101 protein-coding genes and 1 pseudogene (2 of these 102 only partly in view) are annotated in these 114,930 nt (G+C 71.8%); 61 read left to right on the top strand and 41 right to left on the bottom strand.

Going from position 1 to position 114,930, the window contains the following annotated elements; translation table 11 throughout:
* From Pen02_RS22565 to glmM, 5 genes are all read left to right on the top strand, one after another.
* Positions 1-278: the 3' portion of a type II toxin-antitoxin system PemK/MazF family toxin gene (locus Pen02_RS22565; RefSeq protein ID WP_203868261.1), read on the top strand. The gene continues 16 nt to the left of window position 1, outside the view; only the last 278 of its 294 coding nucleotides appear in the window; the start codon falls outside the window, past its left edge; the stop codon is at positions 276-278.
* 170 nt (positions 279-448) lie between these two features.
* Positions 449-1,903, top strand: coding sequence for an MFS transporter (locus tag Pen02_RS22560; protein WP_203868071.1), 1,455 nt, complete (start codon positions 449-451; stop codon positions 1,901-1,903).
* 271 nt (positions 1,904-2,174) lie between these two features.
* On the top strand, positions 2,175-2,618 hold the full coding sequence (gene rplM / locus Pen02_RS22555) for a 50S ribosomal protein L13 (protein ID WP_107260811.1): 444 nt from the start codon (positions 2,175-2,177) through the stop codon (positions 2,616-2,618).
* A 20-nt stretch (positions 2,619-2,638) separates the two neighbouring features.
* Positions 2,639-3,091, top strand: a complete 453-nt coding sequence (gene rpsI, locus Pen02_RS22550; protein WP_203868070.1) for a 30S ribosomal protein S9 — start codon at positions 2,639-2,641, stop codon at positions 3,089-3,091.
* Positions 3,092-3,202: 111 nt separating this feature from the next.
* Positions 3,203-4,561 (top strand): phosphoglucosamine mutase, encoded by a 1,359-nt coding sequence (gene glmM / locus Pen02_RS22545; protein WP_203868069.1) that lies wholly within the window; start codon positions 3,203-3,205, stop codon positions 4,559-4,561.
* Positions 4,562-4,644: 83 nt separating this feature from the next.
* On the opposite strand, the gene Pen02_RS22540 is transcribed toward glmM, so the two are convergent.
* Both Pen02_RS22540 and Pen02_RS22535 read right to left on the bottom strand, forming a co-directional pair.
* A complete protein-coding gene (locus tag Pen02_RS22540) occupies positions 4,645-5,844 on the bottom strand; it encodes a pyridoxal phosphate-dependent aminotransferase (RefSeq protein ID WP_203868068.1) in 1,200 nt (399 codons plus the stop codon).
* A gap of 49 nt (positions 5,845-5,893) precedes the next feature.
* Complete coding sequence (locus tag Pen02_RS22535) at positions 5,894-7,066, bottom strand: MmpS family transport accessory protein (RefSeq protein ID WP_203868067.1); 1,173 nt, start codon at positions 7,064-7,066, stop codon at positions 5,894-5,896.
* Positions 7,067-7,322: 256 nt separating this feature from the next.
* Here Pen02_RS22535 and glmS point away from each other — a divergent pair, with 256 nt between their 5' ends.
* From glmS to ung, 7 genes are all read left to right on the top strand, one after another.
* Positions 7,323-9,224, top strand: coding sequence for a glutamine--fructose-6-phosphate transaminase (isomerizing) (gene glmS / locus Pen02_RS22530; RefSeq protein ID WP_203868066.1), 1,902 nt, complete (start codon positions 7,323-7,325; stop codon positions 9,222-9,224).
* 29 nt (positions 9,225-9,253) lie between these two features.
* Positions 9,254-9,622 (top strand): holo-ACP synthase, encoded by a 369-nt coding sequence (locus Pen02_RS22525; RefSeq protein ID WP_203868065.1) that lies wholly within the window; start codon positions 9,254-9,256, stop codon positions 9,620-9,622.
* On the top strand, positions 9,619-11,091 hold the full coding sequence (locus Pen02_RS22520; protein WP_203868064.1) for an NAD(P)H-hydrate dehydratase: 1,473 nt from the start codon (positions 9,619-9,621) through the stop codon (positions 11,089-11,091). Before Pen02_RS22525 ends, Pen02_RS22520 begins: the two co-directional genes overlap by 4 nt.
* Positions 11,092-11,198: 107 nt before the next feature.
* Positions 11,199-12,317: an alanine racemase gene (gene alr / locus Pen02_RS22515; protein WP_203868063.1), complete on the top strand. Its 1,119-nt coding sequence runs from the start codon at positions 11,199-11,201 to the stop codon at positions 12,315-12,317.
* Between the two features lie 77 nt (positions 12,318-12,394).
* Positions 12,395-13,462: an alpha/beta fold hydrolase gene (locus Pen02_RS22510; protein ID WP_372445653.1), complete on the top strand. Its 1,068-nt coding sequence runs from the start codon at positions 12,395-12,397 to the stop codon at positions 13,460-13,462.
* A gap of 10 nt (positions 13,463-13,472) precedes the next feature.
* Positions 13,473-13,976 (top strand): tRNA (adenosine(37)-N6)-threonylcarbamoyltransferase complex ATPase subunit type 1 TsaE, encoded by a 504-nt coding sequence (gene tsaE, locus Pen02_RS22505; RefSeq protein ID WP_203868062.1) that lies wholly within the window; start codon positions 13,473-13,475, stop codon positions 13,974-13,976.
* Between the two features lie 81 nt (positions 13,977-14,057).
* Positions 14,058-14,744 carry a uracil-DNA glycosylase gene (gene ung / locus Pen02_RS22500; RefSeq protein WP_203868061.1) on the top strand — a complete coding sequence of 229 codons (687 nt, stop codon included), beginning with the start codon at positions 14,058-14,060 and terminating at the stop codon, positions 14,742-14,744.
* A gap of 10 nt (positions 14,745-14,754) precedes the next feature.
* On the opposite strand, the gene Pen02_RS22495 is transcribed toward ung, so the two are convergent.
* Positions 14,755-15,156: a hypothetical protein gene (locus Pen02_RS22495; RefSeq protein WP_203868060.1), complete on the bottom strand. Its 402-nt coding sequence runs from the start codon at positions 15,154-15,156 to the stop codon at positions 14,755-14,757.
* A 380-nt stretch (positions 15,157-15,536) separates the two neighbouring features.
* Here Pen02_RS22495 and tsaB point away from each other — a divergent pair, with 380 nt between their 5' ends.
* The 12 genes from tsaB (at position 15,537) to Pen02_RS22435 (ending at position 26,621) form a co-directional block, all read left to right on the top strand.
* Positions 15,537-16,238 (top strand): tRNA (adenosine(37)-N6)-threonylcarbamoyltransferase complex dimerization subunit type 1 TsaB, encoded by a 702-nt coding sequence (gene tsaB / locus Pen02_RS22490; RefSeq protein WP_203868059.1) that lies wholly within the window; start codon positions 15,537-15,539, stop codon positions 16,236-16,238.
* A gap of 29 nt (positions 16,239-16,267) precedes the next feature.
* The gene (rimI, locus tag Pen02_RS22485; RefSeq protein ID WP_203868058.1) at positions 16,268-16,729 is read left to right on the top strand and encodes a ribosomal protein S18-alanine N-acetyltransferase; all 462 of its coding nucleotides are present in this window, start codon (positions 16,268-16,270) and stop codon (positions 16,727-16,729) included.
* Positions 16,722-17,768 (top strand): tRNA (adenosine(37)-N6)-threonylcarbamoyltransferase complex transferase subunit TsaD, encoded by a 1,047-nt coding sequence (gene tsaD / locus Pen02_RS22480; protein WP_203868057.1) that lies wholly within the window; start codon positions 16,722-16,724, stop codon positions 17,766-17,768. The genes rimI and tsaD overlap by 8 nt, the downstream gene beginning before the upstream one ends.
* Positions 17,769-17,811: 43 nt before the next feature.
* Positions 17,812-18,066: a hypothetical protein gene (locus Pen02_RS22475; RefSeq protein WP_203868259.1), complete on the top strand. Its 255-nt coding sequence runs from the start codon at positions 17,812-17,814 to the stop codon at positions 18,064-18,066.
* 102 nt (positions 18,067-18,168) lie between these two features.
* Positions 18,169-18,768 (top strand): hypothetical protein, encoded by a 600-nt coding sequence (locus Pen02_RS22470; RefSeq protein ID WP_203868056.1) that lies wholly within the window; start codon positions 18,169-18,171, stop codon positions 18,766-18,768.
* 44 nt (positions 18,769-18,812) lie between these two features.
* Positions 18,813-19,556: a YbaB/EbfC family nucleoid-associated protein gene (locus Pen02_RS22465; RefSeq protein ID WP_203868055.1), complete on the top strand. Its 744-nt coding sequence runs from the start codon at positions 18,813-18,815 to the stop codon at positions 19,554-19,556.
* Positions 19,557-19,609: 53 nt separating this feature from the next.
* Positions 19,610-19,945 (top strand): hypothetical protein, encoded by a 336-nt coding sequence (locus Pen02_RS22460; protein ID WP_203868054.1) that lies wholly within the window; start codon positions 19,610-19,612, stop codon positions 19,943-19,945.
* Positions 19,930-20,727, top strand: coding sequence for a hypothetical protein (locus Pen02_RS22455; RefSeq protein WP_203868053.1), 798 nt, complete (start codon positions 19,930-19,932; stop codon positions 20,725-20,727). The genes Pen02_RS22460 and Pen02_RS22455 overlap by 16 nt, the downstream gene beginning before the upstream one ends.
* A 120-nt stretch (positions 20,728-20,847) precedes the next feature.
* The gene (locus tag Pen02_RS22450; RefSeq protein WP_203868052.1) at positions 20,848-22,557 is read left to right on the top strand and encodes an ABC transporter ATP-binding protein; all 1,710 of its coding nucleotides are present in this window, start codon (positions 20,848-20,850) and stop codon (positions 22,555-22,557) included.
* Between the two features lies 1 nt (position 22,558).
* Positions 22,559-24,373 carry an ABC transporter ATP-binding protein gene (locus Pen02_RS22445; RefSeq protein ID WP_203868051.1) on the top strand — a complete coding sequence of 605 codons (1,815 nt, stop codon included), beginning with the start codon at positions 22,559-22,561 and terminating at the stop codon, positions 24,371-24,373.
* A gap of 287 nt (positions 24,374-24,660) precedes the next feature.
* Entirely contained in the window at positions 24,661-25,293 is a 633-nt protein-coding gene (locus tag Pen02_RS22440; protein ID WP_203868050.1) for a helix-turn-helix domain-containing protein, read from the top strand.
* On the top strand, positions 25,290-26,621 hold the full coding sequence (locus Pen02_RS22435) for an MFS transporter (protein ID WP_203868049.1): 1,332 nt from the start codon (positions 25,290-25,292) through the stop codon (positions 26,619-26,621). The genes Pen02_RS22440 and Pen02_RS22435 overlap by 4 nt, the downstream gene beginning before the upstream one ends.
* Here Pen02_RS22435 and Pen02_RS22430 read toward each other — a convergent pair.
* The 8 genes from Pen02_RS22430 to Pen02_RS22395 form a co-directional block, all read right to left on the bottom strand.
* The gene (locus Pen02_RS22430; RefSeq protein ID WP_203868048.1) at positions 26,599-27,342 is read right to left on the bottom strand and encodes a copper homeostasis protein CutC; all 744 of its coding nucleotides are present in this window, start codon (positions 27,340-27,342) and stop codon (positions 26,599-26,601) included. The two genes, Pen02_RS22435 and Pen02_RS22430, sit on opposite strands and share 23 nt — an antisense overlap.
* A gap of 181 nt (positions 27,343-27,523) precedes the next feature.
* Complete coding sequence (locus Pen02_RS22425; RefSeq protein WP_203868047.1) at positions 27,524-27,823, bottom strand: DUF1707 SHOCT-like domain-containing protein; 300 nt, start codon at positions 27,821-27,823, stop codon at positions 27,524-27,526.
* 29 nt (positions 27,824-27,852) lie between these two features.
* The gene (locus Pen02_RS22420; RefSeq protein ID WP_203868046.1) at positions 27,853-29,052 is read right to left on the bottom strand and encodes an ROK family transcriptional regulator; all 1,200 of its coding nucleotides are present in this window, start codon (positions 29,050-29,052) and stop codon (positions 27,853-27,855) included.
* 8 nt (positions 29,053-29,060) lie between these two features.
* A complete protein-coding gene (locus Pen02_RS22415) occupies positions 29,061-30,326 on the bottom strand; it encodes a sugar ABC transporter permease (protein WP_203868045.1) in 1,266 nt (421 codons plus the stop codon).
* A complete protein-coding gene (locus Pen02_RS22410) occupies positions 30,323-31,144 on the bottom strand; it encodes an ATP-binding cassette domain-containing protein (protein WP_203868044.1) in 822 nt (273 codons plus the stop codon). Before Pen02_RS22410 ends, Pen02_RS22415 begins: the two co-directional genes overlap by 4 nt.
* 171 nt (positions 31,145-31,315) lie before the next feature.
* The gene (locus Pen02_RS22405) at positions 31,316-32,407 is read right to left on the bottom strand and encodes a sugar ABC transporter substrate-binding protein (protein ID WP_203868043.1); all 1,092 of its coding nucleotides are present in this window, start codon (positions 32,405-32,407) and stop codon (positions 31,316-31,318) included.
* 488 nt (positions 32,408-32,895) lie between these two features.
* Positions 32,896-33,375 carry a Cys-tRNA(Pro) deacylase gene (gene ybaK, locus Pen02_RS22400; protein WP_203868042.1) on the bottom strand — a complete coding sequence of 160 codons (480 nt, stop codon included), beginning with the start codon at positions 33,373-33,375 and terminating at the stop codon, positions 32,896-32,898.
* Positions 33,376-33,385: 10 nt separating this feature from the next.
* Complete coding sequence (locus Pen02_RS22395; RefSeq protein ID WP_203868041.1) at positions 33,386-34,612, bottom strand: THUMP-like domain-containing protein; 1,227 nt, start codon at positions 34,610-34,612, stop codon at positions 33,386-33,388.
* A 254-nt stretch (positions 34,613-34,866) separates the two neighbouring features.
* Here Pen02_RS22395 and groES point away from each other — a divergent pair, with 254 nt between their 5' ends.
* The 3 genes from groES (at position 34,867) to Pen02_RS22380 (ending at position 38,687) form a co-directional block, all read left to right on the top strand.
* Positions 34,867-35,175 carry a co-chaperone GroES gene (gene groES / locus Pen02_RS22390; RefSeq protein WP_101371543.1) on the top strand — a complete coding sequence of 103 codons (309 nt, stop codon included), beginning with the start codon at positions 34,867-34,869 and terminating at the stop codon, positions 35,173-35,175.
* An 80-nt stretch (positions 35,176-35,255) separates the two neighbouring features.
* Positions 35,256-36,896 (top strand): chaperonin GroEL, encoded by a 1,641-nt coding sequence (gene groL / locus Pen02_RS22385; protein WP_203868040.1) that lies wholly within the window; start codon positions 35,256-35,258, stop codon positions 36,894-36,896.
* A gap of 147 nt (positions 36,897-37,043) precedes the next feature.
* The gene (locus tag Pen02_RS22380; protein WP_239141095.1) at positions 37,044-38,687 is read left to right on the top strand and encodes a molybdopterin-dependent oxidoreductase; all 1,644 of its coding nucleotides are present in this window, start codon (positions 37,044-37,046) and stop codon (positions 38,685-38,687) included.
* 54 nt (positions 38,688-38,741) lie between these two features.
* On the opposite strand, the gene Pen02_RS22375 is transcribed toward Pen02_RS22380, so the two are convergent.
* On the bottom strand, positions 38,742-39,128 hold the full coding sequence (locus tag Pen02_RS22375) for a WhiB family transcriptional regulator (RefSeq protein ID WP_203868039.1): 387 nt from the start codon (positions 39,126-39,128) through the stop codon (positions 38,742-38,744).
* A 253-nt stretch (positions 39,129-39,381) separates the two neighbouring features.
* Here Pen02_RS22375 and Pen02_RS22370 point away from each other — a divergent pair, with 253 nt between their 5' ends.
* The gene (locus Pen02_RS22370) at positions 39,382-40,413 is read left to right on the top strand and encodes a helix-turn-helix domain-containing protein (RefSeq protein ID WP_203868038.1); all 1,032 of its coding nucleotides are present in this window, start codon (positions 39,382-39,384) and stop codon (positions 40,411-40,413) included.
* A 117-nt stretch (positions 40,414-40,530) separates the two neighbouring features.
* Here the strand turns inward: Pen02_RS22370 and Pen02_RS22365 are convergent, their stop codons facing one another.
* The gene (locus Pen02_RS22365; RefSeq protein WP_203868037.1) at positions 40,531-40,950 is read right to left on the bottom strand and encodes a DUF5319 domain-containing protein; all 420 of its coding nucleotides are present in this window, start codon (positions 40,948-40,950) and stop codon (positions 40,531-40,533) included.
* 260 nt (positions 40,951-41,210) lie between these two features.
* On the opposite strand from Pen02_RS22365, the gene guaB reads away from it, so the two are divergent.
* The 4 genes from guaB to Pen02_RS22345 all read left to right on the top strand — a co-directional run bounded on the left by guaB (position 41,211) and on the right by Pen02_RS22345 (position 47,000).
* On the top strand, positions 41,211-42,773 hold the full coding sequence (guaB, locus tag Pen02_RS22360) for an IMP dehydrogenase (protein WP_203868036.1): 1,563 nt from the start codon (positions 41,211-41,213) through the stop codon (positions 42,771-42,773).
* 47 nt (positions 42,774-42,820) lie between these two features.
* On the top strand, positions 42,821-43,939 hold the full coding sequence (locus tag Pen02_RS22355) for a GuaB3 family IMP dehydrogenase-related protein (RefSeq protein ID WP_203868035.1): 1,119 nt from the start codon (positions 42,821-42,823) through the stop codon (positions 43,937-43,939).
* Between the two features lie 27 nt (positions 43,940-43,966).
* Positions 43,967-45,385 carry a M1 family metallopeptidase gene (locus Pen02_RS22350; RefSeq protein ID WP_203868034.1) on the top strand — a complete coding sequence of 473 codons (1,419 nt, stop codon included), beginning with the start codon at positions 43,967-43,969 and terminating at the stop codon, positions 45,383-45,385.
* Between the two features lie 148 nt (positions 45,386-45,533).
* The gene (locus Pen02_RS22345) at positions 45,534-47,000 is read left to right on the top strand and encodes a M1 family metallopeptidase (RefSeq protein ID WP_203868033.1); all 1,467 of its coding nucleotides are present in this window, start codon (positions 45,534-45,536) and stop codon (positions 46,998-47,000) included.
* Between the two features lie 16 nt (positions 47,001-47,016).
* Here Pen02_RS22345 and Pen02_RS22340 read toward each other — a convergent pair whose 3' ends face one another.
* Positions 47,017-47,490, bottom strand: a complete 474-nt coding sequence (locus Pen02_RS22340; RefSeq protein ID WP_239141092.1) for a barstar family protein — start codon at positions 47,488-47,490, stop codon at positions 47,017-47,019.
* A gap of 71 nt (positions 47,491-47,561) precedes the next feature.
* A complete protein-coding gene (locus Pen02_RS22335) occupies positions 47,562-48,656 on the bottom strand; it encodes an LCP family protein (RefSeq protein WP_239141142.1) in 1,095 nt (364 codons plus the stop codon).
* A 245-nt stretch (positions 48,657-48,901) separates the two neighbouring features.
* Here Pen02_RS22335 and Pen02_RS22330 point away from each other — a divergent pair, with 245 nt between their 5' ends.
* Together Pen02_RS22330 and guaA are read left to right on the top strand one after the other, a co-directional pair.
* Entirely contained in the window at positions 48,902-50,716 is a 1,815-nt protein-coding gene (locus Pen02_RS22330) for an FAD-dependent oxidoreductase (protein WP_203868031.1), read from the top strand.
* A 180-nt stretch (positions 50,717-50,896) separates the two neighbouring features.
* Entirely contained in the window at positions 50,897-52,450 is a 1,554-nt protein-coding gene (gene guaA, locus Pen02_RS22325; protein ID WP_203868030.1) for a glutamine-hydrolyzing GMP synthase, read from the top strand.
* Between the two features lie 88 nt (positions 52,451-52,538).
* Here the strand turns inward: guaA and Pen02_RS43025 are convergent, their stop codons facing one another.
* Complete coding sequence (locus tag Pen02_RS43025; protein ID WP_372445643.1) at positions 52,539-53,021, bottom strand: PspC domain-containing protein; 483 nt, start codon at positions 53,019-53,021, stop codon at positions 52,539-52,541.
* Between the two features lie 180 nt (positions 53,022-53,201).
* Between Pen02_RS43025 and Pen02_RS22315 the strand changes: the two genes are divergently transcribed.
* The 3 genes from Pen02_RS22315 to Pen02_RS22305 all read left to right on the top strand — a co-directional run bounded on the left by Pen02_RS22315 (position 53,202) and on the right by Pen02_RS22305 (position 56,507).
* Entirely contained in the window at positions 53,202-54,149 is a 948-nt protein-coding gene (locus tag Pen02_RS22315) for an NUDIX domain-containing protein (protein ID WP_203868029.1), read from the top strand.
* Positions 54,150-54,205: 56 nt separating this feature from the next.
* Positions 54,206-55,216 carry an NUDIX hydrolase gene (locus Pen02_RS22310; RefSeq protein ID WP_372445642.1) on the top strand — a complete coding sequence of 337 codons (1,011 nt, stop codon included), beginning with the start codon at positions 54,206-54,208 and terminating at the stop codon, positions 55,214-55,216.
* 361 nt (positions 55,217-55,577) lie between these two features.
* Complete coding sequence (locus Pen02_RS22305) at positions 55,578-56,507, top strand: CDP-alcohol phosphatidyltransferase family protein (RefSeq protein ID WP_203868256.1); 930 nt, start codon at positions 55,578-55,580, stop codon at positions 56,505-56,507.
* 284 nt (positions 56,508-56,791) lie between these two features.
* Here Pen02_RS22305 and Pen02_RS22300 read toward each other — a convergent pair whose 3' ends face one another.
* From Pen02_RS22300 to Pen02_RS22290, 3 genes and pseudogenes are all read right to left on the bottom strand, one after another.
* Positions 56,792-58,045, bottom strand: a complete 1,254-nt coding sequence (locus Pen02_RS22300) for a phosphatidylserine decarboxylase (RefSeq protein ID WP_203868027.1) — start codon at positions 58,043-58,045, stop codon at positions 56,792-56,794.
* A 569-nt stretch (positions 58,046-58,614) separates the two neighbouring features.
* Positions 58,615-58,896: pseudogene (locus tag Pen02_RS42840) on the bottom strand (hypothetical protein); the annotation flags it as partial.
* Positions 58,893-60,578, bottom strand: a complete 1,686-nt coding sequence (locus Pen02_RS22290; RefSeq protein ID WP_203868026.1) for a PspC domain-containing protein — start codon at positions 60,576-60,578, stop codon at positions 58,893-58,895. The pseudogene Pen02_RS42840 and the gene Pen02_RS22290, both read right to left, overlap by 4 nt.
* 361 nt (positions 60,579-60,939) lie before the next feature.
* Here Pen02_RS22290 and Pen02_RS22285 point away from each other — a divergent pair, with 361 nt between their 5' ends.
* The 7 genes from Pen02_RS22285 (at position 60,940) to Pen02_RS22255 (ending at position 69,272) form a co-directional block, all read left to right on the top strand.
* On the top strand, positions 60,940-62,181 hold the full coding sequence (locus Pen02_RS22285) for an ATP-binding protein (protein WP_275413600.1): 1,242 nt from the start codon (positions 60,940-60,942) through the stop codon (positions 62,179-62,181).
* 5 nt (positions 62,182-62,186) lie between these two features.
* Positions 62,187-62,870, top strand: a complete 684-nt coding sequence (locus tag Pen02_RS22280; RefSeq protein ID WP_203868024.1) for a response regulator — start codon at positions 62,187-62,189, stop codon at positions 62,868-62,870.
* A 576-nt stretch (positions 62,871-63,446) separates the two neighbouring features.
* Positions 63,447-65,078, top strand: coding sequence for a peptide ABC transporter substrate-binding protein (locus Pen02_RS22275; RefSeq protein WP_372445641.1), 1,632 nt, complete (start codon positions 63,447-63,449; stop codon positions 65,076-65,078).
* 184 nt (positions 65,079-65,262) lie between these two features.
* A complete protein-coding gene (locus Pen02_RS22270; protein ID WP_203868022.1) occupies positions 65,263-66,189 on the top strand; it encodes an ABC transporter permease in 927 nt (308 codons plus the stop codon).
* A gap of 83 nt (positions 66,190-66,272) precedes the next feature.
* On the top strand, positions 66,273-67,211 hold the full coding sequence (locus Pen02_RS22265; protein ID WP_203868021.1) for an ABC transporter permease: 939 nt from the start codon (positions 66,273-66,275) through the stop codon (positions 67,209-67,211).
* 8 nt (positions 67,212-67,219) lie between these two features.
* Entirely contained in the window at positions 67,220-68,266 is a 1,047-nt protein-coding gene (locus Pen02_RS22260) for an ABC transporter ATP-binding protein (protein ID WP_203868020.1), read from the top strand.
* Complete coding sequence (locus Pen02_RS22255; protein ID WP_203868019.1) at positions 68,247-69,272, top strand: ABC transporter ATP-binding protein; 1,026 nt, start codon at positions 68,247-68,249, stop codon at positions 69,270-69,272. Before Pen02_RS22260 ends, Pen02_RS22255 begins: the two co-directional genes overlap by 20 nt.
* 301 nt (positions 69,273-69,573) lie before the next feature.
* Here Pen02_RS22255 and Pen02_RS22250 read toward each other — a convergent pair whose 3' ends face one another.
* Positions 69,574-69,933, bottom strand: coding sequence for a chorismate mutase (locus tag Pen02_RS22250; RefSeq protein WP_203868018.1), 360 nt, complete (start codon positions 69,931-69,933; stop codon positions 69,574-69,576).
* 309 nt (positions 69,934-70,242) lie between these two features.
* On the opposite strand from Pen02_RS22250, the gene pcrA reads away from it, so the two are divergent.
* On the top strand, positions 70,243-72,648 hold the full coding sequence (gene pcrA / locus Pen02_RS22245) for a DNA helicase PcrA (RefSeq protein WP_203868017.1): 2,406 nt from the start codon (positions 70,243-70,245) through the stop codon (positions 72,646-72,648).
* Between the two features lie 78 nt (positions 72,649-72,726).
* Here the strand turns inward: pcrA and Pen02_RS22240 are convergent, their stop codons facing one another.
* Positions 72,727-73,713, bottom strand: coding sequence for a TetR/AcrR family transcriptional regulator C-terminal domain-containing protein (locus Pen02_RS22240; RefSeq protein WP_203868016.1), 987 nt, complete (start codon positions 73,711-73,713; stop codon positions 72,727-72,729).
* A 154-nt stretch (positions 73,714-73,867) separates the two neighbouring features.
* Here Pen02_RS22240 and Pen02_RS22235 point away from each other — a divergent pair, with 154 nt between their 5' ends.
* Positions 73,868-74,977 carry an FAD-dependent monooxygenase gene (locus Pen02_RS22235; RefSeq protein ID WP_203868015.1) on the top strand — a complete coding sequence of 370 codons (1,110 nt, stop codon included), beginning with the start codon at positions 73,868-73,870 and terminating at the stop codon, positions 74,975-74,977.
* Between the two features lie 52 nt (positions 74,978-75,029).
* On the opposite strand, the gene Pen02_RS22230 is transcribed toward Pen02_RS22235, so the two are convergent.
* On the bottom strand, positions 75,030-75,839 hold the full coding sequence (locus tag Pen02_RS22230) for a M23 family metallopeptidase (protein WP_239141087.1): 810 nt from the start codon (positions 75,837-75,839) through the stop codon (positions 75,030-75,032).
* Between the two features lie 291 nt (positions 75,840-76,130).
* Complete coding sequence (locus Pen02_RS22225; RefSeq protein WP_203868014.1) at positions 76,131-76,835, bottom strand: M23 family metallopeptidase; 705 nt, start codon at positions 76,833-76,835, stop codon at positions 76,131-76,133.
* A 447-nt stretch (positions 76,836-77,282) separates the two neighbouring features.
* On the opposite strand from Pen02_RS22225, the gene icmB reads away from it, so the two are divergent.
* The 4 genes from icmB to Pen02_RS22205 all read left to right on the top strand — a co-directional run bounded on the left by icmB (position 77,283) and on the right by Pen02_RS22205 (position 81,917).
* Positions 77,283-77,690 (top strand): coenzyme B12-dependent isobutyryl CoA mutase small subunit, encoded by a 408-nt coding sequence (gene icmB, locus Pen02_RS22220; protein WP_203868013.1) that lies wholly within the window; start codon positions 77,283-77,285, stop codon positions 77,688-77,690.
* Between the two features lie 480 nt (positions 77,691-78,170).
* Positions 78,171-79,349, top strand: a complete 1,179-nt coding sequence (gene sucC / locus Pen02_RS22215; RefSeq protein WP_203868012.1) for an ADP-forming succinate--CoA ligase subunit beta — start codon at positions 78,171-78,173, stop codon at positions 79,347-79,349.
* Between the two features lies 1 nt (position 79,350).
* Positions 79,351-80,238 (top strand): succinate--CoA ligase subunit alpha, encoded by an 888-nt coding sequence (sucD, locus tag Pen02_RS22210; protein ID WP_203868011.1) that lies wholly within the window; start codon positions 79,351-79,353, stop codon positions 80,236-80,238.
* 272 nt (positions 80,239-80,510) lie between these two features.
* On the top strand, positions 80,511-81,917 hold the full coding sequence (locus Pen02_RS22205) for a cell division protein PerM (protein ID WP_239141085.1): 1,407 nt from the start codon (positions 80,511-80,513) through the stop codon (positions 81,915-81,917).
* Positions 81,918-82,164: 247 nt separating this feature from the next.
* Here the strand turns inward: Pen02_RS22205 and Pen02_RS42595 are convergent, their stop codons facing one another.
* Entirely contained in the window at positions 82,165-82,851 is a 687-nt protein-coding gene (locus tag Pen02_RS42595) for a DUF4190 domain-containing protein (protein WP_203868010.1), read from the bottom strand.
* 50 nt (positions 82,852-82,901) lie between these two features.
* Positions 82,902-83,189: a CD225/dispanin family protein gene (locus Pen02_RS22195; protein ID WP_203868009.1), complete on the bottom strand. Its 288-nt coding sequence runs from the start codon at positions 83,187-83,189 to the stop codon at positions 82,902-82,904.
* Between the two features lie 238 nt (positions 83,190-83,427).
* On the opposite strand from Pen02_RS22195, the gene purH reads away from it, so the two are divergent.
* Positions 83,428-85,626: a bifunctional phosphoribosylaminoimidazolecarboxamide formyltransferase/IMP cyclohydrolase gene (gene purH / locus Pen02_RS22185; RefSeq protein WP_239141083.1), complete on the top strand. Its 2,199-nt coding sequence runs from the start codon at positions 83,428-83,430 to the stop codon at positions 85,624-85,626.
* A gap of 223 nt (positions 85,627-85,849) precedes the next feature.
* Here the strand turns inward: purH and Pen02_RS22180 are convergent, their stop codons facing one another.
* The 6 genes from Pen02_RS22180 to Pen02_RS22155 all read right to left on the bottom strand — a co-directional run bounded on the left by Pen02_RS22180 (position 85,850) and on the right by Pen02_RS22155 (position 92,314).
* Complete coding sequence (locus Pen02_RS22180; RefSeq protein WP_203868008.1) at positions 85,850-86,410, bottom strand: hypothetical protein; 561 nt, start codon at positions 86,408-86,410, stop codon at positions 85,850-85,852.
* Positions 86,411-86,574: 164 nt separating this feature from the next.
* On the bottom strand, positions 86,575-87,642 hold the full coding sequence (locus Pen02_RS22175) for an ABC transporter ATP-binding protein (protein WP_203868007.1): 1,068 nt from the start codon (positions 87,640-87,642) through the stop codon (positions 86,575-86,577).
* Positions 87,629-88,675: an ABC transporter ATP-binding protein gene (locus Pen02_RS22170; RefSeq protein WP_203868006.1), complete on the bottom strand. Its 1,047-nt coding sequence runs from the start codon at positions 88,673-88,675 to the stop codon at positions 87,629-87,631. Before Pen02_RS22170 ends, Pen02_RS22175 begins: the two co-directional genes overlap by 14 nt.
* Before the next feature lie 4 nt (positions 88,676-88,679).
* Entirely contained in the window at positions 88,680-89,609 is a 930-nt protein-coding gene (locus Pen02_RS22165; RefSeq protein ID WP_203868005.1) for an ABC transporter permease, read from the bottom strand.
* Positions 89,610-89,619: 10 nt separating this feature from the next.
* A complete protein-coding gene (locus tag Pen02_RS22160) occupies positions 89,620-90,558 on the bottom strand; it encodes an ABC transporter permease (RefSeq protein ID WP_203868004.1) in 939 nt (312 codons plus the stop codon).
* Positions 90,559-90,682: 124 nt separating this feature from the next.
* Positions 90,683-92,314 carry a peptide ABC transporter substrate-binding protein gene (locus Pen02_RS22155; protein ID WP_203868003.1) on the bottom strand — a complete coding sequence of 544 codons (1,632 nt, stop codon included), beginning with the start codon at positions 92,312-92,314 and terminating at the stop codon, positions 90,683-90,685.
* Positions 92,315-92,787: 473 nt separating this feature from the next.
* Here Pen02_RS22155 and Pen02_RS22150 point away from each other — a divergent pair, with 473 nt between their 5' ends.
* Entirely contained in the window at positions 92,788-93,669 is an 882-nt protein-coding gene (locus Pen02_RS22150) for a bifunctional methylenetetrahydrofolate dehydrogenase/methenyltetrahydrofolate cyclohydrolase (RefSeq protein WP_203868002.1), read from the top strand.
* 250 nt (positions 93,670-93,919) lie between these two features.
* Complete coding sequence (gene mdh / locus Pen02_RS22145) at positions 93,920-94,870, top strand: malate dehydrogenase (RefSeq protein ID WP_203868001.1); 951 nt, start codon at positions 93,920-93,922, stop codon at positions 94,868-94,870.
* Positions 94,871-94,943: 73 nt separating this feature from the next.
* Here mdh and Pen02_RS22140 read toward each other — a convergent pair whose 3' ends face one another.
* Both Pen02_RS22140 and Pen02_RS22135 read right to left on the bottom strand, forming a co-directional pair.
* Positions 94,944-96,617 carry an alkaline phosphatase D family protein gene (locus Pen02_RS22140; RefSeq protein WP_203868000.1) on the bottom strand — a complete coding sequence of 558 codons (1,674 nt, stop codon included), beginning with the start codon at positions 96,615-96,617 and terminating at the stop codon, positions 94,944-94,946.
* A gap of 62 nt (positions 96,618-96,679) precedes the next feature.
* Positions 96,680-97,498 (bottom strand): MBL fold metallo-hydrolase, encoded by an 819-nt coding sequence (locus Pen02_RS22135; RefSeq protein ID WP_203867999.1) that lies wholly within the window; start codon positions 97,496-97,498, stop codon positions 96,680-96,682.
* An 81-nt stretch (positions 97,499-97,579) separates the two neighbouring features.
* Between Pen02_RS22135 and Pen02_RS22130 the strand changes: the two genes are divergently transcribed.
* The gene (locus Pen02_RS22130; RefSeq protein WP_203867998.1) at positions 97,580-98,797 is read left to right on the top strand and encodes an NADP-dependent isocitrate dehydrogenase; all 1,218 of its coding nucleotides are present in this window, start codon (positions 97,580-97,582) and stop codon (positions 98,795-98,797) included.
* Positions 98,798-99,185: 388 nt separating this feature from the next.
* Here the strand turns inward: Pen02_RS22130 and Pen02_RS22125 are convergent, their stop codons facing one another.
* Together Pen02_RS22125 and Pen02_RS22120 are read right to left on the bottom strand one after the other, a co-directional pair.
* Positions 99,186-99,629 carry a VOC family protein gene (locus Pen02_RS22125; RefSeq protein WP_203867997.1) on the bottom strand — a complete coding sequence of 148 codons (444 nt, stop codon included), beginning with the start codon at positions 99,627-99,629 and terminating at the stop codon, positions 99,186-99,188.
* 87 nt (positions 99,630-99,716) lie between these two features.
* Positions 99,717-100,280 carry a hypothetical protein gene (locus Pen02_RS22120; protein ID WP_203867996.1) on the bottom strand — a complete coding sequence of 188 codons (564 nt, stop codon included), beginning with the start codon at positions 100,278-100,280 and terminating at the stop codon, positions 99,717-99,719.
* 128 nt (positions 100,281-100,408) lie between these two features.
* Here Pen02_RS22120 and Pen02_RS22115 point away from each other — a divergent pair, with 128 nt between their 5' ends.
* The 3 genes from Pen02_RS22115 (at position 100,409) to Pen02_RS22105 (ending at position 103,418) form a co-directional block, all read left to right on the top strand.
* Positions 100,409-101,065, top strand: a complete 657-nt coding sequence (locus Pen02_RS22115; RefSeq protein ID WP_203867995.1) for a response regulator transcription factor — start codon at positions 100,409-100,411, stop codon at positions 101,063-101,065.
* Positions 101,062-102,285 carry a sensor histidine kinase gene (locus Pen02_RS22110; protein ID WP_239141081.1) on the top strand — a complete coding sequence of 408 codons (1,224 nt, stop codon included), beginning with the start codon at positions 101,062-101,064 and terminating at the stop codon, positions 102,283-102,285. The genes Pen02_RS22115 and Pen02_RS22110 overlap by 4 nt, the downstream gene beginning before the upstream one ends.
* Positions 102,286-102,506: 221 nt before the next feature.
* Positions 102,507-103,418, top strand: coding sequence for a hypothetical protein (locus Pen02_RS22105; protein ID WP_203867994.1), 912 nt, complete (start codon positions 102,507-102,509; stop codon positions 103,416-103,418).
* 76 nt (positions 103,419-103,494) lie between these two features.
* Here Pen02_RS22105 and Pen02_RS22100 read toward each other — a convergent pair whose 3' ends face one another.
* Entirely contained in the window at positions 103,495-103,914 is a 420-nt protein-coding gene (locus tag Pen02_RS22100) for a hypothetical protein (protein WP_203867993.1), read from the bottom strand.
* A gap of 216 nt (positions 103,915-104,130) precedes the next feature.
* Between Pen02_RS22100 and Pen02_RS41910 the strand changes: the two genes are divergently transcribed.
* Positions 104,131-105,651: a helix-turn-helix domain-containing protein gene (locus tag Pen02_RS41910; protein WP_239141079.1), complete on the top strand. Its 1,521-nt coding sequence runs from the start codon at positions 104,131-104,133 to the stop codon at positions 105,649-105,651.
* Positions 105,652-105,681: 30 nt separating this feature from the next.
* A complete protein-coding gene (locus Pen02_RS22090) occupies positions 105,682-106,044 on the top strand; it encodes a hypothetical protein (RefSeq protein WP_203867992.1) in 363 nt (120 codons plus the stop codon).
* A gap of 16 nt (positions 106,045-106,060) precedes the next feature.
* On the opposite strand, the gene Pen02_RS22085 is transcribed toward Pen02_RS22090, so the two are convergent.
* The 5 genes from Pen02_RS22085 to cysC form a co-directional block, all read right to left on the bottom strand.
* Complete coding sequence (locus tag Pen02_RS22085) at positions 106,061-107,233, bottom strand: serine hydrolase domain-containing protein (RefSeq protein ID WP_203867991.1); 1,173 nt, start codon at positions 107,231-107,233, stop codon at positions 106,061-106,063.
* Between the two features lie 46 nt (positions 107,234-107,279).
* Positions 107,280-108,359, bottom strand: a complete 1,080-nt coding sequence (gene galT, locus Pen02_RS22080; RefSeq protein ID WP_203867990.1) for a galactose-1-phosphate uridylyltransferase — start codon at positions 108,357-108,359, stop codon at positions 107,280-107,282.
* Positions 108,356-109,135, bottom strand: coding sequence for a DeoR/GlpR family DNA-binding transcription regulator (locus Pen02_RS22075; RefSeq protein ID WP_203867989.1), 780 nt, complete (start codon positions 109,133-109,135; stop codon positions 108,356-108,358). Before Pen02_RS22075 ends, galT begins: the two co-directional genes overlap by 4 nt.
* Complete coding sequence (locus tag Pen02_RS22070; protein ID WP_239141077.1) at positions 109,135-111,171, bottom strand: beta-galactosidase; 2,037 nt, start codon at positions 111,169-111,171, stop codon at positions 109,135-109,137. The genes Pen02_RS22075 and Pen02_RS22070 overlap by 1 nt, the downstream gene beginning before the upstream one ends.
* A gap of 103 nt (positions 111,172-111,274) precedes the next feature.
* Entirely contained in the window at positions 111,275-112,804 is a 1,530-nt protein-coding gene (cysC, locus tag Pen02_RS22065; RefSeq protein ID WP_203867987.1) for an adenylyl-sulfate kinase, read from the bottom strand.
* A gap of 268 nt (positions 112,805-113,072) precedes the next feature.
* Between cysC and Pen02_RS22060 the strand changes: the two genes are divergently transcribed.
* Both Pen02_RS22060 and Pen02_RS22055 read left to right on the top strand, forming a co-directional pair.
* Positions 113,073-114,065, top strand: a complete 993-nt coding sequence (locus Pen02_RS22060; protein ID WP_203867986.1) for an ABC transporter ATP-binding protein — start codon at positions 113,073-113,075, stop codon at positions 114,063-114,065.
* Positions 114,062-114,930, top strand: partial view of an ABC transporter permease gene (locus Pen02_RS22055; RefSeq protein ID WP_203867985.1) — the 5' portion only. It continues 16 nt past the right edge of the window; the window shows 869 of its 885 coding nt (coding positions 1-869); its start codon is at positions 114,062-114,064; its stop codon lies beyond the right edge, outside the window. The genes Pen02_RS22060 and Pen02_RS22055 overlap by 4 nt, the downstream gene beginning before the upstream one ends.

Below are 114,930 nucleotides of genomic sequence, written 5' to 3'. Positions count from 1 at the left end.
AGATCTGGCGGATCGACGGTGCCCGGTCCCGGCTCGGCCTGGTGATCAGCTCCGACGTCTACAACTCCACCGACGTGCCGATCGTGATCGTGGCCGAGGTGGTCGACTCCGAACTGCTCCGGGACTCCCCGCTCGCCGTCACCATGGGCGAATACGTGGTGATGCCGGACCGGCTCTCCTCGCCGATGAAGAAGTGGTTCACCGAGTGCGTCGGCGCGGCCGACACCGACACCATGTTCCGGGTCAGCCGGGCGCTGCGTATCCTCCAAGGCATCTGATCATCGGGGGCTGACCGCTCCGGTCCCCCGGAGCGCGCCGCTCCGACCGTCGCGAGTCGGGCGGCCCGGCGCGTCTCACTACCCGGCCGGACCCGCCGTGCGCGCTCCGTTGCCGGCCCGACCCCGAGTGCGAACCGCCGGGAAACCGCCCGCTCCTACGTTCGGGCGGCATGACGAGTACTGCCGCCGCTCCCGGCACCGACAGCACGGCCGCCGCCCCGGCGACGGCCGGTACCGGCACGCTTCCGCCACCGGCCACCGCGCCGGGGCCCGCCGCCGGCACGCCCGGCACCCCTCGCCGGCACCAACTCGACGACTGGCGCCCCGAGGATCCGGACTTCTGGCGCGAGACCGGGGCACCGGTCGCCCGGCGCAACCTGATCGTCTCGATCGCCTCCGAGCACATCGGCTTCTCGGTGTGGAGCCTCTGGTCGGTGCTGGTGCTCTTCCTCGGCCCGGCGTACGGGATCGACCCGGCCGGGAAGTTCCTGCTCACCGCCGTACCGACCGCGTTGGGCGCGGTGCTGCGGCTGCCGTACACGCTGGCGGTGGCGAAGTTCGGCGGGCGGAACTGGACCATCGTCAGCGCCCTGTTGCTGCTGCTGCCGGCGGTGCCGATGGCGATCCTGATCGAGCCCGGCGTGTCGTACTCCACGCTGATGGTGCTGGCCTGCCTGGCCGGCGTCGGCGGCGGCAACTTCGCCTCCTCGATGGCGAACATCAACCTCTTCTACCCGCAGCGCCTCAAGGGCTGGGCGCTGGGCCTGAACGCCGGTGGCGGCAACATCGGGGTGGCCGCCGTACAGCTCGTCGGGCTGGCGGTGCTGGCCACGGCGGGCGCCGCGTACCCGCGCCTGGTGCCGGCGGTCTACATCCCGCTGATCGTGCTCGCCGCGCTGGCCTCGGCCCGCTACATGGACAACATCACCGGGGTACGCAACGAGCGGGGCGCACTGCGGGAGGCGGCCCGGGACCCGCACACCTGGGTGATGTCGGTGCTCTACATCGGCACCTTCGGCTCGTTCATCGGGTTCGGCTTCGCCTTCGGCCAGGTGCTGCTGGTGCAGTTCGGCGACCGGTTCGCCACCCCGCTGGACGCGGCGTACCTGACCTTCCTCGGACCGCTGGTCGGCTCGCTGATCCGGCCGGTGGGCGGGCACCTGGCCGACCGGTACGGCGGGGCCCGGGTGACGCTGGCGACCTTCGCCGGCATGGCGGCCGGGGCGGGACTGGTCCACTACGCCTCCGGAGAGCGGTCGCTGACCCTCTACCTGGTCGGCTTCATCGGGCTCTTCGTGCTCTCCGGGATCGGCAACGGATCGACGTACAAGATGATCCCGGCGATCTTCCGGGCCAGGGCGGCGCAGGCGGTGGCCGTCGGTGAACTGGACCCGGCCGCCGCGCAACGCCGGGCGTGGCGGCTCTCCGGTGCCCTGATCGGGATCGCCGGGGCGGTCGGCGCGTTCGGGGGCGTACTGGTCAACATCGCCTTCCGGCAGTCGTTCCTGGCCTACGCCTCGGCCGACGCCGCCTACCTCGCCTTCATCGCCTGGTACGCGATCTGTCTCGTGGTGACCTGGGCGGTCTACCTCCGCCCGTCGCCGCACCGGCTCGCCGGGGTGTGAGACCGGGCTGTGCGACCCCTTCGCCGAGTGCCGCAGGACCTCCGGCTATCGTTTCCGACGGAGGCGGAGGTCCTGCCGGCCGTACCCAGCCCGCTGGGGGTGTCCCGTTTTGACCCCGGCCCCGGCGACCGGGTATCGTTGCCTGCTGTTGTGTGACACCCAAGTTTTCACGTGACATCCGCGGGCGTGCCTTTCCGGGTACGCTTGGTCGTTTGTGCGTGCCTGGCGACCGGTGCGCGACCCCAGACCGACGACGAGACAAGGTAGACCTGTGCGTACGTACAGCCCGAAGCCGGGTGAGATCGAGCGTCAGTGGCACGTCATCGACGCGTCAGACGTCGTGCTGGGCCGTCTGGCCACCCACGTTGCCACGCTGCTGCGCGGCAAGCACAAGCCGACTTTCGCGCCGCACGTCGACACCGGTGACTTCGTCGTCGTCGTGAACGCGGGCAAGGTGGCGCTGACCGGCAACAAGCGGCACACCAAGGTCGCCTACCGGCACTCCGGCTACCCGGGCGGTCTGAAGCAGGTCGGCTACGACGAGCTGCTGACCAAGCGTCCCGACCGGGCCATCGAGCTGGCCGTCAAGGGCATGCTCCCGCACAACAAGCTCGGCCGTAAGCTGATCAAGAAGCTGAAGGTCTACGCCGGTGCCGAGCACCCGCACGCCGCGCAGCAGCCGGTGCCGTTCGAGATCAAGCAGATCGCGCAGTGAGCGCGGGCGAAGGAAGCAGCATGACCGACACCATCGCGACCACCGAAGCCCCGGTGCCCGCCCCGGTGGCCCGCGCTCCCCGTGGCGACCGCCCGATCCAGACCGTGGGTCGCCGCAAGGAGGCGATCGTCCGGGTCCGGATCGTCCCCGGCAGCGGCAAGATCACCTGCAACGGCCGCGACCTTGAGGCGTACTTCCCGAGCAAGGTGCACCAGCAGCTCATCAAGGAGCCTCTGGTGACCGCCGAGAAGCCCGAGGCGTTCGACGTCATCGCCAACCTGCGGGGCGGCGGCACCACCGGCCAGGCCGGCGGGCTGCGGCTGGCCATCGCGCGGGCGCTGATCGCCAACGACCCCGACGACCGTCCGGCGCTGAAGAAGGCCGGCTTCCTCACCCGGGACGCCCGGGAGAAGGAAAGCAAGAAGTACGGTCTCAAGAAGGCCCGTAAGGCGCCCCAGTACTCCAAGCGCTGATCAACGGCAACATTTTGTACGTCTGACGTACGGCCGGAAACCGCCCCCTTCCGCGGTGGCGGTGTCCGGCCGTTTCGTTTTCCATCGGTGCGCTTCCCGGAGGTTTCGCGCATGGGGCGGCTGTTCGGCACTGACGGCGTACGCGGGCGCGCGAACGCCGACCTCACCCCCGAGTTGTCACTCGCGGTCGCGGTCGCGGCCGCGCACACCCTCGCCGAACAGGACCGGAGCCATCCGCCGCTCGCGGTGGTGGGCCGGGACACCCGGGCCAGCGGCGAGATGCTGGAGGCCGCGGTGGTGGCCGGGCTGACCAGCGCCGGGGCCAACGTGGTCCGGGTCGGGGTGCTGCCGACGCCGGGTGTGGCGTTCCTGGTCGGCGAGGCCAAGGCGGACATCGGGGTGATGCTCTCGGCCTCGCACAACCCGATGCCGGACAACGGGATCAAGCTCTTCGCGGCCGGCGGGCACAAGCTCCCCGACGACGTCGAGATGAAGATCGAGGCCGCCGTCGAGGCGAACGGCTCGGCCGGCTGGACCCGACCGACCGGTGCCGGCGTCGGCCGGGTGCACGACCTGCTCGACGGTGCCGAGCACTACATCCAGCACCTGGTCGGCACGATCCCGCACCGGCTCGACGGGCTGAAGGTCGTGGTGGACTGCGCGAACGGCGCCGCCTCCGAGATCGCCCCGGTGGCGTACCGGGAGGCCGGGGCCGAGGTGATCGCCATCTCCGCCGAGCCCGACGGGCTCAACATCAACGACGACTGCGGTTCGCAGCACCTCGACAACCTGCGGGCGGCCGTGCTGGAACACGGCGCCGACCTCGGTATCGCGCACGACGGCGACGCCGACCGCTGCCTGGCGATCGCCGCCGACGGCAGCGAGGTGGACGGCGACCAGATCATGGCGATCCTGGCGCTGGCCATGCGGGAGGCCGGGACACTGACCCAGGACACCCTGGTCGCGACCGTGATGAGCAACCTCGGGCTGCGGCTGGCCATGTCCGCCGCCGGCATCCGGCTGGTCGAGACCAAGGTCGGCGACCGGTACGTGCTGGAGGAGCTGCGCGCCTCCGGGCTGGCGCTGGGCGGCGAGCAGAGCGGGCACCTGGTACTGCCGGCGTACGCGACCACCGGCGACGGCGTACTCACCGGGCTGCACCTGATGTCCCGGGTGGCGGCCACCGGGCGTAGCCTCGCCGAGCTGGCTGCGGTGCTGACGAAGCTGCCGCAGGTGCTGATCAACGTGCCGGTCGCGGACCGTACCGTCGGCGCGGGCGCACCGGCCGTGCTCGGCGCGGTGCAGCGGGCCGAGGCCGAGCTGGGCGAGACGGGCCGGGTGCTGCTCCGCCCCTCCGGCACCGAGCCGCTGGTCCGGGTGATGGTCGAGGCGTCGACGCTGGAACTGGCCCAGGAGATCGCGGAACGGATCGCCGCCGAGGTACGCGCCGCAAGCCCCGTAGCGGCGTAACGGCCCGGCCGGCCGCTGTCCGACCGGCGCGCTCCACGGCTGGCGGAGGGCGCCTGAGTCGACCGGTGCTCGGCGGGCGCGGCTCAGGCGAGGGTGCCGCCCAGCGCGCGGAGCCGGGTGACCGCCTCGGCCAGCACCTCCGGGCGCTTGCAGAAGGCGAACCGGACCAGCCGCCGCCCGGCCTCGACGTCGTCGTAGAAGACCTGGGTCGGTACGGCCACCACGCCGCACCGCTCGGGCAGCGTTCGGCAGAACTCCACCCCGTCCCGGCCGCCCAGCCCGGTGATGTCGGCGGTGACGAAGTAGGTGCCCTCCGGCGCCAGTACCCGGAATCCGGCCTCGACCAGTCCGGCGGAGAGCTGGTCCCGGCGGGCCTGGAGGTCGGCCCGGAAGCCGTCGAAGTAGCTGTCCGGCAGGGCCAGCGCCACGGCGACCGCCGGTTGCAGCGGGGCGCCGCTGGTGAAGGTGAGGAACTGCTTGACCCGCATCGTCGCCGCGACCAGCGGAGCCGGGCCGCTGGCCCAGCCGATCTTCCAGCCGGTGCAGGAGAACGTCTTGCCCGCCGACGACACCCGCAGGGTGCGCTCCCACATCCCGGGCAGGGTGGCCAGCGGGATGTGCGGGCTGCCGGCGTCGGTGAAGACCAGGTGCTCGTACACCTCGTCGGTGACCGCGAGGGTGTCGTACTCCTGGCACAGCTTGGCGACCAGGGCCAACTCGTCGGCGTCGAAGACCTTGCCGGTCGGATTGTGCGGCGAGTTGAGCAGCAGCAACCTGGTCCGTGGCCCGAAGGCGGCGCGCAGCTCCGCCGGGTCGAAGGCGTACCGGCCGTCGTCGGTCGGGCGGAGCGTGACCGGCCGCCGGACCGCGCCGGCCAGCGCGATCGAGGCGGCGTACGAGTCGTAGTACGGCTCGAAGCAGACCACCTCGTCACCGGGCTCGCAGAGGCCGAGGATCGCCGCGGCGATCGCCTCGGTCGCGCCGGCGGTGACCAGCACCTGGCCGTCCGGGTCGTAGTCCAGTCCCCAGAACCGGCGCTGGTGTGCGGCGATCGCGGCACGCAGCGCCGGGATGCCCGGACCGGGCGGGTACTGGTTCTGCCCGCCGCGCAGCGCGTCCGCCGCCGCGGCCAGCATCTCTGCCGGCCCGTCCGTGTCCGGGAAGCCCTGGCCCAGGTTGACCGCGCCGGTGCGCACCGCCAGCGCCGACATCTCCGCGAAGATGGTGGTGCCGAACGGGCGCATCCGGCGAACCAGGGGATCGGAGTCCGTTGTCGTCGTCACTCCGTCACCCTAGGCGCTGTGCGCGGGTTTGCCAGGTGCCGAAGAGCGGTCAGATCCCGAAGTCGGAGCAGGTGACGGTCGCGTAGTTGCCGCTGGAACTCTTGGTGGCGGTCGCCTTGCCGTCAACGGTGATCTTGCAGGAGATGTCCCCGGAGCCGCCGCCGGTGCGGATCGCCACGACCGTCTTCAGCTCGTCCTCGGGGATCTTGACCTCCTTCTTCCAGGGCAGGTCGACCGAGGGGGAGTGCACCTGCTTGCCGGCACCGTCGATGTAGGAGAGCGCGACCCGGCCGTCGCCGGTGACCTCGTAGACCACCGTCTGGCCACTGCTGCCCGGGTTGCCGCCGTCCTGCCCGTCGGAGGTGGACGGGGGCGGCGTGATGTCGATGCTGGTCTCCAACTGCTGGCGCAGCCGGTCCATCGCGGCGAGCGGGCCGAGGCAGATCCCGACGCAGACGAGCAGTACGACCACCACCACGGCCACGATCACGATGATCATGGTCTTGTTGCTCTTCTTCGGCGGTGCCGGCGGGAACGGGCCACCGGGATAACCCGGCTGTCCCGGCTGCCCGGGCTGGCCCGGCTGGCCGTAGCCGGGGTAACCGGCGGCGCCGGCCGCCGCGTACGGGTCGGTGCCGGGCGGGCCGGACTGCGGCGGGTAGGTGCCGTAGCCGGCGTCCTGCGGGTTCGGCGCCCCGCTGGTCGGGTATGGCGTGGCAGGTGGGCCGGACTGCGGCGGGTACGCCGGGCCGGCACCGTAGGCCGGGGGCTGGCCGGCCTGCTGCGGCGGCGGGGCGTACGGGTTCGGCTGCTGGGGCTGGGCGTACGGGTTCGGCTCGTGGGGCTGGCCGTACGCACCCGACTGCGGGGGCTGGCCGTACGCACCCGACTGCGGGGGCTGGCCGTAGCTGGGCTGCTGCGGGGGCTGGCCCCAGGCCGGCTGCCCGTACGGGTTGGCCTGCGGCGGCTGGCCGTACGTGCCCGGTTGTCCCGGTTGGGCCGGCGGCTGCCCGTACGTCGTCGGCTGTGCCGGCTGTCCGTACGCGGACGGCTGGCTGGGCTGCGGCGGGGCGTACCTCGTCGTCGGTGCGTCCTCCTCCTCGGCCTCCGGGGAGGTGTCCGGCCGGGGCTGCTGCGGCGGGCCGAACTTCGTCGTCGGCGGCTCGTATTCCGCGGCGGGGTCGTACGGGTTGTTCGACGAGGGGGGCGGCGAGTCGGTCATCGGGTCTGGCTCCAGGTATGGCGGACAGCAGGGGCGTGGCGAGGGGGGAGGGGGATGCCGAGGGCGATGGCAGCGAATGCGCCAGTCACGGTACCCCGTCCTCGCTGGTCGCGATGTACCGGTGAAGGGAGGACAGGCCATCCGAGCGGCCGTTCGTCCGGTTCTGCGGGCGGTCCAGGATACCGAGCAGATGCAGTGATCGAATCGGCACCTTTCGAGCACGCCATATGAGCGAACTTAGGTTAGGCTGCGGGCCATGTGCGGAATCGTGGGTTACGCCGGCGCCAGGCCGGCGCTGAGCATCGTGCTGGACGGGTTGCGGCGGCTGGAATACCGCGGCTACGACTCGGCCGGCGTCGCGGTCGTCGCCGAGGGCGAGCTGCTGACCGAGAAGAAGGCCGGCAAGCTGGCCAACCTGGAGAAGGCGCTGGCCGAGCGGTCGAGCGCCGACGACGACGTGGTGCCCGGCATCGGCGCCGGGACGACCGGGATCGGGCACACCCGGTGGGCCACCCACGGCGGGCCCACCGACCGCAACGCCCACCCGCACAAGGCCACCGACGGCCGGGTGGCCGTGATCCACAACGGCATCATCGAGAACTTCGCCAAGCTCCGCGCCGAGCTGGAGGCCGACGGCGTCGAGTTCACCAGCGACACCGACACCGAGTGCGCCGCGCACCTGCTCGCCGGGGAACTGGCCCGGCTGCGCGCCGCCGGCGAGCCGGACGGGCCGGCCCTGCTGGCCACCGCGATGCGCCAGGTCTGCCAGCGGCTGGAGGGCGCCTTCACGCTGCTCGCGGTGGACGCCGCGATCCCCGGCGCGGTGGTCGGGGCCCGGCGCAACTCGCCGCTGGTGGTCGGCCGAGGGGTCGGGGAGAACTACCTGGCCAGCGACGTCTCGGCGTTCATCGAGCACACCCGGGAAGCGGTCGAGCTGGGCCAGGACCAGGTCGTACTCATCACCGCCGACGACATCGAGATCACCGACTTCACCGGTGCCCCGGCCACCGGCAAGGACTTCCACATCGACTGGGACGCCTCGGCCGCCGAGAAGGGCGGCTACGACTACTTCATGCTGAAGGAGATCGCCGAGCAGCCGCAGGCGATCGCCGACACCCTGCTCGGCCGGCTCAAGGAGAACGGCGAGATCGTCCTCGACGAGGTCCGCCTCTCCGACCAGGACCTGCGGGACGTCGACAAGATTTTCATCGTCGCCTGCGGCACGGCGTACCACTCGGGCATGGTGGCGAAGTACGCCATCGAGCACTGGACCCGGATCCCCTGCGAGGTCGAGCTGGCCAGCGAGTTCCGCTACCGCGACCCGGTCCTCGACCGGTCCACGCTGGTGGTGGCGATCTCCCAGTCTGGCGAGACCATGGACACCCTGATGGCGCTCCGGCACGCCAAGGAGCAGAAGGCCCGGGTACTGGCGATCTGCAACACCAACGGCTCCACCATCCCGCGCGAGTCCGACGCGGTGCTCTACACCCACGGTGGGCCCGAGGTGGCGGTCGCCTCCACCAAGGCGTTCCTCACCCAGCTCGTCGCCTGCTACCTGATCGGCCTGCACCTGGCCCAGGTGCGCGGCATCAAGTACGCCGACGAGGTGGCCGCGGTGGTCGCCCAGCTTCAGGAGATGCCGGACAAGCTGCGCGAGCTGCTCGCCGGTATCGAGCCGGTGCGCGACCTGGCCCGGGACCTCAAGGCGGCGCCGACGGTGCTCTTCATCGGCCGGCACGTCGGCTTCCCGGTCGCCCTGGAGGGTGCGCTCAAGCTCAAGGAACTCGCCTACATGCACGCCGAGGGGTTCGCGGCCGGCGAGCTGAAGCACGGCCCGATCGCCCTGATCGACCAGGGCACGCCGGTGGTCTGCATCGTGCCGTCCCCGGCCGGGCGCGGGATGCTGCACGACAAGATCGTCTCCAACATCCAGGAGATCCGGGCCCGGGGCGCCCGCACGATCGTCATCGCCGAGCAGGGCGACGAGGCGGTCACGCCGTACGCCGACCACCTGATCTACGTACCGCGTACCCCGACGCTGCTGGCCCCGCTGGTGACCACCGTGCCGTTGCAGGTGCTCGCCTGCGAGATCGCCGCCGCCCGGGGTCACGACGTCGACCAGCCGCGCAACCTGGCCAAGTCGGTCACGGTGGAATGAGCCACGGCGCCCGCCGGTAGGGTGAGGCCGTGATCGTCGCAGTCGGCATCGACGTCGTACTGGTCGATCGGTTCGCCCGGGCGCTCGCACGCACCCCGCTGCTGGCCGATCGACTGTTCACCGAGGCGGAACGCGTCACCGGGTCGGGCAATCCGCGCTCCGCCGAGTCGCTGGCCGCCCGGTTCGCCGCCAAGGAGGCGGTGGCCAAGGCGCTGGGCGCGCCGGCCGGGCTGCGCTGGCACGACTGCGAGGTGGTCTCCGACCCGGACGGGCGGCCGTGGCTGACCGTCTCCGGTACGGTCGCCGCCGCCGCCACCGAACGCGGGGTGCAACGGTGGCACCTGTCGCTGTCGCACGACGGCGGGATCGCCTCGGCGATGGTGGTGGCGGAGCGATGAGGTCGGCGTGGCGGGTGGCGGACGTACGCGCCGCCGAACGGGCCCTGATGGGCACCCTGCCGGCGGGCACGCTGATGCGCCGCGCGGCCGGCGGGCTGGCCGGGCACTGCGCCCGGCTGCTCGCCGAGCGGCGCGGCGGGGTCTACGGCGCCGAGGTGCTGCTGCTGGTCGGCTCCGGCGACAACGGCGGCGACACCCTCTACGCCGGTGCCCGGCTGGCCGGGCGCGGTGCGGCGGTCAGCGCGGTGCTGCTGGCCGCCGAGCGGACGCACCAGGGCGGCCTGGCCGCGTTCCGGGCGGCCGGCGGGCGGGTGCGTGACGGGCTGCCGGACCGGGCCGACCTGGTGCTGGACGGGATCGTCGGAATCGGCGGTTCGGGTGGGCTGCGCGAGCCGGCCGCCCGGCTGCTCGCCGAGCTGTCCGGCCTGACCGGCCGGTCCGGGGACCGGCCGCTGGTGGTGGCGGTGGACGTGCCGAGCGGCGTCGAGGTGGACACCGGTGACGTACCGCGCTCGGCCGGGCTGCCGGGGACCGTGACGGCCGACCTGACGGTCACCTTCGGCTGCCTCAAGCCCGCCCTGGTGGTCGGCCCGGCCGCGCCCCGGGCCGGTCAGGTCGAACTGGTCGACATCGGGCTCGGTCCGTGGCTGCGGGCCACCCCGGCGGTACGCGTCGCCGAGTGGTCGGACGTGCGCGCCTGGTGGCCGCGACTCGGCCCCGAGGAGGAGAAGTACAGCCGGGGCGTGGTGGGGCTGGCGACCGGCTCGGCGACGTACCCGGGTGCGGCCGTGCTCTCGGTCGGCGGCGCGGTCGCCGGACCGACCGGCATGATCCGGTACGCCGGCGGCGCCCGTGCCGACGTGTTGCGCCGCTATCCGTCCGTGGTCGCCGCCGACCGGGTCAACGATGCCGGCCGGGTGCAGGCGTGGGTCTGCGGTTCGGGGCTCGGCACCGACGAGCGGGCCGCCACCGAGCTGCGCTGCGTACTCGCCGCACCGGTGCCGGTGGTGCTGGACGCGGACGCGCTCACCCTGCTGGTGGACGGCTCGATGGCGGAGCGGCTGCGGGAGCGGGACGCGCCGATCGTGGTCACCCCGCACGACCGGGAGTACGCCCGGCTCTGCGGTGAGCCACCCGGTGCCGACCGGGTCGGTGCCGCGCTGCAACTGGCGAGCTGGATGAACGCGGTGGTGCTGCTCAAAGGCGATCGGACGGTGGTGGCCACCCCGGACGGGCGGGCGTTCGCCAACCCGACCGGCACCCCGGTACTCGCCACCGGGGGCACCGGAGACGTGCTGGCCGGGTTGCTGGGCTCGCTGCTCGCCGCCGGGCTGCCGGCCGAGCGGGCGGCGGTCGTCGCCGCGTACCTGCACGGGCTGGCCGGTCAGGAGGCCGCCCGGCGCGGGCCGGTGGTCGCCGCCGACGTGGCCGCCGCACTGCGCCCGGTGATCGCCAGGCTGTCCCGATGACTCCGAGGGGTGTCCCGGCGATCACGAGGGTTCTTCCGGTGAGTGCCGAAGTGTCCTGGTCACGCCACCCGGGACCATCCCGATCTACTGGACAGTAGGCTGAGCGCATGTGGCAGGCCGAGGTGCGCGTCGACCTTGACGCGATCCGCGACAACGTGTCCCGACTGCGGGCCGGGACGAGCGCCGAGCTGATGATCGTGGTGAAGGGCGACGCGTACGGGCACGGCATGTTGCCGGTCGCCGGGGCGGCCCTGGACGCCGGAGCGGACTGGCTGGGCGTCTGCACCCTCGACGAGGCGCTGACCCTGCGCCGGGCCGGGATCACCGCGCCGGTGCTGGCCTGGCTGCTCGCTCCCGGGCTGCCGCTGCACGACGGGGTGGCCGCCGACGTCGACCTGGCGGCGGCGAGCGTCGGCCAGCTCGCCGAACTCGTCACCGCCGCAGAACGGGCCGGCCGGCCGACCCGGACCCATCTCAAGATCGACACTGGCCTCTCCCGGGGCGGCGCGACCCTGGACGACTGGCCCGAGCTGCTGGACGCGGCGGCGAAGGCGCAGGCCGACGGCCTGGTCGAGGTGGTCGGCATCTGGAGTCACCTGGTCTACGCCGACGCGCCCACGCACGCCACCACCGACCGGCAGCTCGCGGTCTTCACCGAGGGGCTCGCCCTCGCCGAGCGGGCCGGGCTGCGGCCCCGCTACCGGCACCTGGCCAACTCGGCGGCGACGCTGACCCGGCCCGACACCCATTTCGACCTCGTCCGGCCCGGCCTCGCGACGTACGGGCTGTCGCCGGTGCCGGGGGAGCAGTTCGGGCTGCGGCCGGCGATGACCGCCCGGGCCCGGGTGACGCTCACCAAACGGGTACCGGCCGGCACCGGCGTCTCCTACGGGCACACCTACCACACCGAGCAGGAGACGACGCTTGCCGTCGTGCCGCTCGGGTACGCCGACGGGGTGCCCCGGCACGCCTCCAACGTCGGCCCGGTCCAGCTCGCGGGTGCCCGGCGCACGATCGCCGGACGGGTCTGCATGGACCAGATCGTGCTGGACTGCGGCGACGACCCGGTGGTCCCGGGCGACGTGGCGACGCTCTTCGGCGACGGTGCGGCGGGCGTACCGACCGCCGACGACTGGGCCGAGGCGATCGGCACCATCAACTACGAGATCGTCACCAGGTTCGGCGGAGTCCGGGTGCCCCGGGTGTACGACGGACGGCAGCCGTGAGCCCCGCCAAGCGGACCGTCGCGGCGCGGGTACCGGTGCAGCGGCAGCCGGCCCGGCGTACCCCGACCCGGACCGGCCTGTTCCGGGTGGCCGGCATCCTCGGCGCGGCGGCCGGGGTCGCGGCGGCCGGCATCGCCGCCGGAGTGGCCGCCGAACGCGCGGTGGTCCGCCGTTCCAAGTCCAAACCCGGTGACCGGTACGCCACCGAACCCTTCGGCGAGCTGCCGTTCGACGAGTCGTGCACCGTCTCGACCGCCGACGGCACCGACATCCACGTCGAGCTGGTCGGGCCGCTGCCCGGCCCGGAGCGGCCGACCCTGGTCTTCGTGCACGGCTTCTGCCTGGACATGGGGACCTTCCACTTCCAGCGGCAGGTTCTCACCGAGCTGGGCGAGGACCGGATGGTCTTCTACGACCAGCCGGGGCACGGCCGGTCCGGCCGGCTGGAGTCGGGCGAATACCAGCTCCAGGCGCTCGGCGAGACGCTCCGCTCGGTGATCGACCGGACGGCACCGACCGGGCCGCTGGTGCTGGTCGGACACTCGATGGGCGGCATGACCATCATGGCGTTCGCCGAGCGCTATCCGGAGCTGTTCGCCGAGCGGGTGGTCGGTACCGTACTGATGGCCACCTCGGGCGGGCTGGTGGCGGAGACGAAGTTCGGCCTGCCGACGATCGTCGCCCGGGCCGGCGCCCCGCTGCTGCCGGTGGTGGACAACGCGACCCGGCTCACCGGCAGCGTGATCGACCGGGCCCGGCGGGCCTCGGCGAACCTGGCCTGGCTGCTCACCCGCCGGTACGGCTTCGGCACCTCCACGCCCAGCCCGGCACTGGTCTCCTACGTGGAGAAGATGAACTCGCGGACCTCGACCGAGACGGTGGCCCGCTACCTGCGCACCATCTACACGCACGCCCGCTATCCGGTGCTGGCCGCGCTGCGGGAGAGTCCGACCCTGGTCATCGTGGGTGAACGCGACATGATCACTCCGGTCACCCACTCCGAGGAGATCGTCCGCTGGCTGCCGGACGCCGAGTACGTCAAGGTGCCCGACAGCGGGCACGTCGTGATGCTGGAACACGCCGACGAGGTCAACGACGCACTGCTGGACTTCCTCGACCGGCTGCCCGGCAGGGAGAGGGATTGAGGCCGTCCGGATGAGCGACGCGTTGCGCGGTACCGAACTGGTCCGCGAGCTGCCGACCGTGGCGGACACCCACGGGTTCGGGCGGCGGCTCGGCGGGCTGCTCCGCCCCGGGGACCTGCTGGTGCTCACCGGGCCGCTGGGCGCCGGCAAGACCGCACTGGTGCAGGGGATCGGCGCCGGACTGGGCGTACTCGGCGACATCACCTCGCCGACCTTCGTCATCGCCCGGGTGCACCGGCCCGATCCGGCCAAAGGCGGCCGGGTGCCGCTGGTGCACGCCGACGCGTACCGGCTGGGTGACGCGGTGGACCCCCGGGCCGAGATCGACGACCTCGACCTGGACGCCTCGCTGGACGATGCGGTGACCGTGGTCGAGTGGGGCGAGGGGATGGTCGAGCACCTGGGCGACGCGCACCTGCGGGTCGTTATCGACCGGCGGGACGACGACACCCGGTCGATCGAGCTGGTACCGGTCGGCGGCGACTGGACGGAGCGACTCGCCGGGCTGCGCTGAGACGCCGTCGTACCGGAATTCCCGCTGTCGTACCGGACTTCTAGAGTGCGGGAAACGACCGTGGCGTTCGAGAGGTTACCGATGACCCTGGATCTTCCGGCCCTGCTTCCTCCGGCCTGGCGGGCGGCGCTGGACCCGCACCTCGACCCGGCCGAGACCGCCGCGTTGGGCGAGTTCGTCGCCGGGGAGTACGCGACGCAGACCGTCTTCCCGCCGGTCGAGGACCTCTTCGCGGCCTACCGGCTCTGCGCGCCGGAGGACTGCCGGGTGCTGATTCTCGGTCAGGATCCCTACCACAAGGCGGGCCAGGCACACGGGCTCAGCTTCAGCGTCCGGGACGGTGTCTCGGTGCCTCCGTCGCTGCGCAACGTCTACAAGGAGCTGGCCGACGACCTGGGTGTGCCGGTCTCCCGCAGCGGCAACCTGACCAGCTGGGCGAGTCAGGGCGTGCTGCTGCTCAACGCGGTGCTGACCGTCCGGCAGGCCACCCCGGGCTCGCACGGCAACAAGGGTTGGGAGGCGTTCACCGATGCCACCATCAAGGCTCTCGACGCCCGCCCGGAGCGGATCGTCTTCCTGCTCTGGGGCGGCTACGCCCGCAAGAAGGCGGCGCTGGTCAGCAATCCGGCGCACGTGGTGCTGGAGGCCGGCCACCCCAGCCCGATGAACCCCCGGGGTTTCCTCGGCAGCCGCCCGTTCAGCGCCTGCAACAAGGCGCTCGCCGACGCCGGCCGGCCCACGGTCGACTGGGACCTGTCGCCCCGCTGAGCTGCCTGTTTCAGCCTGCCGAGGTATGCCGGGCCCGCCACCGCCGCAACAGGTCGGCGGTGGCCGGCTCGGTCGCCTCGACCAGCGCGAGCGGCAGCACCCGATAGCTCCGGTCGCCGTGCCGGACCTCGATCGACTCCGGCAACTCGTCGCACATCCGCGCCCGGAGCACCCCAACCACGGTCTGCCAGCGGTGCTCGCCGGGCTCGCGCGGATCGTTGACCAGATATCCGAAATCGTCGTACCGGGGATTCCAACGCCGGGCGTAGTAGCGGTCGAGCCAGGTGGTGAATCGCTCGGCGTCCCGCCAGGCGACCGCGATCTCGACGTCACCCATCGGCACCGGCGCGCCCTGCGGCAGTGCCGCCGCAGTGCCGGTCAGCACGTACGGCAGGTCGCCGAGGCGTACCACCGTTCGGTGGAGTCCGGCCTCCTCGACGCGATCCGCGACCGTACGCCCGCAGGGTGGTGAGCCGGGACGGAGGCATCGTCCGATCCTGCACCTCTCGCACGAGCGTGATGCCACGGAGCCATAACTATGACTCGGTGGCATATTCCTCGCCGTAGAGCTGTCTCCGCGCCGGCCCCGCAACTCCGCCACACCCACAATCCACACCCACACCCACACCCACACCCACACCCACACCCACAGCCGGCAGCCGGCAGCCGGCACCGACCCCGGTCACCCCGGCGCAGGGAACGTCCGGCGCGGGCCACCCCGAACACACCCGCCACTTGGTGACTCGCCCGGGCCGTGCCGGGGGCCGGGGACCGCCCGGTTAGGGTGCCTATGTGCTCGTACTCGTGTTGGACTCCTCGACCCCGGCGGTGACCGCCGCGCTGGCGGAGATCACCGCCGACGCCGTCGCGCCGCGCGGCGAGCGCAGCGTCGTCGACGCGCGCGCCCACGGCGAACTGCTCGCGCCGCAGGTGTCCGAGGTGCTGGCCGAGGCCGGCGCCCGGCCGGCCGACCTGGCCGCCGTGGTGGCCGGAGTCGGGCCGGGGCCGTTCACCGGCCTGCGGGTCGGCCTGGTCACCGCCGCGAGCATGGGTCAGGTGCTGGGCATCCCGACGTACGGCGTTCCGTCGCTGGACGCCATCGGGCACGCCGCGACCCACCCCAGGTCCGGCGCGGCGCCGGAGGTCGGGCCGGTGCTCGCGGCCACCGACGCCCGCCGCCGGGAGATCTACTGGGCCGTCTACGACCTGGCCGGCGAACGGCTGGCCGGTCCCGACGTCGACACCCCGGCCGCCGTCGCCGAGCGGGCCCGGGAACTGGGCGTCCGGGTCGCGGTCGGCGAGGGGGCCCGCCGGTACGCCGACATCCTCGGACTGCCACCGCGAGCCGGACTCGACTACCCGCCGCCGTACGCCCTCGCGGAGCTGGCGGCCGAGCGGATCCGGGCCGGCGCCCCCGGCGACCAGCTCACCCCGCTCTACCTACGCCGGCCGGACGCCGTGGCGGCGACCGGCCGCAAGCCGGTCCTGCGGTGAGGACGGCGGCGGATGAGGACAGTGGTCGGATGACCAGGCTGGGCCCGTTCCGCTGGTGGCACATCTCCGAGGCGCTGCCGATCGAGGCGGACCTGTTCGGCGCCGAGCAGTGGTCGGCGGCGATGTTCTGGAACGAGTTGGCGAGCGGGCACCACTACCTGGCGGCGCTGGACTCGACCGACGCGCTCGTCGGCTACGCCGGGCTCGCCGTCGCGCCGCCGGACGAGGCCTGGGTGCAGAACGTGGCGGTACGCCGGGACGCGCAGCGCGCCGGGATCGGCCGGATGCTGCTGGTCGAACTGCTGGCCGAGGCGACCCGACGCCGGGTACGACGGGTGCTGCTGGAGGTGGCGGTGGACAACGCCCCGGCCCAGCGCCTCTACGCGGCGTACGGCTTCGAGCCGGTCGGGGTACGACGTGGCTACTACCAACCGAGCAACACCGACGCGCTGGTCATGCAGGTCGAACTGGAGCAGGCACATCATGGCTGACGAACCGCTGATCCTCGGGATCGAGACCTCCTGCGACGAGACCGGCGTCGGTGTCGTACGCGGGCACACCCTGCTCGCCGACGCGCTGGCGTCCAGTGTGGAGGAACACGCCCGGTTCGGCGGCGTCGTACCCGAGGTGGCCAGCCGGGCGCACCTGGAGGCGATCGTGCCCACCATGCGCCGCGCGCTGGACGACGCCGGGGTGACCCTGGCCGACATCGACGCGATCGCGGTCACCGCCGGCCCCGGGCTGGCCGGTGCGCTGCTGGTCGGAGTGGCCGCCGCCAAGGGCTACGCGCTGGCCGCCGAGAAGCCGGTGTACGGCGTCAACCACCTGGCCGCGCACGTCGCGGTGGACACCCTGGAGCACGGCCCGCTGCCCGAGCCGGCGATCGCGCTGCTGGTCTCCGGCGGGCACTCCTCGCTGCTGCTGGTCGACGACCTGGCCACCGGGGTCACCCCGCTCGGCGCCACCATCGACGACGCCGCCGGGGAAGCCTTCGACAAGGTGGCCCGGCTGCTCGGGCTGCCGTTCCCGGGCGGCCCGCCGATCGACCGGGAGGCCCGGTCCGGTGCGCCGGACGCGATCGCCTTCCCGCGCGGACTGACCGCCCCGAAGGACCTCGCCGCGCACCGATTCGACTTCTCGTTCTCCGGACTGAAGACCGCGGTGGCACGCTGGGTGGAGGCGAAGCAGCGGGCCGGTGAACCGGTACCGGTGCCGGACGTGGCCGCGTCCTTCCAGGAGGCGGTATGCGACGTACTGACCAGCAAGGCGATTGCGGCCTGCCGGGACCGGGGCGTCGAGACGCTGGTACTCGGCGGTGGGGTGGCCGCGAACTCCCGACTCCGGGCGCTGGCCGAGGAGCGGGCGGCGAAGCACGGCATCCGAGTCCGGGTACCCCGGCCGAAGCTCTGCACCGACAACGGCGCGATGGTGGCGGCGCTCGGCTCGCACCTGGTCGCCGCCGGGGTGGCACCGAGCCGGCTGGACCTGCCCGCCGATTCCGCGATGCCGCTCACGACCGTCAGCGTGTAGTGTTCCGGCGGCGCCGAGGGCGGCGGGAGGAGCGATGGCCGACGTGATCGTACGCATGTGGGAGGTACGCGCCGAGCGTGCCGGCTTCGCCGACCTCATCACCTGGGTCTGCGACACCGCTCTGCCCGAGCTGGAGCACAACCCGCTGCACATCTCCAGCGAGGTCTTCTCCTCCACCGACAACCGGCTCGTGGTGATCTCGAAGTGGCGGGCCAACCCGGTCTCGCTGCCCGACCCGCCGGCCCGGATGCTCGCCCGTACCCCGCACGCCTGGGATTTCACCCAGGTCGACCGCTGAGCGCCTGAGCATCGCGGCGGCGACGGCCGCTGACCTTCTGTCGCAATCTTGACCACCCTACGTGTCGCCCCCATCTGCCATCATGGCCGGGTGCACCCAGGGATGTATCGATATCACCTGTCGATCGGCTTCCACGGCACACGTGCGCTGCGGGTGGTGTTCGTGGTGGTGCTAGGCGGGATGGCCACCCTGGCGTCCGGCTGCCTCGGATTCATCCTCGGCATGATGCTGCTCTGGGTGATACCCGATCGCCCTGACCGCCAGCTAACGCTCGGCTACCTGCCACTTGTGACGGCTGGACTGCTCGCCCTGGCTGTCGTGGTCTACGTCGCGCTGGTGATCGCGTTCGGTGTTCGGCTGGCCGCCTGGCTGGAGGGCACTCGGCTGACAGTACGGGGCTTACGCCAGCGGAGCGTTGAACTTGCCGACGCCCGGTCGGTGGCGTTGCGCCAGATCAACCAGAAACTCGTCGGTCCGGTACGGCGCAGTGGGATCGTCGGTCCCGCCCAACCGGTGTCGGTGCTTGACGTGGCCGATGGCAATGGCAGGGTGCGGCTGCGTCTGGCCAGCCGCGAAGCGGTCCAACTACCACCGGAACAGCTACTCACACTTGCCAATGCGCTGTCGACGGCTCGCTGTCCGGGTGCGGATGAGGTGGTCGCTTGGCTGCGCGGCACTGCGGCGCTTGCCCAGCGGGGCTGATCAATGGCACCGGGGTTCGTTGACTAATCAGATCGTGGGGGAGTATGAGCGCGGAGCAGAACATCCATCGCCTCGGCAGGGAGGTTGAGCGGGTTAGCTGGCAGCTCGACGGTTCGGACATCACAGGGACCGGAGCGGACGAGTCCGGGCTCGTTCGGGTGTGGTTGGACGGCTCGGGGCAGTTGGGGCGGGTCGAGATCGGCCGGAACTGGTGGCGGGATCTTGGCCCCGAACTGCTGTCGGCCTCGATTCTCGAGGCGCTCGACAGGGCAATCGGTGACCGGCTGGCGGCTTGGTCGGTCCGGGTGGCCGAACGGGAAGCAGGTGAGCCGCCGGCCGACTGGCAGCCACCAGCCCACCGGCGGTCGGACAGCGATTCGCCGGAGCGCCGGGGCCACGAGCAGGTCGCTGGCGGGGGCGATCGAGCCGGCGAGGTAGCACAGGTGCTCGACCTGCTCCGGGATGCGATGTCTGAGTTGGACGGCTATCGGCAGCAGGTCGACGACCAGGCCAGGCAGCAGGTGCTCGGCAGTAGTGGAGGCGGGCGGGTCACGGTCGCACTGACCGGCGGCCAGGTGACGCAACTGGAAATCAGCCTGCGGTGGTTGCGTGAGCAACCGACCGGTCAGTCGGTCGCCGAGGAGGTACGCGCGGCCTGCCAGGACGGGTACCAGCGCCACTCCCAGCAGGCCGCCGCACTGTCGGCGTCGTCGCCGGCCATCGCGCAGGTGCGTGACCTCGCCGCACATCCGATGACGCTGCTCCGGCGTCTTGGCCTCGGGCATTGACCGCCCCTGCTGGCACCACATCGACGAGCCGCCGACCGTAAGGAGGAGTTGAGTTGCAGCCCCAACCGGATGCAGGCCAGGTCAAGATGGCACGTGAAACCCTTGTGAAGGATGCGGCAAAGTGGGCGGAGGCCGCCAGCGTGATGGAGGCGGCCGCGACGCGCGCTTCCTCCTTGATGCTCACCGGATTCCACATCGGGTACCTGCCGAACCAACAGGGCGTAGGTGCCAAGTACGCCGAGTTGCAGGAGTTCGTGGTCAACCTGCTGGCCGACGGGGCCAGGACAATGCGGGACATGGAGCAGACGCTGCGTACCGTCCTGGACAACTACGACCGCAGCGACCAGGGCGCGGTCGTGCGTATCGAGCAGACGTGGAGTCCAACATGACGGCCGTGGGAGCTGGCCCGACCGAGCGGGACTTCGAGCAGTTGATCAGTCAGGTCAATGAGGCGATCGAGCGGGTTCAGCAGTTGACTGTCGAGCTGGGGGACCGGCTGACCCAAGCGCTCCGTTGGTTGCCGCCCGGTATCGGGCATGCGGCGATCATGCGGTCCTGGGAGAGGTTTCTCGGACTGAAGGACCAGGTCTTCGACGAGATTCAGGAGTTTGTCAGCGAGCCAGGCTATCCGCCCGCGTTGACCCGGATCGGCGACTACTGGAACACCGACGTTGGCGCTCCGGTCAGCGAGCTGCATCAGGTGGTGTCCGCGTACGGGATGAAGGCCGACGACCACTGGTCGGGTTCGGCCGCGTCGGCGTACGAGGACTCGGCGGACGCACAGTCGGCTGCCATCGAGACCATCAAGCCGATGGTGGAGAAGATCCAGGCCATACTGGTCGATCTTGCCTGGGGCGTCGTCGCGTTCTGGGCCGCCCTGGTGACAGCATTCCTGACCTTTGTCGCCGGCCTGATCAGCGCCGTCGGGCTCGCGTTTGGTGTGGTGACGGCGCCCGCCGCACCAGTGGATGCCGCCGCCACCGCAGCAGCGGTGCTCGGGATGCTGGGTGCTGCCATCATGGCGATGATCGAGTACAGCGAGCGGATCAGCAAGTCGATGACCACCGCTCGGCAGTTGTTGACGGACAACACCGGAATGGTCAAGGTCGGCGACACTTGGCGGTGGCCCCCGGCAGACACCGCCGGTAGCTGGTCCGTGCGGGCTGATTGACAGAGGTCGAGCGTTCCGAACCTGACCTACGACGGGGATCGACGACGCGAGGATCGAGTCTGCGGCCGGAGCTCGGAAAACCCGTGGCGATCGTGGCGATTGGTCTCATAGCGTCGCCGGGTGCGCCCCTTACCCGTCCCCGATCCCGGCATACCGGATCAGCGCTCGGCGACCAGATTCCTGCTCTGGCTCGCCGCCCAGCTCTGGCCGACCATTGCCGGGGGCATGGCGCTGGCCGTGGTCTCCTTCGTCGGCCAGGCGCTGATGCCGGCCGTGCTGGGCCGGGCGATCGACGCCGGCCTGGTCGCCCGGGACACCGACGCACTCGTCCACTGGGGGCTGATCCTGCTCACCCTCGGCGTCGTACAGGCGATCGTCGGGATCATCCGGCACCGGTTCGCCAGCTACAACTGGCTGGCCGGGGCGTACCGGACGGTGCAGCTCACCGTCGACCACGCCAACCGGCTCGGCGCGACCCTGCCGAAGCGGCTCGCCACCGGCGAGGTGGTCAGCGTCGGTACCGCCGACATCGTCCACATCGGCGGGGCGCTCGACATCCTCTCCCGGGGTACCGGTTCGCTCTTCGCGGTGTTCACCATCACGGTGATCCTGCTGGTCACCTCGGTGCCGCTCGGCCTGGTGGTGGTGCTCGGCGTACCGGTGCTGATGGTGGTGGTCGCGGTGCTCATCCGGCCGCTGCACAAGCGGCAGGAGGCGTACCGGGACCAGCAGGCGACCCTGACCACCCGGGCCAGCGACATCGTCGCCGGACTGCGGGTGCTGCGCGGCGTCGGCGGCGAGTCGGTCTTCTCGGCCCGCTACCGCACGGAGTCGCAGAAGCTGCGGCACGGTGGCGTACGGGTGGCCCGGGTGGAGGCGCTGCTGGAGGCGACCCAGGTGCTGATGCCCGGCATCTTCCTGGTGCTGGTCACCTGGCTCGGTGCCCGGTTCGCGCTCCGGGGCGAGATCACCGTCGGCCAGCTCGTCTCCTTCTACGGCTACACCGTCTTCCTGATCGGTCCGCTGCGGATGCTGACCGAGTTGATCGACCACATCACCCGGGGACACGTCTCCGCCCGTCGGGTGGTGTCGATGCTCGACATTCGGCCGGAGGTCGTCGATCCGGAGCATCCCGTCAGGTTGCCGGTCGGCGCCGGTGAGCTGGTCGACGTCGAGTCGGGGCTGACCGTCCGGCCGGGCCGGCTGACCGCGCTGGCCGCCGCCGTACCCGAGGACGCGGTCGCCATCGCGGACCGGCTCGGCAGGTACGTCGACAGCGAGGCGACGCTGCGCGGCGTACCCCTGCGGGAGCTGGCGCTGGCCACGGTCCGCTGCCGGATCATGGTGGCCGACAACGACGCGCGGCTCTTCTCCGGCCCGCTCCGTGCGGAGCTGGACCCGCATGACCGGGCCGACGACGCCACGATCGCGGCGGCGCTGGACGCGGCGAGCGCCACCGACATCGTCGCCGCGCTGCCGGACGGGCTGGCCGGCCGGGTCGCCGAGCGGGGCCGCGAGTTCTCCGGCGGTCAGCAGCAGCGGTTGCGGCTGGTCCGGGCGCTGGTCGCCGATCCGGAGATCCTGATCCTGGTCGAGCCGACCAGTGCGGTCGACGCGCACACCGAGGCGCGGATCGCCGGCCGGCTCGGTCCGGCCCGGCGCGGCCGGACCACCCTGGTCTGCACCACCAGTCCGCTCGTGCTGGACCGGGCCGACCACGTGGTCTTCGTCTCCGACGGCAAGGCCGTCGCCGAGGGCGGGCACCGCGAGCTGCTCGACACCGAGCCGCGCTACGCCGCCGTCGTGACCCGCGCCGAGGAGGAGGACTGAGATGACCGCCCGCGACTCGCTGCCGGTCGCCGACAGGGCGCAGGTGCGACGGTACGCCCGCAGCCTGCTCCGCCGGCACCCACGCGCCCTGGCCGGTGCGCTCGGGCTGCACGCGCTGGCCGCGATTACCGGGCTGGCCGCGCCCCGGCTGCTCGGTGACCTGGTCGAGGCGATCTCCCGGGGAACCGGTGCGGTGACCGTGGACCGGATCGCGCTGGCAATCGCCGGATTCGTGCTGGCGCAGGCGGTGCTGATCCGGTTCGCCCACTTCGCCTCGGCCCGGCTCGGCGAACGGGTGCTCGCCGAACTGCGGGAGGAGTTCGTCGACCGGATCCTGGCGATTCCACTGTCCACGGTGGAGCGCGCCGGCACCGGCGACCTGCTGACCCGGAGCAGCCGGGACGTGGCCGCGCTGTCCCGGTCGGTCCGGTTCGCCGTACCGGAGACGCTGATCGCGATCGTGACGGCGTTCTTCGTGATCGGCGCGGTACTGCTGACCGATCCGTTGCTGATGCTGCCGGCCCTGGTCGCGGTGCCGATCCTGTGGCTGGCCACCCGCTGGTACCTGCGCCGGGCCACGCCGGGCTATCTCGCCGAGAACGCCGCCTACTCGGACATCACCGACGGGATCAGCGAGACGGTGGAGGGGTCGCGGACCACCGAGGCGCTGCGGCAGCAGGCCCGGCGCCGGGCGCGTACCGACGCCGACATCGGCCGGTCGTACGCGGCCGAGCGGTACACGCTCTTCCTGCGTACCGTCTATTTTCCGCTGGCCGAGACGGGCTACGTGCTGCCGGTCGTCACGACGCTGGTGTTCGGCGGCTGGTTCTACGTGGAGGGCTGGGTGACGCTCGGCGAGATCACCGCCGCCACCCTCTACGTGCAGCAGTTGATGGATCCGATCGACCGGCTGCTCTCCTGGCTGGACGAGGTGCAGGTCGGCGGCGCGTCCCTGGCCCGGCTGCTCGGCGTGGCCCAGCGCCCCGACGCCGCCGAGTCGACCGCCGAGCCGACCGCCGGATCGACCGCCGAGCCGACCGACGACCCGGCCGACGGGACCGTTTCGCCGGATCGGCCGGTGGACCAGCGGCTGGCCGCGCACGACGTGCGGTACGCCTACCAGCCGGGGCGGGACGTGTTGCACGGGGTCAACCTCACCCTGACCCCCGGCGAGCGGCTGGCGATGGTGGGTCCGTCCGGGGCCGGCAAGTCGACCCTGGGCCGGTTGCTGGCCGGGATCCACCGGCCGGGCAGCGGCTCGGTCACCGTGGGCGGGGTCCCACTCGCCGACCTGCCCCTGGCCGACCTGCGCACCGAGGTCGCGCTGGTCACCCAGGAACACCACGTCTTCCTCGGTACGCTCCGCGACAACCTCACCATGGTCCGCCCGGACGCCACCGACGACCAGGTACGCGCCGCGCTAGCCGCCGTTGACGCGCTGGACTGGGCGGAGCAGCTTCCCGCCGGGCTGGAGACCGAGGTCGGCTCGGGCCACCATCAGCTCTCCGCCGCCCAGGCCCAGCAGCTCGCGCTGGCCCGGCTGGTGCTCGCCGACCCGCACACCCTGGTACTCGACGAGGCCACCTCGCTGCTCGACCCTCGGGCCGCCCGGCACCTGGAGCGGTCGCTGGCCGCCGTGCTGCGCGGCCGTACGGTGATCGCTATCGCGCACCGGCTGCACTCCGCGCACGACGCGGACCGGGTCGCCGTGGTCGAGGACGGCCGGATCACCGAGCTGGGCCCGCACGCGGAACTGGTCGCCGCCGACGGCTCGTACGCCGCGCTGTGGCGCTCCTGGCACGGCGACCGCACCTGAGCCACTGCGGCACCGGGCTGGCGGGCCCGGTGGCCAGGCAATCCACTGTCGACGACTGGCTTCGGCCGGGTGTGCATGGGTGTGTGGCCACCGAGCTGACCGACCCCGGTGCGCAGACTGTCGAGCTGCCCCGCTTGTGCACCCACCGGCTACCGGTCAGAGGCGACCGACGAGTGCCCCGTCTGTGCACCCAGCTCGACAGCGTGCCGAACGACCACACCCCGGTCCGGCACGCACCGCCGGTCGTAGCCTTGCAAAGAGTTCTTTGCAACGGTAGCGTTGCAAATATGTCTAGGGACGAAGTCCGGCTGGATCCGACGTCGCTACGTGGCCTTGCCCACCCGCTGCGGGTCCGGATGCTCAACACGCTGCGGGAGCACGGTCCGGCCACGGCCACCCTGCTCGCCGAGCGGCTCGGCCAGTCCACCGGCGCCACCAGCTACCACCTCCGGCAACTCGCCCAGTACGGCTTCGTGGTCGAGGAGCCGGGGCGCGGTGCCGGGCGGGAGCGGTGGTGGCGTGCCGCGCACCGGAACACCCGGCTGACCAGCGAGGTCGGTCGGGAGGCGCTGCCGGACGTCGAGACGTACCTGCGCTCGGTCGCCGCGCTCTACGCCGAGCGGATGGACCGGTGGCTGAACGAGATGGCCAGCCTGCCCGAGGAGTGGGGGCGGTCGTCCACGCTGAGCAACTGGCAACTCCGGCTGACCCCGGCCGAGGCGGTGGAGTTCTCCGAGGCGCTGCACGAGCTGATCGAGCGGTACCGCCGTGACGAGCCGGGCGTACCGGCACCGGACGACGCCGAACCGTTCATGGTGCAGGCGCAGCTCATGCCCTTCGTCCGACCACGCGGCGAGCCGCCGCAGGCGCCGGAGCAGCCGGGGGAGGTTCCGGGGCAGTCGGAGGAGACGGACCGATGACCCGGGATCGCCGGCCACTGGTCGGGCTGCTGGTCGCCGAAGGAATCTCCCTGGTCGGCAGCCGGATGAGCATGGTGGCGCTGCCCTGGTTCACCCTGGTGGTCACCGGCAGCGCGGCCCGGACCGGCGTGGTGGCCTTCGCCGAGATGCTGCCGTACGTGTTGGCCTGCGCCCTCGGCGGCCCACTGATCGACCGGATCGGCGCCCGCCGGACCAGCATCGTCGCCGACCTGGCCAGCGCGGCGGCGGTGGCCGCCGTACCGGTGCTGCACCTGGCGGGGGCACTGTCCTTCTCCCTGCTCATCGGCCTGGTCGCTGCGGCCGGGCTGCTGCGCGGGTTCGGCGACAGCGCCAAACGGGTGGTGTTCCCCGAGACCGTGGCCGTGGCGGGCACCCCGATGACCCGGGCGACGAGCCTGCACGACGGGCTCAGCCGGCTCGCCTCGCTGCTCGGCGCGCCGCTGGCCGGGCTGCTGATCGCCGTGCTCGACGCCCCGTTGGTGCTGCTCCTCGACGCGGTGACGTTCCTGCTCGCGGCGGCGGTGCTCGCCGTCCTGGTGCCCGCGCGCCGGCTCGCCGGGGCGAGATCATCCTCCGAAGTGGACGCCGCGCAATGTGACACTCAGGACCGGGAGCCGTACCTGAGTGCGCTCCGGACCGGACTGCGTTACCTGCGGCAGGACCGGTTGGTGCACGGCATCGTGTTGATGCTGCTGGTGACCAACCTGGCCGACGCGGCGTACACGGCGATCCTCGGCCCGGTCTGGGCGAGCGAGGTGGTCCGGTCGTCGACGGCGCTCGGCCTGCTCACCGCGAGCTTCGCGTCGGGCGCGGTGCTGGGCAACGTCGTCTTCACCGTGCTGGCGTCCCGGGTACCCCGGTTCGCCGTCTTCGCGGTCGGCTTCCTGCTCGCCGGCGCACCCCGGTTCGTCGCGCTCGCCCTGCTGGACCAGCTCTGGGCGATCTACCTGATCTCGTTCGTCGCCGGAGTATCCGTCGCGGCGGTCAACCCGATCCTCGGCGCGGTCAGCTTCGAACGCATCCCGGAACGGCTCCGGGCCCGGGTGCTCGGACTGACCCACGCGGCGGCCTGGGCCGGAATTCCGCTCGGCGGGCTGCTCGGCGGTCTCGCCGTGCAGGAGTTGGGGCTGCCGGCCGCCAGCCTGGCGTTCGGCGCCGCGTACCTGCTGGTGACGCTGTTGCCGTTCGTCCTGCCGGCCTGGCGGGAACTTGACCGGCCGGCAACCACCGAGCCGACCCAGCCGAGCCAACGGCCGGCCGAGCCAGCAGAGCCGAGCGGGGAGCTTACGAGCGCACCGCGCCGATGATCTGGCCGATCCGCTCCGGCGAGGTCTCCGAACGCTGGTACTCCGGGCGGCTCAGCACCCCACCCATCCGGGGTACCGGATTGCGGTGCACGGCCGGGCCGTCCGCGCTGACCCGGGCGGTGAAGTGGTATTCGTCGGCAGCGGTGGCGGCGACGATCCGGGCGATGTTGCGCTCGTTGATCCCGCCGCCGGCCATCACCGCGATCCGGCCGTCGGCCTTGCTCACCAGGTCGGCGATGAGCGGGGCGCCGGCCAGCGCGTTCTCCTCCTGGCCGGAGGTGAGCACCCGGGGGATGCCGAGGTCGACCAGTTGCTCCAGCGTCTCGAACGGGTCCCGGACCATGTCGAAGGCGCGGTGGAAGGTGACGCTGGCGCCGTCGGCCGCCGCGAGCAGCCGACGCATGGCGGGTACGTCGACGTCGCCCTCCGGGGTCAGGGCACCGATCACGATCCCGTGCGCCCCGACGGTCACCGCCGCCTGCACGTCCCGGACCATCGCGTCCACCTCGTACGGGGAGTAGATGAAGTCACCGCCCCGGGGGCGTACCAGCACGTGCACCCGGATTCGCTCCGCGTGCCGCAGGGTCAGCTCGATGGTGCCGATGCTCGGGGTCAACCCGCCCTCGAACAGCGCCGCGCAGAGTTCCACCCGGTCGGCACCGGCCTGCTCCGCGGCCAGCGTCCCCTCGACGCTGTCGACGCAGATCTCGAACGTGGTCATGCCAGCTTTCTCCAATAACCGAAGTAAGTCGTTGACGTCCCGAACCAACGGGGTCATTCAAGGATGCACCATTGATGCGGGCAACCACATGTGTGGAAGAACGCCTGCGCCACCACCCCTGAGCAGGCTGAAATGCGACGTCCGTCCCGACAGGGGGACAAAGCACCGACGGGAAGTCGGCTCAGCGGGTGACCGCCATGAAGATCACCAGCAGGACCAGGGTGGCGACGGCGACTGCGAAGACGACCAGCAGTTCCCGTCGACTGCCGGCACCGCCGGTGCTGGCGGTCGGCTCGGGCGCCGGTACCGCCGGCAGGTCGTGCGTGACGGTGGCCAGCTCGCCTAGGGTACGGGCGGTGTAGACCGCGCCGACCCGCTCGGAGAACTCGTCCAGGCTGAGCCGGCCCTGCTCGGTGTGCCGTTGCAGGTCGGCGACCACCCGTTGGCGGTCCTCGTCCGAGGCACGCAGTTGCCCGTCCACGTCGGACAGCGTACGCCGCAGCTCGTCGGTCAGCCCGCGTCGAGCGGGTCGGCGAGCAGGTGCTCGAAGGCGAGTTCGGCGGCGCCGACCAGCGCGGCGTCCTCGCCCAGTTGGGGGGTACGCAGTCGGACCTGTTCGCGCGGGGTGGGCAGGGCCAGCGAGTTGAGCCGGCTGCGGACCCGGGCCGCCGCGGCGAGGTAGACGTCCCGCAGGGTGCCGCCGAAGATGACCACGCCGGGGTTGAAGATGTTGACCAGGTTGGCGACGCCGAAGCCGAGCCAGTCGCCGACCTGCCGGATCGCGGCCTGGGCGTTCGCGTCGCCCCGGGCAGCCGCGTCGACCAGCCGCAGTGCGGCCTCCCGGCCGGCGGTGTCGCCCCGACCGGCGGCCTGGAGCATCGCGTACTCGCCGATCTCGGTTTCCCAGCAGCCGTACGAGCCGCAGCCGCAGGGCCGCCCGCCGGGCTGCACCACCATGTGACCGACCTCGCCGGCGTAGCCGCCCTGCCCGGTCAGCCGCCGGCCGCCGACGATGATCCCGGCGTCGATGCCGACGTCCCGGTGCAGGTAGATGACGTCGTCGTAGCCGCTGGCCGCGCCCCGGGCGTGCTCGGCGACCGCGCTGGCGTCGGCGGCGTTGCTGACCAGCACCGGGCGCTCCTGCGGCAGCAGTTCGCCGAGCGCCTCGGCCAGTAGCTTGTCCAGTTCACCGCCGTCGGACCAGGCGGCGCTGTCCGGCCGGACGTTCGCCGCGCCGTCCGGGCGGCGCAGCCGACCGCAGACCGCCACGCCGCTGCCCACATAGACCGAGCCGTCCGGCACCGACTGGTGCATCTCCTTCACGAAGCCGGCCAGCAGCGGCAGGCTGTCCACCGCCGGCAGCCCCGGCGGCCGGTCGGCCTGCCGCCGGTCCAGCACCACCCCGCCGAGGCCGATCCGGGCGGCCCGCAGCCGGTCCACCTCGATGCTGTACGCGTACGCGAAGACCCGCCCCGACTCGGGCCGGACGACCAGCGACGGCCGTCCGGCCCGCCCGGTCTCCCGGGGTGCCCGTTCACTGACCAGTCCGGCCGCCGCCAGTTCGGCGGTCAGCGCGCCGATGGTGCTCCGGTTCAACCCGAGCGAGGTCGTCAGCTCCGCCCGGGAGGTGGCGCCGTGGATGTGGACGTACCGCAGCAGCGCGCCGAGATTCTGCCGGCGAATCTCCTCCTGGCTCGGCCCTGCGCGCATCGTGCCCCTTATCGGTTACCGGTCGCGGCGGCCCGGCGTCGGGAAAGCGCGTCCACACTGGCCGCCAGCAGCAGCACCAAACCGGTCACCACGAAGGTGAAGCCGGAACTGCGGCCGAGCAGCCCCATCCCGTTGTCGATGACCGCGATCACCGCGCCGCCGAGTACCGCGTCCACGATCCGGCCCTTGCCACCGAAGAGGCTGGTGCCGCCGATCACGGCCGCGCCGACCGCGTAGAGCAGGACCTTACTGCCCCCGGTGTTGGCGTCGACCGAGGTGCCCCGGCTGGCCGCCACGATGCCGCCGATCGCGGCCATCGAGGAGCAGATCACGAAGACCGAGATGCGGATCCGGTCCACGTTGATGCCGGCCCGGCGGGCCGCCTCCCGGTTGCCGCCGACCGCGTAGACGTGCCGGCCGTACGCGGTGCGTTGCAGTACGAAGGTGAGCACGACCAGCAGGATCACGATGATCGGCACCACGATCGGTACGCCCTTGAGCGAGACGAGCACGTTCCGGCTGCGTTCCAGGTTCAGCAGGTAGACGGCGGTACCGGCGAGCACCGCCAGCGCGCCGATCCGGATCAGCACCACGGCGAGCGGCTCGGTGACCAGCCCGAGCGCGCTGCGGTTGCGGTGCCGGAGCAGTTGCACGAGGGCGTAGCCGGCGACGCCGAGCAGGGTCAGCGCCCAGCCGAGCCACGGCGGCATGTTCCGGTTGGCGATCGCCACCAGTACCTCGTCCCGGATCGAGACGTTGGTGCCGCCCTTGATCAGCAGCAGCACGACGCCCTGGAAGGCGAGGAACGCGGCGAGGGTGACGACGAAGGACGGAATGCCCACCTTGGCCACCAGGAAGCCGATGACCAGCCCGATCACCACTCCGGTGACGATCGCGGCGGCGACCGCGACCCACCAGGGATAGCCCTGGAGGGTGACCAGTTGGGCGAGGACCGCCGCGCAGACCCCGCTGGCGAAGCCGGCGGAGAGGTCGATCTCGCCGAGCAGCAGGACGAAGACCAGCCCCATCGCGATCAGCACGACCGCCGCGCCCTGGGTGAAGAGGTTGGCGAAGTTGCCCTCGGTCATGAAGTTCGGGCGCAGGGCGGTGAAGACGACGCAGAGCGCGATCAGGCCGAGTACGGCCGGCAGCGCACCCATGTCGCCACCGCGTACCCGGGCCCAGTAGTCCCGAAGGTGGCTGCCGACCGTGGGCACCGGCGCGGCCGGCACCTCGACCGGCGGCACCACGGTGGTGGGAGGGGCGGCGCTCATCTGTCGGCTCCTGCGCTCGTCGTCTCGGTGGGTGGGGTGTCGCGCTTGCCGTTGCCGTTCTCGCCGGCCAGGCCGAGGCCGCCGCTGCGACCGGCGGTGATCAGCTCCACCACCTGGGCGTGCGTGACGTCGCTGGTGCGCAACTGCGCCACCATCTGGCCGAGGTAGAGCATGGCGATCTGGTCGGAGACGGCGAAGACGTCGTTCATGTTGTGCGAGATGAGCACCACGGCGAGCCCGTTGTCGGCCAGCCGGCGGACCAGTTCGAGCACCTGGGCGGTCTGTGCGACACCGAGCGCGGCGGTCGGCTCGTCCAGGATGACGAGCCGGCTGTTCCAGAGCACCGCCTTGGCGATCGCCACGGTCTGGCGCTGCCCGCCGGAGAGGCTGGAGACGTGCTGCCGCAGCGACTTCACCGTTCGGACGGAGAGCCCGGCCAGGGTCTCGGCGGCCATCTGCTCCATGGTCGGTTCGTCGAGGACGAGGCCGCGGCGCTTCTCCCGGCCGAGGAACATGTTCTGCACGATGTCGAGGTTGTCGCAGAGCGCGAGGTCCTGGTAGACGACCTCGATGCCGAGCGAGGCGGCGTCCCGGGGGTTGTGGATCTGCACCGGTCGGCCCTCGAAGAGGACCTGGCCGCCGTCGGCCGAGTAGATGCCGCTGACGCACTTGACGAGGGTGGACTTGCCGGCGCCGTTGTCGCCGACGAGGGCGGTCACCTCGCCGGGGTTGACCGAGAAGTCGACGTCGCGGAGGACCTGGACGGGACCGAAACTCTTGTCGATCCCGCGCAGTTCCAGCAGGGGTGTCGCGGACACGGGTAGGTCTCCTTTGCACGGGGTGTCCGGGTGCGGGGTGCCGATCGCGGGGTTTCCGACCACGGGTCCGGTCCAGTTTCGGTCGGGCGAGGAAGCCGCCCGGTACGGATGGTTCCGTACCGGGCGGCTTCCTCGGCGCGAGGCCCGGTCGGGCCAGGCGCCGTACCCGAATCAGCTCACGCCGGCCTCGGTGCAGGCGGCGGCGAACGCGCCGGTGCAGAGGGCTTCCTTGGTGATGAAGCCGTCGGCGACGACGTCCTTCACGTTCTCCTTGTAGATGGCCTTCGGTTCGAGCAGCACCGCCGGCACGTCCCGGTTGCCCTCCGGGTCCTTGACCGTGGTGGGTGCGGCCTTCTTCTCACCCTTGGCCAGTGCGATCGCCAGCTCGGCAGCCGCGTCGGCCTCCTGCTTGATCGCCTTGTAGACGGTCATGCACTGGTCGCCGGCGAGGATGTTCTGCAGGCCCTGGAGGGTGGCGTCCTGGCCGGTCACCGGGACCTTGCCGTTCAGCTTGTTCCGCTTCAGTACGGAGATGACCGCGTTGCCCAGCCCGTCGTTGGCGGCCAGTACGCCGTCGATCTTGCCGTTCTGCTGGGTCATCATCTGCTCGAAGATGGTGCCGGCCTGGGCGTTGTCCCAGCCGGGTACCCACTGGTCCGGGCCCTTGGTGTATTCCTTCGAGTCGTACTTGGTCTTGAGTACGCCGTCGTAGCCGTTCTTGAACAGCGTGGCGTTGTTGTCGGTCTCCGAGCCGTTCAGTTCGGCGATGACCGGGTTCTTGGCGCCCTTGTCGGTCAGGCACTTGACCAGGCCCTCGCCCTGGAGCTTGCCGACCGCCTCGTTGTCGAAGCTGACGTAGTACTCGGCCGAGCCGCCGAGGGTCAGCCGGTCGTAGTCGATGGTGAGTACGCCCTGGGTCTTGGCCTTGTCCAGTACCGCCTTGCCGGTGCCGGAGTCCAGGTTGACGATCATCAGGACGGTCACGCCGTCGGTCATCATCTGGTCGGCGATGGTCTGGAACTGGGCCTTGTCGTTCTGGGCGTTCTGGATGGTGTGCTTGACCCCGGCGGCGTTGAACGCCGCTTCGAGGTACTTGCGGTCGGCGGTCTCCCAACGGTCCGAGGAGGCGCTGTCCGGAAGGATGACGCCGATCTTCGGCTCGGCGGTGCTACCGCCGCCGTCGCCGGCATCGTCACCGCAGGCGGCGAGGCCACCCGTGGTCAGCAGGCCCACGGCAGCGATGGTGAGGATCCCTCTGCGCATTGCACGGGTCCTTTCGGGGTGGGTGTGGTGTCTCGGGTCGGAGCGGTGGTACGCCCGAGCGGGTCGCCGTGGCACCCGGTGGCCTCCCCCCGTTGGGCTGCCTCGGATCGGCTCCGCCGGGTCGCGATCCGGCGGAGCGTCGGTGGGCTGTGGCGACCGCCCGCCTCACTTTTGTTGTGTCCGGCAACGTATTGCGCGGGGAGTCGTCGGGGCAAGGTCGCCGGGGCACGAGTTTGTTGTAGGGGATAACAATTCAGCAACGTGACGGACATCCCGGCATTGGCCAGCGGCGATACGCCGGAAATGATCGTCCGTGGCCACCGGCGTGTCAGGACGCCCGGAGCGTGTGCGGACGCACCGGATCGCACCGGCACCGGCACCGGCCGGTCGGGGTCACGGCCGGGCGACCGGCGCGATGGCGGCGGTGGTGGTGAACCGGGTCAGGGTGCGGCGACCGGCGCGGTGGTGGCGGAGGTGGTGAGCCGGGGTCAGGGTGCGGCGACCGGCGCGGTGGTGGCGGAGGTGAGCCGGATCAGGTCGGCCGGGGCGAGTTCGAGTTGCAGCCCACGGCGACCCGCCGAGACGTAGACGGTGGGGAACCGCTCGGCCGAGGAGTCGACCACGGTCGGCAACGCCTTGCGCTGCCCCAGCGGGCTGATCCCGCCCCGGACGTAACCGGTGGTCCGCTCGGCCAGCGTCCGGTCGGCCAGCGTCGCCCGCTTGCCACCCACCGCCGTCGCCAGGGTCTTCAGGTCGAGTTCGCCGGTGACCGGTACGACCGCCACGGTCAGCACCCCGTCGACGCTGGCGACCAGCGACTTGAAGACCCGTTCCGGCGGTACGCCGAGCGCCGCCGCCACCTCGGCGCCGTAGTTCGGGGTGTCCGGCGCGACGTCGTACGGGTGCAGCGTGTGTGCGACCCGCTGCCGGGTCAGCAGCGCGGTCGCCGGGGTACCCCTGCCTGCCACGATCCGCACCCTATCGAATCGGTGACGCGTGCTCCGGGATCGGCACCGGCCGGCAGAGCAGCACCGTGGGGGCGTCGGCCACCCGGGTCAGCACCAGACTGATCCCCTCCGTACCGGCCAGCCGCAGGTCGCGGCGGAGCCGCTCCGGCTCCAGCGCCGAACCGCGCTTCAGGATCTCCGCCCGCCCGACGCGCAGCTCCCGCAGCCGGGCCCGCAGCCGCTTCAGCGAGAACGGCATCGACTCGACCACCTCCAGACACCGGGCGTACGGGGTCGGGGCGGGGGTGTCGGCGTAGACGTACGCGATCTCCGGGTCGGCGAGCGTGCCGTCGACCGTACCGGCGAACTCGGCGACCAGAGCGGCCCGGACCACGGCCGGGTCCGGGTCGTACAGGTACCGCCGGACCGGGCCGACCGGGGCCCGCCGGGTGCCGTCGCCGGTCAGTTCGTGCACCGCAGCGCCGGCGAGCAGGGTGGCCCGGCGGGGCGCGGCGGCGAGCGGGCCGGACCAGACGGTCGCCTCGACCAGGTCGCCGTCGACGCTGACCCACTCGCCCTCGGCACCCGTCGGCAGCAGCCGGTGCTCGATCCCCGGCGCGACCTTGAAGACCGTCCGGGGGACCCGCCCGGCCAGGCCGAGCAGGAAGTCCCAGGGCGGGGAGTAGGCGGCCGGGTCGAAGATCCGCCGCCCGGTGCCGGCGCTGCGCCGGGCCGGGTCGCAGAAGACCGCGTCGGCCGGGGCGCCGTCGACGGCGGTGACGTCGAACTCGGTGGCGTCGCCGAGGGCCACCGTGAACCGGTCGGCCACCCCGGCCGCCCCGGCGTTCGCGGCGGCCATCGCCGCGGTGACCGGGTCGGCCTCGACGCCGTACACCCGGATGCCGGCCCTGGCGGCGGCGATGGCGTCCGCGCCGAGGCCGCAGCCGAGGTCGACCAGGGTGTCCACCCCGGCGGCGCGCAACCGGGCGGCCCGCCGCGCCGCCACGGCGGCCCGGGTCGCCTGCTCCAGTCCGGCCCGGGTGAAGAACATCCCGGCCGCGTCCGGGCCGAACTTGGCCGCCGCCCGGCGCCGCAGTTCGGCCTGGGTCAGCGCGGCGGCGGCCAGCCCGGCGGGTACCCCGGCCGAGCGCAGCGTGGCCGCCGCCGCCAGCGGGTCGCCGCCGGCCAGCCCGGTCGCCGTGGCCAGCGCGGTCACCCCTTCCGGGGTACGCAGCGCGGCGAGCTGCTCCAGATCCACCGGAGCATTGTGCCGGCCAGGAGCCGGAGCGGGCGTGTCGGGTTGGCACTCTCCTTGACGGAGTGCTAGCCACCGGCATAACCTGCGGTTAGCACTCTCAAACCGAGGGTGCCAGCTTTCGGGCCCGCGTCCGGGAGCTGAACGCCAGGCGGACCGGCACCCGCGACGACGGCCCCGCCCGGTGGCATGTGGCAGATTGACGCTGGTCGGCTCGCCGGCCGGTAAAGAAACCAGTACCCCAGGAGGGTATGCCCGTGACTACCGCGACCAAGGTTGCGATCAAGCCGCTCGAGGACCGGATCCTGGTCCAGGCGAACGAGGCTGAGACGACCACGGCGTCGGGCATCGTGATTCCCGACACCGCCAAGGAGAAGCCGCAGGAGGGCACCGTCCTCGCTGTCGGCCCCGGCCGTTTCGACGACGACGGCAACCGGATCCCGGTTGACGTGAAGGTCGGCGACACGGTCATCTACTCGAAGTACGGCGGCACCGAGGTCAAGTACGCCGGCGAGGAGTACCTGGTGCTCTCCGCCCGCGACGTCCTCGCCGTCATCGAGAAGTGATCTGACCGATCCAGTGACGCTGCCCCGGACCGGCCCTGCCGGGCCGGGGCAGCGCTGCGTGAAGGGACCCTGTTAACACAATGGCGACGATTCTGAGCTTCTCGGATGACGCCCGGCACCTGCTGGAGCACGGTGTCAACACGCTCGCGGACACGGTCAAGGTCACTCTCGGCCCGCGTGGGCGCAACGTCGTCCTGGACAAGAAGTTCGGTGCTCCGACGATCACCAACGACGGCGTGACCATCGCCAAGGAGATCGAGCTCACCAACCCGTACGAGAACCTCGGCGCGCAGCTGGTCAAGGAGGTGGCGACCAAGACCAACGACGTCGCCGGCGACGGGACCACCACCGCCACCGTGCTGGCCCAGGCGATGGTCCGGGAGGGCCTGCGCAACGTCGCCGCCGGTGCCGGCCCGGCCGGGCTGAAGCGCGGCATCGACCTGGCCGCCGAGAAGGTCTCCTCCGCGCTGCTGGAGAAGGCCGTCGAGGTGGGCAGCCGGGAGTCGGTCGCGCACGTGGCGACGATCTCGGCGCAGGACGCCACCATCGGTGACCTGATCGCCGAGGCGATGGAGAAGGTCGGCCGGGACGGTGTGATCACCGTCGAGGAGGGCTCGACCCTGGCCACCGAGCTGGAGGTCACCGAGGGCCTCCAGTTCGACAAGGGCTTCATCTCGCCGAACTTCGTCACGGACACCGAGGCGCAGGAGGCGGTGCTCGACGAGCCGTACATCCTGATCACCACCCAGAAGATCTCCTCGATCGAGGAGCTGCTGCCGCTGCTGGAGAAGGTCCTCCAGACGGCGAAGCCGCTGCTGATCATCGCCGAGGACGTGGAGGGGCAGGCGCTCTCCACCCTGGTCGTCAACGCGATCCGCAAGACCGTCAAGGTCTGCGCGGTGAAGGCGCCCGGCTTCGGCGACCGGCGCAAGGCGATGCTCCAGGACATGGCGATCCTGACCGGTGGCGAGGTGGTCGCCCCCGAGCTGGGCTACAAGCTCGACTCGGTCGGCCTGGAGGTGCTCGGCACCGCCCGGCGCGTGGTGATCGACAAGGACAACACCACCGTGATCGACGGCCGGGGCCGGGACAACGACGTCTCCGAGCGGGTCACCCAGATCCGCAAGGAGATCGAGGCGTCCGACTCCGACTGGGACCGCGAGAAGCTCCAGGAGCGGCTGGCCAAGCTCTCCGGCGGCATCGCGGTGATCAAGGCCGGTGCGGCGACCGAGGTCGAGATGAAGGAGCGCAAGCACCGCATCGAGGACGCCATCGCCGCGACCAAGGCCGCGGTCGAGGAGGGCACCGTACCGGGCGGCGGCGCCGCACTGGTGCAGATCCTCTCCGCGCTCGACGGCGACCTGGGCCTGACCGGTGACGAGAAGGTGGGCGTCTCGATCGTCCGCAAGGCGCTGGTCGAGCCACTGCGGTGGATCGCCCAGAACGCCGGGCACGACGGCTACGTGGTCGTGCAGAAGGTCGCCGAGCAGGGCTGGGGCCACGGCCTCGACGCCGCCACCGGCGAATACAAGGACCTGGTCAAGGCCGGCATCATCGACCCGGTGAAGGTGACCCGCAACGCGGTCACCAACGCGGCGTCGATCGCCGGACTGCTGCTGACCACCGAGAGCCTGGTCGTGGAGAAGCCGGAGAAGGCCGAGCCGGCCGCCGCCGGTGGCCACGGGCACGGCCACGGCCACCAGCACGGTCCGGGCTTCTGACCGACCCGTCGCCGGGTCGGCGGCACGAGCAGGTTCCACCGGGATCCGCGTGAGCGCGGGATTCCGGCGCGGGCGTACCAACGCCGCGCGTCCGGGGTCCCGCTCACGCGGATCTTCGTTTTCCGGCCGTCGGGGCACACTGGTCGGATGGGTGTGATGTCGGGGCCGGACGCGACGGGACCGGTGGCGACGACCGCCGGCCGGTCCGGGGGCGTGCCGGCCGGGTACGGTGCGCTGGCCGGGGTGGCCGCCGCGGCGGTCGCGGTCGGGGTGGCCGAGGCGGTGGCGGTGCTCACCGGGTCGCGGTCCGCACCGCTGGTCGCGGTCGGCGGCGTCGTGGTGGATCTGGCCCCCGCACCGCTGAAACAGTTCGCCGTGGACGTCTTCTACGTCTACGACAAGATCGCCCTGCTGGTCGGCACCGCCGTGCTGCTGGCCGGGTTCGCCGCCCTGGTCGGGCTGGTCGCGGTCCGCTCGCTACCCCTCGGGTACGCCGGGATCGCCGTCTTCGGCGCGGTCGGCGTGGCGGCGGCGCTGACCCGGCCCGGTGCCGGCCCGGTCGCCGCGCTGCCCTCGCTGCTCGGCGCGGTGCTGGCGGCCGGGGTGCTGCGGTGGTTCGTCACCGGCCCGCTCGGCCGGGCACTGGCCGGGCCGATGGACCCGGCCGACGACGCCGGGCAGGAGTCCGGCGCGGTACTGCCGAGCGCCACCGCCCATCCGGACGCGTACGCCCGGCGGCGGTTCCTCACCGGGGTCGGGCTCGCCGTCGGCGGGGCGACCGTCGGCGGCTACGGCGGGCGCTGGCTCTCCACGAGGCGGGGTGTCTCGGACGCCCGGGCGGCGATCCGGTTGCCGGCCCCGGCCAGCCCGGCGGCGCCGCTGCCGGCCGGCGTCGACCCGGCGGTGCCCGGACTCTCGTCGTTCGTCACGCCGAACCGGGACTTCTACCGGATCGACACCGCGCTGGTGGTGCCCCGGGTGGATCCGGACGGCTGGCGGTTGCAGATCACCGGCCGGGTACGGCACCCGCTGACGCTCAGCTATGCCGACCTGCTCGCCCGACCGATGATCGAACGGCACATCACGCTGGCCTGCGTCTCCAACGAGGTCGGCGGCGACCTGATCGGTACCGCCCGCTGGCTCGGCGTACCGCTCGGTCCGCTGCTCGCCGAGGCCGGGCCGCTGGACGGGGCGGACCAGGTGGTGGGCCGGTCGGCGGACGGCTGGACCTGTGGCAGCCCGACGGCGGTGCTCACCGACGGCCGGGACGCGATGCTGGCGGTCGGGATGAACGGCGAACCGCTGCCGCTCGCGCACGGCTTCCCGGTCCGGGTCGTGGTACCCGGCCTGTACGGCTACGTCTCGGCCTGCAAGTGGCTGGTCGAACTGGAACTGACCAGCTTCGCGGACTTCGACGCGTACTGGGTGCCCCGGGGCTGGTCGGCGCGGGGACCGATCAAGACGCAGTCGCGGATCGACACACCCCGGGCGGGTCGGACGCTGCCGGCCGGCGAGGTCGTGGTCGCCGGGGTGGCCTGGGCGCAGCACGTCGGCATCCGGCAGGTGGAGGTACGCGTCGACGACGGCGACTGGCAGCCGGCGACGCTGGCCGCGACGGCGTCGACCGACACCTGGGTGCAGTGGTCCTGGCGGTGGCCGGCCACCCCGGGCGAGCACACCCTGCGGGTACGGGCGACCGACGCGTCCGGTGCGGTGCAGACCGGCCAGGCCCGCCCGGTCGATCCGGACGGCGCCACCGGCTGGCACACGGTCCGGGTCACCGTCACCTGAACAACGCGCCCCCCAGCGGAAAGGTGCTCGCCGGGGGGTTGTCCGTGGGCGGGGTCAGGCCGAGCGCTGGACCGGCACGGTCGACGTCGACCGGAACGGCCGGCCGAGCCGGGCCTCCAGCCGGGCGATGTCCACCCGGCTCTGACGACGGTCGGCGAGATCCTCCCAGCCGACGGCGAGCAGCCGGAGCCGCTCGGACTCGCTGAAGCCGCCCCACACCCCGTACGGCTCGCGTACGGCGAGCGCGTGGGCGGCACATTCGGCCCGCACCGGGCAGGTTCCACAGACCGCCTTGGCGTTGGCCTCCCGGCGGTTGCGGGACGAGCCCCGCTCACCCTCCGGGTGGAAGAACTGGGCACTGTCCCGGCCCCGGCACGCGCCCAGCCGCTGCCACTCCCACAGATCGACGATGGGTCCAGGCAGCCTGCGTACGTTCGACATCAGCACCCTCCTCCCGCGCGGCACCGCGAATATCTGCTCGGTCGGGATCCGGGCGGCGGGCCGCGCAGGCGCACCGTTCCGACCAAGTGTTCCGGTACCCAGGGCCCGGACGGCTCACACGTACTTGATCGCGAACTTCTGGCGGAGAAACGGCCCGGTGGGGCGAATCGTCCAAAAAGTTTGTGGTTCATCCGGGGAAACTCATCATGATCACTGACCGGCGTGGTCTCCTCGTTGCGGAGAGGAGAGCATCGTGCGCACCGTTCTTGTCTGCGTCCGGACCCCGCTCGCGGCCCAGAACGTCGCGGCGGCGGCAGCCCGGCTCGGGTTGGCCGGCGCGGTCCGTACCGCGGTGTCCGACCCGGAGGCCATGCTCCGGCTAGCCGAGCGGCCGGCGGACGTGGTGCTCGCCGACACCGCGCTCACCCGCCCGGACAGCGTGGGATTCACCCGGCGGGTACTGGCCCGGTCGCCCGGAGCGGCGATCCTGCTGCTCGGCGCCGAGGACCCGGGGGTGGCGGCGGCGACCATCGCGGCCGGCGCCCGGGGGCTGATCCAGGGCGGCGACCACGACCTGGTGAGCGTGGTCGCCAAGGCGATCCTGCTGCTCGGCGGCCGGTCCGGTCGGGGCGGTGCGGCGTTGACCGGCGGCGCGTTGGCCGGCGGCCAGGCCGGTGGCCCGGTCGGCACCGGCCGACCCGGTGAGCCCGGCGACGCGGGCAGCCAGCCGGCCGGCCAGCGCCTGGGCAGCGTGCTGCGGGCGCCGACCGGCCCCGGCCGGGACGGCCCGACCGGTGACGGGCCGGGGACCGGCCGCCCGCCGGGAGACGAGCCGGCGGTACGCCGACGCGACGACCCGGAGCCCCGCGCGGGTACCGGCGAGCCGGGCTCGGACCAGCCGGCCGGACCGGCGGTGGTACCGGCCCAGCGCGGGGACGACCCGAACGCGCCGGGTGAACCGGCGCAGACCGGTACCGGAGCGGGCGGGACGGGGACGCAGCCGCCGTACCCGGGGGAGAAGGCCGCCTCGGACGTAGCCGGCACCGAACCGGGGGCCGGCGATCCGGGTCGGCCGGCTCCGGCCCGCCGGCCGGTGCTGACCGAGCGCGAGATGCAGGTGCTGGTCGGGATGGCGGACGGCAAGAGCAACGCGGAGATCGGCCGGGAACTCTTCGTCTCCGAGGACACCGTCAAGACGCACGCCCGGCGGCTGTTCCGCAAGCTCGGCGCCCGGGACCGGGCGCACGCCGTGGCGGCCGGGTTCCGGGCCGGCCTGGTGGCCTGACCGGGTCGGCCCGGTGGTCTGACCGGGTCGGCGCCCACCCTGCGGCGGACGGGCGCATGGACGGGGCAGCTCGACAGTCGGGGATCGACCACCGCTCAGCCAGTGCCGCTCAGCCGCTCAGCGCGGCGACTCCGGCTCGTCCTCGGTCTCGTCGGCGGTCTCGGTCAGGGTGTCGTGCACCCCGTCGGCGTAGCCACGGGCGTATTCCCAGGTGACGTAGTGGTCCGGATCGGGGTCGTAGGCGGGCTCGTGCACCCGGGGCCGGCCCGAGTTGAGCAGGTGCCGCAGGTTGCCCCGGAGCAGGTCCCAGTCGAAGTAGTGCGGCTCGCGGCAGTCCTCGCACTCGATCACGAGGCCGCGTACGCCGACCGGACCCAGCAGCGCCTGGTAGATCTCCAGGTCGGCCAGGTCCTCCAGCACGTCCTGTCGCTCGACCTCGCTGAGCGGGTCGAGGTCGGTCTCCTCACCCGGGTCGTCAAGGCCGGCGGAGGGATCGGCGGGGTCACCGTTGAACGGGTCGATCGGCTCCTCGTGCACCCCTCCACCGTAGTCCCAACACCGCCCGGCGTGGTCACCCGTTGTGGCCTGTACCGCCGCTGTACCCGCGTCCGCGACGCCCGCCCCGGCCGGATGGGTACGATGAACCATCGCGCCGTACCCGGGGCGAACCCTGACACCGCCCTGCCGCCGGGCAGCCTGTCGACCAGCACAGCCGACCGACCCGCGTCGGCGAGGAGTGCGATCGCGTCGGCGGTGATCGTTCATCGACCGTCAACAACAGCAGCAGGGGACACATCGTGGAGAACCGACCCACCAACGACCTTCCGCTGGCCACCGACGCCGACCAGCTCGCCGGGCACCTGCCCGAACTGCCGGCCGGCTCGGCCCGGGTGGTGCCGCTCGGGTTGACCTTCGACGACGTGCTGCTGCAACCCGGCGAGTCCGAGATCATCCCGAGTCGGGTGAACACCATCACCCGGCTCAGCCGCAACGTCGACCTCGCCATCCCGCTGGTCTCCAGCCCGATGGACACGGTCACCGAGGCCCGGATGGCGATCGCGATGGCCCGGCAGGGCGGCATCGGCGTGCTGCACCGCAACCTCTCGATCGAGGACCAGGCGCTCCAGGTCGACCTGGTCAAGCGCTCCGAGGCCGGCATGGTGACCAACCCGGTCACCTGTGGGCCGGACGACACGCTGCGGGACGTGGACGCGCTCTGCGGGCGCTACCGGATCTCCGGCGTACCGGTGACCGACGCCCAGGGCACCCTGGTCGGCATCGTGACCAACCGCGACATGCGGTTCGTCACCGACGGGGGCACCCCGGTCCGCCAGATCATGACCCCGATGCCGCTGATCACCGCGCAGGTCGGGGTGACCAAGGAGGAGGCGCTCGACCTGCTGCGCCGGCACAAGGTCGAGAAGCTGCCGATCGTCGACCCGGACGGCCGGCTGCGCGGCCTGATCACCGTCAAGGACTTCGCCAAGAGCGAGCAGTACCCGCTCGCCACCAAGGACGACGCCGGCCGGCTGCGGGTGGCCGCCGCCGTCGGGGTCGGCGAGGACGCGTACAAGCGGGCCCGGGCGCTGGTCGACGCCGGGGTGGACGTGCTGATCGTGGACACCGCGCACGGGCACCAGCGGGCCGTGCTGGACATGGTCGGCCGGCTGAAGCGGGACACCACGGTCGACGTGATCGGCGGCAACGTGGCGACGTACGCGGGCGCGAAGGCGCTGGTCGAGGCGGGTGCCGACGCGGTCAAGGTCGGGGTCGGGCCGGGCGCCATCTGCACCACCCGGATCGTCGCCGGGGTCGGCGTACCACAGATCACCGCGATCATGGAGGCGGCCCGGGCCGCCCGGCCGGCGGGGGTGCCGGTGATCGCCGACGGCGGCATCCAATACTCGGGCGACATCGCCAAGGCGCTGGTGGCCGGCGGCGACACGGTGATGCTCGGCAGTCTGCTGGCCGGCTCCGAGGAGAGCCCGGGCGAGCTGATGTTCATCAACGGCAAGCAGTTCAAGGCGTACCGGGGGATGGGGTCGCTGGGCGCGATGCAGTCCCGTGGGCAGGCCCGGTCGTACTCCAAGGACCGCTACTTCCAGGACGACGTGGCCAGCGAGGAGAAGCTGGTACCGGAGGGCGTCGAGGGTCAGGTGCCCTACCGGGGCCCGCTGGCCCGGGTCGCCCACCAGCTCGTCGGCGGGCTGCGGCTGGCGATGGGGTACGTCGGCGCGGAGACCATCCCCGAGCTGCACCGCCGGGGCCAGCTCATCCGGATCACCGCGGCCGGGCTCAAGGAGAGCCACCCGCACGACATCCAGATGACTGTCGAGGCGCCGAACTACCACACCCGCTGACGGTCACCGCCTCCCCCGCAAACCCCCTTCTACTCTGGAGTGACCCCATGCGTGACGTGGTCGAGATCGGGCTGGGCAAGACCGCACAGCGCGGCTACCACCTGGACGACATCGCGATCGTGCCGAGCCGGCGTACCCGGGACGTGGACGACGTCTCCACGGCCTGGCAGCTCGACGCGTACCAGTTCGGGATCCCCTGCGTGGGGCACCCGTCGGACGCCACCATGAGCCCGGACTCGGCGATCGCCCTGGGCCGGCACGGCGGGCTCGGGGTGCTGAACGTCGAGGGCCTGTGGACCCGCTACGAGGACCCGGCCAAGATCCTGGAGGAGCTGTCCCGGCTGGAGGAGGGCTCCGCCGCCACCCGCCGCCTCCAGGAGGTGTACGCCGAGCCGATCCGTCCCGAGCTGATCGCCGAGCGGGTCCGGCAGATGCGGGCCGGCGGCTCCACGGTCGCCGTCCGGGTCTCCCCGCAGCACACTCTGGCGCTGGCCCCGGTGATCCTGGACGCCGGGGTGGACATCCTGTTCATCCAGGGCACCATCGTCTCGGCCGAGCACGTCTCCACCACCGACGAGCCGCTGAACCTCAAGGAGTTCATCGCCGACCTCGACCTGCCGGTCGTCGCCGGCGGCGTCACGGACTACAAGACCGCGCTGCACCTCATGCGCACCGGCGCGGCCGGGGTGATCGTCGGGCTCGGCGGCGACGAGTGGTCGACCACCGAGTCGGTGCTCGGCATCCGGGTGCCGATGGCCAGCGCGATCGCCGACGCGGCGGCGGCCCGGCGGGACTACCTCGACGAGACCGGTGGCCGGTACGTGCACCTGATCGCCGACGGCGACCTACAGACCTCGGGCGACATCGCCAAGGCCCTCGGCTGCGGCGCCGACGCGGTGATGCTCGGCGAGCCGCTGTCGCTCTGCGCCGAGGCACCGGCCGGCGGCGCCTGGTGGCACCCGGCGGCCAGCCACCCGAAGCTGCCGCGCGGCGCCTACGGGGTGGCCGACGAGCCGCTCGGCTCGATGGAGAAGCTGCTCTACGGGCCGTCGGACGACCCGGAGGGGCAACTCAACCTGTTCGGCGGGCTGCGCCGGGCGATGGCCAAGTGCGGCTACCGGGACCTGAAGGAGTTCCAGAAGGTCGGGCTCGTCCTCGACCGGTAGCCGCCACCGTTTGGCGGTGGAGGGGTGATGACCAGGTCGGGGCGGCCGGTGCTGGCCGGCGTACTGGTGGCGCTGCTGGTGGCGCTGCCCACCGCCGGCTGCACCGGGAGCCGGCGGGACGACCCGCCGGCCGGCGGGTTCCGCCCCGGCGCACCCGGGCTCGGCGACCCGTACTTCCCGACCTCCGGCAACGGCGGCTACGACGTCGCCAGCTACCACCTCCAGGTCAGGTACGACCCGGCCACCGACGAGCTGACCGGCGACGCCACCATCGAGGCGACCGCCACCCAGGACCTGTCCCGGTTCAACCTCGACCTCGTCGGGCTGACCGTGCGGTCGGTGCAGGTCGACGGCGCCGACGCCGAGCACGGCCGGACCGACGACGAACTGGTCGTCACCCCGGCCACCGGGCTGGGCAAGGGCAAGCGGTTCGGGGTACGGGTGCGGTATTCCGGCAAGCCGGCCGCGGTCACCAGCGCCGACCTGGGCACTGGTGGCCTGCTGCACACCTCGGACGGCGCGATCGCGCTCGGCCAGCCGGAGTCGGCGAGCACCTGGTTTCCGGTCAACGACCATCCGCTCGACAAGGCGACGTACCGGATCGAGGCGACCGTTCCGGCGGGGCTGGCGGCGCTGAGCAACGGCGTACCGGACGGCAGCAGTGCCGCCGCCGGATGGACCACCTGGCGCTGGGCGGAACCGGTCCCGATGGCGAGTTACCTGACCACCCTGGTGATCGGGAAATACCGGGTGAGCACCGGTACGCACGCCGGCAAGCCGCTGGTCACCGCGATCTCGGCGAGCCTGCCGGTGGGCGGGCCGGCCGAGCGGTCGCTGGCCCGTACCGGTCAGATCGCCGACTTCCTGGCCACCCGGTTCGGCCCGTACCCGTTCGAGGCGTACGGCGGGATCGCGGTCGCCGACAGCCGGATCGGGTACGCCCTGGAGACCCAGTCCCGACCGGTGTACGGACCGGCGTTCTTCACCACCGGCCCGGACCTGGAGGTGGTGGCGCACGAGCTGGCGCACCAGTGGTTCGGGGACAGCGTCTCGATCCGGCGCTGGAGCGACCTCTGGCTCAACGAGGGCTTCGCCAGCTACGCCGAGTGGCTCTGGACGGAGCACGACGGCGGCCCGTCGGTGCAGGCCAGCTTCGAGCGGGAGTACGCCGACACCGACTGGGCGGAGCCGGCGTTGAACCCGGGCCGGCCGGAGATCTTCAGCCGGGCGGTCTACCTGCGCGGTGCGCTGGCCGTGCACGCGCTGCGGCGTACGGTCGGCGACGAGACGTTCTTCCGGATCCTGACGAGCTGGACGGCGGAGAAGCGGAACGGCAACGCGAGCACCGCCGATCTGGTCGCGCACGCCGAACGGGTCTCCGGCCGGCAGTTGGACGACCTCTTCGCCGCCTGGCTCTCCGGCACCACCGCGCCGCCCCTGCCCTGAGCTGCGGGCGACGGATCCCCGACCGGTAAGATCATCGTCCGATGTGGCGTCGGACGTCGCCGTCGGAAACCACGTGGCGTCGGACGTCGCCATCGGGAACCATGTGGCGTCGGATGTTGCCATCGGAACCAGCGGGGGAATGGTGGGGATGACGACGAGGCGTCGGCAGTACCGGATTGTGCTCGGCATGGTCGTGGTCGGCACGCTCGGGTTGACCGGTTGCCAGGACGGGGCCGGGAAGCCGGCGGCGACGGCCGGCCCGACGCCCTCGGCCACGCCGAGCCGCGACTTCCAGCCGGGCGCGGACGGCGTCGGTGACGCCTACTTCCCGAAATACGGCAACGCCGGCTACGACGTCGACCGGTACGACGTCAAGGTCCGGTACGACCCGAAGACCGACCAGCTCACCGGCACGACGACGGTGTCGGCGAGCGCCACCGCCGACCTGGCCCGGTTCAACCTCGACCTGGCCGGCCTCACCGTTCGCTCGGTCACCGTCGACGGCACGCCCGCGACGCACACCCGGCAGGGCAACGAACTGGTGGTCACCCCGGGCGCAGGGCTGCCGACCGGCACCCGGTTCAGCGCCGTGATCGGGTACGACGGCAAGCCCGCACCGCTGCGCAACAAGGATCTCGGCGACGGCGGTTTCCTGCACACCTCGGACGGCGCGATCGCGCTCGGCCAGCCCGAGTCGGCGAGTACCTGGTTTCCGGTGAACGACCACCCGGTGGACAAGGCGACGTACAGCTTCGAGATCGCCGTGCCGACCGGGCTGGTGGCGATCAGCAACGGCACCCCGGGCGGCAGTACCGCCGACGCCGGCTGGACCACCTGGAAGTGGTCCGAGAGCACGCCGATGGCCAGTTACCTGAGCACGCTGGTGATCGGCAAATACCGGGTGAAGACCGGCACCCACAAGGGACGGCCGGTCTACACGGCGGTGGCGGAGTCGGTGCGCAGGGGTGCCGCCGACACGGCCATGGCCAGCACCACCAAGGTCGCCGACTACCTGGAGACGGTCTTCGGCCCGTACCCGGTCGAGGCGTACGGCGGGGTGGTGATCGCGGACGACCGGATCCGGTACGCCCTGGAAACCCAGAGCCGGCCCGTCTACGCCTCCGTCTTCTTCGGCCCGAACGCCCGCAACCAGGTCGTCGCGCACGAGATGGCCCACCAGTGGTTCGGCAACAGCGTGGCGCTGAAGAGCTGGCAGGACATCTGGCTCAACGAGGGCTTCGCCACCTACGCCGAGTGGCTCTGGGCGGAGCACTCCGGCGGGCAGCGGGCCCAGCAGGCGTTCGACCTGCGCTACCAGCAGATGGAGCAGTCGGTCTGGAAGCTTCCGCCGGGCAAGCCGGGCGCGAAGAACATCTTCAGCGAGTCGGTGTACCAGCGCGGCGGGATGACGCTGCACGCGCTCCGGGTCACCGTCGGCGACGCCCCGTTCTTCAAGATCCTGCAAACCTGGGCGGCGGAGAAGAAGGACGCCAACGCCAGTACCGACGAGTTCGTGGCGCTGGCCGAGCGGATTTCCGGCCAGCAGTTGGACGCCCTCTTCGACGCCTGGCTCTACGGCACCAAGCGCCCGGCCCAGCCCAAGCGGGCCGGATAGGGATCCCGAACCAGGTTCAGCGCAGTTCGACCGTTACGCCGCGCTGGCGCAGCGCCGCGAGCAGGTGGTTCAGCGGCACCGCCCGGGGATGCCGCTGGTCGTGCCCGGGCAGGAGATACTGCCGGGCCACGTCGGCGTCGTGCCAGACGAGCCGGAACGGGGTCGCCGCGCCCCACCGGCCGCGCAGGCAGTCGACAAGCGCGTCCAGGTTCCAGCCGAAGTACCCGCCGGGACCGTTGACCGCCTCGCCGACGGCGCAGTAGAAACCCTCCACGTCGGTGACGTGCCGGCCGTCGAGGTGGTAGGTGCGGCCCGGCCGCCGGTCCGGACGCCCGCCCCGATGGTGTGCCAGCGCGGCGCCGGACCACTGGTGCCGCAGTTCCCGGTCGTACGGCGCCCAGAGGTTGGTCACCGTCGGCCGGCCGTCCTGCCACCGCTGCCACAGCTGTCGGGCCCCGGCGGGCAGCGGACCGGTGAAGCCGTCGTGCACGGTGCCGGCGTACCCGTCGACCGGCCAGCGCGGTTCCGGGTCTCCCTGACCCGGGGTCCCGCCCGGGCCGGTCAGTTCTTCACCACCAGTTTCGGATTGGCCGCCAGGTACGCGTCGGCCCGACCGGCGCGCAGTTCGGTGATGAACTTCCGGCCGACCGAGGTGAGCTGTTCACCCCGGTAGCCGCTGCCCCGGCCCACGCCGCTGCCCGGCAGCGCGACCAGGGTCATCTGCTCCGGGCGGAGCCGGCTCAGCGCGTACCCGAAGTCGACGACGTCGTTGCCGTTGCCGGCGACGAAGGTCAGCGCGTCGCCGAGCGACCGCACCACCTGCCGAAGCCGCTCGGCGTCCCGGGCCAGGTCCTGACTGAGGATCTTCGTCAGCATCGCCTTGATGAGCTGCTGCTGGTGCCGCTGCCGGGTGTACGCGCCACCGGCGGTGTACCGCTGCCGGGCGTAGTCCAGCGCCTGCCAGCCGTTCAGTTTCCGGTTGCCCTTCTCGTAGACCATCTGCGGCCCGACGTAGCCGCCGCCGCGCAGCGCCCGGTGCGTACCGTCCGGTTCCCGGTGCTGCGAGGCCACCCGCTGGTCGACGTAGAGGTCCACCCCGCCGAGCGCGTCGACGAGTTCGTCGAAGCCGCCGAAGGTGAGCACCGCGCCCGCGTCGAACCGCTTGATCCCGGTGTACGCGCTCACCGTCGTCGAGAGCAGTTGGAACCCCTGTGCCGTACTCGGCCGCTTGTTCTTCCCCGGCACCCGGCTGCCGTAGCTCATCGCGTGGGTGAGCTTCGTCCGCTCGCCGGGGAAGTTCGCCTTCGGGAACTTCGGGATGTCGACCACCAGGTCGCGGGGGAGCGCGAACAGGTAGGCCCGGTCGAGTTCCCTGGTGACGTGCAGGATCAGTACCGCGTCGGCGTGCGGCTCCCAGTCCGGCTTGCTGACCCGGGTGTCGACGCCGACCAGCAGCAGGTTGAGCGGTCCCCTGATGTCGGCACCGGGTTCCGGGGTCGGGCTCGGGGTGGGCGTCGGCGCAACCGTGGTCGGTGCCGGGGTGCTGGGCCGGGCCGCCGGAGCCGGATCGGTGCCACCGCCCCAGAACCGGTTCGCCGCGTACGCCGTGCCGGCCAGCAGCACCGCCACCGCGACGACGGCGGCGATCCAGACGATCCGTCGCCGTCGGGCGCTGCCGCCGGCCGGTGCCGGTCCGTCGCCGTTTCCGGGTACGCCGGTAGCGTTTCCCCCGTGGTCTGCCACGCGTCCACTTCCCCTCGGCCGTGCGGTCTGCCAGGACCGGCCGTTATTTCAGACGCCCCGTCGGCCCGCCGACGTTGCACCGCCCGAGCGCGGCAGCAGGAAATGATGGCGTAGTTCCGGCCTGGTGCGGTAGCTACCGGTCGGTAATGATGGTCAACATGGGGCAAACCGCCGGCAGCGCTCCGACCGACCGCACCAACTCCGACGCCGAGACCGGTGCCGACGTCGACGTCGAGACTGACGCCGCGAGCGACGTCGACGTTGATGTCGTGGTGATCGGGTCCGGTTTCGGCGGCAGCGTGGCGGCACTGCGTCTGGTCGAGAAGGGGTACTCGGTCGCCGTGCTGGAGGCGGGGCGGCGGTTCGCCGACCACGAACTGCCGAAGACCTCCTGGCGGATCCGCCGGTTCCTCTGGGCTCCCGCGCTGCGCTGCTACGGCATCCAGCGCCTCACCCTGCTCCGGTCCGCCGGCCGGCGATCCGCCGCCGGTACGGCACCGGCGAAGGTACTGGTGCTCTCCGGTGCGGGTGTCGGCGGCGGTTCACTGGTCTACGCCAACACCCTCTACGAGCCGCCGGCCGCGTTCTACGCCGATCCACAGTGGAAAGATGTCACCGACTGGCAGGCCGAACTCGCCCCGCACTACGACCAGGCGAAGCGGATGCTCGGCGTCACGACGTACCCGAAGGAGACCGGCGCGGACCGGGCGATGCGTGCGGTCGCCGACGAGATGGGGGTCGGACACACCTTCCACGCCACCCCGGTCGGCGTCTACCTGGGCCGGCCGGGGGAACGGGTCGCCGATCCCTACTTCGGCGGGGTCGGCCCGGCGCGCACCGGCTGCCTGCACTGCGGCGCCTGCATGACCGGCTGCCGGCACGGCGCCAAGAACAGCCTGGTCAAGAACTACCTCTGGCTGGCCGAACGGCTCGGCGCCGAGGTCCACCCGCTGACCACGGCGACCGCGGTCCGCCCGGCGCCGTCGGGCACCGGCTACGAGGTCGAGACGGTACGCACCGGCGCCTGGCCACTCCGGCACCGGCAACGGATCCGGGCCGGTCAGGTGGTCTTCGCGGCCGGTGCGTTGCAGACCCAGCGGCTGCTGCACCGGATGCGCGCCGCCGGGGCGCTGCCGCACCTGTCACCCCGGCTCGGCGCGCTGACCCGGACCAACTCCGAGGCGATCCTCGGCGCCACGGTGCCACTGCGGGCCGCCCGGCGGGCCGGCGTCGACTTCACCGACGGCGTGGCGATCACCAGCTCGTTCCACCCCGACCCGGCGACCCACGTCGAGCCGGTCCGGTACGGCCGGGGCGCCAACCTGATGGGACTGCTCCAGTCGGCCCTGGTCGACGGCGGCCCGCACCGGGTCCGGCGCTGGCTCGGCACCCTGGCCCGCCGGCCGCTGACCTACCTGCCGCTGCTCTCGGTCCGGGACTGGTCCCGGCGTACGGTCATCGCGCTGGTCATGCAGTCGCTGGACAACTCGCTGACCGTGCACTACCACCGTGGCCGGTTCGGCCGGCACCGGCTGGCCACCACCGCCGGCCACGGTGCGGCCAACCCCACCTGGATCCCGGCGGGCAACCGGGCGGTACGGCTGCTCGCCGAGCGGATCGGCGGCGTACCCGGCGGCTCGGTGACGGAGCCGTTCGACATGCCGGTCACGGCTCATTTGCTCGGCGGGGCGGTGATCGGAGCCACTCCGGCTGACGGGGTGGTCGACGCCTATCAGCGCGTCTTCGGGCATCCGGGGCTGCACGTGGTGGACGGGGCGGCGGTCTCGGCCAACCTCGGGGTGAACCCGTCGCTGACCATCGCCGCCCAGGCGGAGCGGGCACTCTCGTACTGGCCGAACCGGGGTGACCCGGATCCCCGGCCTTCGCTCGGCGCGGGGTACAGCCGGATTGCGCCGGTTCCGCCCCGGTCTCCGGCGGTGCCCTCGGACGCGTCCGCCGCGCTGCGTTGGTGATCCACCCACGGCCTCGCGCTGATCACCCGGGCCAACCAGGTCGGGGTCGGGGGCCGGATCGCCCGCGTCGGGATCAAGCCTGACCGCCCAGAGCGGGTGATCCGGCCCCCGACCCCACCGCACACCCGACGGACCCGGCGGTTTCCGGGTGCCCGGTGGCGCTGGGTAGGCTTCGTACACATGAACACGCCGCGCCCGGTCCTGGTGGTGGACTTCGGAGCCCAGTACGCCCAGCTCATCGCCCGCCGTGTCCGGGAGGCCCGGGTCTACTCGGAGATCGTCCCGCACTCGATGCCGGTGTCCGAGATGCTGGCCAGGGATCCGGCCGCGATCATCCTCTCCGGCGGCCCGGCCAGCGTCTACGCGCCGGGCGCCCCGCAGGTGGACCCGAAGCTCTTCGACAGCGGAGTGCCGGTCTTCGGCATCTGCTACGGCTTCCAGGCGATGGCCCGGGCCCTCGGCGGCACGGTGGCGCACACCGGCGGCCGGGAGTACGGCGGCACCACCCTGCGGGCCCGGTCCGACGCGACCACCCTGCTCCGCGACCTGCCGACCGAGTTGTCGGTCTGGATGAGCCACGGTGACTGTGTGACGGAGGCGCCGGCCGGGTTCACCGTGACCGCCGAGTCGCCCGGGGCGCCGGTGGCGGCCTTCGAGGACCTGGCCGGTCGTCGGGTCGGCACCCAGTTCCACCCGGAGGTGGGGCACACCGAGCACGGCCAGCGGATGCTGGAGCGGTTCCTCTACGACGTCGCCGGGATCGAGCCGACCTGGACCCCGGAGAACATCATCGAGGACCAGATCGCCGAGATCCGGTCCCGGGTCGGCGACCGGGAGGTCATCTGCGGCCTCTCCGGCGGTGTCGACTCGGCGGTGGCCGCCGCGCTGGTGCACAAGGCCGTCGGCGACCAGCTCACCTGCGTCTTCGTCGACCACGGCCTGCTCCGGGCCGGCGAGGCCGAGCAGGTGGAGAAGGACTACGTCGCGGCGACCGGGATCAAGCTGAAGGTGGTCGACGCGGCCGACCGGTTCCTCGGCGCGCTGGCCGGGGTGACCGACCCGGAGCAGAAGCGCAAGATCATCGGCCGGGAGTTCATCCGGGTCTTCGAGGCGGCGGCCCGGGAGGTGGCCGCCAGCGGGGACGTCGAGTTCCTGGTGCAGGGCACCCTCTACCCCGACGTGGTGGAGTCCGGCGGCGGCACCGGTACCGCCAACATCAAGTCGCACCACAACGTCGGCGGCCTGCCGGAGGACCTGAAGTTCTCCCTGGTCGAGCCGCTGCGCACGCTCTTCAAGGACGAGGTACGCCAGCTCGGCCTGGCGCTGGGCCTGCCCGAGGCGATGGTCTGGCGGCACCCGTTCCCCGGCCCGGGGCTGGCGATCCGGATCATCGGGGCGGTGGACCGGCAGCGGCTCGACCTGCTCCGGGAGGCCGATCTGATCGCCCGGGAGGAACTCACCGCCGCCGGTCTCGACCGGGACGTCTGGCAGTTCCCGGTGGTACTGCTGGCCGACGTACGCAGTGTCGGGGTGCAGGGGGACGGACGCAGTTACGGGCACCCGGTGGTGCTCCGGCCGGTGTCCAGCTCCGACGCCATGACGGCGGACTGGTCCCGCCTGCCGTACGACGTCATCGCCCGGATCTCCACCCGGATCACCAACGAGGTTGCCGAGGTCAACCGGGTGGTGCTCGACGTGACGAGCAAGCCGCCGGGCACCATCGAGTGGGAGTGATCCCGGTTCACGTCGCATGGCGCGGGCTCGACGTTCGCGTCGGGTAGCGCCGACTCGACGGTCACCTCGGACGGCCGGCACTCGGCGGTCACGCCGGAGGGCGTGGGCTCGGCGGAGTGTCGCCGAGGGTTTCCGTCGGGTCGTCCCCGCCGCCGGGCTGTGCGGGCGGAGTAGCGGCGTCGGTGTATCCGCCGACCGGGCCGGTCGGTGTGGCCGGCGCTGCCGTCGGCGTGGTTGGCGTTCCGGTCGGGGCCGGTGCGGGGTGGGGTGCGGGCCGGGCGCTGGATGTGCCGGTCGGCCAGTTCGGCGGCCAGACCGGGCCGGTGCCGGGCGGGTGCGGCCAGGCCGGCGCGTCGGCCGGCTCCTCCGGCATCAGGAACCACAGCACCGGGTACGCCAGCAGGCCGAGCCCGCCGGTGAAGACCGCGACCGCGGCGAAGACCACCCGGACCAGGGTCGGGTCGACGTTGAAGTAACGGCCGAGTCCGCTGGCCACACCGGCGACCATCCGGTCCGTGGTGGGCCGGCGGAGCTGCTTGTACGGGGGCTGGGTGAGCGGTATCTGCGTCATGCCTCCACGGTCCGCCTTCCTGGCCGCCGCGTCCTCGGTGACCGCCCGGATAGCGACCCTGACCCTCCCCTGACCAGGGCGACCGGTGATCCGGCGGGTCGGGCGACGGGTCGGGGTCAACTGTCAGGAATCCGACTCTTTTCGTGGCCGGGTCGGACGATCAAGGGAGAATTTGGTCCTGTGACCCCCGCGCTGGAACCGATCCGCAAGATCGCCGCGTACGCGATTTGCACCGATTCAACCGATCGGGTGCTTCTGGTCCGGGCCTCCTCCCGGTCCGGGACGCCCGGTGTCTGGTCGCTGCCCGGCGGCGCCGTCGACCACGGCGAGGACCCGAACCACACCGTCGTACGCGAGACCGCTGCCGAAACCGGCCTCTCGGTCTCGGTCGTCGGCCTGCGGGACGTACTCGCCGACATGAGGTCGTTGCCGCACCGTGGCGTGACGATCCACACCGACCGCCTGCTCTACCAGGTCTCCGTCCGGGGCGGGACGCTCTGCGACCGGATCGGCCAGCCGACCGACCTGGCCCGCTGGCACACCGTGGCGGAGGCGGAGAAGCTGCTGCTCCGGCCGTTCACCGCCCGCGCCCTCGGGATGCCGAGCGGGCCGATCGACCTGCGGCCGGACGAGGCGCCGGAGTTCCCGTCCTTCCACGCGGTGCCCGGCCCGGACGGACTGCACCGGGCCCAGCGCTTCGCGGCGTACGCGGTCGCCACCGACCCGGACGGCCGGGTACTGCTGACCCGGGTCGCCGACGGCTACCCCGGCGCCGGCTGCTGGCACCTGCCCGGCGGCGGTACCGACTACGGCGAGCAGCCGGGCGCGGCGCTGATCCGGGAACTGGTCGAGGAGACCGGGCAGCGCGGCCGGCTGATCGAGCTGATCGGGGTGGCGAGCCACCGGGACGCGGCCTCGCTCGGCCCAGAGGGCTACCCGATCGACTGGCACGGCGTACGCGCCTTCTACCGGGTGGTGGTCGACTCACCGGCCCCGCCGACCGTCGGGGACATCGGCGGTTCCACCTCCGAGGCCCGCTGGTTCGGCCGGGAGGAGCTGGAGGCCCTGCCGGTGGACCGGCTGACCGAGGTGACCGCCGAGGCCGTGCAGGCGGCCCGGCTGGGCTGAACACACCCCGATCTCCGACCCGCCCGTGTCGCCGGCCCCTCCGGCCGGCATGATCGATGCGGCGGGAAGGGGGACGGCGGGTGCGACGGCAACGGCGGATCGGGGCGTACGGGCTGTGTCGGGACGGCGAGCGGGTGCTGCTCGCCCGGGGGTCCGCGACCTCGCGCTTCCCCGGCGTCTGGCAACTTCCCGGCGGCGGGGTCGAGCACGGGGAACATCCGAGAGCGGCGCTGCTGCGCGAGTTCGTCGAGGAGACCGGGCTCGCCGTCCGGGTGACCGGGCTGCGGGTGGTACTCGCCGACGTGGTCCGGCTGGCCGACCCGGCGGGGCCGGTGGCCGAGCACACCGACCGGGTGGTCTACGACGTGGTGGCGACCGGCGGCACGCTACGGCCGGAGCGGGACGGTGGCAGTGACGAGGTCGCCTGGATCGCGCCGGAGGAGCTGGCCGGGCTGGTCCTGATGCCGTTCACCGCCGAGCTGCTCGGCCTGCCGGTGCAGCAGTTGCCGGAAGGTGTTCCGCCGGTGGCGGCGGACGTCCTGCCGGTACCGGGCGGCACGGCGGTTCCGGCTGAGGTCGACGGCGGAGCGGGGCCGGTGGCCGGGGTCGACGGTGGGCCGGGGCGGGCGGCGGTGGACCGCCGGCAGCGGTTCGCGGCGTACGGGCTGGCCACCGATCCGGCCGGTCGGGTGCTGCTCGCCCGGATCGCGCCCGGGTTCCCCGGCGCCGGCCGGTGGCACCTGCCCGGCGGCGGTACGGACCACGGGGAGCAGCCGGTCAGCGCACTGCTCCGGGAGTTGGTGGAGGAGACCGGCCAACTCGGCCGGGTGACCGGGCTGCTGCACGTGTCGCACCGGCACAACACCGCCGAGTTCGGTCCGGAGGGCCGACCGCTGGACTGGCACGGCGTACGGGTGATCTACCGGGTCGAGGTCGACGCGCCCACCGAGGCGAAGGTGACGGAGGAGGCGGGCGGCTCGACCGAGACCGCGGCCTGGTTCTCGCCGGCCGAGGCGGCGGAGTTGCCGCGTACCGAGGTGGTGGATACGGCCCTGTCCCTGCTGTAGCGGCCGAACGTGAGAATCTTTCCCTAAACGACGGTTGTGACTGGTTCGGCTAGAGTTGCAGGAGGGCCGGTACCGCGCCCCGGTGGGGGTAGCGTCCCGGATGGGGAGGTCTGGGTGCCTCGGGTGGTTTGCGAGAAATACCCGGCAAGCAGCTATCGCGAATCCCTGCTGTCTGTGCGATGGTGTAGGCCGCAATTGGTTGCCGGCCAACGAGTCCCGGCGCCCGATGGCGCTTGGCGGTTGACCGCCACCGTGGCGGACACATTGATCCGGTGATGGAGGAAACGTGCCGAGAGCCCCATGGCGTCGGCGTCGTACGTCGGACAACCCGCGCCCGGCAGGGCGCCGCTGGGCGGGGCGGCTGCGCCGCAGCGGCACGTTCGCCCGGCAGGTGTTACTGGTCCGGGTGGGACGCCGGGATCACGACCTGGACGGCGCCGAGACCCTCGTGCTGCCGGACCGCCGCTACGGCACCGACACCGCCCCGCTCGACCCGTACGGTGTCGGCCGGCTGACCGCCGCGGAGATCGAGGCGGTCGTCCCGGTGAGCCCGGCGGTCGGGCCCGGCGGACCGGTCGACGCGGCCGGCCCGGCGATGGCGATCCCGCTGCTGCCCGGCGAGCGGACCATGGTGCGCCGGATCAAGTTCGCCGTGGTCAACGCCTGCACCCTGGCCAGCCTGACGCTCGGGCTGCTCGCCATCTTCCAGGCGATGCACGGCGACGTGCGGGTCGCGGCATACTGCTTGATCGCCTGCGTGGCGTTCGACGGGCTCGACGGCGCGCTGGCCCGCAAGATGGGCGTGGCCAGCCCGTTCGGCGCCCAGATGGACTCGCTGGCCGACATGTGCTCGTTCGGCCTGGCCGCCCCGGTGGTGGTCTACGCCTCGCTGGTGGGCTCGGTCTCGACGGCGGCGGCCGGAGTGGCCTGCGCGCTCGTCGCCGCCTGTGCGGCGATCCGGCTCGCCCGGTTCAACGTCTCGCCGAAGGACGGGCGGTTCTTCTGCGGCGTGCCGACCACGATGGCGGCTGCGGTGCTCGCCCTGGCGGTGCTGATCGGCCTGCCGGTCTCCGGCGAGGTGCAGGTGGCCGGCGTGGGCCTGCTCGCCTTCGCCATGGTCTCCAGCTTCCCGTACGCCAAGCTGGCCCGGCTGATCAAGCTGCCGCCGTGGCTGTGGCTGGCCCCGGTGATCGGTGCCCTGATCGACATCCGGCTCACCTTCGCGATCCTGGTGGTCGGTTACCTGGTCAGCGGTCCGCTGCTCTGGCTGCGTCAGCGCCGTACCGCCTGACCGCTCCCGACCGGATCCGACCGCTCCTGACCGCAGCCCGGGTCCAGTCTGCCGGAGCCTGAGGTCGCCGGTGCGGTGAGGGCTTGAGGACACCGGAACACGCGGAGCCGGAGGTTGTCGGTAGACGAGTGTGCCGCAGAGTCACGTCCGTGACTCTGCGGCACGACTGTTTCGGGGAGACGGCGGCCTGGCGTACCCGGGTGACGCCAGGCCCGACGGCGTCGATGCCAGGCCGGCAGCGTCGGCGCCGGTGGCGGGTCGGGCCGGTGTCGGCCGGGGACCGGTCAGCGCCAGCGGGCGATCACCGACGCGCCGCCGATCACCCGCTCGCCCGGACCGACCACCGGCTCGGCCGCGTCGGCCGGCAGGTAGACGTCGGTGCGCGAACCGAACCGGATCAGGCCGAACCGCTCGCCCCGGGCCAGCAGCGACCCGACCGGCGCCCGCTGCACGATCCGCCGGGCGATCAGGCCGGTGCGCTGGGCCACCACCACCGTGCCGTGGTCGGTGTCGAGCACCGTGTACGCGGCCACGTTGTGCTCCGCGTCCGGCTTCATAGCGGCGGCGAAACCCCCGTCGGCGACGAAGTAGTCGACCACCTTGCCGGCCACCGGTGCGCGGTTGACGTGCACGTCCAGCACGGAGAGGAAGACCGCGATCCGGAGGAACTCGCCGTCGCCGAAGCGTTCGTCCCGGAGCCGTTGTACGGAGAGCACCTGACCGTCCGCGGCGGCGACCACGGCGGACTCGTCCTCCGGGATGTCCCGCTCCGGGTCGCGGAAGAACGCGGCCACCGGGCCGGCGGCCAGCGCGGGTACCAGCCAGAGCCGGGACTTCGGCCGACTGATCCGGGTGACGGCGGCCAGTCCCAGCGCGATGCCGGCCGCGGCGACGCCGTTGGAGTCGATGTGCATCCGGCGGGTCAGCGGCACGCTCGACGTGCGGTACGCGGGTGCGAGCCGACTCGCCACCGACACCTCGGCCGGGGTGAACCGGAGCCGGTGTGCCCGGACCGGTGGCTGGTTGACCAGGACGAGATCGCTGCCGACGCCGAACAGCGCGCTCTGCCGTTCGAGTTCGCCGACCGCACCCGAGGCCCGGCCGGGCAGCGCGGGTACCAGCACACTGAGCACGCCCCCGCCGGTCAGGTACTTGGCCAGTCCGTCCAGCGCGGTCCGGGTCTCCTCGGCCGTACCGGCCAGCGGTTCCGCGACGATCACCACGTCGGCCGCGTCCGTCTCGGCCAGCGAGTCGGCGACCCGTACTCGTTGGGCAGTCCACGCACCGAGCGAGGTGACGTGCTCGCGGAGCTGGTCCGCGGCGAGCGCGTCCGCCGGTACGACGGTGAGCACGTCGCCGGGGAGCAGCGCGTCGACGGCGGCGGCGAGTACGGACGAGTCGGTGGTGGCCCCGATCAGCAGGGTGGTCTTCGGACCGTGGTGCCGGGACATCTCGGTGGTGAGGACGCGGGCGGCGCGCTCGCCGACGCGGACCGGACGGCCTGGGCCGGTGGCGCGTACGGCGGGGGACTGGGTCATCTCGGGCGGGCTCCTCGGGAGGTCAGGACGGACGGCTGCCGATACCGGCGCAGGCTACGCGGTGGGGCGATTTCCGGCCGCTGGTACGTGAACGGCCGGCGGAGGCGCAAACCTCCGCCGGCCAGTTTAGGCACGGCCTGACCGAGTCGCACCGATCATGCGGGCCGGTCGTCGTCCCGATCCGGTCCGGCGCCCCCTCCGGGTCGCCGCCCGGCCTGGTCGGCGTCGAGCTCCGCCGTAGTGTCGGGGTCGGGACGCGCCGTGATGTCGGCGTCGGGGTCGGGCCGCGTGATCGTGTGGGTTTCGAGTTGCGCGGTCGAGTCCGGGTCGAACCGTGCGGCCGGGTCGGGGTCGAGCCGCGCGGCCAGGTCGCGGTCGAACTGCACGGTCGGGTCCGGGTCGAGCCGGTCGGCCGGGGCCGGGTCGAACTGCGCGGTGCGGTCCGGGTCGAACTGCGTCGCGGTCGGAGCCGGGTCGAATTGCGCGGTGTGCCCCAGGTCGGACCGTGTGACCGGGTCGCGGTCGAACAGTGTGCCGAGAGGCGCGTCGGCGGACGCCAGGTCGGCGACGTCGGTGCCGGCCGGCCCGGCCGGTGATCCGGTGGCGGCCGAGCCCGTCGCCACCGGAGATCCGGTACCGGCGGGCGTTGCCGCAGGCTGCCGTCCGGACCGGTTGGCCCGGAGCGCCCCGACCAGGCCGAGCGTGCCGACCCCGATCAGACCTGCGGCCACCAGCCAGCCGATGGCCGGCAGGGTGAGGTGCATGAGCTGCGCGAACAGCCACCAGGCGGCGGCGCCGAGGAAGATCAGGGCGAACGTCAGGGACACCCCGTCGGTACGGTGCGCCTTCATCGAGTCACCTCCGCGGTGGCCGCGTTGACCGACAGGTCGAGCAGGAGCTTGCCGCCTCCGGGACCGTCCTCGCCGAGGTCGGTCACCTCCCGTTGGCTGCCGTCGAAGTTGCCGTACCGGCGGTCCAGGATCACGGCGTCGCCCGCGTTCACGTCGAGGCGTACGGTCACGTCGACGGTGGGTGGCAGGATCACCTTCAGCTCACCGAGGTTGACGTCGACGTTCACCCGGGCGTCCTCGTTCGTGAAGTCGATCCGGGTCAGGTCGAGCGTGGCCTTGCCCAGCCGGGTCTCGTAGCGGTCGGCCAGTACGGCGTAGCTGGCCGGTGCCCAGAGCACGTCCTCCTCGCTGTGCAGCCGGGTGTAGGACTCGGCGACCGTGGAGATGCCCAGGGCGCAGGCCGCGACCAGGCCGAGGGCGATCAGCCAGCGGGCCCGGCCGAACCAGGCCCCGACCAGCAGCCCGAGGGCGATGGTCACCAGGACGGCGGCGAAGTAGGTGGACGGCTGGACCCGGATCGCGTTGGTCAGGTCCAGGATGGCGACCATGCCGATCGCCACGAAGATCATCGAGAAGGTGGCGCCGCCCAGCGCGGACCGCTCACGTGGCCGCTTCGGTTCCTTCGTCTTCGGCGGAGCCGGCGGAGGCGGGGCCGGCCGCGCGGCGGCGTACGGGCCGTGTGGCGCGAACGGTGCGCGGTAGCCCCCGGGCGACGGCGGCACGGACGGCACGCCCGGGTACTGGCCGGTCGGGTACGGGCTCGGGTACGGGCCGGTCGGGTAGGGGCCGCTCGGGGCGGTGGCGGCCGGCGGTGCGGTCGTCGGCCAGGCGGGTGCCGGTGGGGCCGGGGCGGCCATCGCGGGTCCGCCGGGGTGAGCTGGTGCGGCGGCGGTCGGCTGCGGTGCCGGTGGGTACCAGCCGGGATATCCGGGCGTGGCGCCGGGCGGTGGCACCGGCTGGCCGGCCCCCGGCGGCGGGTAGCCCGGCGGCGGTGGCCCGGCGCCCGGCTGCCAGTACGGGTCGGTCCGGTTCCGGTCCCGGTTGAGCAGCAGCGCGCCACCGATCAGGACGGCGGCACCGAGCAGGATGGCCCGGAAGGTGTCGGTCACGATGAAGCCGAACAACACCGCGACGATGATGCCCAGCACCAGCACCGTGACCGGGGACATGCTGGACCGGCCCCGGCCCAGCATCGACTCCACCGGCGAGGCGGTGTCGCCCTCGGACGGGATGATCAGCCAGGCGGCGAGGTAGACGAGGATGCCGATTCCGCCGAAGAAGCCGAGTACGGCGAGGAGGACCCGCCAGAGGATCGGGTCGCTGTTCGTGGCGCGGCCGATCGCCACGCAGACCCCGGCCAGGTAGCGCCCCTCGCGCGGCCGGACGAGGCCGTACCGGTGGGTGAACCCGAACTCCGGCGCCGGCCCACCGGCTCCGGGCGGCGGCGTGGCGCCGGTACCGGAAGGTGGTGGAGTCCCGCCGGGTCCCGGCGGTGGGGAGGTCTCGCCGGGCGGCGGTGGCCAGCCCGTTCCCGGTGGCGGTGTGTCCTGCGGCTCGGCCCACTCCGGGGCGGCGGCGGTCGGGGTGCCGGGCCGCTCCTCGGTCGGGCCGGGGCTGTCCGCTCGGTCGGGACCGCCCGCCGGACCGGGCGTTCCACGGGCGGCGGCAGCGTCTTCGGTCATGCTCCGATCCTCCGCCGTCGCTGGTCCGGCGGCCTCAGGCGACAACCCTGAGCCCACCCTGAGATATCTCGCGCCGGAAAGTCCGGGGAGTCCCGATGGCTGGTGGGCCCGGTGGCGTGTGACGATCGAACCACGGGCGGAACGGGTCGTGACACGGCAGGTCCGGGCACGTCACCGCCACCGCCCCAGGACGTAGCCGCCCACCGTGCGAACAGACGAGGTAACCGCCCACCGCCCGACAACGGACGTAACCGGCCACCGCCCGAACAACAGACGTAACCGGCCACCGCCCGAACAGAATCACCGCCCACCGGTCGGCGGGTGCCACCGCCCGCCGGCTGACACGACGAGGAGTCCGACGATCCGCACCAGGACCGAGCCACCCCGCCTGTACCGCGCCCGTGACCACCGCATGGTGGCCGGCGTGGCCGCCGGGCTCGCCCTGCACCTGGGCGTGCGGGCGGTGTGGGTACGCGTCGCGTTCCTCCTGCTGCTCGGCTTCAACGGGCTGGGTCTGCTGCTCTACGCGGCGTTCTGGGCGGTGGTGCCGCCGTTGCCCGGTGGCACCCCGCCCCGGCGCAACGTCTTCCAGTTGCTGCCGTTCGTGGCGATCGGGCTCGGCGTGATCCTGATCGAGGTACTGGCACTGAAGTCCGGCGGCGTCGCCTGGACGGCCGGTTGGCTGGTGTCGATCATCGCGGTCGGCGCCGGGGTGATCTGGCACCAGTCCGCGCCCGAGCGCCGCTGGCAGTGGGACCGGTCACTGCCGGTGCCGTGGCTCGGCGCGGTGGTGGCGGAGAGCGACCGGCGCGCCTTCATCCTGCGGTTCATCGGCGGCGGGGTGCTGGTCGCGGTCGGCCTGATCGGCGTGGTGGCGGTCTACGGCCCGCAGGGCAACTTCGACGCGGTGATCAACGGGGTGATCTTCGCCCTGGTCGCGCTCGCCGGTGTCGGCGTGGTGGCCGCCCCGGTGCTCTGGCGGACCTACAACCAGTTGCGCGCCGAGCGGGAGGGGCGGATCCGGGAGCAGGAGCGCGCCGAGCTGGCCGCCATGATCCACGACCAGGTGCTGCACACCCTGGCCCTGATCCAGCGCAACGCGGCCGACGTCAAGACGGTGCAGCGACTCGCCCGGGGGCAGGAACGCTCGTTGCGGAGCTGGCTCTACAAGCCGACCGGCTCGCCCACAGAGCGGTTCGCGGCGGCGCTGGAGCAGGCCGCCGCCGAGGTCGAGGACACCTTCGCGATCACCGTGGAGGCGGTGGTGGTCGGCGACCGGGAGACGGACGAACGGGTCGGTGCGCTGGTGGCCGCGGCCCGGGAGGCGTTGGTCAACGCGGCCCGGCACGCCAAGGTGCAGACCGTCTCGCTCTACGCCGAGGTCGAGCCGGAGCAGGTGAGTGTCTTCGTCCGCGATCGCGGAGCGGGATTCGACCCGACTACCGTTGAGGACCACCGGCACGGCGTACGCGGCTCGATCATCGGGCGGATGAAGCGGCACGGCGGCCGGGCGGAGATTCGCAGTACACCGGGGGACGGCACCGAGGTACGACTCTTCCTGCCGATTCCGCGGGAGGCTTCAGCACCAGGGAAGGACAGGTAACGATCATGGTCGAGACGACGGAGCCGGCACGGGACGGCACACCCGAGCCGAGGCTGCTGCGGGTGTTCCTCGTCGACGACCACGCGATGTTCCGGGCCGGCGTACGCGCCGAGCTGGGTACGCACGTCGAGGTGGTCGGCGAGGCCAGTACGGTCGCCGAGGCGATCAGCCGGATCGCGGCCACCGAGCCGGACGTGGTGCTGCTCGACGTGCACATGCCGGACGGAGGTGGTCGGGCGGTGCTGGAGGCGGTCCGGCGTACCCGGCCGGAGGTGCGGTTCCTGGCGCTCAGCGTCTCCGACGCCGCCGAGGACGTGATAGGGCTGATCCGGGCCGGTGCCCGAGGGTACGTCACCAAGACCATCTCGCCGGACGAGCTGACCGCCGCGATCCGCCGGGTCGCCGACGGCGACGCCGTGTTCAGTCCCCGGCTGGCCGGGTTCGTGCTGGACTCCTTCGCCTCCCGGCCGGACGCGCCGGTCGCCGACCCCGAGCTGGACCAGCTCACCAACCGGGAGCGGGAGGTGCTCCGGCTGCTCGCCCGGGGCTACGCCTACAAGGAGATCGCCAAGGAGCTGTTCATCTCCATCAAGACGGTGGAGACGCATGTGTCGAACGTGCTGCGCAAGCTCCAGATGTCCAACCGCTACGAGCTGTCCCGCTGGGCCGCCGACCGCCGGCTGGTCTGACCCCCGCCGCCGCCGACAACCGTCGGCCGACGGCAACCGCCCGCCGCCGCCGACGAGTGTTGGCCGGCGGCGACAACCGCCGCCGATCCGAGCCCTGCCGATCCGAGTCCTGCCGGCCGAGCCGGGAGTCGCCGGGCGGTCCGTGGTTCGGCTCCCGGGCATCGGCGGATCCACCGGTACGGCATCAGCCGAGCGGTGGGTGTCCGGGCGGTGACGATCAGATACGCTGCATCGATGGCTCTCACTGTTCGGGTACCCGTCGGGGCCCTGGCGTACGGTTTAACATCGTTCAAACGGCCAGGCACGGTAGGTATGCGCTTGACATCGGAGAGCGCCCGCGGTGACGCGGGGAAGGTCACAACGCGCCGCGCAGGCTGTCCCCGGGGCGCTCCCTCCCGGTGACGTTTTGCCTGCTCATCGCCGTGGTGGAGGGTGCGCCCGGGTGGCCGTGCACACGCGTGAAACATTGCCGGCAACTAACGGGTTGATAACGGCACCTTTCCGCGCTAGGCAGCTCAGTGTCACAGTGTCAGTCACCTCACAGTCCCTCGTGAGCGCCCTGAGGAGGCTTCACTCATGCGCGGGCAATTCCCGTTAAAGATGGCGGTCGGAGCGACCGCCATAATGTTGTTGGCGGCAGGCTGCAGCGGCGGCGGCGACGAGACCTCGGCGGCCGACGCCGTCATCTCGATCGGCCTCGGCGAGCCCCAGCACCTGATCCCCTCCAACACCACCGAGTCCAACGGTGCGGAGGTGCTGGCTGCGCTCTTCACCCCGCTGATCGACTTCGACGCCGACAACAAGCCGTACACGGTGGCTGCGGAGTCGGTCGAGTCGACGGACAACAAGGTCTGGACGATCAAGCTCAAGGACGGCTACACCTTCCACAACGGTGAGAAGGTCGTCGCCGACAACTACATCAACGCCTGGAACCACGCGGCCTACGGCCCGAACGGCAACGGCGGCTCGTACTTCTTCGAGCGCATCGAGGGATACAAGGACCTGCAGTCCAAGGATCCGGACGGCGAAGAGGGCCCGCAGAAGGCTCCGGACCCCGCGGCGAAGACCATGACCGGCCTCAAGAAGGTCGACGACCTGACCTTCACCGTCACGCTGAGCGAGCCGTTCTCCGGCTGGCGCTCGGTCATGGGTTACACCGTCTTCTACCCGCTGCCGAACGCCGCGTTCGCCTCCGAGGGTGTGCTCAAGGAGGACTACGAGCAGGCCCCGATCGGCAACGGCCCCTTCAAGATGAAGGGCACCTGGCAGCACGACTCCAAGATCGAGACGGAGGCGTACGCCGACTACGCGGGCGAGAAGCCGAAGGTCGGCGGGGTCACCTACAAGATCTACCAGGAGCAGACCGCCCAGTACGCCGACCTGATGGGTGGCGCCCTGGACGTGGTGACCCAGATTCCGATCGAGAACCTGGCCTCCGCCCCGGCGGACCTGGGTGACCGCTTCAAGACCGGCCCGAACTCGGTCTTCCAGTTCGTCGGCTTCCCGACCTTCCTCCCGCAGTACTCGAAGGTCGAGGTCCGTAAGGCGATCTCGATGGCGATCAACCGCAAGGAGATCACCGACAACGTCTTCCGTGGCTCGCAGAGCCCGGCGACGTCGTTCGTCTCCCCGGCGGTGGCCGGCTACCGCGAGAACAGCTGCGGCGCGCCGTGCACCTACGACCCGGCCAAGGCCAAGGCGGACTACGAGGCCGCCGGCGGTCCGAAGCAGATCAAGATCACGTACAACGCCGACGGTGGTCACAAGGCGTGGGTGGACGCGACCTGCAACCAGCTCAAGACCAACCTGGGCGTCGACTGCGTCGGCGTCGGCGAGCCGAAGTTCGCCGACCTGCTCACCAAGGTCGAGAAGAAGGAAGACGTCGGCATGATCCGGCTCGGCTGGATCATGGACTACCCGCTGATGGAGAACTACCTGGGCCCGCTGTACGGGACCGGCGGTTCGTCGAACTACTACGGCTACAGCAACCCGGAGTTCGACAACCTGGTCAAGCAGGGCTCGGCCGCGCCGACCGAGGACGAGGCCATCAAGCTCTGGCAGCAGGCCGAGGACATCCTCGCCCGCGACATGCCGGTGATTCCGCTGCGGCTCGGCCAGAACGTCTACGGCCACTCGGAGCGGGTCAAGAACGTCGAGGTCGACAAGTTCCAGAAGGTCGAGATCCTCAAGATCGAGGCCACGAGCTGACCTGACTGCTCCAGCGACGGACGGTCCGGTCCACCCGGCCTAGCCCGGGTCGGGTCGGACCGTCCGTACGAGCCTCACCGGCCCGGTGACCGGGGCCGGTGAGGCTGCGGTCGCTACCGTGTGCATCACGGTCTGCTGCCCATCAGGCAGTCACCGATGCTCGTCTCGCCTAAGGACTTGGGATATGTTCCGCTACTTCGTGCGGCGCGTGCTGCAAGGGGTCCTGACGTTTTTCGGGGCCACCTTCATCGTGTACGCGCTGATGTTCGCCAACCAGGACGACCCGCTCCAGGCTCTGGCGGGTGAGCGACCGCTGCCGGAGAACGTCCGGCAGGCACTCACCGAAAGGTACCATCTGGACGACCCGTTCATCCTCCAATATGGCCACTACATGCGTGGCCTGCTGACCGGGGACTTCGGCATCTCGCTGACCAACCGGCCGATCAGCGAGATGATGGCGCAGGCCTGGCCGGTGACGATCCGGCTGGCCGTCTTCGCGATCATCATCTCGGCGCTGGTCGCCGTCACCGCCGGCATCGTCTCCGGAATCCGGCGCGGCGGGATCTTCGACACCACCACGCTGGTCATCACCCTGATCCTGCTCTCGCTGCCGATCGTGGTGCTGGCGCCGCTGGCGCAGCTCCTCTTCGGGGTGCAGCTCAAGTGGTTCCCGGCGACCGCTGGCGCCGAACCGGGGTTCTATCAACTCATGCTGCCGGCAATGGTGCTGAGCTGTCTGGTGATCGCGACACAGATCCGGGTCACCCGGGCGTCGGTGGCGGAGAACCTCCGCTCGGACTACGTCCGTACCGCCCGGGCCAAGGGGCTGGCGAACCGCCGGGTGATCGGCGTGCACGTACTGCGCAACTCGCTGATCCCGGTGGTGACGCTGATCGGCGTCGACCTGGGCAACCTGATGGCCGGCGCGATCGTCACCGAGGGCGTCTTCAACATCCCCGGCGTCGGCTTCAACCTGTTCCGGGGGATCCGGACCGAGGACGGCCCGCTGGTGGTCGGCTTCGTCAGCGTCCTGGTGATCGTCTTCCTGGTGGTCAACCTGGTCGTCGACCTGCTGTACGCGGTTCTCGACCCGAGGATCCGCTATGAGTGAGCAAAGCGAACGAACCATCCTGCTCGATCTGAACCTGTCCTCGTGGCGGCGCCGAGCGGCGGCACGAGTTAGCGAGGCGCCCGATGAGTAACATCGAATCCGTCACCCAGGCGGAGGTCCCCACCGCGGCCGGTGTGCCGGTGTCGCCGGACGGCGGCTCGGAGAAACCACGCAGCCTGACCGGGGACGCCTGGGAGGACCTGCGGCGCAACTGGATCTTCTGGGCCGCCGCCGTGCTGGTGCTGCTGGTCGTCGTCATGGCGTTCTTCCCGGGCCTGTTCACCTCGGCCGACCCGAAGGCGTGCGCGCTGTCCCGGCAACACCAGGGCCCGAGCGGCTCGGCCTTCTTCGGCTACAACTTCCAGGGCTGCGACGTCTACGCCCGAACGATCTACGGCGCCCGCAACTCGGTGCTGATCGGGCTCTTCGCGACCATCATCGCCGGGGTGATCGGCCTGCTCGTGGGTATGGCGGCCGGCTACTTCGGCGGCTGGGTCGACTCGCTGCTCGCCCGGGGCGTCGACATCGTGCTGGGCATCCCCACCCTGCTCGCGGCGATCGTGCTGGCCCGGCGGCTCTCCGCCGACCCGCAGGACTCCGGTTTCTGGGCGGTGGTCTTCACCCTCGGCGTGCTGACCTGGACGACCGGCGCCCGCATCATGCGATCGTCGGTCATCTCGGCGAAGAGCCAGGACTACGTGGCGGCGGCCCGGATGCTGGGCGCCGGCTCGGGCCGGCTGATGTTCCGGCACATCCTGCCGAACGCCGCCGCGCCGTTCGTGGTGGTACTGACCATCCTGCTCGGGGTCAACATCTCCACCGAGGCCACCCTGACCTTCCTCGGTGTCGGTCTGAAGGGCGACGAGATCTCCTGGGGCGTCGACATCTCGACGGCGGCGCCGTACGTCCGGGAGACGGCGACCCCGCTGGTCTGGCCGTCGGTCTTCCTGGCGATGACCGTGCTGGCGTTCATCATGCTCGGCGACGCGATCCGCGACGCCTTCGACCCGAGGCTGCGGTGAGCCGAAACATGACCGATATCAAGGCAGAGATCGACGTCCTGCCCGGGTTGGACTCGTCCGCCCGGCTGCTGGAGGTCGACGGTCTGCACGTGGAGTTCCGCACCCAGGTCGGGATCGCCAAGGCGATCAACGGCGTGGACCTGCACCTGGATCCCGGCGAGACGCTGGCGATCCTGGGCGAGTCCGGTTGCGGCAAGTCCGTCACCGCCCAGGCGATCATGGGCATCCTCGACTCGCCGCCCGGGTTCGTCACCGGGGGTGCGATCCGCTACCGGGGCGTCGACCTGCTCAAGCTTGCTGAGGAGCAGCGCCGCAGAGTGCGGGCCAACCACATCGCGATGATCTTCCAGGACGCGCTCTCCGCGCTGAACCCGGTCTTCCCGGTCGGCTGGCAGATCGGCGAGCTGTTCCGGGTGCACCGGGGTACGTCCCGGCAGGAGGCCAAGAAGCGGGCGGTCGAGCTGCTCGACCTGGTCAAGATCCCGGCTGCCAAGCAGCGGATCAACGACTATCCGCACCAGTTCTCCGGCGGTATGCGGCAGCGCGTCATGATCGCGATGGCGCTGGCGCTCGACCCGAAGGTGCTGATCGCGGACGAGCCGACCACCGCGCTGGACGTCACGGTGCAGGCCCAGATCATGAACCTCCTCGCCGAGCTGCGGCGGGAACGGAACATGGGTCTGATCCTGATCACCCACGACATGGGCGTGGTCGCCGACGTGGCCGACCGGATCTCGGTGATGTACGCCGGGAAGGTGGTCGAGGAGGCGCCGGTGCTGGACATCTACGCCCGGCCGGCGCACCCGTACACCAAGGCTCTGCTGGAGTCGATTCCCCGGCTGGACCTCAAGGGGCAGCAGCTCAACGTGATCAAGGGCCTGCCGCCCAACCTGACCCGGATCCCGGCCGGCTGCCCGTTCCACCCTCGGTGCGCGTACGCCCGCGACGTGTGCCGGGCCGATCCGCCGCCGCAGCAGTACGACGTGGACCCGGTACGGACCGCGCGTTGCCATTTCTGGACGGAGGTGGTCGGGGATGAGCCAGCCGTCAAGTAACGAGGTGGTGCTGGAGACCCGCGACCTGGTCAAGCATTTCCCGATCACCCGGGGCATCGTCTTCCAGAAGAAGATCGGTGCCGTACGCGCGGTCGACGGGGTCGACCTGCAACTGCGCCGGGGCGAGACCCTCGGCGTGGTGGGTGAGTCCGGCTGCGGCAAGTCGACGCTGGCCAAGCTGCTGGTCGGGCTGGAGAAGCCGAGCAGTGGTGCGATCAACGTCCGGGGCCAGGACATGACCCGGCTCTCCGGCGGCGAGCTGCGCAAGGCCCGGCGCAACATCCAGATGGTGTTGCAGGACCCGTACACCTCGTTGAATCCCCGGATGACGGTCGGCGACATCATCGGCGAGCCGTTCGACATCCACCCGGAGGTGGTTCCGGCCGGCGAGCGGAAGCAGCGGGTCCGGGAACTGCTCGACCTGGTCGGGTTGAACCCGGAGCACATCAACCGGTACCCGCACCAGTTCTCCGGCGGGCAGCGGCAGCGGATCGGCATCGCCCGGGCGTTGGCGTTGCGGCCGGAGATCATCGTCTGTGACGAGCCGGTGTCGGCGCTGGACGTGTCGATCCAGGCGCAGGTGATCAACCTGCTGGAGCGGTTGCAGGACGAGCTGGGGCTGTCGTACATCTTCATCGCGCACGACCTGTCGGTGGTGCGGCACATCGCCGACCGGGTCGCGGTGATGTACCTCGGCAAGGTCGTCGAGATCGGTGTCGAGGACGAGATCTACGAGCGGCCGACGCATCCGTACACCCAGGCGCTGCTCTCGGCGGTGCCGGTGCCGGACCCGACCCTGCGCGGCCAGCGGGACCAGATCGTCCTGGAGGGCGACGTGCCGTCGCCGGCCAACCCGCCGTCGGGCTGCCGGTTCCGCACCCGGTGCTGGAAGGCGCAGGACGTCTGCGCCACCGAGGAACCGGCGTTGGCCCCCCGGGACCGCTCGGCGCACCCGAGCGCATGCCACTTCGCCGAGGTGCGGGACGTGGTGCACGCGGTCGAGTAGACCGGTCAGGCGCCGGTGGTCGAGCCTGACCCGGCTCTCCACCGTTGGTAGAAGAACGCCTCCTCACTGCCCGGGGCGCGGGCTGCCATCCATGCGGCCGGCGTCCCGGGCTCGCGTTTCGGCCGGTCGGCTCGTGTTTCCGCCGGTCCACCGATGGGCGGCCGGTCCGCGCACGGCCAGGGCCGCGTCCGGCCACCGGCTCCGCGCACGGTCGCCAGCGCGAACCACCGGGGGTACGGCGTAGCCGGAGCGAACCACCGGGGTACGGGGCTCGGAGCGGGCCGCACCCGGTGGGTACGGCTCAGAGCGGGCCGCGTCCGGCCCGGAGCAGCAGCAGGGCGAGTTGGGTGCCGTCCGCGCCGAGCGCCTCCCGGAACCGGTCCAGGATCTCCCGTTCGCGGGAGAGGACGAGCCGGGTACCGCCGGAAGCCATCCGGGTCCGGCCGACCTGCTGGGACAGCGCGGCGCGTTCCTGCCAGAGGGCGATGAGTTCGTGGTCGATCTGGTCGATCCGCTCCCGCAGCCCGAGGATGTGCTGCGACGCCTCCGGTGCGCTGGTCCCGGTCTCCTGACCCGGCTCCGCGCCGCTGGTAGAAGCGGGCCCGGCGCCGTTCGACTCGACCGGAAGCTCTGCCACCTCTGCTGCCACCTCTGCCGCCATGGGGTCCTCCTTGGGAGATAGGTCCCCGGTGCCTGGATCCCGACGCGAAAAGCCCCGGGCTTCAGGAGCCCGGGGCTTTTCGTAGGTCATGTTTCAGGCGCGACCCACGGCTGCCGGACTCCCGGAGCCGTAGTAAAAGTAGGACTGCGCCCGATGGATCACGGGTCGAGTATGCCCAGCCAGCCGTCTCCTTGGCAAGCGATTCGGCCATGCTTGAAGGGGGGTGGTCTCCGGGGACATTCCGGCCGAGGTGGTACGGGCACGGCGGAGGCGTACGTTGTCTCCCCGGCGGCATAGACTCGCGAGGCGATGCATGCTCTCTTCGAACCCCCGCCGCCCTCCGTCCCTCCGGCCCAGGACGCGCCCCGGCGCCGCCCGTCGGGCCTCGACCCGCAGGCCCTGCTGGCCGGGCTGAACGGGCCGCAGCGGGACGCGGTGACCCATTCCGGGTCACCGCTGCTGATCGTGGCGGGTGCCGGCTCGGGCAAGACCCGGGTGCTCACCCACCGGATCGCCTACCTGCTCGCCGCCCGGGACGTGCATCCGGGGGAGATCATCGCGATCACCTTCACCAACAAGGCGGCCGGGGAGATGAAGGACCGGGTCGCCGCGCTGGTCGGCCCCCGGGCCCGACTGATGTGGGTGTCGACGTTCCACTCGGCGTGCGTACGCATCCTGCGGGCCGAGCACGAGCACGCCGGCCTGAAGTCGACGTTCTCGATCTACGACGCCGACGACTCGCGCCGGCTGATGCAGTTGGTCACCCGGGAGCTGGACCTCGACCCGAAGCGCTATCCGGCCCGGGGGCTGATCACCCAGGTCTCCAACCTGAAGAACGAGCTGACCGACCCGGAGACGTTCGCCGCCCGGGCGTCGGGGCCGAACGAGCGGGCGCTGGCCGAGGCGTACACGCTCTACCAGCGGCGGCTGACCGAGGCGCACGCGCTCGACTTCGACGATCTGATCATGACGACGGTGCACCTGCTCCAGTCGCACCCGCACGTCGCGGAGAGCTACCGCCGCCGGTTCCGGCACGTGCTCGTCGACGAATACCAGGACACCAACCACGCGCAGTACACCCTGGTCAAGGAGTTGGTCGGCGGCACGCCCGGGGTCGAGCCGGCCGAGTTGTGCGTGGTCGGCGACGCCGACCAGTCGATCTACGCGTTCCGGGGCGCGACCATCCGGAACATCCTGGAGTTCGAGCGGGACTTCACCGACGCCCGGACGATCCTGCTGGAGCAGAACTACCGCTCCACCCAGACCATCCTCAACGCCGCCAACGCGGTGATCGAGCGGAACAGCTCGCGCAAGCCGAAGCGGCTGTGGAGCGAGGAGGGCGCCGGGGAGCAGATCGTCGGCTACGTCGCCGACACCGAGCACGCCGAGGCGGACTGGGTGGGCCGGGAGATCGACCGCCTCTGCGACTCCGACGCGGCCCGTCCCGGGGACGTGGCGGTCTTCTACCGCACCAACGCCCAGTCCCGGGTCTTCGAAGAGGTGTTCATCCGGGTCGGCCTGCCCTACAAGGTGGTCGGCGGGGTCCGGTTCTACGAGCGCAAGGAGGTCCGGGACGCCCTGGCCTACCTTCGCGCGGTGGTCAACGACGACGACACGGTGAGCATCCGGCGCATCCTGAACACCCCGCGCCGGGGCATCGGCGACCGGGCCGAGGCCTGCGTGGAGGCGCTGGCCACCCGGGACCGGATCTCGTTCGGCGCGGCGCTGCGCCGGGCGTCCGAGGCGCCGGGCATCTCCACCCGGTCGGCCAACGCCATCGCCGAGTTCGTCAGCCTGCTCGACGGGCTGCGCGAGCTGGCCGGAACCGCCCTGCCGGAGGAGGTGCTGGAGGCCGTCCTCACCCGCTCCGGCTACCTCGGCGAGCTGGAGGAGAGCATCGACCCGCAGGACGCCGGCCGGGTGGAGAACCTCCAGGAGTTGGTGAGCGTCGCCCGGGAGTACACCGAGCGGGTGGAGGCGCAGGCCGAGGAGGGCGCCCCCGGTGCCACCCTGGCCGGTTTCCTGGAGCAGGTCGCGCTGGTCGCCGACGCCGACCAGGTGCCCTCGGACGACCCCGACCACCAGGGCGTGGTCACCCTGATGACGCTGCACACCGCCAAGGGGCTGGAGTTCCCGGTGGTCTTCCTGACCGGGCTGGAGGACGGTGTCTTCCCGCACCTGCGCGCGCTCGGCGACAACCGCGAGCTGGAGGAGGAGCGCCGGCTGGCCTACGTCGGGATCACCCGGGCCCGCAAGCGGCTCTACCTGTCCCGGGCGGTCACCCGGTCGGCCTGGGGGCAGCCGTCCTACAACCCACCGTCCCGGTTCGTGGACGAGTTGCCGGAGGAGCTGGTCCGCTGGGAGCGCACCGGGGCGGCGTACACCTCGTGGTCGGGGACCGGTGGCGGGGTGGGCGGCCGGTCGGGCGCCACGGACCGGTCCGGCGGGTTCCGGGGCGGCGGCTTCTCCGGGGGTACGCCGAAGGCCGCGCAGCTCGCCTCGCGGCTTGGCATCGACGCCAGCCGGCTGAGTACGGCGAGCGAGCTGAAGCAGCCGCCGAAGGTGGCCGCCGGAGACCGGGTGAACCACCAGCGCTACGGCCTCGGCCGGGTGCTGGCGGTCGAGGGGCACGGCGCGGGTGCCCGGGCCCAGATCGACTTCGGTGACCAGACGCTCTGGCTGGTTCTCCGGCACGCCCCGATCGACAAGCTCTGACCGCTCGCTATCGACTGGCTCCGGCACGCCCCGATCGACAAGCTCACGCACGCTCCGATCGACAAGCTCTGACCGTTGCTATTCGGCGCGGTCGCCGACGAGCACGGTGAAGCCGTCGAGCAGGGCGCGTAGCCCCGTCTCGAAGAGCCGGTCGAGGTCGAGGTCGTAACCGGTCCGGGTGAAGCTCTCCAGCACCCGGGCGTAGGTCGGATGCCCGCCGGATTCGGCCAGCGCGTCGATGGCGGGTCCCTGCCGCTCGATCCACTCCTCCTCGGTGATGCCGGTGGCGGCCCGGGCCTGGGTCTCCCGTTCCAGGTGCACGGCGAGGCCCTGCACGAAGCTGTAGACCAGCACGTTCAGGTCCAGCATGGTCGCCGGGTCGAGGCCGAGGCCGTCCAGCGCGGCGAGCACCCATTCGCCGTGCACCATCAGGTTGGGCAGCGGCAGGGGCCGGGTCAGCGGGCTGAGCTGGGCGAGCCAGGGGTGCTGCCGGTGCAGCGCCCAGAGCGTACGGGCGCCGAGTTCGAGCCGCTCCCGCCAGCCGGTGGGATGCGGCTCGGGATAACCCCGCTCGCCGTACGCCGTGTCGGCCATCAGCAGGACCAGGTCCTCCTTGCTGTGCACGTACCGGTACGGCGACATGGTCGCCACTCCGAGCCGGGCCGCCACGCCGCGCATCGACAGCGCCTCCAGTCCCTCGGCGTCGGCGATGTCGAGGGCGGCCCGGACGACCCGGTCCCGGGTGAGTTCGGGCTCGGATCTCGGCCCTGGCGAGGGCAGTCCGGCAGCGCTCCGGGGCGGCGTCTGGTCGACCCGCCGTCGGGGCCGGGCCGGCGCCGGCTCGGGGGCGGCCACGACCGTGCCGACCCGGGGCTGGGCCCGCACCACGCCCTGTTGGCTGAGCGTGGTCAGTGCCCGGGTGGCGGTGGCGATCGCCACGTTCCACTCGCTGGCGAGCTGTCGGGTGGACGGCACCCGGTCGCCGGGCTGGAGCTCACCGTCGGCGATCCGGCGACGGATCTCCCGGACGATGCGCAGGTAGGGCGGCTCGGCGGTCGTCGGCACCCTCTCACCTCCCGATCCGTGTACTAGTACACAGCCTAGCTCAGACACTCGCCTGCACTACCCCTGTCCTAGTACAACAAGCGACTAACGCCAGTTGTCGAGGTTGAATGTACGGCGTACATTGGCGGCACGTACAACGTGGAGGGGAAGACAGATGGACAGTGTCCTGATCTCCGGTGCGAGTGTGGCCGGGCCCGCCCTGGCGTACTGGCTGCGCCGCCGGGGCTTCGCGGTGACCGTGGTCGAGCGGGCTCCGGCGCCCCGCCCCGGCGGGCAGGCGATCGACGTCCGTGGGGTGGCGCTGGACGTGGTCGACCGGATGGGCATCCTGCCGGCGTTGCGGCAGGTGCGTACCCGCACCCGGGGCATGTCGCTGCTGGACGGCGACGGCAACGAGGTCATGCGTTCCACCGAGCGGGCCTTCAGCAGCGGTCGGCTGGACGGCGACGACATCGAGGTGCTCCGGGAGGACCTCACCGGACTACTGCACGCGCGGACCCGCGACGACGTCGAGTACCTCTTCGACGACTCCGTCACCGAGCTGACCCAGCACGACGCCGGGGTGCGGGTCGGCTTCGAGCGGGCCGCGCCGCGCGACTTCTCCCTGGTGGTCGGGGCCGACGGACTGCACTCAACCGTACGGCGCCTGGCCTTCGGCCCCGAGGCGGAGTACGTCACGCACCTCGGCACCTACCTGGCGATCTTCACTGCCGAGAACCTGCTGGACCTGGACAACTGGCAGGTCTGGATGCGGGACGGCACCGCCGGCTGCGGCATCTACCCGGTACGCGACAACTCCGAACTCCGGGTCAACCTCGGCTTCGAGTCCGAGCCGATCCCGTACGACCACCGCGACACCGACCAGCAGCGCCGGCTGGTCGCCGACCGGCTCGCCGGACTGCGCTGGGAGATTCCCCGGCTGTTGACGGCGATGTGGCAGGCCCCGGACTTCTACTTCGACGCGATGGCACAGGTCCGGATGGAGACCTGGTCACGCGGCCGGGTGACCCTGCTCGGCGACGCCGGCTACTGCGCCTCGCCCCTGTCCGGCCAGGGCACCAGCCTGGCCCTGGTCGGCGCCTACGTACTCGCCGACGAACTCGGCGCGGCGGCCGGCGACCACCGGGCCGCGCTACACCGGTACGAGCAGCGGATGCGTCCGTTCGTGCGGCTCAACCAGGCACTCGCCACCGAGAACCCGGGCGGCCCCGCCGCCGGGGAGTCGATCGACCGGGCCAAGCGGGCGATCTCGCTCGACCGCTGACCCGGCGGCGGGCAGGCCGCGAACCGGCAGGGGCTCAGCAGCCGGCGCCGGCTCAGCAGCCGAGGTCCACCCCACGGGACCGCATCCACGGGGCCGGGTCGACCTGGTTCCACAGCCCGTTGTGCACCTCGAAGTGCAGGTGCGGTCCGGTGGCGTCGCCGGTGGCACCCTCGTACCCGATCACCTGGCCCGGCTTGACCCGCTGCCCGACGCTGACCACCGTCCGGCTCTGGTGGGCGTAGTGGGTGAGCCAGCCGTTGCCGTGGTCGACCACCACCGAGATGCCGTACCCGACGAAGTCCCAGCCGGCGTTGACCACCGTGCCGGCCCCGGCGGCCCGGATCGGGGTCTCGGCCGGCATCGCCAGGTCGATGCCGGCGTGCATCGCCCCCCAGCGCATCCCGAAGCAGGAGGTGACGGCGGCGCCCGGCATCGGGTTCACCCAGGCGACCGGCTTCCGGCTCGCGGTCGGGCTGGCCGCCTTCGCGGTCCTGCTCCGGCTCGGTGTGGCGGTCGGCGGCGCGGTCGGTGCGGCGGCGGTCGGCGTCGGGCTCACGGTCGCGGTGGGCGTCGGGGTGGCAACCTCCCGCGCGGACCGGTCGGCGCGCTGCGCGGCGGCGGACCGGGCCGACTCCTGCGCCGCCGCCGAGACCTGATCGGCAGGCCGGTCACTGCCGCCGAGGGCGACCGCCGTCACCCCGCCGGCCACGCCGAGCCCGAGCAGCGCGACCAGCCCGGGTACGACGTACCGGGCCCGACGGCCCTGCCGGAACACTCCGGTACGGCCGGTACGCCGACTCGCGGTCGGTACGCCGGCCCCTTCGCCGGTCGTCTCGGGCTGGGTCGGATCGGTCTCCGGCACGGCGGGTCCCTTCTGGCGGAGGCGTGGACCCGGACATGGTGGTCGCCGTGCCGCCCCCGCCTCGCCCTCGGGGCGCCGGGTCCGGCCGCCGAGCAGACGACGCGCGCGGAGTTATGCGGTGGAATCGACGTCGGTGGCCGGTAGACCGCGACGACCGGCTGTGTGCTCGGCCACACCACCCGATGTGGCGTACGGAACTTCGCCAGGCGTCGGACAACAGAAAACCGCCCAACCGGGTTCGGCTGGGCGGCTAACCGACGTGACGTCGAGTCAGTGGGCGACTACTCGGCCCTAGAGATCGTCGACCTGTAGCTGGATGTCCACATCCCGCTCCAGCAGGTAGGGGATCGGGTCGATCGGCTTGCCGTTGACATGCAGCTCAAGATGCAGGTGCGAACCGTAGGCGTGTCCGGTGGCGCCGACCCGCCCGAGCTGGTCGCCGGCCTTGACCTCCTGGCCCTCGCTGACGAGTACCGCCGACGAGTGCCCGTAGATGGACTCGGTGCCGTCGGCGTGCTGGACGATCACGCAGTAGCCGTACCCGCCGAACCAGCCGGCCTTGGTCACCGTGCCCGCGTGCACCGCCGTGTATGTGGTGCCCTCGGGGGCGGCCAGGTCGATCCCGGCGTGCAGCTTGTCCCACTTCATGCCGTACGGCGAGACGAAGTTGTAGTTCTCGAGCGGGAGCCGCCAGACTTCCGGGGCGGCGGCCAGGGTGGAGGCGAGGCCGTCCCGGTCGGCGCGGGATGCCCGCTCGGCCTCGGCGTCGGCGGTCCGGGCGCTGACGTCCTCGCTGGTGGCGGCGGCCCGCTCCAGGTCGGCCAGCGCGGTCGGGCTGACCGCCTTGGCATCCGGCAGGGCCCCGGCGCCGAGCGCGACCACACCGGCTCCGACGAACGCGGTGGTGACAACTGCGGCGTATCGGCTGCGCGGGGGTGTGGGGACGCGACGTCGCCCTCGATAGCGATCGGGCTCAGACGACAGGCGCTGGCGCACGCACACCCTCCGTTGTCGGGTCAGTGTTGCGACCGTCACCGGCGTTCGAGGATCGAGGTGAACTCCGGTTGACCGCGTTGTCGCCCGGTCATGGACCTGATGACAACCGTGGGCCACGGTAACCAACCCCTAGGCGCGCCACAAGTCGCAGCGCCATATTGCCGGCTCACTGTGCGGTTGTCCGTCATGGAATGCCATATCTGGTAACCTTTTGCGCTCGCCCTCGTTAGTAGCGCTCAGTTACCGCCGGCCCAGCAGGGTGTCATCGATCCGACTCGTGTCGGAGTGCCGTCGGCGTAGCCCTTAGGGGTATGGCCGGACGTCGTCCGGAGGCGCCCGGGCCCTCGGGTCGGCGATCGTCCGGCAGGGGAGTTTCCGGGGGACGGGCCGCCGGGTTACCGTTCGTTAAGGTAACTCGAGCCGGTGTCCTGGAGAGGTGTTGCGCTGATGAGTTCTCGGATCCGGGTCGTCGTCGCCAAACCCGGCCTGGACGGGCACGACCGGGGCGCGAAGGTGGTCGCCCGGGCCCTGCGAGACGCCGGCATGGAGGTCATCTACACCGGTCTGCACCAGACGCCCGAGCAGATCGTCGAGACGGCGATCCAGGAGGACGCCGACGCGATCGGCCTGTCGGTGCTCTCCGGGGCGCACATGACGCTGTTCCGACGGGTACTGGAACTGCTGGCCGAGCGGGACGCGGCCGACCTGGTGGTGTTCGGCGGCGGGATCATCCCGGACGCGGACATCCCGGAGTTGGAGCGGCTCGGCGTAGCCCAGATCTTCACCCCCGGCGCCACCACCGGCGCCATCGTGGAGTGGGTCCGCGCCAACGTCGGCCAGCCGGTCGTCGGCTGACGCTTTTCGGCGCCGCCGGAGCACCACGACGCGGAGCCCGGCACGCGACGCGCCGTCCACTCCGACTTCCAGCGCGGCTTCATCAAGGCCGAGGCCCGGCACGCGACGCGCCGGGCCCGGAAATGGGGGGAGAGGCCGGACGCACCCCTCACACGTCCGGCCTCTCTATGCACGATGCCCCGCCGCCACCCCTCGACCGACAGGGCATCGGCCGTATTCGTCATCGCGCTTCCCAGCGCTCCGACATCAGACTCAACGACGTCCCTTACGCGGGGTTACGCCGGCCAGGGAATCTTTTCCCGCGACGGCCGGCCCGACGGCTGTGCGTTACCGCACAACGCGCACCCACGTGGATGCCCCCCGTGGTCACCTCGCTAGGCTGCGGCCGATGGCCTGTTCATCCGTAGGCAGGCCCAACCCAATACACACGCTGGCGGCGGTGCGACGGCGCGCCGCGGAGACGGGACGGGACGCGCAATCGTGGACCTGTACGAATACCAGGGGCGTGAGCTGTTCGAGCGGCACGGGCTGCCCGTGCTTGCCGGCGGTGTCGCGACGACCCCTGACGAGGCCCGCGCGATCGCCGAGCGCCTCGGCGGCCGGGTGGTCGTCAAGGCTCAGGTGAAGGTCGGCGGCCGGGGCAAGGCGGGCGGCGTCAAGCTCGCCGAGGGCGTGGACGAGTCGGTGGCCCGGGCCACCGACATCCTCGGCATGGACATCAAGGGCCACACGGTCAACAAGGTCATGATCACTGTGACCGCGGACATCGCCGAGGAGTACTACTTCTCCTACCTCCTCGACCGCGCGAACCGTACCTTCCTCTGCATCGCCAGCGTGGCCGGCGGGATGGACATCGAGCAGGTCGCCGCCGAGACCCCGGAGCGGGTCGCCAAGGTCGCGATCGACGCCAACGCCGGTGTCGACGAGGCGAAGGCCCGGGAGATCGTCGAGGCCGCCGGCTTCCCCGCCGAGCTGACCGACCAGATCGTGCCGATCGCCGTACGCCTCTGGCAGGCCTTCGTCGCCGAGGACGCCACCCTGGTCGAGGTGAACCCGCTGGCCCGGACGACCGACGGCACGGTGCTCTGCCTCGACGCGAAGGTCTCGCTCGACGAGAACGCCGGCTTCCGGCACCCCGACCACGAGGCGCTGGTGGACCAGGCCGCGGTGGATCCGCTGGAGCAGCGGGCCAAGGAGAAGGACCTCAACTACGTCAAGCTGGACGGCGAGGTCGGCATCATCGGCAACGGCGCCGGCCTGGTCATGTCCACCCTCGACGTGGTGGCGTACGCGGGCGAGTCGCACGGCGGCGTCAAGCCGGCCAACTTCCTCGACATCGGCGGCGGCGCCAGCGCCGCGGTGATGGCGAACGGGCTGGAGATCGTACTCTCCGACCCGTCGGTACGCAGCGTGTTCGTCAACGTCTTCGGTGGCATCACCGCCTGTGACGAGGTCGCCAACGGCATCATCCAGGCACTGGCCCTGCTCGCCGAGCGCGGCGAGACGGTCGACAAGCCCCTCGTCGTACGCCTCGACGGCAACAACGCGGAGGCCGGGCGGGCGATCCTCGACGGCGCCGCCAACCCGCTGGTGCAGCGGGTGGACACTATGGATGGCGCGGCCCAGCGGGCCGCCGAGCTCGCGGCTGCGGGGGTCTGAGATGGCAATCTGGCTGACCAAGGAGTCCAAGGTCGTCGTACAGGGGATGACCGGCTCCGAGGGGATGAAGCACACCCGCCGGATGCTGGCCGCCGGTACGAACGTGGTCGGCGGGGTCAACCCGCGCAAGGCGGGCCAGAAGGTCGCCGTCGACGGCGCCGAGCTGCCGGTCTTCGGGACCGTCGCCGAGGCGATGGCGGGCACCGGTGCGGACGTCAGCGTCATCTTCGTACCGCCGCAGTTCACCCGGGGCGCGGTGGTGGAGGCGATCGACGCCGGCATCCCGCTGGCCGTGGTGATCACCGAGGGTGTGCCGGTGCACGACACCGCCGCCTTCTGGGCGTACAACGTCGCGCAGGGGGAGCGGACCCGGATCGTCGGGCCGAACTGCCCCGGCATCGCCTCGCCGGGCGCCTCCAACGCCGGCATCATCCCGGCCGACATCACCGGTACGGGCCGGATCGGGCTGGTCAGCAAGTCCGGCACCCTGACCTACCAGATGATGTACGAGCTGCGCGACATCGGCTTCTCCACCTGCGTCGGCATCGGTGGTGACCCGATCATCGGCACCACCCACATCGACGCGCTGGCGGCCTTCCAGGCCGACCCGGAGACCGACGCCATCGTGATGATCGGCGAGATCGGCGGCGACGCCGAGGAGCGGGCGGCCGAGTTCATCAAGGCCAACGTCACCAAGCCGGTGGTCGGGTACATCGCCGGGTTCACCGCGCCGCCCGGCAAGACGATGGGGCACGCCGGTGCCATCATCTCCGGCTCGGCCGGCACCGCCGACGCGAAGAAGGCCGCGCTGGAGGCGGTCGGGGTCAAGGTCGGCAAGACGCCGAGCGAGACCGCCCGGCTGATGCGGGAGCTGATGTCCGGCAACTGAGCCGGAAAATCCGTCGTTCCGGGGTGGTCGGCTGGCGCCGGCCACCCCGGTTCCGTCTGTCGGTGGCGGTACACCGACCGTCCTGGCGTGGCGGTACGCCGTCCGTCGTGTCGCGGCGGGACACTGACCGTCCTGTCGCGGCGGTACACCGACCGGCCTGTCGTAACGGGACACCGACCGGCGCCGGGTGAGCGGGTATCGCGGTGGCGCCGGTCATCCGTACGGTGGTGTCGTGAACCGGCCGACCCGAAGCCGTGCCAGAGTAGGCGCTGATGCCACCACCCACCGTTCCTGACCGGCCGCGCCGGCCGGACCCGTCGGAGACCGGGGCGACCGGGCCGGTCGGAGATCCGGAGCCGGCCGGTCGACCCGAGCCGGCGGACGGCCGGGAGCGGCGCCGGAACCGGCCGGAGGCCGAACCGCCGGATGGTGCCGGCGGTGGTGTCCGGCGTCCGGCGTCGGAGCGGTCCGGGCCGCGCCGGGTGCCCCGGCCGAGACCCGGCGGGCCGGGACGTTCCGGCCGGGCCCCGCTGGCCGTGGCGGCGGCGGTGGCGGCCGGCTGGGCGGCCCTGGTCAGCTATCTGCCGGTCGCCGTCGTGCTGGGAGCGGCCCGGTTCGCCGAGGGCAGCGGTGACGTCGTCGGCGCCGCCCGGCTGGGCCTGGCCGGATGGCTGCTCGGGCACGGCGTGCCACTCCAGACCGATGCCGGGGTGCTCGGGCTGCCGCCGCTCGCCCTCGCCATGCTCGCGGCCTGGCGGGTGAACCGGGCCGGCGTGCACGTCAGCCGCGCGGTCCGGGTCCGGGACCGGCCGATGCCGGGCCGAGCACTCGGCGTCGCGGTCGCGGTCGGCATCGGGTACGGGCTGTTCGGCGCGCTGGCCGCGCTGCTGCTCGGCAGCGGTGGGCCGACCGCCGCGCCGCTGCGGGCCGGACTGACACTGGCCGGCTTCGGTACCCTCGCCGCGCTGGTCGGCGCGGTACGCGCCAGCGGCGTACTGGTGCTGCTGGCCCGGCGTACCCCGCTGGTGCTCCGGGACGGGCTGCGTACCGGCGTGGTGGCCGCGATGCTGCTGCTCGGCGCCGGCGCGGGTGCCGCCGGACTGGCGGTGGCGACCGGGGGCGGCGAGGCCGGCGACATGATCGGGGCGTACCACACCGGGGTACGGGGCCAGGCGGGCATCACCCTGGTCAGCCTCGGCTACGCGCCGAACGCCGCGGTCTGGGCCGCCAGCTATCTCCTCGGGCCGGGCTTCGCGGTCGGTACCGACACCGTGGTCCGCACCTCCGAGGTCTCCATCGGGGCACTGCCGGCCGTACCCCTGCTGGCCGGGCTGCCCCAGGGGCCGCTCGGCGGGATCGGCGGCGCCGTGCTGGCCGTACCGGTGCTGGCAGGCATGGCGGCGGGCTGGTTGCTCGCCCGGCGCAGGATGCGGTCCGCGGTCGAGCGGAACGCGGCACCGCCCGGTTGGGCCGTGCTGCTCGGCGCGGCTGCGGTCGGCGGGCCGGTCGCCGGGGCGCTGCTGGGCGCCGCCGCGTTCCTGTCCGGCGGGCCGCTCGGCGGCGGTCGGCTCGCCGAGGTGGGGCCGGACTACTGGCAGGTGACCGCCGGAGCGACAGTCGTCGTAATGGTCGGCACCCTGATCGGGGCCGCCGCCGCCCGGGCGGTCGCCCGCGACTGACGGATGCCCGGGTCGCGGGTTCGGATTGACGGATGCCCGGCCTGTCCGGTGCCGCCGGCTGCGGCGGCCTGCTGCGCTCGGGTCGGATTGACGGATGCCCGGCCTCCGGCTCGGGCGGGGCGGTGCTGGTCGGGGCAGCCGGCGGTGCCGGGCGAGGGCGGAAAAGCGCTTGGGGCGCCCCGGGATTCCGGGGCGCCCCAACGCGGTTGTCGGCAGTCCGGACGGCCGTACGCCGCCCGGCCGGTCGTCACGGCGTGTAGGTCCAACCGTTCACGTTCATGGCGACCGCCAGGATCACGTTGAGCACCCCGAGCAGCAGGCCGACGGCGCCACAGATCAGACCGGCCAGGGCCTGACCTCCGTTGCTGGCCTCACCCCGGCTGGCCTTGCCCCGGCCGAGGAAGCCGAGCACGATACCGGCGATGCCGGCGATGATGCCCAGCGCGGCACAGCACGCCGCCGGGATCGAGATGATGCCGACGATCATCGCGATCAGGCCGAGGGTGTTGTTCTGCCCGCCGGCCGGGGCGTACCCGCCGGTCTGGTAGCCGGCTGTCGCGCCGTAGGGCTGGCCCGGCATCGGCTGCTGCCCGTAAGGGTCCTGGTACGGCTGCTGCGGGTCCTGGTACTGCGGCTGCCCGTACGGCTGCTGCGGGTCCTGGTACTGCGGCTGCCCGTACGGCTGCCCGGAGGCCGGCTGCCCGTACGGCTGACCCGAGGTGGGCGGCTGCCCATAGGGCTGACCCGAGGTCGGCTGCTGGCCGTACGGCTGACCCGAGGTGGGCGGCTGGCCGTATGGCTGACCCGAGGTCGGATGCCCGTACGGCTGCCCGGAGGTGGGCTGCTGCGGCTGCGCGTACGGATCCTGGGGTGGTGGTGCGTGTGGATCCGACGGCTGCCCGTACGGGTCCTGGCCTGGGTAGCCGGGCTGCATGACAAGACTCCTTCGACAGGACTTTCAGACTAGACGCTCGGCGTCGGGTTCTAGACGCTCGACGCCGAGTTGCTGAGGACGAAGCTGAGGATGCAGCAGATCAGCGACACCGCCCAGATGCAGATACCGATGATCAGTGCCAACTTCGACCACTTGCGGGACTCGGCGGCGGCGGCCTGTGCCTCGGCGAAGTTGCCCTGCTGGAGCAGCGGGTTCACCTTCGAGGCGTTGATGATGGCCGGGATGGCCAGCGGCCAGAAGAGGAAGATCGAGACGATGGACATCGTCATGTTGTTGTTGATCTGCTGCGGGGGGTGTGAGGGGTAACCGGGCTGCATTTTTGTTGGGCTCCTTGGCCTGCACTGCGCGCATGTGAGGGATAACTGAGGGTCTATCTCCCGGGGTGGTCGACGCCTGCGTCAACACTCCGAGCGTCCGGCAGCGTACCTAATCAGCGCCACTTGGGTGGCCCGCCGGCCGCCCGACATGCCGGATCGTGACCGACGCCGCCGGCCGCCGCCGGAATCGGGTCGCGCCGCCGGAGGGACCGGCTGACCTGCCCGGTAGGGTGCTGGGGTGACTGAGCCCGTGTCGGCAGCCCGCGTCGTCGTCCTCGTCTCCGGCTCCGGCAGCAACCTCCAGGCGCTGCTCGATGCCAGCGCGGATCCGGCGTACGGCGTCCGGGTGGTGGCCGTCGGTGCCGACCGGGACGGTATCGCCGGGCTCGACCGGGCCGCCGCGGCCGGCGTACCGACCTTCGTCGACTCCGTCAAGGCGTACCCGACCCGCGAGGACTGGGACCGGGCGCTCACCGCGCACGTCGCCGAACACCGGCCCGACCTGGTCGTCTCGGCCGGCTTCCTCAAGCTGGTCGGCGCGCACTTCCTGGCGGCCTTCGGCGACCGGTACGTCAACACGCACAACTCGCTGCTGCCGGCCTTTCCCGGCATGCACGGCCCGCGCGACGCCCTCGGCTACGGAGTCAAACTCGCCGGGGCCACGCTGTTCTTCGTCGACGCCGGTGTGGACACCGGCCCGATCATCGCCCAGGTGGCGGTGCCGGTACTCGACGACGATGACGAGGAGACCCTCACCGAGCGGATCAAGGTGGCCGAGCGGCGGCAGCTCGTCACGCAGGTCGGCCGGCTGCTCCGGGAGGGTTGGACGATCACTGGAAGGAAGGTCACGATCGGAGTGAGCGACAGGAGTTCCGGGGCGGACGGCCGGCGGCCGATCCGGCGCGCGCTGGTCAGCGTCTACGACAAGACCGGGCTGGTCGAGCTGGCCCGGGCGCTGCACGAGGCCGGTGTCGAGATCGTCTCCACCGGCAGCACCGCGGCGACCATCGAGGGGGCCGGGATGCCGGTCACCCCGGTCGAGACGCTGACCGGGTTCCCCGAGGTCCTCGACGGGCGGGTCAAGACGCTGCACCCGAAGGTGCACGCCGGACTGCTGGCCGACCTGCGGCTGGAGCAGCACGCGGCGCAGCTCGCCGACCTCGGCATCGCGCCCTTCGACCTGCTGGTGTCCAATCTCTACCCGTTCAGCGAGACGGTCGCGTCCGGCGCGGACTTCGACAGTTGCGTCGAGCAGATCGACATCGGCGGGCCGGCGATGGTCCGGGCGGCGGCCAAGAACCACGCGTCGGTGGCGGTGGTGACGTCGGTGTCGGCGTACCCGTCGGTGCTGGCGGCGCTGGCCGACGGCGGTTTCAGCGCCGGGCAGCGCCAGCAGCTCGCCGCCCGCGCCTTCGCCGACATCGCCGAGTACGACGTGGCGGTGGCGAACTGGTTCGCGGTGCGTACCGGCCCGGAGGACCAGGAGTGGCCGGCCTTCGCCGGTCAGGTGCTGACCCGGCCCACCCCGTTGCGGTACGGCGAGAACCCGCACCAGGCGGCGGTGCTCTACGTCGACCCGGCGTCCCCGCCCGGGCTGGCCCAGGCGGAGCAGTTGCACGGCAAGGAGATGTCCTACAACAACTACGTCGACGCGGACGCGGCCTGGCGGGCGGCGAACGACTTCGCCGACCGGCCGGCGGTGGCGATCATCAAGCACGCCAACCCGTGCGGCATCGCGGTCGGCGCCGACGTGGCCGAGGCGCACCGCCGGGCGCACGCCTGCGACCCGATCTCCGCGTTCGGCGGGGTGATCGCGGTCAACCGGCCGGTCTCGGTCGAGATGGCGCAGCAGGTCGCCGAGGTCTTCACCGAGGTACTGGTGGCACCCGACTTCGAGCCCGGTGCGGTCGACGTACTCTCCGGCAAGAAGAACATCCGGCTGCTGCGCGCGCCCGCCTGGGCGCCGTACCCGGCGGAGTGGCGCCCGGTCAGCGGGGGCGCGCTGGTGCAGATGGCCGACCGGGTGGACGCGGCGGGCGACGATCCGACCGCGTGGCGGCTGGCGACCGGTGAGCCGGCCGACGAGGCGACGCTGCGCGACCTGGCCTTCGCCTGGCGGGCGGTGCGGGCGGTGAAGAGCAACGCCATCCTGCTGGCCAGCGACGGGGCGACCGTCGGGGTCGGGATGGGTCAGGTCAACCGGGTCGACTCGGCGCACCTCGCGGTGTCCCGGGCCGGTGCCGACCGGGCCCGTGGCGCGGTCGCCGCCTCGGACGCCTTCTTCCCGTTCCCGGACGGGCTCCAGGTGCTGATCGACGCCGGGGTCCGGGCGGTCGTCCAGCCCGGCGGCTCGGTACGCGACGAGGAGGTCGTCGCGGCGGCCAACGCGGCCGGGATCACCATGTACTTCACCGGTACCCGGCACTTCTTCCACTGACGGCGGTCCGCGGCCGGCCGTGCCCCGTCGGGCCGGCCGGCCGCGCCGCGCGATCCCGGCCACGACGTCGTTGTCCGACGACTCGACGGCCGACCCCGGACCGCCGGCCAGCGGGCCCGCCGCCCTGCGGCACGCCGCCGGTCAGCCGACCCGTAGCCCGCTGGCGGTCAGCCGACCCGCACACCACACGCTGGCGGTCAGCCAGTTCGTGACACGCAGCCGGTCAGCCGATCCGCAGCACCACACTGCCGGTCGTGCCACCGGATCGGCTGGCCGCCACCGTCCAGCAGCCGGCGGTGGGGAAGTTCCACCCGGTGCCCCACTCGTCACCCGGCCTGGTCCAGGTACTGCCGTCGTGCTGGGTCGGGCCCCAGACCGGGTCGACGGTGGCCCCGCCCGGGCCGGTGGCCCGGATGCTGAAGGTGCCGGAGCCGGTCATCCGCCAGACGATCTTCTCGTCCCGGCCGCTGTTCAGGTCCGGGCCGCCGCGCGGAAACAGCAGTCCCCAGAACGAGTGCCCGGCCTCCGCGACCCCCTGCACCTCGTTGGCGATGCCGTTGGTGGCCGGGCAGGTGGCGGCCACCAACCCCGGCCCGCTCCCCGGCGCCGAGCCCGGTCCGCTCCCCGAGCCCGGTCCGCTCCCCGAGCCTGCTCCCGGGCCGCTCCCCGGTGCTGCTTCCGGGCCGGTTCCCGGCGGGGCCGCACCGTTCGGGCCGGCGCCGGTCGGGGACTCGGCACCGCAGCCGACCAGCGGAGCCAGCAGCACCGCCAGGGTCAGCGTCACGATCACTCTTCGCGCCATGTAGGACGAGAGCCCGGAAACCATTGTGTGGTTCCCGGGCTCTCCACCCCCGCCGCGCGCTCGGTGCTGCCGGGCGCTCGGCGTCCATCCGCCCCGGTACGGTCCTGCCGTCCGGTCGGTCTTTCTCCCTCCTGGCCCGACCCGGGTCAGGAGACGACGTGCTGCTTGAGCTCGGCGAAGTGGCACGCCGACGGGTGCGGTTCGACGGCCCGGAGTACCAGTTGCGGCTCCTGGGTGGCGCAGATGTCCTGTGCCTTCCAACACCGGGTGCGGAACCGGCAGCCCGACGGCGGGTTGGCCGGGGACGGCACGTCGCCGTCCAGCCGGATCACCTCGCGGTGTGCCCGGGCCTTCGGGTCCGGTACCGGCACCGCCGAGAGCAGCGCCTGGGTGTACGGGTGCGTCGGCCGCTCGTAGATCTCGTCCTCGGTACCGATCTCCACGATCTTCCCGAGGTACATCACGGCGACCCGGTCGGCGATGTGCCGCACCACCGACAGGTCGTGCGCGATGAAGATGTAGGAGAGCCCGAGTTCGTCCTGGAGGCTCTCCAGCAGGTTGATCACCTGGGCCTGGATCGACACGTCCAGCGCCGACACCGGCTCGTCGCAGACGATGATCTCGGGCTTGAGCGCCAGCGCGCGGGCGATGCCGATCCGCTGCCGCTGCCCGCCGGAGAACTGGTGCGGGTACCGGTTGATGTGCTCCGGGTTGAGCCCGACCAGCTCCAGCAGTTCCTGCACCCGCTGCCGGCGGGCGCCGCGCGGCGCCGCGTCCGGGTGGATGTCGAACGGCTCGCCGATGATGTCGCCGACCGTCATCCGGGGGTTCAACGAGGTGTACGGATCCTGCATGACCATCTGCACGTTCCGGCGCATCCGGCGCAACTCCGCGCCGGAGAGCTTGAACATGTCCCGGCCCTCCAGCATCGCCCGGCCCGACGTCGGCGTCTCCAGCCGCATCAGCAGCTTGGCCAGGGTCGACTTGCCGCAGCCGGACTCGCCGACGATGCCGAGCGTCTCGCCCCGGTTCAGTTCGAAGCTGACCCCGTCGACCGCCTTGACCGCGCCGATCTGCCGCTTGAAGACGATGCCCTGGCTGATCGGGAAATGCTTGACGACGTTCTCGACCCGCAGCACCGTCTCGCCGCGCGGCTTGACCGGTGCGGTCGGTCCGGCGCCGGACCGCGGGTTCCTCGGATCAGAGACGGCCATCGATGACCTCCTGGGCGAAGTGGCAGGCACTGGTCCGGTCGCCGCCGAGCGACCGGACGGCCGGTACGACGTCGACACACTCCTGCCGGGCGTACGGGCAGCGGAGGTGGAACGGGCAGCCGCTGGGGATCCGCATCAGGTTCGGCGGCAGGCCCTTGATGGTGGTCAGCCGCTGCCCCTTGAGGTCGAGCCGGGGAATCGACTCCAGCAACCCCTTGGTGTACGGGTGTGCCGGCGCCTCGTACAGCGAGTGCACGTCGGCGTGCTCGACGATCCGGCCGGCGTACATCACGGCGATCCGGTCGGCCACGTCAGCGACGACGCCGAGGTCGTGGGTGATCAGGATCATCGCCATGTTCAGGTCCCGGCGCAGTTCGCCGAGCAGGTCCATGATCTGGGCCTGCACGGTCACGTCCAGCGCGGTGGTCGGCTCGTCGGCGATCAGCACCGCCGGGTCGAGCGCCAGCGACATCGCGATCATGACCCGCTGGCGCATGCCGCCGGAGAACTGGTGCGGGTAGTCGCCGATCCGCTGCCGGGCGGCCGGGATCTTGACCAGTTCCATCAGCTCGATCGCCCGGCGCTTGGCCTGGGCCCGGGACAGCCCCTCGCGCAGCCGCAGCATCTCGCCGATCTGCCAGCCGACCGGGAAGACCGGGTTCAGCGCGGAGAGCGCGTCCTGGAAGATCATCGAGATCTGCTTGCCGCGTACCTTCCGACGCTCCTCCTCGGGCAGCTTCAGCAGGTCGGTACCCCGGTAGAGGATCTGCCCGGACGGGATGACCGCCGGTGGCATGTCCAGGATGCCCATGATCGCCTGGGCGGTCACCGACTTGCCGGAGCCCGACTCGCCGAGTACCGCCAGGGTCTCCCCGGCGTCCAGGTGGTACGAGACGCCGTTGATCACCTTGGCCACGCCGTCCCGGGTGCGGAACTCGACGAACAGGTCCCGTACCTCCAGCAGGTGCCCGCCGTCGTCGCCGGCCGGTCGCCGGTCGGCGAGCCCGCTCCGCTCGTTCACGTTCACGGACATGTGATCACCGCAGCTTCGGGTCGAAGGCGTCGCGGATCGCGTCGCCGAGCATGATGAAGGCCAGTACGGTCAGCGCCAGGAAGGTCGACGGCACCACCAGCGCCACGGCCGACTCCCGCATGTGCGTCCGGCCGGCGTCGATGTCGATGCCCCACGAGATGGTCGGGGCCTTCAGGCCGATGCCGAGGAACGACAGCGTCGCCTCGGCGGCGATGAACGAGCCGAGCGCGATGGTCAGCACCACGATCACCGGGGCCAGCGAGTTCGGCAGGATGTGCCGCCACATGGTCCGGCCGTTGCCGGCGCCGAGCATCCGGGCCGCCGCCACGTAGTCCTGCTGCTTGGCGCTGATCACCGAGGACCGGATCACCCGGGCGGCGGTGGTCCAGCCGAGGATCGCCAGTACGAAGATCACGGCGATGATCCGGATGTTCGGGCTGTCGCTGCTGATCCGCTTGAGCATCACGATCGCGGCCAGCAGCAGCGGGATGCCGAGCACCACGTCGATCACCCGGGACAGCGCTGCGTCGACCCACCGGCCGAAGTAGCCGGCGAGCATGCCGACGGTGATCGCGATGATCCCGGTGAGCAGCGCCGAGAACGCGCCGACCAGCAGGGACGCCCGGGCTCCGAAGACGGCGCGGGCGTAGATGTCGCAGCCCTGGAAGTCGTACCCGAAGGGGGCACCGCCGCCGGGGCCGGCGTGCTGCCGGGCGAGCGTGCAGTCGTGCGGGTCGTTCGAGGTGAACAGGCCGGGGAAGGCCGCCATCGCGGTGACCGCCAGGACCAGTACCAGGGAGATCCAGAAGATCGGGTTGCGGCGCAGGTCGCGCCAGGCGTCGCCGGCCAGGCTGCGCGGCCGGGCGGCCGGGTCGGCCGACCCGGCCTTGCCGCCGGACAGCTCGGCTGCGGCGACGGTTTCCAGCTCACTCATGCTTGATCCCTCACTCGTACCGGATGCGGGGGTCGAGGACGGCGTAGAGGACGTCCACCACGAGGTTCGACACCAGATAGACCACGACCAGCACGCTGACCAGGCCGACCACCAGCGGGCCGTCCTCGGTCCTGATGCCGCGGAAGAGGTTGAACCCGACGCCGGGGATGTTGAAGACGCCCTCGGTGATGATCGCGCCGCTCATCAGGTTGCCGAGTTCGACGCCGAGGAAGGTGATCACCGGGATCAGCGAGTTCCGGAGTACGTGCACGCTGACGATCCGCCGGACCGACATGCCCTTGGCCTTCGCGGTGCGTACGTAGTCGGAGCGCAGGTTCTCGGCGACCGAGGTACGGGTCAGCCGTAGCGCGGTGGCCAGCGACAGGGAGCCGAGCACGATCCCGGGAAGCAGCAGGGCGTAGATGCTCGGCTCGGCGCCGGCGGTCGGCGGGAAGAGCGGCAGCTTGACGCCGAGGAAGTACTGGGCGAGCGGCGCCAGCACGATGGTCGGGATGCCCAGCACCAGCAGGGTGAGCGCCAGGGTGGCGTTGTCGAAGATGCCGCCCCGGCGGAGCCCGGCGATGACTCCGGCGGTGACGCCGACCAGGATCGCCACCAGCAGGCCGATGATCGCCAGTTTCACGGTGACCGGCCAGGCCTGTGCCAGCATGTCGCCGATCTTCCGGCCGGTCAGCGAGTCGCCGAGGTCGCCCCGGAGCAGGTTGCCGACGTAGTCGAAGTAGCGGTAGAAGAACCCGCCGATGCCGGTCTGGTCGAGGTGGAACTTCTCGGTCAGGTACGCCCGCTGCGCCGCGCTGACCGGGCGCTCGCCCGCGAGGGCCTGGATGGGATCACCCTGTCCGGCGAACATCAGCGCGTAGACGATCAGAGTGGTCCCGAAGAACGCCAGGACCATCTGAAGCAGGCGCCGCACGATGTAGCGGAACATGCTTGCTTACTCTCCGTGGGGTGGCAGGGGCGCGCGCCCCGTGGGATGGCAGGGGCGCGGTTGGTGCCGAACGGTCCGGGCCACCCAGCGATCACCGGGTGGCCCGGACCGGCCGTCGGTCAGCTCAGCTGACGACCTCGATCTTGGTCATGTCGACGACCTGGAAGAGGTCGACCTCGACGTTCTTGACCCGGGTCGAGTGCGCGTAGACGTTCTGGCCGAACCGGAGCGGGATCACCGGCATCTCGGTGGCCAGGATGTCCTCGGCCTGCTGGTACTTCTTGACCGCCTCGTCCGGGGTCGCGGCGGTCGTGCCCTCCTGCACCAGGCGGTCGAAGTCCGGGTTGCTGTACCCGTAGTAGTTCGACGAGCCGTTGGTGGTGTACAGCGGGCCGAGGTAGTTCTCCATGGACGGGTAGTCCATCAGCCAGCCCATCCGGATCAGGCCGACCGGCTGCTTGCCCTCGACCTTGGTGAGCAGGTCGGAGAACTTCGGCTCGGCGGCACCGACGCAGTCCACACCCAGGTTGGTCTTGAGCTGGTTGCAGGTGGCGTCGACCCAGTCCTTGTGCCCGCCGTCACCGTTGTAGGTGATCTTCAGCTCGGCGGGTCCACCGGCGGCCTGGTACAGCTCCTTGGCCTTGGTGGGGTTGAACTCGCACGCCTCGCCGCAGGTGTCGTCGCGGTAGCCGGCGACCACCGGGGAGACGAAGGAGCGCGCCGAGATCTGCGACTCCTTGAAGATCGACTTGGTGATCTCGTCCCGGTCGATCGCCATGGAGATCGCCTTGCGCACGTCCGGCTTGCTGAACTCCTTCTGGAACGTGGGGAAGGCCACGAACTGGAAGGACGAGTTCTGGCTCTGCTGGAACCGGTCGCCGAGGTCGGTCGCCGCGGTGCTCAGGTTCTCGGTCGGTACGGTCACGTCCACGTCGAGGTTGTCCGACAGCACGTCCGCGTACGCGGCGGTGAGCTGCTGGTAGATCCGGAACTCGGCACCGGCGATCTTCGGCTTGTCGCCCGGGAACGCGTCGTACCGCTCGACCTCGACCTTGGCGTCGTGCTGCCAGGTGCCCTTCATCTTGAAGGGGCCGTTGCCGATCGGGGCGTCCTCGTAGCCGTCCTTGATCACGCCGGGTGCGGAGAAGGCCGCCTCGGGGAGCGGGTAGAACGCGGTGTAGCCCAGGATCGTCTTGAACTCGCTGTACGGCTTCGCCAGCGTCACCGTGAAGGTCAGGTCGTCGACCTTCTTCAGCCCGGTCAGGGTCTGGGCCTTCGGCTCCGGCGCCTTCTGCGGGCCGTCGCCGTCCGGGTCCTTCGACTGGAGGTCGTCGAAGCCGGCGATCTTCTCGAAGAAGTAGCTGTTGCCCTGGCCGTTCGGCCCGTACGCCCCGTAGTTCCAGGCGTTGAGGTAGCTGTCCGAGGTCACCTTCTCGCCGTTGTGGAAGGTGTAGCCGTCCTTCAGCTTGATCGTCCAGGTCAGGTTGTCGGTCGAGTTCACCGACTCCGCGGCGACCTCGAACGGCTTGTTCTGCTCGTCGTAGTCGACCAGCGGGGCGAACAGGGCGGACAGCACCTGGTTACCGCTTGAGTCGTTGGTGTTTGTCGAAATCAGGTGCTGCGGTTCCGCGATCTGGATCGAAACCGTCGCATTCGGGTCGCTCTCCCCCGAGTCCCCGCCGCCGCCACAGGCCGCGAGGCCGAGGGTCGCGGCAAGGGGGAGGGCGGTCCAGGCAGCGAGCCTACGAACCTGCATTGAGCCTCCTCGTCTCCTTACGCTGAGCAGTCGTCCCCACACTGAGGTAACGCTGTGCAACGCTCGGCAAAGGTAGGTCGTAGCAGTACCTGCGGCCAAACTGAATGATTACGAGTCAGTAACACAGCCGGCGCACAGCACTTGCACATATCCGATCTGAGCTGCTAACGGATCGCTGCTGCGGGTTAAGTGCAGATTCGGTCATCGGGGATTTATAGGTACGAACAGGGTTGGTTCGGTGTTGTGAGGCCGACAACTCGTCGTCAGAGATTAGTCCTGATTCGCCCTGATCGTGTCTTCCATAATGTGGACAACTCCACAAGATCTTACTTAGCGTGACTAAAGACACGGTTACGGATAGTTAGCATCTGATGCTGGTCGCCCGGCCGATCATCGGCTGGCCGAGTGGCCGATCCGGCACCGACCAGCCGGGTGCCGGGCCGGCCGGCCGTACCGCGTGAGACGATCTGGCTGTGACGGCCACCCTTCTCGACGGCAAAGCGACCGCGGCAACGATCAAGGACGAACTGCGCGAGCGGGTGAAGGCGCTGGCCGAGCGGGGCGTCGTGCCAGGGCTGGGCACCGTGCTGGTCGGCGAGGACCCCGGCTCCCAGGCGTACGTCGACGGCAAGCACCGGGACTGCGCCGAGGTGGGTATCGCCTCGATCCGCCGCGAGCTGCCGGCCGACGCCACCCAGGAGCAGGTCGACGCCACGGTCGCCGACCTGAACGCCGACCCGGCCTGCCACGGCTACATCGTGCAGCTCCCGCTCCCGATCCACCTGGACACCCAGCGGGTGCTGGAGATGATCGACCCGGAGAAGGACGCCGACGGGCTGCACCCGGTCAACCTCGGCCGGCTGGTACTCGGCTATCCCGGCCCGTTGCCCTGCACCCCGCGCGGCATCGTCGAGCTGCTCCGCCGGCACGACGTGCCGCTGCGCGGCGCCGAGGTGGCGGTGGTCGGCCGGGGCAACACTGTCGGCCGGCCGCTCGGGCTGCTGCTGACCCGGCGCAGCGAGAACGCCACCGTGACGCTCTGCCACACCGGCACCCTCGACCTGGCCGCGCACACCCGGTCCACCGACATCGTGATCGTGGCGGCCGGGGTGCCGGGGCTGCTCACCGCCGACATGGTCCGGCCGGGTGCGGTGGTGGTGGACGTCGGGATCACCCGGGTGATCGGCGCGGACGGCAAGGGCCGTTACACCGGGGACGTCGGACCCGAGGTCGCCGAGGTGGCCGGCGCGCTGGTGCCGATGCCGGGCGGGGTGGGCCCGATGACCCGGGCCATGCTGCTGGCCAACGTCGTCGAGCGGGCCGAGGCCGACCTGGAGTCGGCCGGGCGAAGCTGACCCCGCACTCCGGTCGCGCCGGCGAGCCACTCCGGATTGCGCCTGCTCCCACTCCGGGTCGCGCCGACGCCTCACCTGGGTCGAGCTGACCGCCCGTTTCGGGTCGCGTGCTGACGCCACCGGATGCGGGGGAGCCGGCCGAGCCGGGATGTGAGCGATCCCCTGGTAATTCCGCCCCTGGCCAGAACCGAACACTCCTGACTGATACCGTCCGGAAATAACCAGACGGGTAGCAGGGAGTGGGACGACCATGGGCAAAAAGGTCACCGTAGTCGGTGCCGGCTTCTACGGCTCGACGACCGCGCAGCGCCTGGCGGAGTACGACGTCTTCGACACTGTCGTGATCACCGACATCATCGAGGGCAAGCCCGAGGGCCTCGCGCTGGACCTCAACCAGTCGCGTCCGGTCGAGGGCTTCGAGACCAAGGTCGTCGGCGTGACGACCGGCAAGAACGGCGAGGGCTACGAGCAGATCGAGGGTTCCGACGTCGTCGTGATCACCGCCGGGCTGCCCCGCAAGCCGGGCATGAGCCGGATGGACCTGCTGGAGACCAACGCCCGGATCGTCCGCCAGGTCGCCGAGAACGTCGCCAAGTACGCCCCGAACGCCGTGGTCATCGTCGTCTCCAACCCGCTGGACGAGATGACCGCGCTGGCCCAGCTCGCCACCCAGTTCCCGCGCAACCGGGTGCTCGGCCAGGCCGGCATGCTCGACACCGCCCGGTTCACCAACTTCGTCGCCGAGGCGCTCGGCGTGAAGGTCGGCTCGGTGCGTACCCTCACGCTCGGCTCGCACGGTGACACCATGGTGCCGGTGCCGTCCCGCAGCACCGTCGACGGCAAGCCGCTGCGCGACGTGATGCCGGCCGAGCAGATCGAGGAGCTGGTCGTCCGGACCCGCAACGGCGGTGCCGAGGTGGTCGCACTGCTCAAGACCGGTTCGGCGTACTACGCGCCGTCGGCCGCCGCCGCCCGGATGGCGCGGGCCGTGGCGACCGACTCCGGCGAGGTCATGCCGGTCTGTGCCTGGGTCGACGGCGAGTTCGGCATCTCCGGCGTCTACCTCGGCGTCGAGGCCGAGATCGGCCGGGACGGCGTACGCCGGATCGTGGAGACGCCGCTGGACGCGGACGAGATCGAGAGCCTGAAGGCCGCCGCCGAGGCGGTCCGGGCCAAGCAGGGCGACGTCGCCAACATGTGATCCACCGCTGACGAGGCGGGGCCCGGCGAGTACGTCGCCGGGCCCCGTTCCGTGTCTGCCGTTCCGGCGTCGGTCAGCGCAGCGGGAACGAGTCCTGGTGCTCCGTCACCGGATAGACCGGGCCGGCCGTGGCGCGGCTGCGGGCGACGGTCGTGGCGGCCGGGGCCTCCTGACTGACCACCGAGATGCCCGGCTCGCCGGCCAGCACCACGAACTCGGCGGCGGTCCGGACGGTGGCGGTGGGCGCCCAGACGGTGTCCACCAGCCGGAGCGAACTGAGCATCCGTTCCGGGGTCACGTCACAGACGACGTAGCCGCGCTGGTTGTCGATGTACTTCCAGTGCGGGCTCTCCGCCATGATCGGGTCGTAGGTGCGGTGGAAGGCGGCGGTGTCGGAGTTGCCGCCCGAGGTGATCGACGTACCGGTGATCTCGGCACCGACCACCGGCGAGGCCGGGTCGTCGAAGTCCGGCTTCAGGTCGCAGACCCAGGTGCAGTGCCGGTCCCCGGTCAGCACCACCGGGTTGGCCACCTGGCCGGAGCCGAAGAACTCCAGCAGCCGGCGGCGCTGTGCCCGGTAGCCGTCCCAGTTGTCCAGGTCGAAGGTCTGCCCGGGGCCGGCCTGCCGGTCGTTCGACGCCCACATCACCTGGTTGGCCAGCAGGTTCCACCGGCTGCCGGCGCTACGCAGCCCGTGCACCAGCCAGCGTTCCTGCTCCGGCCCGGTCATCGACAGTTCCGGGTTCTGCGCGTCGGCCAGCGTCGCCGGCTGGTCGCTGCGGTACTGCCGGGTGTCCAGTACGTGCACGGTGGCCAGGTCGCCGAACCGCAGCCGCCGGTACAGCCGCAGGTCGAGGCCGCGCGGCAGGGCCGACCGGCGCAGCGGCATGTGCTCGTAGTACGCCTGGAAGGCCGCCTTCCGCCGCTCCCGGAACGCCTCCGGGGTCTGGAGCGCCGGGTCCTGCGGGATCTCGTCGGCCCAGTTGTTGTCCAGTTCGTGGTCGTCGAAGGTGACCACCCACGGGAACGCCCCGTGCGCCCGTTGCAGATCCGGATCGGTCTTGTACTGGGCGTGCTGGTTGCGGTAGTCGGTAAGCGAGTACGGCTCGTCGGTGCCCTGGTGCACCCGGTACGCGGCCGGGTTCGGCCGGTTCTCGTAGATGTAGTCGCCGAGGAACGCCACGAAGGCGAGATCCTCCTCGGCCAGGTGCTGGTGCGCCGTGTACGCCCCGGCCTGGTAGTCCTGGCAGCTCGCGAACGCGAACCGGAGCCGCCGGGGCCGGGCGTGCGCGGCCGGCGCGGTCCGGGTCCGGCCCACCGGGGAGATCTCCCGGCCGGCCCGGAACCGGTAGTGGTATTCCGTGTCGGGGCGCAGTCCGGAGACCTCGACGTGCACCGAGTGGGCCAGGTCGGGGGAGGCCAGCGCGGTGCCCCGGCAGCGGATCCGGCGGAACCGCTCGTCCTCGGCCACCTCCCAGTGCACCGGCACCGGCCGGTCCGGCATTCCGCCGCCGAGCAGCGGCTGCGGGGCGAGCCGGGTCCAGAGCACCACGCCGTCGGGCAGCGGGTCGCCGGAGGCGACGCCGAGGGTGAAGAGGCCGGTCGGCAGCGGGCCGCCCGCGCTGGACGGGATGTGCGCCGCCGCGCCCTCGGAGTTGAGCAGCATCGGTCCGACCACCAGGCCGGCGGTCGCGGCACCGGCCGCCGAGACGAAGCGTCGGCGGCTGAACGGGTACGGAGAAGTCATGCCATCGATGCTGCTGAGCTGGGGCGAAGCACACCACCCCCGACAATCGACTCGAAGCAGTACTACAGCGGAACGAAGGGTGTACTCAGGTGCGGGGTGCCGAGCGTGGCGGTCGGCCGGGCGGCCAGTTCGGCGAGCAGCCGCTCCCGGGAGGCGCGGGCGGTGACCGGGTCGTCCTCGTGCACGTACGGCAGCTCGGGGGCGACCAGTTGCACCGCGTGCACCAGCAGGTCGCCGGTGAGCAGCAGGCTCTGGTCGGCATGTTCGACCAAGACCGACTGGTGCCCGGGGGTGTGCCCCGGGGTGGCCACGATCCGGATTCCGGTGCCGAGCCGCAGGTCGCCGTCGAGCGCGTCGAGCTGGCCGGCGGCGGTGAGCGGATCGAGCAGGTATCCGGCCACCCCGGACGGGTCGTTCCGGCGTACGGCCTCGATGTCGGCCCGTTGCAGCAGGTAGCGGGCGTTGCCGAAGTACGGCGTACCGGCCGCGCCGGTGACCGCCCAGCCGATGTGGTCGGTGTGCAGGTGGGTGAGTACCACCGTGTCGACCTGCTCGGGTGCGATGCCGACGGCGGCGAGGGTGGCCGGCAGCCGACCGGGCACCGGGGCCCAGTGCCGGGCGGGCGCGTCGGCCGGGCCGATGCCGGCGTCGACGAGGATCACCCGGCCGGCGGCCGGGCCGTCGTCGACGCGGAGCGCGAAGCAGCGGAACGGCAGCCGCCACTGCCCGTCGGCGGTCACCGCCTCGGGGTCGCGTTCGTCGGCGAGTCGCCAGTGTGCGGCGGTGGCGGTCGGGAACGCCTCGGCGCGGGGCTGGAAGAACAACCCCTCGGCGTCCGGCAGCGCGACGACGGTGACCGGACCCACGGAACGGGTGAGCATGGCAGGCAGTGTATGGCCCCTGATCGCTCTCCAGTACGCTCGTACTGCTAGAGCAGATGTCCCGGAGAGGAGCGCCGCCCGATGGCGAAGATCAAGGTTACGAATCCGGTGGTAGAACTCGACGGCGACGAGATGACCCGGATCATCTGGAAGCAGATCCGCGATCAGTTGATCCTGCCGTACCTCGACGTCGACCTGCACTACTACGACCTTTCGATCCAGTACCGCGACGAGACCGACGACCAGGTCACGGTCGACGCGGCGAACGCGATCAAGCAGCACGGCGTCGGCGTGAAGTGCGCCACCATCACCCCGGACGAGGCCCGGGTCGAGGAGTTCGGCCTCAAGAAGATGTGGCGCTCGCCGAACGGCACGATCCGGAACATTCTCGGCGGCGTGGTGTTCCGCGAGCCGATCATCATGTCCAACGTGCCCCGGCTGGTACCGGGCTGGACCAAGCCGATCATCATCGGCCGGCACGCGCACGGCGACCAGTACAAGGCCACCGACTTCGTGGTGCCGGGGCCGGGCACGGTCACCATCACCTACACCCCGGCCGACGGCGGCGCCCCGGTTGAGATGGAGGTGGCGAACTTCCCCGGTGGCGGCGTCACGATGGGGATGTACAACTACGACGACTCGATCCGGGACTTCGCCCGGGCCTCCTTCCGGTACGGCCTGGACCGTGGCTACCCGGTCTACCTGTCCACGAAGAACACCATCCTCAAGGCGTACGACGGCCGGTTCAAGGACCTCTTCGCCGAGGTCTTCGAGGCGGAGTTCGCCTCGGAGTTCGACGCCGCCGGCATCACCTACGAGCACCGGCTGATCGACGACATGGTGGCCGCCGCGCTGAAGTGGGAGGGCGGCTTCGTCTGGGCCTGCAAGAACTACGACGGTGACGTGCAGTCCGACACCGTGGCGCAGGGCTTCGGCTCGCTGGGCCTGATGACCTCGGTGCTGATGACCCCGGACGGCCGTACGGTCGAGGCCGAGGCGGCGCACGGCACTGTCACCCGGCACTACCGGCAGTGGCAGAAGGGCGAGAAGACCTCGACCAACCCGATCGCGTCGATCTTCGCCTGGACCCGTGGCCTGGCGCACCGGGGCAAGCTGGACGGCACCCCCGAGGTGAGCCGGTTCGCCGAGGCGCTGGAGCAGGTCTGCGTGGAGACCGTCGAGGGTGGCCAGATGACCAAGGACCTGGCGCTGCTCATCTCCCGCGACGCCCCGTGGCTGACCACCGACGAGTTCATGTCCGCCCTGGACCACAACCTGGCGAAGAAGCTCTCCGCCTGACGGTGCCCCTCGGCCGATCTTGACGACTTGTCGTCGTTCTCCCGCGACGACAAGTCGTCAACATCCACCCGGTAAGCCCTCGCCCCGGCGTCCAAGATCGCCTGGTTTGTGCCGTTACCGTCGGGCGGGCGCGCTCGTTGGACAGGGTGGACGTGATGCCAGTCGCGTCCAGGAAGACCGGCCCGGTCGAGGCCGCCGCGAGAGGCCCGTACCGGATGGAGCGGTCTTCCCGGCTGTTGCGCACAGCCGGCCGTCCCTTCCCTGCGGGGGGCCCTGTCCCGGGCCCCCCGCGCCCTCGTTCCCGGCCGAATTCCGCACCAGACCTGCTGGCCGGCCGACCTCCGGCACGACGTCGTGGCGGTCAGGCAGCGGTACGCCAACCGCCGGCCTACTCCTCGACCGGGGCGAGCGACACCCGACCGTCCTCCGCGACCTGCCAGCCCGGGTTGTACGCCACCTCCCAGAGCAGTTCGTTCGGATCCGAGAAGTGGCCGTGGTAGCCGCCGAACGCGGCCGACTGACCCGGCTTGACCAGCGTCGCCCCGGCGGCAGCCGCCTGCGCCAGTACCCGATCGACCTCCGCCGGGCTCGACACGTTGTGCGACAACGTGAAACCGGTGGGGGCGGGCAGCACCGGCGTTCCGGCACCGAGGTCGGCGGCGAACGCCTCCGCCTCGAAGAGCCCGAGCACCAGCCCGGGAGCCACCTGAAAGAAGAGGATCTCCTCGGGTACGTCCAGCGTCGGGATCCAGCCCAGCCCGTCGACGTAGAAGTCGCGGGCCCGGTCGAGGTCCCGGGTGGCGACGGTGACGAAGTGCACGCGTTGCTCCATGACCAGTCATTGTCCCGCCCGACGCGACCGGTGGCACCGGTTCGCCGAGCCCGGCGGACGCCGCCTCGGCGAACCGGGGTGCGGCGGTCAGCCCTGGCTGTCGGTCCGGGGGCCCGCCGTCGAGCCGCCCGGCGGCGTCGGTCGATGTCCCGCGCACGCCCGCTCGGCGGCCTTGAAGTCCTCCGACTGCGGATCGAGGCCCGGCCCGCCCTGGATCCGGATCCCGCCGTCGGCCTCGGGATCGGGGAACCCCGGTACGCCGTTCTCCCGCATGCACCGGGCGTACTCCCGCATCCGCTGCTGCGCCTGCGGGTCCAGTTTCGGCGGCTCGCCCCCGTTCGGCAGGTACTCCTGGCACTTCTGCTGGGCCGCCTTCAACTTCGCCTCGTCCGCGCCCTCCGGTGCCCGCATCCGGATCGCCCCGCCCTCGATCTCCGGGTCGGGGAAGTTCGGTACGCCGTTCTCCCGCATGCACTGGCCGAACCGGCGGGCCCGGTCCGCCTCGTCCACCGGGGCCGGTCCGCCGCCGGCATCCGCGCTCGCGGTCCGACCGCCGGCCGTGGCGATCCCCGGCTCCCGGTCGGTCCCGCCACAGCCGGCCGCGCCGGTCACCAGCAGCAGGGCCAGCAGCAGGCCGATCCTGGTCCGCATCGTCGTACCACCTCCGTTCGGGCCGGCCCGGCGCCGGCCGTACCGCGAAGTAGAGCCGGTGCCGCCTTTCCCGGCCGTCACGGAAAGCGTTGACGCCGCGGTTACCCGGTACGGGTCAGCATGGGCGGATGCGGATCCTGCTGGTCGAGGACGAACGACTGCTCGCCGACACGGTGGCCCAGGGGCTGCGCCGGGCTGCCCACGCGGTCGACGTGGCGTACGACGGCGGTGCCGCGCTCGAACGGGTCGGCGTACACGACTACGACGTGGTGGTGCTCGACCGCGACCTGCCGGTGGTACACGGTGACGAGGTGTGCCGGGCGATCGTCCGGCACGGCTCGCCGGTCCGGGTGCTGATGCTGACCGCCGCCGCCGAGATCGACGACCGGGTCACCGGACTGTCCCTGGGCGCCGACGACTACCTGCCGAAGCCGTTCGCGTTCCGGGAACTGGCCGCCCGGGTGACGGCGCTGGGCCGCCGGTCCCGGTCGGCCGCGCCGCCGGTGCTGGAACGTGCCGGGGTACGCCTCGACCCGCACCGCCGCGAGGTCTACCGGAACGGCAGGTACGTCCCGCTGTCCCGCAAGGAGTTCGCGGTCCTCGCCGAGCTGCTCCGGGCCGACGGTGCCGCGGTCTCCGCCGAGCGGCTGCTGGAGAAGGCGTGGGACGAGCACGCCGACCCGTTCACCCACGCGGTACGGATGGCGGTCCTGAAGCTGCGCCGCAAACTCGGCGACCCACCGATCGTGCTCACCGAGCCGGGAGTGGGGTACCGGATCCCGTGAGGCGTCTCTCGCCGGCCAGGCTGACGATCCGAGGCCGGCTGACCCTGGTCTACGGCGGACTGTTCCTGCTCGCCGGCCTGCTCCTGCTCGGCGTGACGTACGCCCTGATGTCGCAGCGGCTGCCGCAGAACTCCACCTTCACGGTCAGCCGGTCCGGGCCGGTCCCCGACGGCCCGTCGACAGCACCGCCGGCGGTCGACGGCGCCACCGGTGCGGCGCTCGGCGGCGAGGCCGGGCTGCCGTCGCCGACCGAGGTCGAGCAGGTGACCAGGGCGGCGGCGCTGGCCCGGCAGGACGCCCTGGAGGCGCTGCTCACCCAGGGCGGGATCGCGCTGGTCGTGGTCGGGGTCGCCGCGACCGCCTTCGGCTGGCTGATCGCCGGCCGGCTGCTCCAGCCGCTGCACCGGGTGACCGAGACCGCCCGGCGGATCGCCGGTGCCCCGGACGCCGACCGTGGCCTGCACGAGCGGATCGCGCTGACCGGGCCGCCGGACGAGATCAGGGAACTCGCCGACACCTTCGACCTGATGCTGGCCCGGCTGGACCAGGCGTTCGACAGTCAGCGGCGGTTCATCGGCAACGCGTCGCACGAGCTGCGTACCCCGTTGACCCTGAACCGGACCCTGCTGGAGGTGATGGTCGACCCCGGCTCGGCCTCGCCCGAACTGCGTCAACTCGGCAGCACGCTGCTGGCCGTCAACGCCCGGCACGAGCGGTTGATCGACGGACTACTGCTGCTGGCCCGGTCGGAGGGCGAGGTGGCCGAGCGATCCTATGTGGACCTGGCGGACGTGGTGGAGCACGTGGTCGGGCAGTTGCCGCCGGGGCCGGTCGGGGTACGCGCCGAGCCGGCCGAGGCGGCCACCACCGGCAGTTCGGTACTGCTCGAACGGCTGGTGCAGAACCTGGTCGAGAACGGCGTACGGCACAACGTCGCCGAGCACGGCTGGGTACGGGTCAGCAGCGGTTCCGGCCCGGCCGGCACGGTGCGGGTACGGGTGGAGAACAGTGGGCCGGTGGTGCCCAGGTACGAGATCCCGAGCCTGTTCGAACCGTTTCGGCGGCTCGGCGGCGACCGGCTCGCCACCAACCCGGCCGGTGCCGGACTCGGGCTGTCGATCGTCCGGGCGGTGGCCCGGGCACACGGCGGGACGGTGGCGGCCGAACCCCGCGACGGCGGCGGCCTGGTCGTCACCGTCACCCTGCCGGCCGCCCGCTGACCGGAGTTCCAGCGGCCGTGGTCCGCCGCTGCTCCATGCCGGCCGGGACGCCGTCCGGAGTTTCAGCGGCCGTGGTCCGCCGCTGCTGCCCACCGATCGTGGCGCCGTCCGGAGTTGATTGTCCGGGGCGGCGCATCGAAGCCGGACAACCTTCCGCCGACTACACCTCGAAACAGCGGGTCCGACGGCGGTCCCGCAGCAGCAGCGGGAGGGACACGAACATGATCGGCAACTTCACCCGGCGGAGACGTCGGCTGCTTCCGGTGGCGCTCGGCGTACTGCTGACCGTGGCGGCACTCGTCGCCGGGACGGTGGCGCCGGCAGCGGCCGAACCGGCGGACCGGGTCTCGACCCAGGCGTCCGTCGTCCGGTTCAACGCGATCTGGGAACCGGGCGGCGACAACCGGGCCTGGGTGCACACCTGGGCGGCCCAGGACCTGCTCCACCACAACGGTGAGCTGTTCAACCAGGGCTGGCGGATCGACTCGCTGACCATGGTCAAGGGCGCGAACGGGGAACTGCGGTACAACGCGATCTGGAAGCCGGGCAGCGGTCCGAGCCCGGTCCTGATCGGCTGGACCGAGCAGCAGTTCTTCGCCCAGGTCGGCGCGTACTGGAGCCAGGGGCTGCGGCCGTGGCGGATCAACCGCTACCCGCACGGTGGCAGCTTCCGCTACGACGCCATCTTCAAGCCGGGCACCGACGGTCGGCGGTACGTCGTCGACTGGACCCGGGACAGCCTGCTGGCCGAGGACGCCAAGATGCGCGCCCAGGGCTACCGGCTGGTCCAGGTGACCGGTGTGCCGCAGAACCCGCCGCTCAGCGCCGACGTCCGCTACGTCGGGATCTGGATGCCGGGCACCGACGCCCGACCCACCCTGCTCGGCGGGACCTGGGACGAACTGGCGCAGGCGAACGGCAACCACTGGGCCAGCGGCTACCGGATGAAGTACCTGAGCAGCTACCTGACCAACACCGGCGCGCTCCGCTACGACGCGATCTGGGAGCCGGGCAACGACGGCCGGCCGATCATCTTCGGCTGGGACGCCGCCGGCTTCGCCGCGAAGAACAGCGAGGTCTGGGCGATCGGCTACCGGCCGACCGTGCTGCACAGCTACCTCAGCCCGAACTGACCGACCGACTCAAGATGGGGGCGGCGGCGCACGGAAGGACCCGTGCGTCGCCGCCCCCATCCCGTTGCGGCGAGGTTCAGGGCGCCGAGGGGACGGTCGCGTCCATGGTGAGGGAACGTCGGGCCACCGGTGCTGGTTCTGGTGCCGGTGGCGGGGCCAGGCCATCGGTCGCCCGCGGTTCGGTACGACCGGTGTGCGTGATTCCGGCCAGTGAGCGCAGCCCGTCGGCCAGGCCGCCCGCCTGGCGCGGCGACAGCACGAGTACCGCGTACGGCTCGTCCGGGTCGTCGGCGTCGTCGTAGGCCTCCACCAGGACGGTGGCGGGCGTACCCTTCGGCAGACCCGGACCGGTGACGAACGCGGCGAGCCGGAGCGGCTCGGAACCCACGGGTTCGACGGTGTGCAGGCGGGACATGTGCGAACCGGTCGGGTTGGCCGGGGTGACCGGGCAGGGCGCCGAACACCAGGGCGGATGTGGCACGGAGTCGGTGGTCACGTCTCCTCCATCTCGTTCGGGCCATCCGCCCGCCCGACCCGGGTCGGTGCGGCTGGCCAGGCGATGTGTGCCTTCGAGGGTGCGCCCTGGCGACGGGCGGTCCTGTGTCGAGCGGAGTATGCGTGACATGTATGGGCGGCATCGCTGTATGCACGTAGAGTGATAGGCCGTCCGTAGATGTGAAGAGGTCACGTCCACGATGAGTCGGGCAGAGCCATGACCAACCGGACCGTGCGCTACTGCCGGTGTGGGACGCGGCTGGCCCGAGACAACCAGCAGCACCGGTGCGCGGCCTGCCAGTCGAAGACACGTGGTCTCGCGGCCGGCCCGCCGGACGTACCCGCCAACTTCTGGGACACGGACGAGATGCGGGACGCCCTCGCGACCTGGCACATGGGGCAGGTCGTCGCCGCCTATCGGCATCATCGCTTCCACGGTCGCACCATTCGACAGGAGATCGTCGCCGGCTGGGTGGGTATCACCCAGGCACAGTTGAGCCGAATCGAGGGTGGGCCTGCGATAAAGGACCTGGACAGGCTCGTGCAGTGGGCGAGGACACTCGGCATCCCGGCCGGCCTACTCTGGTTCAAGCTGCCGGAGCAGCCTGTTCGCGGTGCGGCCGACGCGCAGTTCGGGTGCCATTCCGAGGCAGGCGGAAGTGGGGATGGTAAGGACCATGCCCGTGAGACATCACCGGGGGTCGAGGATATGCACCGCCGCGAACTACTGCGCCTGCTGAGCCTTGCGGCACCGGCTCTGACGGCGGCTGGCCTGGAGGATCGGCTCGACCTGGACCGGCTGGAGTACGTCGGTGCCGAACCGCGACGGCTCGACGCGGCGGCCCTGGACGCGTACGGGTCGGTGAATCGTCAACTGTGGACGGCCTTCATCTCGGCAAAGCGCAAGAGCACCGTCCTGCCGCTCGTTTCGCGCCAGCTCGACACCTTGTTCCGTGCGTTGCGGGAAGCGCGCGGTACCGCGACCCGCATCCGCCTTTCCGCGCTGAGTAGCGAGCTTCTCCAACTTGCCGGGGAAGTGCTGTTCGACGGCAATCACTATGTCGACGCCGCGAACTGCTATGTCTCGGCGGCCGTCGCCGGTCGGGAGGCGACCGATTTCGACCTGTGGGCCTGTGCCATGACCAGGCACGCCTTCATCAGCGTCTACGAGCGACAGCCTGCGAACGCTCTTCCGCTGTTGGACGGCGCCGGACGGTTGGCGGCGCGCGGTGACGCGGCGCTCTCCACGAGGTACTGGATCGACGCCGTCGTCGCGGAAGCCGCCGCTGGCGTCGGCGATCTGGACTCGTGCGCGCGTGCTCTCGACCGGGCGGATCGGGTGGCCGGACTGGGCGGCCAGTTCCAGAACGGCGGGTGGCTCCGGTTCGACGGCTCGCGCCTGGCGGAGCAACGGGGCACCTGTTACACCCAGCTCCACCGGCCGCACCTCGCGGAGCCCGCTCTCCTGGAAGCCCTCGACAAGGATCTCTCCCTTCGCCGGCACGGCGGCGTACTCGTCGATCTCGCCCAGGTCGGGGTGCAGCTCCGGGACCCTGACCGCCTGGTCATGTACGCGGACGCGGCGCTCGTCGTCGCCAGGCAGACGGGATCAGGTGTCCTCACCCGTAGGCTCCAGGGGCTGCGGAGACAGTTGGGACCATTCACCATCGACCGACATGTCGGTCGGATCGACCGTGAGATCCGCCAGTTCGCGGACCCCGAGGCGGACCGGGCGTGACCCGAGGGGACCGACAGGAGGGAGCAGCGGATGCCAGACGAGCCGGGGCGGGCTTTCCGGGAGGCGTGGATCGCCGGTGTCCACCGGCACTATCCGGGTGAGCCGAAGCCGGGGTACGTCGCGCCGTGGGCGGAGACCCCCGACTGGGAGCGGGCCAGCGCGGCGGCGGTCGAGGAGCAGGTGCGGGCCTTCGTCACCGCCACGGACGGGCGTACCGCGAGGCTCAGCCGGGAGCAGAAGGGTCGGTTCGTGGCGCTCTGCTGGATCGGCCAGATCTTCAGACACTTCCCCGACCCGAAGCCGGCGTACGTGGCGGACTGGGCGGACCTGCCAACGTGGCAGCGGGAGACCGACGCCGACATCTTCGAGAGCATCGAGCAGCGGGCAGGTTGAGTAGTCGGGGACCTGCTCAGGCGAGCGTGCGGAACTCGGCGAGCCCGCCGTCGAACAGGAAGCCGACGGTCTGGGTCAGCACGATCGCGATCAGGTCCCGGTGTGGGTCGGTGAACCAGGAGGTGCCGTAGCCGCCGGTCCAGCCGTACCCGCCGGGGATCGGGGACGACTCGTCGGGGGTGACGGCGACGGAGAGACAGTAGCCCCAGCCGTACCCGTCGAGCACCGGGCCGGCGGCGGCGATCTGCTCCGGCGTGAGCTGGTTGGTGGTCATCAGCTCCACCGACTTCTCCGACAGCAGCCGTCGCCCCTGGTGCACTCCTCGGTGCAGCAGCAGCCGGGCGAAGGCCAGGTAGTCGGGCGCGGTCGAGACCAGGCCGTTGGCGCCGGACGGGAAGGCCGGTGGCGTCGCCCACTCGGCCGGCCGCGAAACCTCCCGCTCGGTTAGCGCGCCGGTCTCCGGATCACCCACGTAGAGCCCGGCGAGCCGGTCGGCCTGCCCGGCGGGCACGACGAAACCGGTGTCGGCCATGCCCAGCGGCGTAAAGATCCGGTCGGCGAGGAACTCCGGCAGCGGCCGGCCGGCGGCCCGGGCGACCAGCACGCCGAGCACCTCGGCGGCGGTGTCGTACTGCCAGCGTTCGCCGGGGGAGTGCATCAGCGGCAGCGTGCCGAACTGGCGGAGCCACTCCTCCGGATCGTGCGGGCTGCGCGGGTCGGGCGGCCCGATCGCCAGCCCCAACTCGTCGGCGGCGGTGACGACCGGGTACCCAGGCTGGAAGTTCGGCTCGAAGAGCAGGCCGTGCCCCATCCGGAAGGTCAGCAGGTCCTCGACGGTGGTCGGGCGGGCGGCCGGCACGGTGTCGTCGAGCGGGCCGTCGAGCCGGCGCAGCACGCCGCGCCCGGCCAGCTCGGGCAGCAGCCGGTCGACCGGCTCGTCCAGCGCCAGCCGGCCCTCCTCGACCAGCATCATGGTGGCCACCCCGAGCACCGGCTTGGTCATCGAGGTGATCCGAAAGATCGTGTCGGCGCGCATCGGGGCGGTGCCGCCGACCGTCAGCGTCCCGATCGGGTCGATCCGCGCCTCGCCACCCCGGGCCAGCACCGTCACCAGGCCGGGCAGGTCACCCCGGTCGACCCGGGCCGCCATCGCCGCGTGCAGCCGGTCCGGATCGGTGGAATCGGTCATGGCGGGCAGCCTACGACCCGACACCGACAAACTGGATCGCCGCCGGTCAGCCGGCGTTGCGCAGCAGTTGGGCGGACCGCTCCGGCGCGATGTCGTTGACGAAGACTCCCATCGCCGACTCCGAACCGGCCAGGTACTTCAGCTTGTCCGCCGCCCGCCGGATGCTGAACACCTGGAGGTGCAGGTGGGCCAGCGCCGGGTCGGCGTGCACCGGTGCCTGGTGCCAGGCCGAGATGTACGGCAGCGGCCGGTCGAAGAGCCGGTCGAACCGGCGCAGCAGGTCCAGGTAGAGCGGGCCGAAGGCGTCCCGCTCGGCGTCGTCCAGCGCCGGAATGTCCGGTACCGGCCGGTGCGGCGCGATGTGCACCTCGAACGGCCAGCGGGCGGCGGCCGGCACGTACGCGGTCCAGTGCTCGTTGGCCAGCACCACCCGTTCCCCGGCGGCCCGTTCGGCGGCGAGCACGTCGGCGTAGAGGTTGCGTCCGCCGGTGCGTTCCGCGTGCCGCCGCGCGGCGGTCAGCATCGCCCGGCTGCGCGGTGGCAGGAACGGGTACGCGTAGATCTGCCCGTGCGGGTGGTGCAGCGTCACCCCGATCTCCACCCCCCGGTTCTCGAAGCAGAAGACCTGCTCCACCCCGGGCAGCCCGGACAGTGCGGCGGTACGGTCGGCGAGCGCCTCCAGCACGGTACGCACCCGGCTCGGCGGCAGGGTGGCGAACGACGCCTGATGGTCGGCGGTGAAGCAGACCACCTCGCACCGCCCGGTCCCCGGCCGCACCGCCGTGTACGGCGTCACCTGGCCGGGCGGGTCTCCGGGCCGGTCGCTGAAGGACGGGAAGCGGTTCTCGAAGACCACCACGTCGTAGTCGTGGGCCGGGATCTCGCCGGACCGCTCCGGAGTGGACGGACACAGCGGGCACTGGTCGCTCGGCGGCAGGAAGATCCGACCCTGCCGGTGCGCCGCCACCGCCACCCACTCGTCGACCAGCGGGTCGTACCGGAGTTGCGAGGCGGGCGGGGGCAGCGGCAGGTCACGCCGGTCCGGCTCGTCCCGGGTCGCGTCCGGGTGCTCGTCGAAGTAGATCAGCTCGCGTCCGTCCGCCAGCTTGACCGCCAGCCGCCTCACGCCGCCACCTCACACAGCAGTAGTTCGGTCACCGAGGCCCGGAGTACCTCCCGGGCCGGTTCGGGCAGGCCGGTGTCGGAGACCACGGTGTGCGCCTCGGTCAGCTCGGCGAAGGAGGAGATGCCGACCGTCCCCCACTTGGTGTGGTCGGCGAGCACCACCAGCCGGTCCGCCGCGGCGAGCAGGGCCTGGTTGGTCTCCGCCTCCAGCAGGTTCGGGGTGCTGAACCCGGCCCGCTCGCTCATCCCGTGCACGCCGAGGAAGACCAGGTCCAGGTGGAGCGAGCGGATGGTGGCCACCGCCACCGGCCCGACCAGCGCGTCGGACGGGGTGCGTACCCCGCCGGTGAGCACCACCGTCTGGTCCGGCCGGCCGGACCGGTGCAGGATCTCGGCGACCGGGATCGAGTTGGTGACCACGGTCAGCGCCGGTACCCCGGCCAGCCGGCGGGCGAGTTCGGCGGTGGTCGTACCGGCGGATAGCGCGACCGCCATCCCGGCGGTGACCAGCCGGGCGGCCTCGGCCGCGACGGCGGACTTCTCGGCCCGCTGCCGGACCGACTTGGCCGCGAAGCCCGGCTCGTCGGTCGAGCCCGGCCGGGTGGTGGTCGCCCCGCCGTGCACCTTGGCCAGCAGGCCCCGCTCGGCCAGCGCCTCCAGGTCGCGCCGGATGGTCATGTCGGAGACGCCGAACTCGCCGGCCAGTTCGGTGACCCGGACCCCGCCCGCGCTGCGTACCCGGTGCAGGATCGCCTCCTGCCGCTGCTGGGCGAGCATCAGGCCGTCCCGGTCGGTTCCGGCTCCGGTTGCTGTGCCAACACCACCACGCCGTGGGCCGCGACCCGGGTCGGGCCGGCCCACCGGGCGCCGGTCAGCAGGTCGGTCCCGGCCGCGTCGACCGCCGCCGGCCGGTCGCCGGAGTTCAGCAGGAAGAGGTACGACCGCCCGTCCGGGTGCCGCCGCCGGATCTGCTCGATTCCGGGTACGACCGCTCCGCCCGGCCCGGCACCGGCAGCCCCGGCGATCGTGCCCAGCAGCCGACCCAGCGCCCGATCCTCCAGCCTGGTGCCGAGATACCAGGCGGTGCCGCCGCCGTCCCCGGCTCGGCGGGTGATCGCCGGCCCACCGGCGACCGGCCCGTTGTCGTACCTGACCAGCACCTCGGCGTCCGGCGCAGCCAGTGCTTCGGTCCAGACCGTCGCCGAGGTGCCGTCGTCGAGGCGTACCGTGCCGGCGGTGGGGAGCGGGAAGAACTCCTCGACCCGGATGCCGAGCAGCTCGGCGAAGGCGCCGGGCAGCGGTGCCGGGCGGACCCGGTCGCACTCGTCCACCAACCCGCTGTACGGGCCGACCACCAGCGTGCCGCCAGCTTCGACATACCCGGTCAGATTGGCGGTCGACTCGTCGTCGACCAGGTAGAGCGCCGGGGCCAGGACCAGTTTGTAGCCGGACAGGTCGGCGTCCGGCCGGGCCAGGTCGGCGGTGATGCCGGCCCGCCACAGCGCGCTGTGCCAGCGCCGGATCTCGTCGAACGCCACCATGTCGGTGCTCGGCTGGTTGGCCGCCTCCTGGGCCCAGACGCTCGAATAGTCGAGCAGCACCGCGACGTCCGCGACCGTCCGCGAGCCCTCGACCTCGGCCAGCGCCCGCAGGTGCCGGCCCAGCTCGACCACCTCGCGCCAGATCTTCGAGTCGGTACCGGCGTGCGGCAGCATCGCCGAGTGCCACTTCTCCGAGCCGGCCCGGCTGGCCCGCCACTGGAAGAAGAGCGCACCCTCGGAGCCCCGGGCCACGTGCGCCAGCGCGTCCCGGACGAGCTGCCCGGCCGGCTTGGCCAGGTTGCGCGGCTGCCAGTTGACCGCGCTGGTGGAGTGCTCCATCAGCAGCCACGGGCCGCCGGCCAGCGACCGGCTCAGGTCGGCGGCGAAGGCGATCTGGGCCGGCGGTTCGAGCGGATGTTCGCCGAGCAGGTAGTGGTCGTTGGAGAGCAGCCGGTCCGGGCCGGTCAGCTCCCGCCCCCAGGCCCAGTAGTCCAGGTTGACGCAGCTCGCGGTCATCAGGTTGGTGGTCACCGGTACGCCGGGGGAGAGCCGGTGCAGCAGGTCCCGTTCGGCGGTGAAGCAGGCCAGGTGCTCGTCCGAGCTGAACCGCTTGAAGTCCAGCACCTGGGCGGGGTTGGACGAGGTCGGGGTGGCCCGGGGCGGTTGCACCTGCGCCCAGTCGGTGTACGTCTGCGACCAGAACGCCGTCCCCCAGGCGGCGTTGAGGCCGTCGAGGTCGGCGTACCGGTGCTGGAGCCAGGTGCGGAACGCCTCGGCCGAGGTGTCGCAGTAGCAGTGCGCGTTGTGGCAGGCGTACTCGTTGTGTACGTGCCAGACGGCCAGCGCCGGGTGGTCGGCGTACCGCCGGGCGAGTTGCTCGGTCAGCGCCAGTGCGGCCCGCCGGTAGACCGGGGAGCTGGCGCAGATCGCCTGCCGGCTGCCGTACGTCAGTCGGCGCCCGTCGGCCTGTACCGGCAGCGTCTCCGGGTGGGCGGAGGAGAACCAGGGCGGCGGCGAGGCGGTGGCGGTGGCCAGGCAGACCCGGATCCCACCCGCGTGCAGCAGGTCCATGATCCGGTCGAGTCGGTCGAAGTCGTAGCGCCCCGGTGCCGGTTCGAGCCAGGCCCAGGCGAAGACGCCGACGGTGACCAGGTTGACCCCGGCCTCCCGCATCAGCGCCACGTCCTGCGGCCAGACCTGCTCGGGCCACTGTTCCGGGTTGTAGTCCCCGCCGTAGCTCAGGCCGTCGACGCCTCGCACCAGGCTGCCCACACCGCCTCCAAACGCGCTCGCACGCAATCCAACAGATACGCACACTAGCGTCCACGCGAGTACCCGCGTAAGGGCAGCCGTGGTGGTGCGGGGCGGAGGCGGGTCAGGCGGGTTGCAGGCGGGACTCGACCCAGCCGGTCTCGGTCAGGTGCGTGAGCAGCAGGTGTACGCACTCCTCCACCGTCAGGTCGGTGGTGTCGAGCACGACGTCGGCGTCCTTCGGCTCCTCGTACGGGTCGTCGACGCCGGTCATCCCGGTGAGCTGGCCGGCGCGGGCTCGGGCGTACAGGCCCTTGCGGTCCCGCCGTTCGCAGACCGCCAGCGGGGTGGCGACGTGCACCAGTACGAAACCGGCCCCGGCCGAGCGGGCCATCTCCCGGGCGATCGACCGGGCCCGGTGGTACGGCGCGATCGGGCAGCAGATGGCGAGGCCCCGGTGCCGGGCGACCTCGGCGGCGACCCAGCCGATCCGGCGTACGTTCAGGTCCCGGTCGGCCCGGCTGAAGCCCAGCCCGGCCGAGAGTTCCCGGCGGACCACGTCGCCGTCGAGCAGCGTGAGGGTGCGGTCCCCGCTCTCCCGCAGCGCGTCGGCCAGCCCCCGGGCGATCGTCGACTTGCCCGAGCCGGAGAGCCCGGTGAAGAAGACCACCAGACCCCGGTGCCGGCGCGGCGGACGGGCCCGGGTGAGTTCCTTCGCCACCGTCGGCGGGGTGTGCCACTCCGGCAGCGGGAAGCCCCGGTCGAGCAGGTCCTCGATCTCCTCCTGGCCCAGCGGCAGCCGGCGGTTGCGCGGCGGGATGTCGTCCCGCCACCGCCACTGGCCGTCCCGGTTGTCGTAGGCCAGCTCGCGGGGGACCAGCATGCGCAGCCCGCCACCGGTGAGCATCTCGGTGGTGGAGAGGACGTGGGTCACCCCGTAGGCCCGGGCCACCCGGGCCCGGAGCAGCGCGTCCCAGATGTCGTCGCCGCGCCGGGCGATCGGCACCGCGACGATGGTGGCCGGGGGCATCCGGTCCCGGGCCCCGAAGATGCTCCGGACCAGCACCTCCGGCGCCAGGCCGTCCGGGCTGGTGTTGGCGACCGGGATGAGGATGAGCAGGTGGGCGGCGAGCGTCCGGACCGCGTGCGCGATCTGCGCGAGCTGCGGCCGGTGCAGTGGCCGGTCGGCGATCACTCCGAGCACCCGGCCCGGCGGCAGCAGCTCCCGGACCTCGGCGGGGGCGCGGCGGAGCCGCTGGAACGGGCCGTGGCCGCCGTCGCCGATCCGGCGTACCGGGCCGCCGACGCCGTACCAGCCCTGGGTGGTCGGCCAGAGGTCGGTGACCTCCAGCAGGGCGGTCGGCGCCCCCTCCGGGTCGGTGAGGACCAGCCCCCGCTCGACCGGGTTGTTCAGGTCGAGGCCGCTGACCAGCTCCGCCGGCACCTGGAGGGTCACCGGCACCGGCCACGGGGAACCGTCGGCGAGCCGGCCACGCCGGGCCACCGAGGTCAGGTCGGCCCGGCCCAGGAAGCCGGCGAGCGGTGCGTACGCCCCGGTGAGCAGCAACTCCAGGTCGGCCAGCTCATACGGGCGCGGCGTGTACGCCGGAGCGTCACGCAGCAACTCATCGGGCAGCACCCACCCGTTGCTCATCCGCACCCCCAACTACCCGGCCGGCCGGCACACAGTTTCTCAGCCGGCCGCCGATCGGTCGAGACCGCCACTCCCGTTTGGACGCCTTGATCGGTGACGCCGTGTTCGGTCGGCGGCCAGAAGGAGGTTACCCAACCCGGCGCCGGACCGTTACCAAAGTCCTACCCCGGCCCTTAGGGGAGGCGGTCGGCGGGGGCCGCCGAATCAGGGGTACTTCCAGGGTCGTTTCCGGACCTCCGGTGCCCACCGCCGGCCCTACCCTGGCAGCGTGACACTGATCGCGACCCAGTCGCTGACCAAGACGTACGGCAATCGCGTGACCGCGTTGTCCGACCTGACGGTCACCGTCGAGCCGGGCATCGTCGGTCTGGTCGGAGCCAACGGTGCGGGCAAGTCGACCTTTATCAAGATCATGCTCGGCCTGCTCGAACCGACCGGCGGCCAGGCCCGGGTGCTCGGCCTCGACCCGACGGTGGACGGGCACCAGGTCCGGGCCCGGGTCGGCTACATGCCCGAGCACGACTGCCTGCCCCCGGACCTCTCCGCCGCGGAGTTCGTCACGCACATGGCGCGGATGAGCGGGCTGCCCAAGACCACCGCCCGGGAACGGGCCTCCGAGACGCTGCGGCACGTCGGCCTCTACGAGGAGCGCTACCGCCAGGTCGGCGGATACTCCACCGGCATGAAACAGCGGGTCAAGCTGGCCCAGGCGCTGGTGCACGACCCGGACCTGCTGCTGCTCGACGAGCCGACCAACGGGCTGGACCCGGCCGGCCGGGACGCCATGCTCGCCCTGATCGAGCGGATCGGCACCGAGTTCGGCATCTCGGTGCTGGTCTGCTCGCACCTGCTCGGCGAGGTCGAGCGGATCTGCGACGCGCTGGTCGCGATCGAGGGCGGCAAACTGCTCCGGTCGGCACAGCTCTCCGACATGACCGCGGTGACCGAGGTGCTCTCGGTCGAGGTCAGCGAGGGCACCGACGAGCTGGCCGCCCGGCTCGCCGCCGCCGGCCTGCCGGTCCGCCGGGACAACCGGCTGCTGCTGGTACCCGTGCTCGACCCGGATTCCGCAGGTGTCGGGGCGGGGGACACGGCGCTCGACAAGACGTACGACCTGATCCTGACCGCGGTCGCCGAGCTGGACCTGCCGCTGCACCGGCTCGACCAGCGCCGGCACCGGGTCGTCGAACTCTTCGCCACCGACCCGGCCCGGGTGTCCGGGCCGGTCGCCGCCGGCACGGCCCTGGAGGGCGCCCGATGACCACCCTCGACGCCCCGCAGACCGACCGTCCGGCCGGGGTCATCCACGACATCGGCTACCAGCGCTACGACGGTCCCCGGCTCGGCCGGCGCTACCTGGTCGGCTCGCTCTACCTGCACAGCCTGCGTACCGCGTTCGGGCTCGGTCGCACCATCAAGGCGAAGATCTTCCCGTGGCTGATCGTCGGGGTGGTCGGGGTGGTCGCCGCGGTGCTGACCGCGGTCCGGGCCCAGACCGGCGAGGTGGCGCTGAGCTACGCCGAGTTCCCCGAGGTGCTCAGCATCCTGATCATCTTCTTCTGCGCGATCGTCGGGCCGGAACTCGCCTCCCGCGACCTGCACAGTGGGGTGCTGCCGCTCTACTTCGCCCGCCCGCTGCACCGCGCCGACTACGCACTGGTCAAGCTGGCCGCGTTGGTCTCGGCGACCTTCCTGATGCTCGCGGTACCGCTGACGGTGATGTTCGCCGGTGCCGCGTTCATGGTCGACGGCATCGGGGCGGTCTGGGACGAACTCGGGGACTTCCTGCCGGCGCTCGGCTACGTCGCCGTACACGCGATCGTCTACTCCGTGCTGGCGCTGCTGGTCGCCTCCCTGGTCCGGCGCCGGGCGGTGGCGGCCGGGGCGATCGTCGGCGCCTTCCTGCTGACCAGCCCGGTCGTCGCGGTGCTGTCGGTGATGCCGCACGAGGCGGCGAACCAGCTCGCCGGGCTGGCCAGCCCGGTCACCCTGGTCGGCGGGATCGGGGACTGGACGGTCGAGGAGGTCGGTGACCTCGACATCGGCCCGTACGGTCCGCTCTACGGCCTGGTCGCCGTCGGGTTCGTCGTCGCCGGCATCCTGCTGCTGCTCGCCCGCTACCGGAA

Source organism: Plantactinospora endophytica (genome assembly GCF_016862915.1).
Classification (GTDB): Bacteria; Actinomycetota; Actinomycetes; order Mycobacteriales; family Micromonosporaceae; genus Plantactinospora; species Plantactinospora endophytica.
This window is presented reverse-complemented; position numbering and strand designations above follow the sequence as displayed.

Bases quoted from the DNA above. Each gene is read 5' to 3' on its own strand.
- Pen02_RS22120 (WP_203867996.1), bottom strand. From the start codon at position 100,280: ATGCGGACCAGGATCGGCCTGCTGCTGGCCCTGCTGCTGGTGACCGGC.
- Pen02_RS22375 (WP_203868039.1), bottom strand. From the start codon at position 39,128: ATGTCGAACGTACGCAGGCTGCCTGGACCCATCGTCGATCTGTGGGAG.
- Pen02_RS22090 (WP_203867992.1), top strand. From the start codon at position 105,682: ATGCCAGACGAGCCGGGGCGGGCTTTCCGGGAGGCGTGGATCGCCGGT.
- glmM (WP_203868069.1), top strand. From the start codon at position 3,203: ATGGGGCGGCTGTTCGGCACTGACGGCGTACGCGGGCGCGCGAACGCC.
- Pen02_RS22135 (WP_203867999.1), bottom strand. From the start codon at position 97,498: ATGCTCACCCGTTCCGTGGGTCCGGTCACCGTCGTCGCGCTGCCGGAC.
- Pen02_RS22115 (WP_203867995.1), top strand. From the start codon at position 100,409: ATGCGGATCCTGCTGGTCGAGGACGAACGACTGCTCGCCGACACGGTG.
- Pen02_RS43025 (WP_372445643.1), bottom strand. From the start codon at position 53,021: ATGACGCAGATACCGCTCACCCAGCCCCCGTACAAGCAGCTCCGCCGG.
- sucD (WP_203868011.1), top strand. From the start codon at position 79,351: ATGGCAATCTGGCTGACCAAGGAGTCCAAGGTCGTCGTACAGGGGATG.
- Pen02_RS41910 (WP_239141079.1), top strand. From the start codon at position 104,131: ATGACCAACCGGACCGTGCGCTACTGCCGGTGTGGGACGCGGCTGGCC.
- Pen02_RS22165 (WP_203868005.1), bottom strand. From the start codon at position 89,609: ATGAGTGAGCTGGAAACCGTCGCCGCAGCCGAGCTGTCCGGCGGCAAG.
- Pen02_RS22405 (WP_203868043.1), bottom strand. From the start codon at position 32,407: ATGCGCAGAGGGATCCTCACCATCGCTGCCGTGGGCCTGCTGACCACG.
- Pen02_RS22265 (WP_203868021.1), top strand. From the start codon at position 66,273: ATGAGTAACATCGAATCCGTCACCCAGGCGGAGGTCCCCACCGCGGCC.
- Pen02_RS22140 (WP_203868000.1), bottom strand. From the start codon at position 96,617: ATGACTTCTCCGTACCCGTTCAGCCGCCGACGCTTCGTCTCGGCGGCC.
- Pen02_RS22205 (WP_239141085.1), top strand. From the start codon at position 80,511: ATGCCACCACCCACCGTTCCTGACCGGCCGCGCCGGCCGGACCCGTCG.
- Pen02_RS22130 (WP_203867998.1), top strand. From the start codon at position 97,580: ATGGCGAAGATCAAGGTTACGAATCCGGTGGTAGAACTCGACGGCGAC.
- tsaD (WP_203868057.1), top strand. From the start codon at position 16,722: ATGGCTGACGAACCGCTGATCCTCGGGATCGAGACCTCCTGCGACGAG.
- Pen02_RS22160 (WP_203868004.1), bottom strand. From the start codon at position 90,558: ATGTTCCGCTACATCGTGCGGCGCCTGCTTCAGATGGTCCTGGCGTTC.
- cysC (WP_203867987.1), bottom strand. From the start codon at position 112,804: ATGAGCAACGGGTGGGTGCTGCCCGATGAGTTGCTGCGTGACGCTCCG.
- Pen02_RS22465 (WP_203868055.1), top strand. From the start codon at position 18,813: ATGAGCGCGGAGCAGAACATCCATCGCCTCGGCAGGGAGGTTGAGCGG.
- pcrA (WP_203868017.1), top strand. From the start codon at position 70,243: ATGCATGCTCTCTTCGAACCCCCGCCGCCCTCCGTCCCTCCGGCCCAG.
- Pen02_RS22345 (WP_203868033.1), top strand. From the start codon at position 45,534: ATGACGACGAGGCGTCGGCAGTACCGGATTGTGCTCGGCATGGTCGTG.
- Pen02_RS22075 (WP_203867989.1), bottom strand. From the start codon at position 109,135: ATGCTCGCCCAGCAGCGGCAGGAGGCGATCCTGCACCGGGTACGCAGC.
- Pen02_RS22290 (WP_203868026.1), bottom strand. From the start codon at position 60,578: ATGACCGAAGACGCTGCCGCCGCCCGTGGAACGCCCGGTCCGGCGGGC.
- rpsI (WP_203868070.1), top strand. From the start codon at position 2,639: ATGACCGACACCATCGCGACCACCGAAGCCCCGGTGCCCGCCCCGGTG.
- Pen02_RS22430 (WP_203868048.1), bottom strand. From the start codon at position 27,342: ATGACCACGTTCGAGATCTGCGTCGACAGCGTCGAGGGGACGCTGGCC.
- groL (WP_203868040.1), top strand. From the start codon at position 35,256: ATGGCGACGATTCTGAGCTTCTCGGATGACGCCCGGCACCTGCTGGAG.
- Pen02_RS22235 (WP_203868015.1), top strand. From the start codon at position 73,868: ATGGACAGTGTCCTGATCTCCGGTGCGAGTGTGGCCGGGCCCGCCCTG.
- Pen02_RS22300 (WP_203868027.1), bottom strand. From the start codon at position 58,045: ATGACCCAGTCCCCCGCCGTACGCGCCACCGGCCCAGGCCGTCCGGTC.
- mdh (WP_203868001.1), top strand. From the start codon at position 93,920: ATGGGCAAAAAGGTCACCGTAGTCGGTGCCGGCTTCTACGGCTCGACG.
- Pen02_RS22435 (WP_203868049.1), top strand. From the start codon at position 25,290: ATGACCCGGGATCGCCGGCCACTGGTCGGGCTGCTGGTCGCCGAAGGA.
- Pen02_RS22170 (WP_203868006.1), bottom strand. From the start codon at position 88,675: ATGTCCGTGAACGTGAACGAGCGGAGCGGGCTCGCCGACCGGCGACCG.
- Pen02_RS22350 (WP_203868034.1), top strand. From the start codon at position 43,967: ATGACCAGGTCGGGGCGGCCGGTGCTGGCCGGCGTACTGGTGGCGCTG.
- Pen02_RS22440 (WP_203868050.1), top strand. From the start codon at position 24,661: ATGTCTAGGGACGAAGTCCGGCTGGATCCGACGTCGCTACGTGGCCTT.
- Pen02_RS22310 (WP_372445642.1), top strand. From the start codon at position 54,206: ATGCGGCGGGAAGGGGGACGGCGGGTGCGACGGCAACGGCGGATCGGG.
- Pen02_RS22260 (WP_203868020.1), top strand. From the start codon at position 67,220: ATGACCGATATCAAGGCAGAGATCGACGTCCTGCCCGGGTTGGACTCG.
- Pen02_RS22085 (WP_203867991.1), bottom strand. From the start codon at position 107,233: ATGACCGATTCCACCGATCCGGACCGGCTGCACGCGGCGATGGCGGCC.
- alr (WP_203868063.1), top strand. From the start codon at position 11,199: ATGTGGCAGGCCGAGGTGCGCGTCGACCTTGACGCGATCCGCGACAAC.
- rimI (WP_203868058.1), top strand. From the start codon at position 16,268: ATGACCAGGCTGGGCCCGTTCCGCTGGTGGCACATCTCCGAGGCGCTG.
- Pen02_RS22270 (WP_203868022.1), top strand. From the start codon at position 65,263: ATGTTCCGCTACTTCGTGCGGCGCGTGCTGCAAGGGGTCCTGACGTTT.
- Pen02_RS22280 (WP_203868024.1), top strand. From the start codon at position 62,187: ATGGTCGAGACGACGGAGCCGGCACGGGACGGCACACCCGAGCCGAGG.
- Pen02_RS22195 (WP_203868009.1), bottom strand. From the start codon at position 83,189: ATGCAGCCCGGTTACCCCTCACACCCCCCGCAGCAGATCAACAACAAC.
- Pen02_RS22420 (WP_203868046.1), bottom strand. From the start codon at position 29,052: ATGCGCGCAGGGCCGAGCCAGGAGGAGATTCGCCGGCAGAATCTCGGC.
- ung (WP_203868061.1), top strand. From the start codon at position 14,058: ATGACCCTGGATCTTCCGGCCCTGCTTCCTCCGGCCTGGCGGGCGGCG.
- Pen02_RS22415 (WP_203868045.1), bottom strand. From the start codon at position 30,326: ATGAGCGCCGCCCCTCCCACCACCGTGGTGCCGCCGGTCGAGGTGCCG.
- Pen02_RS22175 (WP_203868007.1), bottom strand. From the start codon at position 87,642: ATGGCCGTCTCTGATCCGAGGAACCCGCGGTCCGGCGCCGGACCGACC.
- Pen02_RS22105 (WP_203867994.1), top strand. From the start codon at position 102,507: ATGATCGGCAACTTCACCCGGCGGAGACGTCGGCTGCTTCCGGTGGCG.
- Pen02_RS22125 (WP_203867997.1), bottom strand. From the start codon at position 99,629: ATGGAGCAACGCGTGCACTTCGTCACCGTCGCCACCCGGGACCTCGAC.
- Pen02_RS22470 (WP_203868056.1), top strand. From the start codon at position 18,169: ATGTATCGATATCACCTGTCGATCGGCTTCCACGGCACACGTGCGCTG.
- Pen02_RS22155 (WP_203868003.1), bottom strand. From the start codon at position 92,314: ATGCAGGTTCGTAGGCTCGCTGCCTGGACCGCCCTCCCCCTTGCCGCG.
- Pen02_RS22330 (WP_203868031.1), top strand. From the start codon at position 48,902: ATGGGGCAAACCGCCGGCAGCGCTCCGACCGACCGCACCAACTCCGAC.
- Pen02_RS22535 (WP_203868067.1), bottom strand. From the start codon at position 7,066: ATGACCGACTCGCCGCCCCCCTCGTCGAACAACCCGTACGACCCCGCC.
- Pen02_RS22250 (WP_203868018.1), bottom strand. From the start codon at position 69,933: ATGGCGGCAGAGGTGGCAGCAGAGGTGGCAGAGCTTCCGGTCGAGTCG.
- Pen02_RS22560 (WP_203868071.1), top strand. From the start codon at position 449: ATGACGAGTACTGCCGCCGCTCCCGGCACCGACAGCACGGCCGCCGCC.
- Pen02_RS22255 (WP_203868019.1), top strand. From the start codon at position 68,247: ATGAGCCAGCCGTCAAGTAACGAGGTGGTGCTGGAGACCCGCGACCTG.
- Pen02_RS22445 (WP_203868051.1), top strand. From the start codon at position 22,559: ATGACCGCCCGCGACTCGCTGCCGGTCGCCGACAGGGCGCAGGTGCGA.
- tsaE (WP_203868062.1), top strand. From the start codon at position 13,473: ATGAGCGACGCGTTGCGCGGTACCGAACTGGTCCGCGAGCTGCCGACC.
- icmB (WP_203868013.1), top strand. From the start codon at position 77,283: ATGAGTTCTCGGATCCGGGTCGTCGTCGCCAAACCCGGCCTGGACGGG.
- glmS (WP_203868066.1), top strand. From the start codon at position 7,323: ATGTGCGGAATCGTGGGTTACGCCGGCGCCAGGCCGGCGCTGAGCATC.
- Pen02_RS22380 (WP_239141095.1), top strand. From the start codon at position 37,044: ATGGGTGTGATGTCGGGGCCGGACGCGACGGGACCGGTGGCGACGACC.
- Pen02_RS22275 (WP_372445641.1), top strand. From the start codon at position 63,447: ATGCGCGGGCAATTCCCGTTAAAGATGGCGGTCGGAGCGACCGCCATA.
- guaA (WP_203868030.1), top strand. From the start codon at position 50,897: ATGAACACGCCGCGCCCGGTCCTGGTGGTGGACTTCGGAGCCCAGTAC.
- Pen02_RS22355 (WP_203868035.1), top strand. From the start codon at position 42,821: ATGCGTGACGTGGTCGAGATCGGGCTGGGCAAGACCGCACAGCGCGGC.
- Pen02_RS22520 (WP_203868064.1), top strand. From the start codon at position 9,619: ATGAGGTCGGCGTGGCGGGTGGCGGACGTACGCGCCGCCGAACGGGCC.
- Pen02_RS42595 (WP_203868010.1), bottom strand. From the start codon at position 82,851: ATGCAGCCCGGCTACCCAGGCCAGGACCCGTACGGGCAGCCGTCGGAT.